Raw genomic sequence first — 113,932 nt, 5'->3', positions numbered from 1 at the left:
TCGGCGAGGCGGGCATCGAGCCCGGCTCGGTTGGTCAGGCCGGTCAGCGGGTCGTGCAGCACCATCCGTTGCAGTTCCAGCTCGCGTTCGCGCAATCGTGTCTCGACCTGCTCGCGGCGTTCGATGTCGTCGCGCAGGGCGGCGGTCGCGGCGTCGACTTTGCTCATCGCCCGGTTCCGCGCGCTGGCCAGCAACCCGACGATCAGGGTGAGCAACGCGTTGATCGTCATGGCCACCCGGAACGTGGTGCCGGCGATACCCTCCCGGCTCTCGTGGAGCAGCGCCTCGGTCGGGTACGCCTTGAGTGTCCAGGTGCGTTCACCGATGGTGATGCGCCTGATCCGGTCCAGCGACCGCGGGTAGCTTCGGGCCCGGTTGGCGGAGGCGGCGGCGACCGTCTGTACGCGGGCGCCGTTCGACTCGAAAAGATCGGCGGCTGTCGCGCCGTGCGTCTGTGCCTGCAGCGTCGTGGTCAGCAGGTCGTGGCCGTGTACGCCCATCGTGAGCCAGCCGCGGAATTGGTTGCCGGTGCGGTACACCGGCACCGCGAGCCGGAACGAGAGTTGCTGCTGTGAGACCGGCAGGGTGCGGTCGGTCAGCAGCACGTACGCGCGGCTGACCGCGAAGCCACCGTAGGACCGGGAGTCCCGCAAGGCTTCGGCCGCCTCGGGAACACCGAACTGATCCGTGCCGGCCTCCCGGTGTCGGCCGTCGAACGAGCGTCTGAGGATGGTGAACGCGTGCTGGCCGTCGGCGGTGGTGGCCGGTTTCAGCGTCAGGTCCTGCGCGCCCCGCCGCCGCCAGTAGGACTGCAGGTCGGCGACACCGGCATCGGTTGTGTCCTCGACCAGGTCGAGTGAGGTCGCGCCGGGCAGCCGGCGGTTGCTGACCGTGTTGGTGATCCAGGCGAAGTCCGCGGCAGTGAGGTCGCGTTGGGCCCCGATGGCGACCGCTACGTCGGTGAGCATGTCGCCGTACCGTTGGATCTCGGTGTTGATCGCCTGGCTGAGGTCGTTGGTGTCGAGGTCCATGACGTGGGCGGCGCTGCGCTGTTCGTAGGTGCGCTGGGCAGCCCACGATGCGGCGGTCCCGATCATGGCGACGATCAGGACGAGAGCGATGCCGGTCCAGCGTCGCCAGTTCGACCGGACAGCCATTCGCACCATGGCCGACAGATCGGTCGCGAGCCGCCCGGCTGAAGCATTCGGGCCTACAACGGGGCACCCGATGCGACCCGGACGAACCGAGCTGATCTTGTTCTTCAATCCGTACGGCGGGGTTTGGTGCCCTTCTTGTGATGGGTAGGCCGTTGATGCGCCTGGCCGGTAATTAGTATGAGTCCCATGTCGTGACGGGTCGCTGTGCCGGTTGCGGGAGCCGGGTGGCCGTCTGGGATCGGGTCGGCTCGGTTTCAGTGCATGCGCTGGCGAGCCGCTGGTCGCACGGAGGTTCCGAAACCCTCGCCGTACCCGAACTGGTGCCATCGGTCGTGCCCGGGCCGGCGTAGGTCCCTGCGCGAGAGGCCGGGCGAGGCGCTGTTGAGTATGCGCGGCCAGTACCAGCCAGGTCCATCGGTCGGCCGCGTCAGGGTCACGTAGCTTCGGGGGCGGTCCAGCCCAGTGTCTGTTTGAGCAGGCGGAAGGTGTGTTCGATATCGAAGCGGCGCAGGAACGCCTGCCAGCAACGGTCGCCATCGGTAGCGGCGGTGGCGTCGATCTTGGATCACCACCACGCCGGCTACGGGCCACCACGAACGGGCATCCGGTCGAGGGTCAACCAGATCACGGTCCCGGCGATGATCGGCAGCGGCTCGTCGTGGCCGTCCCACGCGGCGCGGCGGGTCAGACGCGGGTGCAGCCGGTCCCACGCCTGGGCTGGCGCCTGGCCGGAGAGGCGGGTCTCGGTGACCGTGACCGAGTGCTCGGCACCCCAGATGGCCGGGTCGCCGAGGACGAACTCGCCGCGGTGCTTGGCCGGTCGCCGCGCTGCGGCTAATACACCCGCGGCGGAGTCGAGCGGCGCAGCACCCGGTCCGAGCGCATCCGGCCGAGGATCTCCATCCGCAGGTCACGTAGCAGCCAGGTGATCCGCGGCGCCTCGTGGCCGGCGTCCAACACGATCATGATCTCGCGGTCTCCGGGCTTCCACTGCCCTGTGGCGATGAGGCCATCGACGAGCTGGCGGATCTGCGCGCAGGGTGATCGCGGTGAAATCCGCTGCTGGCGGCAACCGCACCGCGTCCATCAGCGCGGTCCAGACGGGCCGGCCAGTCTCCAACGCGGCGACGAACGAGTACGGCCAGCCCGGGATCATCCGGTGCTCGTCCTTGCGCCCCGACCGTAGGTGTGGCAGAACGAGCGCTGCGGACTACAGGAACCGTCGGGGCGCAGCCACGGCGAGACGTCCACCGCCAGCACCGGGCGGCCGCCCGCGGCAACGGCAACCCGGCCAGCCTGCCGGCACAGCGGCCGCTCGTCCGACGAGTGCACGGATCTAGCCGATGAGAGCGCGTTGTCTGCATCTTTGCAGGGGTTTATGGGCCTGGATACTCCGCGTGAAGATCGCCGTCGAACAGGCGCCAGCAGAAGTCGTTCATCCGGGCGGCGGCCGGGGCGTGTCGGCCGACGATCTCCGCAGCGGGCGCCGGCGCGTCCGGTGGGATGTCGCCTGCCGCGCATCGGCGCACGAACTGGTTGCGGGCGACGGGACCGCCGCTGGCCAGCACGGGCACGCCGCACACCGTAGTGACCAGCCAGTTCACCAGCCGCATCGAAGCGTAGTCGGCATCGTGGCCAGCGTTGCGGTCGGCGAAGCTACGCTCGGCGTCCGGCAGGTCGAAGCGCGGTGAGGTGGGCGCCGGTACCGCGGCACTGTCCTGGTCTATCTGGCGACCTCGATCGGGGCGTGCGGCCGGGTTCATCTGCCGACCGGCGACCCGCACGCTGGCCCGCCGCCAGCGGGTACCTGCGACTTCGTGGCGCCGGACGAGGTTCTGGAGCGCTTACCGGGTCGCATCAGGCCGGCCGTGCTTATGTTTCTCCGGCCGCCGGCCGCCGGCCGCCAGCCGCCAGCCCCCGGTCGGTGAATCGCCAGCGCGCGTGGCGGAGGACATCGCGTGGGGATGGTTGCTTAGCCGGTGTGGCCGGGCGGGCACCGGTCGGTCCCGCCGCGACCGCCTGGCTTCACGGGCGGTCGAGCCGCAACACCCGGTGCCAGCGGTCGTCGATCGGGTTGTCCGGTTCCAACTCGCCCTCGGCGACTGGCACAAACCCCGCCTTCTCCAAGGCCCGCCAAGACGCCCGGTTCGCCGCAACAACCGGCACCACGACACATGACGACTGCGGTAGCTCAGACCAGGTATGGGTGGTGAAGGCCGCGATCATCGAGGGGCCTAGGCCACGCCCCACGTCCCCTGGCTCACCGATGAGGTAATCGACGCTGACGGCCCCCGGCGGTGGCAGGTAGACGGGCGTCATCTCGGCCAGATACTGCGGATAGTCACTCCACCAGCAACGCTGCAACAATCCGACCGGGCGTCCGGCCAGCAACGCCAGCCAGTCCTCGTTCGGCTCCTCACCGCGTGCCGACGGCCCGAAGTCACGCTCCACCGCGTCAGGGGACCACTCATGGTTCCACCACCGAGCGACGTGTCGATAGGACAGCCAGCGAGCGAGCAACGGAAAGTCGCCGGTAGTCACCCGCCGGAACGTCCAAGTCGCCACCATGTCATGTACGCGAGGTTCGCGCACGGCTCGGCCTCCCTGTTCAGACTGGAACTGGCTCTTCGATGGCGATTAGGGAAAGGTGCGCCTGACCTGCAAGGATTTGCAGTGTCTATATCAAGTCCATCGTAGACTCCGCTGGGCGACCTCGTCGGCGTTATGTTGGTGAAGGTACCTTTTCGCGGGGCGGCTTTCGGCCGGGCCAGCCCTGGCCGGACTGGTCGGCATCACCCTGGACGCCACCCCGGACGACTCGTGGCGGCAACTACGCCACGCCGTACGTGACGCGGCGACGGCGGTGCTCGGCCCGGACGCGGGTCGCGCCGATGGCCGGCCCTGGGCGAGGCGCTCGGTGCTGTCGTTCCATTTTCTTGGAAGCGGAACAGGTCTTCCGCGATGTGTTCATGCGGAGCGGCGGTTCCAAGCAGCAGGATCTTGCCCCGCACGACGTTCCAGAAGTCGTTTCACAACCTGGCGTTCCGGAAGTCGGTCCGGGGATGACTTCTGGCACCGGTTCCTTGTATGCCTCCGTTCCGGTCGGCTGCCGCCGAGCTGGATCGGGTGTGCCGGCGTAGGGCAGCCGGTGATGGCCGCCGGGCGCAGGTAGCTGTAGACCGCCTTCCGGCTGATACCGAACTCCCTGGCCAGCGAGGACTCCTTCTCGCCGGCGGCGGCCCGCTCGCGCAACTGCTGGGCCTGCTCGGTGGTGAGGGCGGGTTTGCGGCAGGTGTAGGAGCCGCGCTGTTTGGCCGCGGCGATGCCCTCGCGTTGGCGCTCGAGGATCAGGGCGCGTTCGAACTCGGCGAAGGCGCCCATGGCCGAGAGCCGGAGGTTGGCCATCGGGGGAGTGCTCGTCGGTGAGGGGCAGGTACTCCTTGACGAACTCCACCCGGACACCCTTGCCGGTCAGGTTGCACACGAGCCGGCGCAGGTCGTCGAGGTTGTAAGCGAGCCGGTTCATGGAGTGCATGATGACGGTGTCGCTGTCGCGGACGAACGCGATCAGCTCGTCGAGCTTGGGTCTCGATTTCCGAAGTCCTCTGCACGGATGACCGTGCTCCTGTGCACGTATGGACGGAGAGGCGGGATCCTGGCGGTACAGCGGGGATCCCGCCCCGGTGCTGGTTAGTTGCCGGTGGTCAGGTGGTCGAGTAGCCAGCCGGTCAGAGCGCGGGCGGCGCCCGCCAGGATGGCGGTGATCACGGCGAGGGTGATCCGGGTGCGGCGCGGCTCGGGGTTGTTGGGGTGCTGCGGGGATCTTCGTCGATGTCGGGAACGGCCGACTTCATGGCGTGGAGGCACTGATGCGCTGGCAGCACTCGACCGAAGGACTGCTGGGTGCGGGAGTTCGTCCCGCTGATCGAGAGCACCGGGCTGATCCATGACATGACCCGCCATGTTCTGCGGCTCGCGGCCGACCAGGCGGGTCAGTGGTTTCGTGCGGGAGAGGCGGTGCCGATCTCCATCAACATCTCGACCCGCTGCCTACTCGATGTCACGCTGCCCGACACGGCGCAAGCGGTCCTGGGCTCGGCCGGGTCCCGCCTCCCTGCTGACGCTGGAGATCACCGACAGCGCGATCATGGCCGACCCCCCACGGATCCCCGCCGACCAATGCGAACAAATTTTCGACCTGTTCTACCGCAACGACGCCATACGTCACGGCGGCATCCCCGGCAGCGGCCTGGGCCTCACCCTCGCCCGCGCCATCGCCGAACAGCACAATGGCACTCTCGCCGTCAGCGAATCGGATGAAGCCACCACCACCTTCACCATCCGACTGCCCCGCGGCCTATGACTGAGCTTTCCAGCCTGACGTTGCAGGTCAGGCTGGTAGCCACGGCCCAGGGATCGGTCTATACAAGAGCATGGCAGGACTATGAGTCGCCAGTTTGGACCGCGCCGATCTCCACCGTCCGGGGATCCGATGCCGAGTCAAACCCCCAGAGCGGCCCAGCCCGGAAACGGATGCTGGATGAACGCGGACGACTTAGCGGAAGCGACAACCTTGGCTATCTGTTCCAGCGCGGCCTCGATGGCGTCCGGTCCCTTGTATCGCGCTCCCCGCTGCGGATCTTCATAGGTGCCGCCAGTGATGGCAGCGAGGGTTGCCGCGCCCAGGCATTGCATAGTGACCTCGGCGATGAGCGGTGGATAGCGGGTCGTGAGAGTCACCTCGCGCTTGTCGGCGTACAGCTCGAAACCGGTAACGTTCGGCCCGGTGAGGTCCATGCCGATCAGTGACCTCGGCGCTGAGTCCAGCCGGAACGGAACGAATCCACCCTTCGACGAAGCCAGGTCGAAGCCGGGGTAGATCTCGACCTGAAGACCCTGTGCGGCGAGCGCTTCTTCCCATCGGGTCGCAAGGTCGGCCGGACGCTGCCTGGTCGAGACCACAAGATCGAATCCCATGGCGCGGCACTTTACCGCACATTCGCCATCGCGAATGGTGACCAACGGGTCCTGTCCCAATGCCACCCAGGGCGTGTTTCATAACTGGTCATAGCCACTCGCAGATGATGGTGATGGTGAGGACTGCCTGGTAGCGGACGGCGAGTTTGTCGTATCTGGTCGCGACGGCTCGGTGGCGCTTGAGACGGTTGATACCGCACTCGACGGCGTGGCGCTGTCGATAGACGGCTGGATCGAAGGCCGGCAGGCGGCCGCCCTTGGAGCCTCTCGCTTTGCGGTGGGCATCCTGGTCGCTCTTGCTGGGAATACATGCCCGGATACCGCGAGACCGCAGGTGGGCGCGGTTGCCTTTCGACGTGTAGGCCTTGTCCGCGAGGACAAGATCGGGACGGGTACGCGGTGCTCCGCCACCGAGCCGCGCGACACGGACCTTGCGCAGGACCGGGATGAACTGCGGGCTGTCGCCGCGCTGCCCGGCGGTGACGACCAGCGCCAGGACCTTCTGACCTTGCTCGCACGCCAGATGCGTCTTGGTGGTCAGGCCGCCGCGCTCAGTGATCCGCGAGCAACTGCCGGTTTTCGAAGTCGTCCGTAATCTTCGGCCCGCGTCAGCAGCAGGGGCGGGCTCCCGCCGGTACCGCGCGGATAGCCGCCCAGAGCCGGTCAGTTGGCGTTGGTTAGGTGGTCGAGGAGCCAGCCGGCAAGAGCGCGGGTGGCGCCGGCAAGGGCGCCGGTAATCAGGGCAAGGGCGATGCGGGTGCGGCGCTGCTCGGGGTCGCGGGGGCACTGCGGAGATCGGGTCATCGGATGCTCCCTGAGAGAGTCGAGATGAAGGTGGAGCCGGCGCCGGCTTGCGTACTCAGACTCGGGCGTCTCGAAAGGGCGACCCGAGTGCCGACGGGTGGCGGGAAGGAGACGGCGGGGGGAGCGGTGGGGCATCATCGGTCGGCGATGGATGCCGATAAGTTCCGACCAGTGCACCGCCCACTCGCGGCGGATGCCGGGCGTGCCCGGGTGCGCCGCCCGCGGAATCTGGCCCGCCCTGCGCTCGATGCCGGCCCCCAGCAGCAGGTGCGTGAGCTGCTTTACGACCTGCACGAGAAATCAGGTCGGCTCGCACTGGAAAGCCTGGCGAATCGGATCGCCGACGACGACCGCCTCGACGGCTCGCCAAAGAAGGACCTGATCCGCCGGATCATCTCTGAGGGTGGCCCGGCGGCTTTGGAGGATGTCCTGGCGGTCGCCCGGACGCTGGCGCGGGCCTGCGGTCAGGATGAGCATTCCGTCGCCGCGCAGGTCATCCAGTTGATGCGCTCACCGCGGCAGCCGCCTGTGCCGACGCCGTTGTTGTCGCCGCGGTCGGCGTATCTGGCGCAGATCCGCCAGATCGCTCCGCCCACGTTGATAAGCCGTGAGACGGAGTTGCAGCGGCTGGCCGGGTTCTGCCTCGACGAACAGGTCGGTACGTATGCGTGGTGGCAGGCGCCGCCATGGGCGGGCAAGTCGGCGTTGTTGTCGACGTTCGTGCTGAATCCGCCCGAGATGGTGCGCTCGCGGGTCCAGGTAGTGGCATTCTTCATCACCGCCCGGTTCGCGGCACAGGACACTCGTCAGGCGTTCACCGCAGTGGTTGGTGAACAGTTGGCCGCGTTGACCGGTCAGCGAGTACCGGCGGTGATCGACGAGTCGTTGCGGGAGGCGTGGCTGCTGGACCTCATCGCCCAGGCTGCGGAGGGCTGTCAGCGACGGGGGACGCGGCTGGTGCTGCTGGTCGACGGCCTCGACGAGGACCGGGGAGTCACCACCGGCCCGTACGCGCGCAGCATCGCCGCGCTACTGCCCGGTGCCCCGCCAGCCGGGATGCGGGTTATCGTGGCCGGACGGCCTAACCCGCCGGTGCCCGACGACGTGCCCGACTGGCATCCGCTCCGCGATCCGGACATCATCCGGCCACTCCCCAGCTCCCCGCACGCCCGTGACCTGCAACGGCTAGGGCAGACCGAGCTGAAACGACTCTTGACGGGCAGCCCTATCGAACAAGACCTCCTCGGATTGCTGACCGCGGCCCGAGGGGGTCTGTCCAGCGACGATCTACACGAACTGACCGATGCCGGGTTGACCGAGATCGAGGAGGTGCTGCACAGCGTGGCCGGGCGCACCTTCACCCGCCGCTCCACGCAATTGGCCGCGGCAGGCGGACTGGTGGTGTATCTGCTCGGTCACGAGGAGCTTTACGCCGCCGCCCGCCGCTACCTCGGCGAAGTCCGCCTGACCGGCTACCGCAGTCGGTTGCATGTGTGGGCAGACCGCTACCGCCACCCCGGCCACGACGGTTCGCCGTGGCCGCACGGCACCCCGGAGTACCTACTATTCGGCTACTCCCGGATGCTCAGCACCGACGGCGACATTTCCCGGCTGGTAGACCTGGTCACCGACCCAGATCGCCACGACCGGATGCTCGATTCGACCGGCGGCGACGCCGCAGCTCTCGCCGAGATCTTGACCTGCCAAAATCTTGTACTCGCCGGCCCGGGACCTGACCTCGAAGCGATGCTGCGGCTGTGCCTCCGCCGTAACCACCTCGCCGATCGCAACGATCACATTCCCGCCAACCTGCCCGTCCTCTTGACCACACTTGGACAACGTGCCCGGGCCGAAGCCCTTGCCAGCTCGATCACCGACCCTTTCCTGCGGGCCCTGGCGCTGGCCGAGGTGGCCAGGGTGATCGCCGGCATGGGCGACTTCGATCACGCCCGGCGCCTTGCTGATCAGGCCGAAACCATCGCGCGCTCGGTCATCGAGCCGGAGGCTCACGCACATGCACTGACCACGGTAGCCACGGCCAACGTCGCCGCCGGACGCCTCGCCCGCGCTGCGGCCTTAGCCAGCTCGATCGACGACCCGCCGGAACGAGCGCATGCGCTGGCCAAAGTAACCAGGATGATCACCGGGCCGGGTGACCGTGAGCAGGCCAAACGCTTCGCCGCTCACGCCGAGACGTTGGCTCGCTCGAACACTAACCCGTTCGAGCAGACCCAAATATTGGCGGAAGCTGCCAGAGCAATCGCCCACACGGGAGACCTCGATCATGCCCGGCGCCTTGCTGATCAGGCCGAAACCATCGCGCGCTCAATCACATCTCCGGGGCTGCAGGAAGCGGCGCTTGCTACGGCAGCCCACGCCCTCGTCACCGCTGGAGAATTGGATCGAGCCGGGATCGTAGCCAGCTTGATCGACGAACCGGTCCACCAGGGAGCGTTGCTCGCCGAGGTAGCAGAGGCGAGTGCCCATACGGGAGACGTCGTCCGGGCCCGGCACTTTGCCGATCGGGCCGAGACCGTAGCCCGCCTGATCACCGACCCGTACCACCAAGCCGACACACTGGTCGCGGTGGCCGCGGCGATCGCCGCCACCGGAGACCTCGATCATGCCCGGCGCCTTGCCGATCAGGCCGAAACCGTAGCCCGCCTGATCACCGATGGGGACTACCGAACGCCCGCCATGGCCGCAACAGCCAACGCGATCGCCATCGCCGGCGACTTCCTCCGAGCCGGGGTCCTGGCCCGCTCAATCGCCGACCCGAATCGTCGAGCACAGGCATTAGCCGAAGTAGCCAAGGTGATCTCCGGTACGGGAGACTTCGTCCAGGCCCGGCACCTTGCTGATCAGAGCGAGACCATAGCGCGCTCGATTACCGACTCGAGTCCTCAAGCCAAGGCGCTGACCGAGGCAGCCCAGGCGTTCGCCAGCGCTGGAGAACCTGACCGAGCCGGAGCCATAGCCCGCTCGATCACCGAACCGGTCTTACAAGTCCAGGCACTGACCGCAGTAGCCAAGGTGGTAGCCGGTACAGGAGATGTCGATCGGGCCCGGCACCTTGCCGATCACGCCGAGACCGCAGCCCGGCTGATCACTGATTCGTACCATCAGGCGCAAACACTGGTCGCAGTGGCCGAGGCAATCGCCGCCACCGGAGACCTCGACCAGGCCCGGCACCTTGCTGATCAGGCCGAAACCGTAGCCCGCTCGATAACCGCGCCAGATCGACAGACCCGGGCACTAGCCGACGTAGTCAGTGGGATAGCCACCGTTGACCCCGACCGCGCCGAAGCCATAGCCCGCTCGATCACCGAGCCGGACCGGCAGGCACAGGCGCTAGCCGACGTAGTCAGTGGGATAGCCACCGTTGACCCCGACCGCGCCGTGAAAGTAACGCGCTCGATCACCGAGCCGGACCAGCGCGCCCGGGCGCTAGCCGACCTCGCCAGTGGGATAGCCACCGTCGACCCGGACCGTGCCGTGACCATAGCCCTGTCGATTACCGTGCCGTACCGACAGGCACGGGCGCTGGCCGCAGTAACCGAGAGAATCTCCGCCACCGGCGACCTGGGCCGAGCCGAGGCCATAGCCCGCTCCATCACCGAGCCGGACCAACAGGCACGAGCGTTGACCGCCGTAGCCAAAACCGTCGCCACCACCGGCGACCTAACGCGCGCTGGGCGGCTTCTGGCTTGGGCATTGGCGGCGGCGTCATGGAAAGTGTCGTTGTTGATGTTAGGCAAGCACTGGCCACAGGTGGTGCACCGGCATATAGGCGCGTTGTCGGGGAACCAACGTTCGTGAGGCGGCCATACCTGCCCGACTGCGCGGACTCATCGGCCAAGGCCAAAGAGGCGACCTGTCGGCCGCCGGACAGACTTCATCGATATCCCCAGCGCATAAACGATGCTCGGGACGTCCATCCCAAGATCATCAGTTAGGAGACCGTATAGAGCCGAGGCGATGGTTCGCAAGGTCGAATTTCCATACGCGCCGGGCAACGGCGCGTTCAGGCGGCGCTCAACCGGCTAGTGCCTTGTCTTTGAACGTTGGCCGTGTAATCCGTCGGTTCTGACTGCGCTTCGGGCAGGCTGTCCCTCTCGCTCTTTGTGGGAGGTGGTGCCGGGTGGGCCGACGCCCGGAAGTATTTGTGCGGGCGCTGTCGATGCCCGAGGGCCAGCGGCTGCAGAAGATCACGCGGACCGCGAAGAACCCGGTCAAACTGCGCCGGGCGATCGTGGTGCTGATGTCGGCGCAGGGCCAGCCGGCGCCGGACATCGCGTACCTGCTCAAGGCCACCGAGGACTACGTCCGCGACGTGATCCACGCGTTCAACGAGCGGGGGTTCGACGCCCTGGACCCAAAATGGAGAGGGGGCACACCGAACAGGATCAGTGAGCAGACCCGCGACTGGATCTGCGTGATCGCCCGGTGTGACCCCCGTTTCCTGGGCCGGCCCTTCTCATGCTGGTCGCTGTCGAAGCTGCGTGACTACCTGATCGAGACTGGCCAGGTGGAGACGATCAGCGTTGAGACCGTCCGCCGGATCCTGCACGAGCGCGGCGTCACCTGGCAGGCGTCGAAGACGTGGAAAGCCAGCAACGACCCGGACTTCACCACCAAGATGCGCCGGATCCTCGATCTCTACGACCATCCGCCGTCCGGCGGCCGGGTCATCTGCGTCGACGAGTTCGGACCACTGAACCTGCAGCCACGGCTGGGTAAGGCCTGGAAACCGCAAGGCCGGCCGGTCCGGCTGCGGGCGACCTACCGCCGTGACCAGGGTGTCCGGCACATGATCGCCAGCCTCGACCTGGCCACCGGGAAGATCCATTACCGGATCCGGGACCGGAAGCGCTCGGGCGAGTTCCTCGCCTTCTTCAAGAGCCTGCGCCGCCGCTGGCCGGCACAGACGCTACATCTGATCCTGGACAACTTCTCTGCGTACAAGCACCCCACCGTCCGCGCCTGGTGCCAGGCCAACCAGATCGAGTTGGTCTTCCTGCCGACCTACAGCTCCTGGCTGAACTGGATCGAAGCCGAGTTCGCCGCGCTGCGCTACTTCGCCCTCAACGGCACCGACCACCGCTCACATGCCGAGCAAGACACCGCGATCGGTAACTACATCCGCTGGCACAACCAGCGCGCCCGACCCAAGACCGGATACGCGACCAACTCCAAGATCCGCCACCCGGATTACCCGTTCAAGGCCGCATGACGAGGCACTAGACATTGTCCTGCCGGAACTCTGACACCTACCCGGCGAACCGGTCCGGCCGCGGTGCCGGCACCCGGACTCAGCCTCGGACTTCGGCCGTGATCACGAATGGCGACTGCTGTACTAGCCAAGCGTTCTGCACTGATTCGGTCACACTGACATGGTTCTCGATCCCGGCGATATCCGGCGCCGTTCCGCTTCCAAAGCAGTGGAACAGACGGCTTCACGCCTCTTGGATGGCTGAGTTCACCGACGGAGCGCCCAGCTAGCTCCGCGCGTCCCACACCCAACCGGGCACCTTCTCCACCTGTGCCGCCCGGTCGGCGCTGAGCTGCCCGCGCCGGCGGCCGCTACGCTGGTTGCCGACCCAGTTGCCGAGCTTGAAGCCGTCGGCGGTCACGCAGTCCAGAGGTACTCGGGCGTGCCCGTGCTCGTCGGCGTAGGCGCGCAGCTTCTCCAGGCCCTCGGCGAAACTTCGCCTCCTGCGCGTCCCACACCCAACCGGGCAGCGCCTCCATACCCAGACCGGGATGTGCTCGGACAGCCCGCAGTGGGAGAAGCCCGCCCACCGTACGGGTGGTGGGCGCGAAGCGCGTTTCCGGACCCCGATCTGCCGCCCGGTGAGATCATGAGCGGATGGCATTGCCCCTGCGCGTCACCGTCACGCCGGATCATGCGACGGTGGCACCGGGCGATGCGCTGACGTTCGAGATTTCGGTTCGCAACGCCAGCGACATCGTCGAGCACTACACCGTTGGCGTGCTCGGCCTGCCGGACGGCGCGAGCGCGCACACCGAGCCGGACCTGGTGAAGCTGCGGCCGGGCGAGACCGCCGGGCTGACCGTACGGATCACCGTCCCCGACCGGCCACCGGCGCCGGCCGGCCGGTACGTGCTAGGCGTCCTGGCCAAGTCGAAGTACCGCGACGACGTGTCCCACTGCGTGGAACTGCCGGTCGAGGTGACCGTCGTCAAGGGGATCACCGTGACGACGGCGCCGGAGATCGCCCTGGGCGGCGTCTCGGCGACCTTCATGGTGGACATCGCAAACGTCGGCAACAGCATGCTCCAGCTGCGGTTGACCGCGACCGACCCGGAACGCCGGGTGAGCACCCGGTTCGAACCGGACACGGTGCAGTTGGTTCCCGGGGCCAGAACGCAGTCGCTGCTGACCGTGCGGGCGCCAGTGCCGTGGAACCAGGAGAAGAATCAGCGCCTCACCATCGAGGCGGCGGCGGCCGATCCGGGCGGCGGGTCGCCGGTCGTGATGGGGCAGGGTCACGCGGCCTTCGTGCAGGAGCCCCGGATCGCGGCCAAGCTGACTCGACCCCTCGGCGTCGCCGCCGCCGTGCTGCTGACCGCCGCGGCGATCGCCATCCCGGCACTGATCAATGAGCGCGGCGACGACGAGAAGCCGTCGACGGGCGCGGCGACCGGTACGCCGGCAACGAGCTCCGCCTCGGTGTCCCCGTCGAGCGGCGAGCCCTCGACCGTGCCCGAGGTACTGCCCCCGCCACCCGGGGAGGCCACCGGCAGCGCGACGGGGCTGCGACCCGTCGACCTGACCGCACCGGGCGGCCTCGCGGCAACCGGCGTATTGGACCCGGAAGCGTTCCGCAGCGAGGGACTGCTGGCCGGCGCCGAACCCGGCGCGGGGGCCGTGGCCGCCGGCTGCGGGGAGGCGCGTTCGGTCGCCGTAGTGGACATTGGTGGGCTGCCGGCGCTGGTGCCGTCGAAGCGGGAGAACGTTTCGGCCTGCAACGACGTACCGATGAAGTTGGATTTTGTGCCGGGGCCGGCATCGTGGCTGGCGGTGTCGCCGGTCGTGCCGGGCGCGCTGACTATGCAGGTGGTCTGTAAGGATGGGACGGAAGGCGTCAATCCCAACTTGATCGCCACCGCCGACCAGGTTCCGTGTGACGGCATCGACTACGTCCTGCTCCGGCCGGTGACAGCCGGGAACCCGGTCGCGGTACGCAGGATCGACTACACCCTGCCCAGCTGATCACAGCTGGTGTTCGAAAGTCACGTCGGTCACAGCCAGATCGGTGAAGGTCTTGCCCGGATAGGTCTTCTCGACCGTCAGCGTCACCCAGGAAGTTGTGACCGCCTTCAGCGGCAGCGACTGCGGTTGGGAAGTGTCCTGCAGGTCCCACGTCTCGGCGACGCCGGTGTTAGTGGTGATCAGTACCCGTTGGAGCCGCTCGTTGTTGAGGTACGCCTTGTCGTTCACCGCGGCGCCGTTGGTCACGGTGATCTCAGTCAGCTTGACCGCCGGAGTGAACCGGAACGTCAGCGTCACCCCGACGTTGCCGGTCACCTGCTCGCCGTCGGTCTGCCACATGGTCTCCGTCTTGCCGTCGAGCACGTTCTTCGCCACCATCTTGTGGTCCCGGCTGACGCTGGACGCCTTGACGCTGATATGCGCCGCGGCCACCGGCACCGGGTCTTTCTTCCCGAACACGAAGTAGGAACCTGTCGCGAGCAAAGCCAGTACTACGGCCCCGCACAGCGCCCACAACCAGGTGGGCAGCCGGCGGCGGCCGTGCAGTGTGGCGGTCGGCGGCGGTAGCACCACCGCGACCGGCCAGGTGCCGCGCAGCTCCATCCCGCAGCGCTCGCACCGGACCCGCTCCGGCTCGTTGCCATTCCCGCACTGGGGACAGTCGAGCCGCCCGGCGGCCGGCGCCGCCTCGCCGAGCTCCGGCGCCAGACGAGCCGGCGGTGAGGGGGCTGGCTCCGGGAGAGCTGGCGGCATGACAATGGTGGCGTCGTCGGGGACGCCGGGGGCCCGCGGCGCCGACCGGGCGTCGTCGTCGGGGGGCTCCCGTAGGAACATCAGCGGGTAGCCGCAGTGCGGGCAGAGCTGTTCGACGTCCGGCTGGACCGAGGATCCGCAGTCCGGGCAGGACACTGTGCGGTCAGCCATCCCGGCCCCCGTCCGTGATCTCGAGGCGCAGCCGTGCGCCCAGCGGCAGTTCGCCCTGAAGAAAGCCGATGACCTGACGCTCGTCCAGGTGGCCGGTGTGCTGCAGGTGCACTACGACCTCCGGGTCGGCCAGGGGGACCGGATCGTTGCGGCCGAAGATCCCGCCGCCGTCGGTGACCGTGACCGGCGAGCCCGTGGCGGCGGCCAGCAACGACTCCATCCCGTGCCGGGTGCCGCGCCAGCCGAGCAGCCGGCCCACCTCGCCGACCAGCATGCGCTGGTAGTCCAGCGGATCGGTCGGCTCAAGCTCGACACCCAGCCAGGACGCCAGGAAGTGCAGCATCTCCGATACCGCCAGGCCCGCGTCGACCTGATGCTCGATGCTGTCGACCCGGTCCACGACGGTGTCCGCCACCTGCTCGAACGCGGACACGAAGCCGCGCAGCACCGGGTCGCCCGACATCGCCCGGGGGAGCTGGTCCACCAGCCAGCCAGCGCTCACTGCTGCACCACCACCCGGTGCTCGTACGACATGAACAGCGTCCCTGGTTGCAGCCGCAGTCGCTGGTCGACCTGGTCAAGGGTCCGTCCGCGGCGCAGGTCAGCGGAGAAGAAGTGCACCGCCTCGACTCCCTGCACTCCGAACGAGCTGTGCAGTACGCCGTACACGTCGCCGAGGCGCAGGTCGGCGCCGAACGGCCAGCCCTGACCGGTGGGGCCGCCGACGAGTGGGTTGATGTACTGGTAGAGCGCGCGCTCTGCCTGCTCCCGGACGGTCTCGACGCGTACCCCGGGCCCGGCGCGTACCTCGGCGGCGACCTTGACGCCCTGATACCGGGGCGTCTCGATGCGCAGGCGCATGGACAGCAGCCGGCGGGGCTCCAGGTACGCCTTGATCTGCTCCTCCAACTCGTCGGTGACCGCGAGATCGTCCAGGGTGAGGTCCTCCGGGCGCTTGTCCAGGTAGGGCACGACCAACAGCCGAGCCGGCTCACCGGGACTGTCCGGCGGCAGGCAGCGGGCCCGAGCGACGCTCTGGGCGGCGTCCAGGGTGAGCCGCTCGACGTCCTCGGCGGTCACCGCGCGCCGGCCGCCGCGCAGCAGCATCGGACCGCGGACCTTGGCGTTCTCCACCGTCTCCGGGTCGACGCCGCCGCCGCTCGGGTCCAGGTTGGTAACCGCGGCGACAAACGGGATCGACGTGTGCAACACGGTGAGCCGGTGCGCGGCGACGTTGCCGCGGCGGCCGCCGCCGTACCGGTAACCGGTGACCGAGATCTGCGCCCCGATCGGCGGAACCGCGCCGTGCTGCCGGACCAGACCCTGCCGGTCCAGCACGCGCGGGCCGAACCGGATCTCGCCGGTGGCGCCGGACCAGGTGTAGACGTGGTCGGCCTCGGTCGCCTCGGCGAAGTCGGCGACCTCCGTCCACGGCTGGCCCTCCGGCTCGCCGGCGCCTTCATACCGGGGTGGCACCACGCGCACCGACTCGTGCGGGCGGCGCGGCAGCACCGGCACCCGGCCGACCTGAAACGTCTGCCCCGGCCGGCCGTCACTGGTGCCGAGCCGCTCGGCGGGCGCCGGTTCGGCGTGGTGCGCCCGGGCGACCCCGCCGAGCGCGACCGCGGTCAGCGACTCCAGAACCGGCGAGTTGGTGTATCCGGGCTGATCCTGCTCGGGTGTGGTGAGCCGGCAGCGGATCCAGTGGGCCCGCTGGGCGGCCAGGGCTAGAGCCTCGTGCCGCTGCGGCAGCAGCAAGGTCACCTGACCGGTGCTGTTGAAGCCGGCGCTGGTGTCGGCGAGGATCCGGACCGGCTGCCACTGAGTGCCGTCCCAGGCATCCCAGGCGCGCGGCGGGTGGCGGGGGTCGATGCCCGCGCCCTCCGGTCCGGTGGTGACGTCGAGGCGGATCAGGTTACCGGCCGCCGAGTCGGCCAAACCGAAGTAGACCGCCGTGCCGATGTCCAGCAGCGGGAAGATCGGGATGGACGTGGCGTTGCGCCGCAGGTCGTCCCAGTGGTCGCTGTACCGGGTGCCGTCGTGGACCAGGCACGCCGTCAACCGGGGTGGGACGACCCGGAGGTCCTCGTCAGTCATGAAGACGACCGGCGCCTCGTCGTCGCCGCGTTCCGTGCTGACCTGCGTGCCGGCCGGTACCCGGACCGGGGTGTCGCGGGGCCCCGTCAGCGTGAACAGCAACTCGGCCCGGGCCGGCACCGCGGAGAACAACTCCACCCCGACCAGTTCTAGGAACTTTATGTACAGCCGGTCGGGGACCTGGTTGAGCCGGTACAGCGTCATCTCGGTCATCCAGGCGAACAGCTCGACCAGCGCGATGCCCGGGTCGGACACGTTGTGGTCGGTCCAGTCCGGGCAGATCCGGTGGATGCGGCGCTTTGCGTCGTCGACGATGTCCTGGAACCTCCGGTCGTCGAGATTCGGTGCGGGCAGGCTCATGGCGACGGCTCTTCCGTGGGGATTGTGTAGAAGGGGAATACCAGGTTCCGGACGTCGTTGGTGGTGCGGATCCGGTACGACAGCTCGATCAGCACCGTGCCGGTGTCCGCGTCCCCGGTGGCGAGCACCCGCTCCAGCACGGCCCGCGGCTCCCACCGGTGGACGGCCTCCCGGACGGCCTGCTCGACCATGCCGAGCGTGCTCGCCGTGATCGGCGCGAAGACCAGCTCCCACATCCGGCAGCCGAAGTCCGGGCGCATCACCCGTTCTCCGGGGACCGTGGACAGGATCATCCGGAGCGCCGCGTCGATGTCGTCGCCACCGCCGAACAGTCGCACCGAGCCGGTCCGGGAGATCGCCGCAGGGAAGCCCCAGCCGCGGCCGACGAAATCCACGGCTCAGCCCACCAGCACGTCGGCGCTGCCGGCAGCGATCGTGCCGTTCGGCAGGTCGGCCGGGTCGTTGCAGGTGAGCACCGGGTCGCCGAGCCGGGCCACGCCCTTGCCGTTGACCAGGACGGTCGTGGAACCGGCAAGCACCCGGCCCTGGTTGGTGGGCGGCCGGGAGAACGGGCCGGCGGCCGGGACGTGCGGCGGCAGGTTGTGCGCGACACTGCCGATGGTCGCCACCGGCAGCCCGTCAACGAGCACGTCGGCGCTGAGCCCGGCGAGCAGCCGGCCGGTGAACGGCATCGGCGTCGGCGTCGGCACCGGCCCACCGGGGGAGGGCACGAGCAGGATGTGTACGTCGGTACCCGTCACCGGGTCGTTCTGCCGCGCGGCGGGCGCGCCCATCGGCGTACTCCTCTAGTTCAACTTGATCGGCTTGCCGGCCGCGGTCAGCGGCCCGGATGCGGAGATGTCGACGGTCGCGCCCGCGAGGGTGAGCTTGGACTTCGCCCGGATCTCGATCTGGTTCGCGCTGATCACCAGTTTCTGCTCGCCGGCCAGCGACGACTCGGACTTCTCCAGGTGCAGTTCGCACGACGTCGCGCCGAGCGATAGCGACACGGCCGGCACCGAGCCGTCGCGGAACGTCAGGCGGGAGTCGATCCGGCTGGCCAGCACCCGGGACTCGACCTTGCCGCCGGACGAGGCGCCGACCTCGGGCGGGTCGTCCCGCCGGCTCCACAGGCCGCCCAGCACGACCGGCCGGGTCAGGTCGTTCAATTCGAAGCCGACCAGCACCTCGTCGTCCACCTCGGGCACCCACTGCAGGCCGCGCCGTCGGCCACCGCCGGGTACGGCGAGGCGCGCCCACGTGCTCTCGTCCTCCGCGGACAGGGTGGGGAAGGTGACCCGGACCCGGCCCAGCTTCTCTGGGTCGTCGTTGTTGGTGACCACCCCGACCACCAGCCCGCCCCAGCCGGTGGGAGCCGCGCCGACCAGGTCGGCGAGGCCGGCGGGTTCCTTGCCGCCGCAGACGAACCGGGTCACGTACGGACGGCCGGCGGTGTACAGGTGCTCGACGCTGGTGACCCGGTAGCTGCCGGTCAGCCGCGAGCCGACCTGTTCCAGGCGGACCCGGCCGCCTGCTCCGAGCAGCGGCTCGCCGGCCGCCTCGCCGCGCAGCACCACCTCCTCGCCGGAGGCGCGCAGCAGCAGCGCGGTGGCCAGCGCGTCGGCCTGCGCCTGGTCCGGCACCGGGAACTGGCCGGCCGAGCGCTTCACCCGGCCGAACGCGTACCGGGCAGCATCGGCCATCTGCCGGGCCGCGGGTGCGTCGGTGCCCGGGTCAGTCTCGGTGCAGCGACCGCTCACCGATTGCTTGCCGATCGGGTCCCAGCTGCGGATCTGCACCTCGTCGCAGCGCTCCGCCGCGGAGAACCGGACGGTGAACCGGTGCAGGTTGTGCCCCCAGCGCAGCGGCGGCGGGGTGCTAGCGCCGCGGGGTATCCGCTTGAAGTGGAACGTCCGGCCGGTGATCCAGAAGTCGAAGCCGATCCGGCCGGCCCGCCGGCGCAGGAACGCGTAGTCGGTCTCGCCGGCCTGCAGCACGTAGTCGTGCACCGCCGAAGTGGCGTCGACGTCGGCGTCCAGGCCGTACTCGCCGGCGATCCGGGTGGCCACGTCGGCGTCGGTGACCCGCTGGAAGGTACGCGACCGGGCCTCACGAGCCAGCCGGTGGGTGAGATCGAAACCGGTCAGCACCAGTTCGTGCCGGCCGGTGGCACCGGGCGTCACGGTGACCGCGGTGATCTCACCGGAGGTGACCACCACCGGGTCGCCCTCGGCCCGGAAGGCGATCTCCAGCTTGGTGCCGATGGTGAACGAACCCTGGTCGAAGATCTCAAAGTACGGGTCGTCGAGGTGCACCGCGAAGCTGTCCGGAAGGTGCACCGACTCGTCCACGCGAACCAGGATGACCCGCCGGTACAGCTCCGGTGGCAGCGGCCGCCCGTCGACGGTGAGCACGGTGCCGTCCAAGCGGCGCTTCGCGTCAGCCACGGCGCCGCACCGGGATTTCCGGGATGATCAGCAGGTCGCCCGGGGTCAGCGCGAGCGGGTCGACGATGCGGTTGGCCTCGGCGATCAGCCGCCACCGGGCCGGATCGGCGTAGTGCGCGGCGGCGATCCGGTCGAGGGTCTCGCCGTACGAGAGCCGGTGTACGGCGTGCACGCCCGGCGTGTGCGAGGTCGGGTTCTGCAGCTTCGGCTCGTCGGCGTCGGAGTACTGCCGCAGGGACATGTCGACTTTGGCCCGCAGGGGCGTGCCGTCGCTCGCGAAGTAGGTGAACTTGATCTGTAGCCGCTCGATGACCGCCCGGACCCAGTGCATCTTGCCCCAGTGCAGCTCCACCCAGGGCGGCCGTGCCATGTTGCTCTGCGGGTCGGAACCGGCCGCCTTCACGTCGACCTGCATCAGGGCGAGCAGCGCGTTGGTGTGCGTGGTCACCTCGGTGCCGGTGTCGGTGGTGTCGAGCGTGATGCTGAACGTAAGAGTCCCCGACTGGCCGGCCTGGAACCGCAGCTCCGGTGCGTTGCAGCCCTTGGTCCCAGGAGGCTGCCAGGAGTTCGATTTGCCGATGGTCAGCTCAGCCGGGTTGAACAGGAACCGGATCTCCGCACCGGTCTCCGACTTGAGCATCGCCTTGACGGGTGCGGTCATCAGAACACCCCCGCCCAGCGGCCGCCGCGACGCTCGATCTCCTGCAGCAGCCGATGCTCGACGATCTCCACGATCTGGTCCGGGTCGAGGCTGCCTGCCCGGCCGGGTGAACCCGTGCCGACCTGATCAGTTCCGGCCGGAGTGCTGCCCGGCCCGGTCGTGACCTCGTCGGTGGCGTTCGACGCCGGGTGCGTCCCGCCAGCAGCCGGACCACCGGCGATGGCGCCGAGTCCGCCGAAAGGAGCGCCGGATGTGCCGCCGGCAGCGTCGGCGAACGCGGAACCGGAGGCGCCCGGCTGGCTCGCGGTGGCCTCCAGGACGGCCGCGCGGGCGGCGCGGGTGGCGATGTCGGTGACGGTGCCGAGCCCGCCACCGTTGCCGACCGGCAGCCGGCCGACGATGCCGGCGCCCGTCGCCTGCCCGGTGGAGAGCGCTTGGCGTTCGTCGTCGTCGAGCATGCCGGAGGTGCTGGCGAGCAGGAAGCGCGGGCGGCGTACCGGGTTCCGGGTGTGGCTCAGCTCGTGCGCGACGACGGCGGCGTCGCCGTGCGTGACGGGCGGGCGGGTCAGGTGGATGACCCGGCCGGTGGTCGCGCCGAGCGCGCCGGCGGCGCGCAACGCCCGCCGGGTGGCCGGGCCGGTGGTGAAGCGGGGTGGCTCACCCCGCCCGACGACCGAGCGCGCAAGGCCGTGAAACGCCGCCGGCAACGGCTGCGGCGCCTCCAGCGGGCGGGTCGCCACCGCGGCCTCCCACCGGTCGCGCGGCGTCGGATCAGACCTCATGGGTAAAGCGGAATCGGCCAAGGTCGTGGACGCAGCCCCTGACCGGGTGGTCCGCCCGATGCCGGTGCGGGTGCCGAAGCGGATGCCGCCGCGGGTGGTCGGCTGAACCGTTCCAGGGCTGGGCGTGCCGCCGGGCGGGACCGGGCCGCCGGCCAGGACTCGCAGGTCAGCGGCGGGTCCGGGGGGATGCACGGTGGGGCCGGTCGCGAGCGGACGGACGAGCGGGCCGGCCGGGGTCGAGCGGGTCACTGTCGCCCGGACGAGGGCACCGCCGGCCCAGGTCGTGCTGGTCGCGTTGATCGGACGGGTCGTGTCAGTCGGACAGGCCGGGACGGTGCGGGTCGTCAGTGTCGTCCCGGCGTGCGGCCGGGGGTGCATCGCCGTCGTGACCGGACGGGCCGCGCTGCCCGGGAGCGCAACGGACCGGTGGAGGCGGTGGTGGGCCGGGAGCGTCGGCCGGGCCGAGGCGGCGCGTCGTCGCACCCCAGGGGGTGTGAGCCCGGCGGCGGCCGGGCGCCGCGCGGCGGAGGATGTGGCGGCCGGGCGGCGCGCGGTTGAAGGTGCGGCGGTCGCGCCCGGGCCGACGGCGAGAGCGCGGCCGGCCCGCGGCGCGCCGGTGGCGATGGCGGCCAGGCCGCTGCGACGCCATCGGTGCAGCAGCGACCAGGGCGGGCGTACCGGTAGGGACCCCGACAGGCCAACGGATGCCCGCAGGCCGGCGGCGCAGCGCGGTGGCGTGGCGCGGGGCAGGCGGTGCCGGCGGTCAGTCCCGGTGGGATCTGAAGCCACGGTGCATCACCTCCAATTCCTCGACCGCCAGCTCACGCGACGACGCGGCGAGCTTGGGCCCTGTCCACTTCACCGGGTGCGCTCCGGTGATCGTCCAGACTCGCAATTCCACGCCCTTCGCGTTCAGGACGCTGACCTTCGCGTCGCGTGGGATGAGCTTGTTGCCCGCCCGGGTGAAACCCTCGCCTGAGCACGTCAGCAGCCAGTCGAACAATGCGTCGGTCTCGGTCAGACCTCGCTTGAACACCAGGTTGGGCCACTTCATCCGGCCGAGCAGCCGGTGGGTGTACGCGTTCTGCCCGCCCTCGGCGAACTCCTCGACGTCGAGCTGCACCGACAGTCCGGCCACCTCGGTGAACCGTCCGATGTCGGTGCCCGCCACCTCCAGTTTGAAGCGGCCGACGAAGGGCGGGTCGATGATGCCGCGCCCGCTAACCATGCTGCACTCCCTGCCAGGCTCGTTCGTTCAGGCTGCCGACTTCGGTCAGCAGCCGGATGCGGTCCCCGTGTTCGAGATCCAGGAGCTGGTCGAAGCCCCAGTGCAAGTGGTACGCGAGAAAGGCGAGCTCCTGCCACAGCTCGTCGGGGGCGTACCGGCCTAACCCACCTCCGCCAATTCCCGCGGGAAAGGGACGCCCGGCTCCAGGGTGTCGAGCACGGTGGCGTCCTGGAAGTTGACGATGCGGTACAAGTCCTGCAGGTAGCCGAAGTCGCTGACGAACAGCGACTCGATGGTCTTGGGGGTGACCCGCTGCACGGTGCCGAGCTCGGTCACCACCCGGGACAGCACGATGACGGTGGCGTACGAATCATTCTCCTTGACCCGCGGGTCGCGCAGCGGCTCGATCTCGTCGCGGGCGTTCGCCAGCCGCATAGTCCCGGTCCGGTGCAGTGTCCCGCTGTCGTCCACGAAGCCCTTGGGCAGCGTGAAGGTGTACTCGGTGCGCAGACTCATGCTCGGTGCAGCCCCTCGTGCGTGATCGTGACCTTCTCGGTCGCGATCTCGTTGCCGCCCGCGTCGAGTTCGGAGCCGCTCCACTTGGAGACCCAGCCCCGCTCGAAGTTCCAGCGTGCGACCTCCTTCTTCTGCGAGTCCTTGATGACGATCGAGCCGTCCCGGCGGGCGCCGTCCACGTTGCCGTCCTCGACCTGCTTGCGCCAGTCCCACAGATACTTGGTGGCGTCGATCCGGCGCTCCAGGGTGATGTCGCTCCACTTCATCGCACCCGGCACCTTCCGGATGATCATCCGGCCGTCCTTGGTGGCCTCCTTGTACTCGATCGTCTCGGTCTCGCTCTCGAAGCCCGCACACTTGCGGAAGGTCGCCATCTCCACTCCGCCGATCTCCAGGACGAAGTTGAAGGTGGTCATCAGATCCGGCACAACGTGCTCCTTCTACTCGGTGGCGGCACCGCCGCCCTGCCACTGACTGATCCGAAAGATGACGAACTCGGCTGGCTTGACCGGGGCGATGCCGACCTCGACGATCAGCTTGCCCTCGTCCACCGAGGTGCTCGGGTTGTTGCTCTCGTCGCAGAGCACGTAGAACGCCTGCTCCGGGGTGGCGCCGACACAGGCGCCCTCGGTCCACAGGCCGCGCAGGAACGAGGTGATGTTGCGCTTCACCCGCTGCTGGAGGTCCATGTCGTTGGGCTCGAAGACGGCCCATTGGGTGCCGCGGCGGATCGACTCCTCGACGTAGTTGAACAGGCGCCGCACCGGTATGTACCGCCAGCTCGGATCGGATTTGGCGAGCGTCCGGGCCCCCCAGATCTTGGTGCCGTACGTGCCGAACGACCGGATGCAGTTGACCCCCTCCGGGTTGAGCAGGTCTTGCTCGCCGGTGGTCACGTCGAGTTCGAGCCGGGCGATGCCACGGACCGCCTCGTTCGCGGGGGCCTTCCAGACGCCGCGGGCGGCGTCGGTGCGCGCCCAGACACCGCACACGTGACCGGCGGCCGGCACGGTCAGGTTCAGCTCGCCGCCGGTCGCGCCGGCCCGCGCCAGCGGGTTCCCGACGACGACGTTCGGGTAGTAGAGCGCGGCGAACGCCGAGTCCCGGCCCAGCCGGGACCGCCACTCCAGCGCCCGGGTCGCGTTCAGCCCGGGCGGGGTGTCCAGCACCGCCATCCGGGTCCGGCTCGCCTCGCAGAAGTCGATGAGCTGCCGCTGCGCGCCGAGGAACATCTCCTCGTCCAGCGTGTCGTCCGTGCGGGTGGCGACGCTGACCAGATCCGGGACGGCGACCATGGTGACGTTGTCGGCGATCGCCAGGCCCTGGTAGCCGGTGCGGTCGAGTTCTGAGCCGGCCAGGTCGGCCACGGTCACCGTGGCCGCGCGCACTGGCGGGGCGGTCAGCGGGTACCGGCCGACGGCCGGCGCGCGCTCGGCGAGGTTCGCCCCCTGCAACGGCGGCACCTCGACCCGGACGAACGTGGAGCGCTCGTTGACGGCGCGTTCCAGGGTGCGCGGGCTGCGCCCGCTGAACTGCAGCCCGGGCAGCTCTTCGCGCAGGCTGCCGTCCTCGTACACGCGAAACGTCCAGTCGGTGCCGATCGCGCCACCCTCCTCGGCCGCGGCCGGCGCGACGACCTCCACCTCCAGGTTCTTGCCGGGCGCAAGGGCCGACAGGGTCAGGCCGTCGCCGCCCGCCTCCTCGGCCACCGGCAACGTCACCGTGCTCACCGCGGGCGCCGGCTCGGCGCCGGTCGGGATCCGGCAGATGTACGCGGCACCGCCGCCGTTCTCGAAAAAGCCCCGGACGGCGTGCGGCAGCATCGAGCCCGGCGCGAACGTGCCGTAGACCCGCTCGTACTGGGGCCAGCTGGTGACCAGTTGGGGCCGTACACCGGCCGGGTCGGTCGGGTCACCCTGAGCCGGGTCGTACCGCTCGGTAAACCCGACGAACGCCGCGATGGCGGTGCCCACGCCCTCGATGGGCATGGAGCCGCTCGGTCGTTCCTCGATGTAGACGCCAGGTGCTCCGTACGAAGCAGCCACGGGATGCCACCCTTCGCTGTCCAGCCGTTCCATCAACTCGGTGCCGCGGCCACCCGCAGAACGGGAAGTCGTCAGGGTTGTTCATATCGCCCACAACTTCGTATCTGCGATGAAATGGTGTCTTAGTCGCCCAGATTGCCTATCACTTGCCTATCGCGTCATCCGCGGAAGGAGCCCGGCCGCCGTGAAGCTGTCCACCCGCCAGGCGCCGCCGCAGGCCGCCCGCGAGCCGCACCGGCCCGCTCCGGCGGCGTCGGCTGTACCGGCCTGCCGGCACACCGGACCGACCGTCGGTAACGCGGCGATCCATCGGATGGTGCGCGACGGCGCGGTCCGCGGTGACCTGTCCCCCTTCTCGGCCGGTGGTGGGCGTGCCCTGCAACGGCTCTGCGGCCCGGGACGTCCGGTCGCCACGAGACTTACCGTCAGCCAGCCACACGACCCGGCTGAACGACAGGCCGAGGCGGTCGCCGCCCGGGTCACCTCGGGTGCGCCGGTGCCGGCGTTCACCGGCCGCGCGGCGGCGGTGTCGCGCGCGCCGGCTGCGGATGACCCCGGGGGTGACCTGCCCGCCGCGCTGAGCGGTGCGCTGCGCGATCCCGGACCGGGCGCTCCGCTGCCCGCAGCGGTCCGCGCCCAGGTCGAACCGCACCTCGGCGTCGACCTGTCAGCCGTGCGGGTGCACTCGGAGGAGCCGGCCGCGGCGGCCGCCGCCCAGCTCAGCGCCCGGGCGTTCACCACCGGTACGCACATCTACCTGGGCGCCGGTGAATCGGCGGACGACGTGGCACTGATCGCCCACGAGGCCACCCACGTCGCACAGCAGGCCGGCGGCACCGCGGCGGTCGGACCGCTCTACCGCGAAGGCGACGGCATCCTGCCCGACATCGTCCTCGGCGCGGTAACGGCCGGGGTCCGGGCGCTACCCGGGTACACCGTGCTCACCGTGGTCGCCGGCTACGACCCGATCGCGAACCGGACCGTCGACCGCAACTCGGAGAACGTGGTGCGCGGCGTGCTCGGACTGGTGCCGTTCGGCACCGCGGTCGCCGACAAGGTCATCGAACTGGACGTCGTCCAGCGGGCCGGCGCGCTCGTCGACGACGGGTTGACCGCTCACCGGCTGACCCGGGCCCGGATCCAGGGCGACCTGGACGGGGTCTGGGCCGACCTGTCGATCGTCAAGGGCATCGACGGCAACGTGGCCGTGATCGCCGGCCGGGTCGCGAAGCTGTACCAGGACGCCCTCGGCCTGGCCCGCGCGATCATCGACGCGGTCGTCCAGCTCGTCCGCGACGCCGCCGTCGGGCTGGCCGAGAAATACCTGGTCGGCAAGCCGGCCTGGGACCTCGCGAAGAAGGTGCTGCACCACGATCCGCTGCGCGGCACCGCGGTTGAGGCCACCCCGGTCGAGATCCTCGCCGACTTCCTCACGCTCATCGGCAAGGCCGACGCCGTCGCCCAGATGCGCGAACGCGGCACGCTGCAGAAGACCGCCGACTGGCTGGCCGCCCGGATCGATCGCTTCCGCGGCCTGATCACCCAGCTGGGCGCGCTGTTCGCGGCCGGCTGGGAGGCGATCCAGCCGCGGAACATCGCCGCCCTGCCGGACAACCTGAGCCGGCTCGCGGAGGAAGCGATCGGCCTGCTCCGTCAGGTCACGGCGTTCGGCACCGAGGTCATCGGGACCGTGCTCCAGCTGATCAAGGACGCGCTGCTGGGCTGGCTCAGCCAGCACGCCCACGCGGTACGGGGATTCCGGCTGCTGACCGTGGTGCTCGGCGAGAACCCGTTCACCAAGCAGGACGTCGCCCGCACCGCGGAGAACCTGATCGGCGGCTTCGTGGCGCTGCTGCCGGGCGGCGAACAGACATACCAGAAACTCGCCGAGGCCGGCGTGATCGCCGAGGCCGGGGCACAGGTGGAGACGGCCATGGGCCGCCTCGGGGTCACCCCTGAACTGATCGTCGAGACGTTCCGGGCGGTGTGGGACTCGCTCACCCTCGAGGATCTGCTCAACCCGATCGGCGCGTTCGCCCGGGTGCTGGAGCGCTTCGACGAGTCGCTCAGCAAGATCGTGGCGTTCGCCGGCGAAGTCGTCAAGATCGTCATCGCGCTGATCCTGAAGCTGATGGACTTCCCCAGCGAACTGCTCGGCAGCATCATCGCCAACGCGATGGCCGCGATCGAAGACATCAAACGCGACCCGGTGGCCTTCCTTCTCAACATGATCGCCGCCCTGAAGAGCGGCTTCCTGAACTTCCTGGACAAGGTCCTCGGCTATCTCCTGACCGGCCTGGCCGACTGGCTGTTCCGCGGTCTCGGCGCGCTCGGCATCAAGAAGCCGCCGGACCTGTCGTTCAAATCGATCCTCGAACTGGTGCTGCAGGTCCTCGACATCACCGCCGACAAACTCTGGACCAAGCTCGGCAAACATGTCGGCGAGGACGTGGTGGCGAAGATTCGCGCCGGCGTCGCGATGGCCGGTGAGGCGTTCGACTTCGTCAAGGACGTGCAGGAGAACGGCGTCGGGGCGATCTGGACCCATCTGGAGAGCCAGCTGGGCAACCTGTGGGACACGCTGCTGGACATGGCCGAGAACTGGATCGTCACCACGATCATCGAGAAGGCCACGGTCAAGCTGCTGTCGATGCTCGACCCGACCGGCATCATGGCGGTGATCAACTCGTCGATCGCGTTCTTCAACGCCGTGCAGTCGGTGATCGAGTACGTGCGGGAGATCCTGGCGATCGTCAGCGACTATGTGTCGACGCTGGCGGCGGTGGCGGCGGGCAACATCTCGGCGGGGGCGGCCAAGGTGGAGAAGGGGCTGGCGGCGGCGGTTCCGGTGGCGATCGGGTTCCTGGCAAATCAGGCGGGGTTGGGCAACGTGCCGAAGAAGCTGGTGGAGATGATCGGGGGGTTGCGGGAGCTGGTGGACCGGGCGCTGGATTGGTTGTTCGAGCAGGCGGTGCAACTCGGCAAGTCGGCCCTGGCGATGTTCGGATCAGCGCCGTCGGATGGACCGGAGGCCGCACCGCCGTTGGTCGTGGATCGGGGATTCGACGACGCGACCGAGCATCACAGGCTCACCTCGGACAATGGCGGGCGCAACCTTGTGGCGCACTCGGCGGTAATACCGATCAACACTATCCAGGACCAGGAGATCCAGGAACTTGCGACGCTCTACTACCACCAGGTCGACACCTATGATCGGCTTCGCGCGACGCCCGCCAGCACCGGCATCGAGCAGGCTCGCACGGATGTCAACGCCACTATCGACCTCATCATTCAGCGGCTGACGATTCTCGGTATCACTCTCGGTCCGGGCGCCGACTCGCCTGGCCTAGGCGAGGTGCGGCCCTACCGGGAGCAGACCACCCGAGTCCGCAAGTCTATGACGTGGAGCCTCGAGGCCGAGCACGTCGTGCCCAACGGTTACTTCAACGCGGTCCTCGAAGGGATGGGCATGGACCGCATCAACCGCGAGGGCGAGTATCAGCACATGTACACGGTGCTCATCTACGAGGGTGCGGCCAAGCTGAAGACCCGTGGGCCGAAAGGACCGGATGAGGGGGACACCAGCGTCATCGGCCAGCTCAAGACATGGGCCCGGCAGAAGCTGCATCAAATTCAGGCCGACGACACCAAGCTGAACGGCCCGGATCATGCGCCGGTGGGCGACTGGAAGATCGAGTTCAGCAAGTTCCGCGGCAAAATCATCGACCGCATCGAGGCCGTTGACGACCGCACCCTTGAGAAGATGCGGATCGAACAGCAGGCGAACGGCCACCTGCGGGGTCACCCGAAGGGCGACGCCTCGCTCATCGACACACTCGCACCCAACGTGAAAATGGCGAAGGATCAGCAGTTGGACATGTTCAATACTATCTTCGTCGACCGTCTCGACAAGCTGGCAGACAAGCTCAGTTCTCCGTGACGCGGACACTGACTGCCTCGACCGGTGGGCCGGCGGCTGCGCGCAGCGCGGCGTCGAGCGTCACCGTGATCACCAGATCCAGCCCTGGCTTCAGTTGCCCACCCAGCGCCGACCAGAAGTCCGAGCTCTCGCTGCCGTCCCCGCTCCGCAACCGCAACGACGGCAGCGGCCGCACCGCCGCGAACGCTCCTCGCAGATATTCCTCCGGAACCACTGGATGCAGCAGCAACGCCGCCAGCACGTCCCCGATCAGCGAGTGTTCGTCGCGGACCTCGCTGGTCCACGCCGTGACCAGGTACCGACAGTCGACCCGCGGAAGCGGATCACGCCTGAAGCGCTTGCCGTCCTCGCCCTCGACGAGCATCTCGCCGTAGTCACGTTCGGACAGGTTGGGGCGGATGTCCCAGAGGAACAGGTCCACCGTCGGCCGGGAGGACAGCGCCGCCGACCAATCGCCGTCCGGGGCCTCGAAGGCGATGTCCACGTCGCGGGCCGGCAGCGGCACCACCGCGCGCAGGAACGTCTCCAGCGTCTCATCGAGCAGGTGCAGCATCGGCTCCCCTGTTCACCAGGTCGAAGTAGCGCTCGAACTCCTTCTCGGTGCGCAGCCGCCCGAGTTTCTGGAACTCCCGTTTCACGCTCAGCACCGCGTGCCGCATGGTGATCGGCTGGTCCTCGGCCGCGGCCAGGAACGCCGCTCCGAGCGCGGCGTTGCTGATGATCCCGCCGGTGATCTTGAACTGGCGGGCCAAGAAGTCGAGGTCGAGGTCGGCGACCGGCGCGCTCGGCGGGAACGCCCGCGCCCAGATGGCCCGGCGCTCCGGTTCCTCGGGCGCGACGAACTCGACGGCCACCGAGATCCGCCGCAGGAACGCCGGGTCGATGTTGCGCTGCAGGTTGGTGGCGAGCACCACCAGGCCGTCGTACGTCTCCAGCCGTTGCAGCAGGTAGGCGACCTCGATGTTGGCGTACCGGTCATGGGCGTCGCTGACCTCGGAACGTTTGCCGAACAGTGCGTCCGCCTCGTCGAAGAACAGCACCAGGTCACCCGCGGCGGCCGCGCCGAAGATGCGTTCCAGGTTCTTCTCGGTCTCGCCGATGTACTTGCTGACCACCGCGGACAGGTCCACCTTGTACAGGTCCAGACCCAGGTCACCGGCGACCACCTCGGCGGCCAGCGTCTTGCCGGTGCCGGACGGGCCGGCGAACAGGGCGACCACGCCGACCGACGGCAGCGGGCTGAACCGCCACCGGCCGTACACGGTCTCCCGGCCGCGGTGCCGGGCTGCCAGCTCGCGCAGTTGAGCGACCTCGTCGTCCGGCAGAATCAGGTCGGGCCAGCCGCGGCGCGGCCGGATGCGGACCGCGACGCCGTCCAGGTGGCCGCCGGCCAGCCGTCGTACGGCCGGAGCGACCGGGCCGGAGCCGGCGGGGGCCACGCTCGCGACCAACCGCAGCTGTTCCCGGCTGAGCCGGTACGCGGGGTCCGGCTCCCGCCCGAGGACCCGTCGCCAGTCGTCGGCGTCGGCCTCGCCGTCGGCCACGTGGATCTCGGTCCACGGCCCCGCCGGTACGGTCTCCACCGGCAGCTCCCGTGCCGAGGAGAGAACCCAGCCGAGGTGGCCGGCGCTTTCGATCGCGTCCCGGCCAGCCGGTGGCAGCGGCGTGTCCGACTCCAGCACCACCGCGTACCCGCCGAGGGTGGCGTCCCGGACGACGGCGGCCCAGCCGGCCGGGGTGTCCGGGGGTGGGCAGATCAGCCGCCCGGTGCCCGGCCACCGGCCGTCGACGGCGCGTAGCCGGCTGGCCCGGTCACCGCCGTTGACCAGCAGCACGCCGGCGTCAGAGTGCCGGTCGCCAGCGCACCGAACGGTGCCCGGCGGCAGGCCCGGGTCGGGCGCGTCATCGCCGGTCAGGTGCCAGATCGTCCGGAGGTCAGGAGCGGCGACGCGGGCGCTCCACGGGCCAGTGCCGGTGATGTCGACCAGAGCGGCACGGCGCAGCGGAGCATCCGGCCGGCAGACCGGCGTGTCCACGATCCGTGCCAACGTTCCCAGGGTGAGCTGCGGCAGTTGCACGGAATCCTGCAGGTATCCGACCAGTCGCTGCCGGGCCGGGGACAGGTCCACCGCGACGAGCACGGCCAGCGCCTCGGCGTCGCCGGCGCCGAGCCAGCCGGTACGGGCTAGCGCGGCCAGCCGCGAGTCGCCGGCCAGGTACCGGGCCAGGTCGGCCCGGGCGTCCCGGATCTGCCCCGCGACGCTGTCCCGGACGGCGGCGACCCGGTCCGGGCCGGGCCCGTCCAGGCCGGGGAGCCCGGCGAGCAGCCCGTCCACCTCGTCGTCGCCGACGTACAGGCCGGCGAAGTCGCGGGGCGGGCGGCCCTCGGCCATTCGGCAGACCAGCGCCTCGCGTTGCAGCAAAAGGTCCGCGAGTCGCACCCACGGTTGTGCCGACATGGTGCCCCTACCCCCGATGCGGCCCTCGGTGACGTTCGGACAGGTCCCGACGATAGGTCGCCGGACCCCGTCAGGAGTCCGATTCGGAGATCAATGACCGGTATGACGGACACCGCGCCCGAGCGGCGCCTCGTGCCGTCTGTTGAACGTGTCGGCGTGCGTTGTGCCCGCAACCGCCAGCTGACCCCGCCAGTGGCACTGCGTCACACGCGAAGGGTGTTAATCCCCCGCCCCCTGGTCACGTCCGTTGGCCTGGAGCGTGATGCCGCAACCCATCCGCTCATCGGCTGCTTGTTTCATTGCTCTAGTACGGCAGCCGCCACTCGTGATCACGGCCGAAGTCCGAGGCTGAGTCCGGGTGCCGGCACCGCGGCCGGACCGGTTCGCCGGGTAGGTGTCAGAGTTCCGGCAGGACAATGTCCAGCCGGTTCGGAAGGTATCCGCTCAACCACCACTTCCGGCTCCGGTGGACTTCCGGCTCGGCGTCGCTGACGTGCAGCCGCACCCGCAGTTCGCCGGGCGGAACCGGCAGCCACACCACCGTCTCGTCTTCCGCGTCACCGATCCGCAGGCGCCCGCCGGCGATGTGGAGTGTTCCGTCGAAGACGGCCGGCCCTACCGGGTCGTCGATAGCGGTGGAAGCGATCCGGACACGAGTTTCGCCCAGGCCGCCGTTCTCGACGTTGACGATGATCAGGGCAGGCCAGACCTCCAGCAGGGGATGGAGTTCGCTGTCTCCCGGGTCCTCGCCAACCTCCCCGTCCGCACCGACGTAGAACACGCCCCCGCGGATCGGGGAGCTGAACTTTCCGATCAGCGGCATGTGCCGAGGCTAGTACGCGGCAGACACCATTCGTGATCATGGCTGGAGTTCAAGGCTGAGGCGGCGGGTGTAGTGGGCTCGTCGCGCTCGCGCCTGGTGTCGGCGTCGCCAGCGTGACCAGCGCAAACGGTAGGCGACGCCTGGACGAGGAAGACGTTGATGAGGCGGCGGATCTCGTTGACGGTCAGCTGAATCATGTCCGGCTGACCTTGATCGTGGCGGCGTGCCTCGGCGGCGCAGATCGCGAGGACGGCGAGTGCGGCCAGAGCGAGGGTGGTGAACCGGTGCCATTTCTGCCTGTGGGAGGGCTGGGGAAGCACGATCTGGGGCGAACACATCGACGAGGATCGGCCGGGCGACACTCCTCGACGGCCTCGGATCGCACCAGCATTCCCGTCCTCGGTGCTGGACGGACCGAAGGTCGTAGTGCCGCACCGATCCTACTTCCTGTTCCGCGGCCGATTGGCGGACATCGGGGACTGGGACGCGGCCGAGATGTGGCCGGGCCAGCCCAGACTGGACATGCCCGACCCCGCGTTCGTCTGGCCGGCCGACCATGCGTGGTGCGTCGCCAACGACGTCGACCCGCACTGGGCCGGAATCGGCGCGGACCTGTCTGCGATCGACGAGCTGATAGCGAATCCGGACATCGACGTCGTTCCCGCGGACCCACGCGAGGACCAGCCCTACTACCGGTAGACCGCCCGCAGCCGGAGCGGATTACTGAGCCCTTCCAAGCTAATATTGCAGGTCAGGAAGGTACCGCCGACCCGCCGATCGATGGGTGCAAGGCTCCAAGTAGGAGGCGAGTGTGCACCCGGTCGGTGCTGATCGGGCCGATGTCGCCAAACTCGCCCTGACCTGGTCGGTCAGCTCGCGCAGGCCGGTATCGAGCGCGGCGTGCAGCGCGCAGCTGAACAGGGCCGCGATGGTGGCCTGTGCCTCCCAACCGCGCCGGTCGAGGGTCAGGCGACCGGAATGAACTCGCCGCCGCCAGGGGATGGTCGAAATCGCCCAGGGTCTGGGTAGTCGACCCGGCTCTCGTCGAGCATGGCCGCGGTCTCGAACAACGCCGGGACGGCGGACAGGAACTCCCGGCGGGCCTTCGGCCCGGTCAGGTCGGCGGTCACGGCCTCAACCAGCGATCGGCGAAGATGAATTCACGCCGCCTTGTTGCACCTTCTCGACTTCGCCGCTGGCCCTGGTGCGGCTGTCCTACCGTCGGTCGGCGTGACCGATGTCGGAGAGAGCGATGATGAGGACAAACTCGGCATGCCCCGTGGGGCACGAGACACCGCCGCGGTGCTCGGGCTGGTCGGGCTGGTGGGCTGGCCGATCGGCGCCGGCATGCTGGGTTGGCTGCTGGTGATCTCGAGCGACTCGTGCGGCCCGGACGATCCCGAGCTCATCTGCAGCGCACGCGGACAGCAACTCGCGGGCGACATCCCGCTCTACGGCAGTTTCGCCGCCATCGTCGTGGGTGTAGCCGGTATGGTCGCGGGACCACGCTGGCGTGCCCTCGGCCTCACCCTCGGCTACCTGATCAACCTCGGCTGCTCGCTGACCGGCGTAATCATCGCCGCCCGCTGATCCCGGCATCGCGTCCTTCCGGGCGGCGATCCCGGTTGATCACGGGAATTGGTGTTCGCGCTCGTCTCTACTTGCTGACCACACCAGAGTTCCTGGCACGGGCCTCGAGGCGGACCTGACGTGACCATCTCCGGCCGATCACATCTGGGAAGTGCCACCAGGGGTATCCGGCCCCGGCCGGCGCGGTGTGGGAGATGGCCGGTTCGGCCCGATTCGCGGCCCGCGAAATGCCGATCTACGACGTGCCGGTCAGGTGGCCCGGTGGTACATGTCCTCGGCCAGCTCGCGGGCCAGGCCGCTGAGCTCGCCGGCAGACCGGATCGGGCGTGCCTCGACGCCCGGCCGCAGCCGCTCCGCCAGCTCGTCCAGCAGGTCTGCGATCACGCCGGCGCGCTGAACGGAGATCGCCACGATGTCCCGCGAGCCGGAGGCGCCGGGACCGTCGATCGCCGCGCCGGCCGCCAGCGCCGGACGAGCATCGGCGGCGTACTCGTCGAGCGGTTTGGCCCGGAGCCGGTCCGGGTGCCGTTCGACGGCGAACCGGCTCAGCCAGTGCTGGGCTGGGTCGCGTCCCGGTTGAGGCATGATCACGGCCGAATCCTCCTCAATGCCCGGTGCCGCTGCGCAGATGCCAAGCGGTCCGGGCGGCGAGCTCACTGAGTGAGCCGTCACTCTCGATCGCGCCGGCCTCGAAGCCGGGCGCGAGCCGCCGGGACAACTCGTCGAGCAGGGTGGCGATCACCTTGGCGCGCTGCCGGGAGAACGCCGCAACTTCGTCGCGACCCTCGTCCGGATCGAGCCGGACCTCGGCGGGGCGGCCCACCTCGATCAGCCTGGTGAAGCTCGTCGCCGCCTCGTCCAGCGTGATCGGGGTGCGCTGCTGCGTGCCGTCAGGCAGGCGCCGGTAGTGCGCCTGGGCCAGCAGGTGCCGGGCCGGATCACTGTGCACGAGAGGATCGGTCACCCGCCAACCCTATCCACGGTGATCTCGCCGCGGCCGCATCGACGCTGCTGCCCGGTCCTCGACCGTGCTCGTCGCGAGGTTGCGCGCCTACTGCTGGCTGCGCCACCCCTCGAGCATCGCGTCGAAGACCCTGCTCGGCCGGGCGCAGCAACGGCACCCCATCGACCACATGCAGCCGGGCTGCGCCCGGCGCCGATCCGTTCAAGCCCACTCGCAACTACCCTCCGTCACTCGCATCTCGCATCGGATGCGACCGTCGCCGCGTTTGGGCTGTTCAAGTCATCGAGAGCTGGCTCTCCGGCTGTTGCCCGCCGACGGACACCCGCTCGTAGCCGATCCGGATCTCGTCAGCACGGCCGGCTCGGCTGAACCGAATTCGTGCTACGCCGGGCAAAGGCAGCGATCGAACAATCAAGCGCTTGATCGTCCAGGGTGCCACTGGTTCAGCGTTAGTCACTCTCTGCCCCTCGACGGCCAGTCCGTCCGGACCGTTCGTGGCGGTCAGGTCTTAGTGCCGGTCGCCCTCGCTGACCTGCCAGTACAGCGCCTCCGGCTCGGAGGCCAGCTGGGCCGGTGCTGGAGTCGCCGTTCGGGGCGGGGCAGGCGGCCAGTACCGGTTACGGAGGGCGTCGCCGACGTTGGCCACTGTGACACGCCCCATCCCGGCTCGACACCTGAAAGGAAGAGGGCAGTCCCGCACTCGAGGAACAGCCCCCTTCATATCCCGAATACCGGATGGCTGGAGCGCGCCGCACATAGGCTCTAAGCCGGAAAACAGCAGCTCACAGGGGAGAAGAACCATGTTTATGTCGTACCGGTCCGGTCTCGCCTGCGCGGTCACGATCTGCACACTGATAGGTGGCGCCGCTCCACCTGCCACAGCCGCTAGCGGCATACCCGACCCGGCCGCCGAGGTTGTATCAACGGCCGCCGAACCGCATCCGGAACTGTCCGGCAAACGGCTCCAAGTGCCCGGCAACGCACCGATCTACCTGGTTGATCCCGAAGGCTACCGCCGGCACATCCCGGACCCGACCACCTACGACAACCTTTTCCGCAACTGGGATGGGGTGGCCGCGGACCTACACCTGAGTCTCGTCTCGGAACGCACCGCGCTTAGCAGCGGCGCCTTCCTGGCCAGAGTGCCGGGCCAACCGCGCGTCTACCTGGTCAGCAACGGCCTCAAACGGTGGATCGTCTCACCAGCCACGATGGACAAGTACTACTTCGAGTGGAAGAAGGTCCGTGAGATCCCGGCATTGGCCCTGGACGCCGTCCCGGAGGGCGAGCCCTGGAGCTAGGTTGGTCAAGATAGTCGCCGCGGTATTTCGTCAGGCGGCGGTGATGCGGTGTCCGTGCCCCGCCCGGATCCGCTCCAGCATCGCCGGCGTCAGGCCGCAGCCGGTGAACCGCTCGACCGCGACCAGGCCTTTCTCCGCGCGCAGGCCCGGGGCGGCGAAGTCCAGGCCGGACAGGGCGGCGGCCACCCGGGGCTCGGCGTCCACGTCCTGCCACGGCTCGAACGCGGCCAGCAGCTCGCCGCCCTCGGCGAACGACAGCCGGGTCAGCGCCCGCTCGTTCCAGAACATGCTGGCCGCCCGGCCGTGCGCCGACGCCGCCTTGAGTACCGCTGCGTGCGAGCCCTGATAGCCGTTGAACTCCACGGCGACGACAGCGCCGCCCGCGTCGTGCACCGCGACCCACGGGCCGGGGTGCGGCGAGTCCTCGATCGAGGTGACCGGCTCCGGCCGGTCCGGGTCGGCGCCGAACGCGCGGAGCACCTCGGCGGGGGTCGAGGCGGTCACCACGGTCACGGTCGCGCCGATCGCCAGGGCGGTACGGCGGATCCACCGGTACGCGTGCTCGGGCCGCACCGGGCGTTCCGGTTCCGGCTCGCCGCGCAGCCGGTGCCCCAGCCGGTCGGTGCGCCGGTGCACGATCACCGGCGTGGGCGGCGCGGCCCAGACCACCAGGCTGAACATCTCGGTGTCCGGCGCGTCCGGGTCCTCGGCGTCGTCGCGGCCCCGGGCGTGCACCCGCAGCCGGTAGTCGCCCGGCCAGGGCGGGGTGGCGTGGCGCAACTGCGGGTCGCCGGGACCGTCCGGGCCGAGCACCGAGGCACGGCCGGCGGGGGCGTGCCAGCCGACCTCGACGATCTCGTCCCAGCCGGGCTCCACGTCGGCCGGCGGGTCGGCGAGCACGGACAGGTGCACGCGGATCGGCCCCTCGGCGGCGCCGGTGCGGATCGCGGCGCCGCCGTCGACCACGGTCACCAGGCCGTTCCCGGTGAAGCCCGGGACGGTGGGGAAGTTCCCCTCGGTCAGCGCGAAACGGTGGGCGGAGACCGGCACGGTGCCGTAGCTGTGCCGGGGGAGCAGGTACTCGTCGCGGATTCGGCTGAGCAGGGCGGCGTCGTACCCGGAAGGCATCGGCAGGCCGCGCAGGACCGTCGCCGCGGCGCCGACCGCGAGCCCGGCGGTCGCCGCGGGTCTCTCCACGATGACGGGTGGGTCGGCCTGCGCGGTCACGGCACACGCGGCGGCGACCGCCAGCGCCAGCCAGCGCGCGCCGTGCGCCGCGGCGATCTCCGCCTCGCTGTCGGCCGCTTTCCCGCCGCCCGTTTCCCCGCCGACGGCCTTGCTGCTGGCCGCTGTCCCGCTCGCCGTTTCCCCGCCGACGGCCTTGCTGCTGGCCGCTGTCCCGCTCGCCGTTTCTTCACCGGCGGCCTCGCTGCTGGCCGCTTTCCCGCTGTCCGCTCTTTCACCGGCGGCCTCGCCGCTGGCCGCTTTCCCGGCGACCGGGTCGGCGGTCGGGGGCAGCAGCGAGCCGAGGCGGCGGGTCAAAGCGAGGACCGCGTCGGCACTTCCGGGACGCAACCGCTCCAGGAGTACGGCGGCGGTGACCGCGGCACTGTCCTGACCGGCCGAGACGATGGCCAGCCCGGTGCCCGGCGGGGGAGCGGGCATCGAAGCCGGGGCGGCGGGCGCCGCCGGCAGGGCGGGCAGCTCCAGCCCGGCGATCGTCACCTCGAGCGCGCCGAGCAGCCGCTCGGCCGGCAGCGGCCCGAGATCGCGCAGCGCGGTCAGGGCCACCGGCTCGGCGGCGGAGTTCCCGAGCCGGTGAGCGGCCCGCCGCCGCACGGTCTGCCGGGGTGGCCGGACGCTGTCGGGAGCGCCGAGCCGGCCAAGCTCCGCGGCCGGTCCCGGGCCGATCAGGGCGACGAGGCGGGGCAGCAGCTCGCGGACGGCCGCGACGAACTCGTCCGGAGGATCGATCACCGTCGAGACGGTACCGGAACGTGGTGGTGCTGTCCGCCCGCCGGGCCCGGCCTGCGATCATTGCTCCCGTGTGGATTCCCGAGGACTCCGAGATCCGGTCGCTGCACGAGCGGGTCGCCCCCACCCGGGAGGCGTTCGAGTCGGTCTGGACGCACTGCGAGATCGTCTGCCGGATCGCCGAGCAACTCCTCGACCGGCTGGACCTCGATGTGAATGCCGGCTTGGTGCGGGCTGGTTGCCTGCTGCACGACATCGGCGTGTACCGGCTCTACGGCCGCGACGGTGTGCTGGACCACGCGAACTACATCCGGCACGGGCTGCTCGGCCACGAACTGTTGCGGGCCGAGGGCTTTCCGGAGTACCTGTGCCGGTTCTGCTCCTGCCACACCGGCGTCGGCGTGACCCACGCCGACATCCTGGACCAGGGCCTGCCGCTGCCGCCCGGCGACTACGTCGCCCGGACCGGCGAGGAGAGCCTGGTCATGTACGCCGACAAGTTCCACAGCAAGAAGAGCCCGCCGGTGTTCGTCTCGGCGGCGGCGTACGCGGCCTCGGTCGGTCGTTTCGGTCCGGACAAGGTCGAACGCTTCAGTACGATGGTCGCCACCTACGGGGAGCCCGACCTGCTGGCCCTGTCCGCCGCGACCGGTCACGCCGTGGTCCGCTGAAGTCCCCCGTAGGCGGGATTTTCTGAAATAGTCAAACTAGTTTACCTTCTTTCTGTCAGGCCACTCCCAGAGGCGTGAGAATTTCTTGCGTCGGCCGATGAGAAAAGGCACCCGCCCGAACACCCAGGGGCGGGTGCCTTTCTGTGTTACCGGCTTGTTTCGGCGTGGGGAAATTGTGTCGCTGATCTGACCGGATGACCCCAGCAAGCGGTGCGAATTGGGCATATCCGCCTGTATCCACCCCGCTCACTGGATCAGGGGAAAAGAGTCTGATCGACTTGAATTGCACCTCGCCTGGAGCGATATGGTTCCGCCGCACCCTTATTCCTGGTGGCGATTCTCCTTTGCCGAAAGGGCCCTGATCTTGGCTGCCGCCGTCATGATTTCCATTTCTCTCGTGCTCTCCACATTCGCTGCGGTGACGCTGTGGTGGACGATGCACGCCTGGCGCACCCCGGAGACGCTCGCCGCCACCCGGTTCGCCGAACCGGACGGCGACCACCGGGTCACGTTCTCCCTGCTCGTGCCGGCCCGGCACGAACAGGCCGTGCTGGAGCACACGGTGGAGCGCCTGCTGCGCTCCACCCACCAGGGCTACGAGATCATCCTGATCATCGGGCACGACGATCCGGAGACGGCCGAGGTGGCCAACCGGGTCGCGGCGACGGCACCCGAACGGATCCTGGTGGTCACCGACCACAACGAGGTCAAGAACAAGCCCCGCGCGCTGAACACCGCGCTGCGGTACGTCCGTGGCGACGTCGTCGGGGTCTTCGACGCCGAGGACCAGGTCCACCCGGACCTGCTCGAACACGTCGACCACGCGTTCCGGGACACCGGTGCCGACGTGGTCCAGGGCGGCGTCCAGCTGATCAACTTCCATTCGAGCTGGTTCAGCCTGCACAACTGCCTGGAGTACTTCTTCTGGTTCCGCAGCCGCCTGCACCTGCACGCCGACAAGGGCTTCATCCCGCTCGGCGGCAACACCGTGTTCGTCCGCGCCGACGTGCTGCGCAGGGCCAACGGCTGGGACGGCACCTGCCTCGCCGAGGACTGCGACCTCGGGGTGCGGCTGTCCAGCCGGGGCGCCAAGGTCGTGGTCGCGTACGAGGCGTCGCTGGTCACCCGCGAGGAGACCCCGGACACCATCGGCAGCCTGCTCAAGCAGCGCACCCGGTGGAACCAGGGCTTCCTGCAGGTGCTGCGCAAGGGGGAGTGGCGGCGGCTGCCGTCGTTCCGGCAGCGGCTGCTCGCCCGCTACACCCTGACCGGCCCGTTCCTGCAGGCCTTCTCCGGCCTGGCCATCCCGGTCGGCGTGGGCATGGCGCTCTGGGCGGACCTGCCGGTCGGCATCGCCCTGGCCACCTTCGTGCCGGTGGTGCCGATGCTCGCCAACATCGTCTTCCAGACCGTCGGGCTGCGCGACTTCGGCATGCAGTACGGGCTGAAGATCCGCCTGAAGCACTACGCCTGGCTGACGCTCGGGGCGTTCCCGTACGCGCTGATCCTGAGCGTCGCCGCGCTGCGTGCGGTGTGGCGCGAGTACACCGGGCGGCGCAACTGGGAGCTGACCGCGCACGTCGGCGCTCACCTGCACGCCGCCGGCCCGGCCTCCGCCGAGGCGAGCGCCGCATGAGCGAGCTTGCGAGCGAATCGGTCGGCTCATGTCGACGCCGGAGCGAAGCGGAGGTGGCGGCGTGCCCGTGACGCAACGCCGCAAGGGCAGCGTCGCACTGCTCGAGGCGGTCGACGACAGTCCAAGGATCGTCCCCACGGCAACCGAGGTGCCGGCCGAGCGACGGCGGCGCCGTGGTAACCCGGAGACCTACCTCGCCCTGTCCCTGACCGCACTGGTGGTGACGGTCCTCGCGATCAACATCACCGGCTTCCCCGGAGCCAGCGACGACGAGGGCACCTACCTCGCGCAGGCCTGGGCGGTGGCCAACGGCAAGGGCCTGGCCCACTACACCTACTGGTACGACCACCCGCCCCTGGCCTGGATCCAGCTGGCCGCGCTCTCCTGGATCCCCGGCCTGTTCGGCGTCGACGGCCCCGCGGTCGCCGTCGGCCGGATCGCCATGCTTCCGGTCGTCGGCGCCAGCCTGATGCTGATCTACACGATCTGCCGCCGGATGGGCATGGCCGTCTGGTCGTCCGCCGCCGCGCTGCTGATCTTCGGCCTGTCGCCGCTCGCGGTCACCATGGACCGCGAGATCTACCTGGACAGCTTCGCGGTCGCCTGGATGCTCGGGGCGCTCGCCCTGGTCCTGTCCCCGCGACGGCACCTCTGGCACGTCACCGCGGCCGGCGTGGCCACCGCGGTCGCGGTGCTCAGCAAGGAGACCATGCTGGTCACCGCCCCGGCCGTGGCGGTCGCGCTGTGGCAGAACGCGGCCCGCAGCTCCACCCGCCCGTGGGCGATCGGCGGCTACATCAGCGGAGTCGTCCTGACCGGCGTGTTCTACCCGCTCTACGCCCTGCTGCGCGGCGAGCTCTTCCCCGGCCCCGGACACGTCTCGCTGATCGGAGCCTGGCAGTTCCAGCTGGCCAACCGGTCCGGCTCGGGCAGCATCTTCACCACCGGGTCGGGCGCCAACGACCTGCTGCACTCCTGGCTCTTCTACGACCCGATCATCCTGGTCGCCGGGCTGGTCGCGACCGTCCTGATCCTGCCGGTCCGCCGGCTGCGCCCGCCCGCCGTCGCCGGCGCGATCCTCACCCTGGTCGCCCTGCGCCCCGGTGGCTACCTGCCGGCCATGTACGTCGTGCAGATCCTGCCGTTCTTCGCGATCGCCATCGCCGCCGCCCTGGACCAGGCCGGCGTGCTGAGTTCGATCCGGACCCGCTGGCTGCGCCCGGTCGTCCTCACGCTCCTCGCCCTGCTGGCCGCCACCCTGGTCGTCCCGCGTTGGTGGACCGGCAATCAGCGGGCCCTGACCGCCGACGACAACGCCGGCTACGCGGCCGCCGCCGACTACCTGCGCACCGCCGTCAGCGACCGGCAGAACACCACCGTGGTCGTCGACGACGTGCTCTGGCTCGACTGCGTCAACGCCGGATACCAGCAGGAGAAGGTCATCTGGTTCTACAAGCTCGACCTCGACCCGGCGGTCAAGGCCACCCTGCCGCACGGGTGGCACGACGTCGACTACATCGTGTCCACCCCGGCACTGCGGCAGGACCCGGCTGCCCTGCCGACCGTGAACACCCTGCTGACCAACTCGGCTGTGGTGGCCGCGTTCGGCCCACAGGAGGGCCGCATCGAGGTCCGCCGGATCAACAAACTGGAGAATTCATGACCCTGGCCGCTGACGACCGCTACGCCGCTCGCGCGGTCGTGCACTCACCGATCCGGGCCACCGTCACCCCCGGCGAGAAGACCGTCCCGCTGCAGCAACGCAGGCCCGGCCGCACGCGGGCGGTGCTGCCCGGGCAGATCGGCGTGCTGCCCACGCCGACCACGCTGCGGCAGAGCATCATCGTCCCTACCTACAACGAGCGCGACAACGTGGCCGCGCTGCTGGAACGGCTCGCGGCCGTGCTGCCGCACTCCGAGACCGAGATCGTCTTCGTGGACGACAGCACCGACGACACGCCCGAGGTGATCGAGCGGGTCGCCGGTGACTACCCGATGGCGATCACCGTCCACCACCGCGAGAACGGCGTCGGCGGGCTCGGCGGCGCCGTCGTCGAGGGCATGCGGATCGCCGGCGGCGAATGGGTCGTGGTGATGGACGCCGACCTGCAACACCCGCCGGAGATCGTCCCGGATCTGATCGCGGCCGGCATGCGTGACGGCGCCGACCTGGTGGTCGGCTCCCGCTACACGCCCGGTGGCAGCACCGGCGGCCTCGCCGACAGGTACCGCAAGCTGGTCTCCCGCGGATCGACGCTGCTGGTCAAGACGCTGTTCCGGACCAGCCTGCTGTCGGTCAGCGACCCGATGAGCGGTCTGTTCGCGATCCGGGCGAGCTCGCTCGACGCCGGGCAGCTGCGGCCGCTCGGCTACAAGATCCTGCTCGAGCTGATCGTCCGCACCCGGCCCGGCCGCGTCGTCGAGGTGCCCTACACGTTCCAGCCCCGGCACGCCGGCGAGTCGAAGTCGACGGTCACCGAGGGACTCCGCTTCCTCAAGCATCTCGGGCGGCTGCGCCTGGGCAGCGGGCGTTCCCGGATGATCGGTTTCGGGCTGATCGGCATCTCCGGGTTGCTGCCCAACCAGGCCCTGCTCTGGGCACTGACCAGCATGTCCGGCATGCACTACGCGCCCGCTGCGGTGCTCGCCAATGTGCTCGCCGTGGTCTGGAACTTCGCGCTGACCGACCAGATCCTCTATCGCAACCGCCGGGAGCGCGGCTTCCTGGCGCGCGCCAGCCGGTTCTTCCTGGTCGGCAACGCCGACCTGTTGCTACGGATCCCGCTGCTCGCCCTGCTCGTCGACGGTGCCCACCTCGGTGTGCTCGCCGGCAACCTGCTGACGCTGGTGGCATCGTTCCTGGTCCGTTTCCTCATCGCCGAGAAAATCATCTACCTGGGGCGTTCATGAGTAGACAACCCCGTCCACTGATCAGCCGGCGTGACCGGCTCCGCATCGCGCAGTTCATCGTCCTGACCCTGGTGCTCTTCCTCGGTCTGCCGCAGGTGCCGGCCGGCGCCAGCGCGAACCTGGTCGGCAACCCCGGCCTGGAGGCCCTGGACGGCACCGGCTTCCCGGTCTGCTGGAACCAGTCCGGCTGGGGCTCCAACGGGTACGCGTTCGCGGTCACCAACACTCCGCACAGCGGCACCAAGGCGATGAGCGTGACCATCTCCTCGGCCGGCAGCGGCGACCGCAAGGCGATGATGATCGAGGACACCTCGTGCGCGCCGAACGTCACCCCGGGACACCAGTACGACCTGTCCGTCTGGTACCAGACCAGCACGCCGAACACCGTGATGACGATGTTCCGGCACGACGTCGCCCAGGGCTGGGTCTACTGGACCGACCTGGCCAGCCTGCCGGTCACGACAGCCTGGACGCAGTCCACCGTGCGCACCCCGCAGGTCCCGCCGAACACCGACCAGGTCGTCTGGGGCGTCACCATCTACGGGGTCGGCACCCTGCAGACCGACGACTACGAGATGAACGACGCCACCGAGCCGGCCCCCGAGCAGTCCTGCAGCGCCGGCGCCGCCTGCACCCAGGGTGCCTGGGCGGTGATGCCGTTCAACTCGCCGGTCCGCAGCATCCACGCGGTCGTGCTGCGCAACGGCGACGTGCTGCTGGTGGCCGGCTCCGGCAACAACCCCGACGACTTCGCCGCCAAGACGTTCAAGTCGGCGATCTACCATCCCGGCAACGGCACGTTCACCAATGTGACCACGCCGGAGGACCTGTTCTGCTCCGGGCACGTGCAACTGCGTGACGGACGGGTCCTGGTGATGGGCGGCAACAAGGACTACCCGGCCGCGGACGGCAGCCATGGCTACAAGGGCCTGAAGAACTCGTACGTCTTCGACCCGGCCACCAACACCTATTCGCGGGTCAACGACATGACCGCCGGCTCCTGGTACCCGTCGGCCACCGAGCTCGGCAACGGTGACGTGATCTCCCTGGGTGGACTCGGCGAGGACTCCAACGGCATGGTCGCCACCCAGTACTTCTCCAATGCGGAGCAGCGCTGGCTCGGCCTCAACGAGGCGCATCAGACCTGGAGCTTCTGGGGCCTGTACCCGACGATGATCCTGATGCAGGACGGCCGGCTCTTCTACAGCGGCAGCCACGTCTTCGGCAACGGCCTGCCCGGCACCGGTGCCAGCATCTACGACTACGGCGCCAACACTGTCACCCCGGTCGACGGCCTGCGTAAGAAGGACGAACGCGACCAGTCGATGAGTGTTCTGCTGCCCCCGGCCCAGGACCAGAAGGTGCTGACCATGGGCGGCGGCAACATCGAGAGCAACCCGGACGCGCACCGGCTCACCGACCTGATCGACCTCAAGCCGGCGAACCCGGTCTACACCGCGGGCCCGCCGATGCCCGGTGGGACGCTCACCGGCGGGGTCCCCGAGACGGCCGCGCAGGGCAAGATGTACGTCTCCGCGGTGCTGCTGCCCGACGGCAAGGTCTTCGAGACCGGTGGTGGCCTGCACAACCGTGCCGACCCGGTCTACGAGGCCTCGATGTACGACCCGGCCACCAACACGTTCACTCCCGGCCTGGCCACCGACCCGGTTCCGCGTACCTACCACTCGTCGGCGTTCCTGCTGCCCGACGGGCGGGTGATGGCGGTCGGTGACAACCCCGGCAACGGCACGTTCGACATGCGGATGTCGGTCTACTCGCCGCCGTACCTGTTCAAGGGCGCCCGGCCGCACATCACCGGCATCTCGGACACCCAGTGGGCGTACGGGTCGCAGCACACGATCAACGTCGACGCGCCGATCCTCAAGGCCGAGCTGATCCGCCCGGCCGCGGTGACCCACTCCAGCGACCCCAACCAGCGCTTCGTCGACCTGCCGATGACGGTCAACGGCAACACGATCGGCCTGAACCTGACCAGCAACCCCAACCTGGCCCCGCCCGGCTGGTACATGCTGTTCGTGGTCGGTACCAACGGTGTTCCTTCGGTAGCGAAGTGGGTGCATGTCGGATGAGCCGGATGCGTTACACCTGGATCGGTCTCGGCGCCGCTGTGCTCTGCGCCGCCGCCACCTGGACGGTGGTCGACCAGCGGACGCCGGATCCGCGTCTCCTGAGCACGCCCGCGGCGGCTCAGGCCTCGCTCGGGGCCACCGGGACCAGCCGGGCCGACCAGGCCGCGGACCGGTCAGTCAAAGATCGGGCCGCCACGCCGGAGAAGACCACCGCCGCGGCGGCGAAGCCCCCGAAGGTCCACGGAACGCCGGCGCCGTTCGTGCAGCCGTTCGCGGGGCAGCCGGGCCGGGCCCGGATCCGGCCGGGCAAGTCGCCGAAGGCACCGGTCAGGGTCACGCCGAACGTGGACGGTTGTGACCGGAACTACGGGACCAAGGCCCAGTGCGTTCCGGTGACGTTCCCGAAGGGGGTGACCGACCGTTGCGCCTGGCTGAAGGCGCACGGTTTCACCGGCGTCCCGGTCGCCGCCAAGGACCGCCAGAACCTCGACCCCGACAAGAACAAGATCGCCTGCGGCTGAGGTCGTTGCCGGGCCACCGGGTCTCCGGCAGCCCGGCAACAGACCCATTCGCGGGTACGACCATGGAGTCCCGTGGCCGGCCCTCGCGGGCCAAGCCCCGCGCGACGCCCGGCCACCCCGGGAACCCGGCCGCGGCCCAGACCCGCAGCCGGTTCTCCTGATGGTGTCCGGACTCCCGATACAACGATGACGGCCGGCCGCGGACAGCGGACCGGCCGTCATCGTCGGTTCGCACCGGCAACTTCTTGCAGATCCTGGTAGCACATTCCGACTGTTGAAGCGGGGTGGAGTGGTCTTCCGGCCCAAGATCGGTCGTGTTGCGACCGATACGACCGTTAACATTTATGACAGCGGATGGTAGCTTCTCGGAAACATTGCAAGTACTTGCAGCGCACGCGGTCGGCAGAGCGGGCCCACTCGCCGGCTTCCTCGTACCACCCCGTCCCCACGAGGAGGTCTTCGTAGTGAATCCCCGCTTGCCCGCACTCCGGCACCTGGCCGTGGCGGTCACGATGCTCATCGGCGTGACCGCGATCCTGTCCGCCGGCATCGTCACCGCACCACCGGCCCGGGCCGCGATCGACGCCCAGACCCTGGGGGCGCGCTACGACGCGACGGGCGCCAACATCACGTTCCGGGTCCGCTCAGCGGCGGCCACCCGGATCCAGGTCTACGTCTACAGCGCCGCGACCGGAGCGCAGGAGAAGGCCAGCTACCTCCTGGCCGAGAGCAGCGACATCTTCGCCACCACGGTCAGCGTCGCCGACCTCACCGCCAAGGGCGTCACCGGCACGGTCTACTACGGATACCGCGCCTGGGGCCCCAACTGGCCCTACAACGCGAGCTGGACGAAGGGGTCGACGGCCGGCTTCGTCTCCGACGTCGACTCGGCAGGCAACCGGTTCAACCCCAACAAACTCCTGATCGACCCGTACGCCAGGGAGATCAGCCACGATCCGCTCACCCCCGCCCAGCCCAGCGCGACCGGCTACCGCTCCGGCGCCAACCGGGCGACCGACACCGGCACGTTCGCCCCCAAGAGCATCGCTCTGCGCCCGGCCACCGGCGCCGTGGGCACGAAGCCCACCAGAGCCTTCAAGGACGACGCCGTGTACGAGGTGCACCTGCGCGGCCTGACCAAAAACGATCCCTCGATCGCGTCGGCCTACCGGGGCACCTATCGGGGCGCGGCGCTGAAAGCCGGCTACCTCGCGTCCCTGGGCGTGACCGCGGTGGAGTTCCTGCCGGTCCAGGAGACCCAGAACGACACGAACGACGTCGACGCCACCGGCACCTCCGGCGACAACTACTGGGGGTACATGACCCTCAACTACTTCGCCCCTGACCGCCGGTACGCCTACGACAAGTCCCCCGGCGGGCCGACCGCGGAGTTCCAGGCCATGGTGAAGGCATACCACGACGCCGGGATCAAGGTGCTCATCGACGTCGTCTACAACCACACCGCCGAGGAGGGCCCGCAGGGTGACAAGAACACCTACAACCTGTTCTCCTGGCGTGGCCTGGACAACCCCACCTACTACTCGCTGACCGCCGACCGGCAGAGCCCCTGGGACAACACCGGCGTCGGCGGCAACTACAACACCAACAACCCAGTCGCGCAGAACCTCATCGTCGACTCCGTCGCCTACTGGAAGAACACGCTCGGCGTCGACGGCTTCCGGTTCGACCTGGCCTCCGTCCTCGGCAACACCTGCCAGCACGGATGCTTCAACTACAGCCGTACGGACGCGGGCACCGCCCTCAACCGGCTCGTCTCCGAGATGCCCGCCCGCCCGGCCGCCGGCGGGTCCGGTGTCGACTGGATCGCCGAGCCCTGGGCCATCGGCGGCAACAGCTACCAGGTCGGCAACTTCCCGGCGGGCTGGTCGGAGTGGAACGGCATCTACCGTGACACCGTGCGCCGCGACCAGAACAAGCTCGGCGTGGACGCGGTCACCCCGGCCGAGCTCGCCAACCGCTTCGCCGGATCGTCCGATCTCTACGGCGACGACGGCCGGCGACCGTGGAACTCGGTCAACTTCATGGTCGCCCACGACGGGTTCACCCTCAAGGACCTGTACTCGTGCGCGGCCAAGAGCAACAATCAGGCCTGGCCGTACGGGCCGTCCGACGGCGGCTCCGACGACAACATCTCCTGGGATCAGGGCGGGGTGGCGGCCGACCAGCGCAAGGCCGCCCGCAACGGTCAGGCGTTGCTCCTGCTCTCGGCCGGCACGCCGATGATGACCGGCGGCGACGAATACCTGCGCAGCGTCAAGTGCAACAACAATCCGTACAACCTCGACTCCAGCGCCAACTGGCTCAACTGGGCGCCGGACGCCACGCAGACCAACTTCGCCACGTTCACCAGCCGGCTCCTCGCCTTCCGCAAGGCGCATCCCGCGCTGCGGCCGGTGAACTTCTACACCGCCGCCGACACCAACTCCAACGGGCTCGGCCAGCTCGTCTGGTTCACCCCGGCCGGGACGACGCCGGACGCCGCGTACTGGGCGGACGCGAACAACCACGCGCTGGCCTGGCAGATCGACGGCAGCGAGTTCGGTGACCCCGCGACGGGGATCTACGCCGCCTACAACGGCTGGTCCGGAGACGTCACCTTCACCCTGCCGGCGCCTCCCGCCGGCCGGCAGTGGTACCGGGTCACCGACACCTCGACCTGGGCCGAAGGCGCCGACCAGGTTGCCGCTCCCGGTGCCGAGGTCCTGCTCGGCGGCGCGTCCACGTCGTATCTGCTGCACGGCCGGGCCCTGCTCCTGCTCATCGCCAAATAGGCCGCAACGCCGGATCCATCGGACGGCAGCGTCCGATGGATCCGGCGGGTCCCGCAGCGCACCCCACCCCGGTCCCTGGCTATGGTGCTCCCGTGCGGTTCGAGGTCGGCCAGTTCTTTGCGTTGACGCAGGTGGATTCGCTGTTCGGGGACGGCGCCACCGTTCTGGACGGCGGCGCGGACGTGACCTACGTTTCGGCTCCGGGCGAGCTCGCGATCATCGTCGCGTCCGGGTACCGGCCGGATGGATCCGGTGTGCGGTCGGCCGACGATCTCGTGCTGCGCGAGCCCTTCCCGGCGGGGGTCGAGTTCGCGTCGGCGAGGGCGGCCTTCGCTCGCCTGCCGGACGGATTGCTCTGCCTCGGGCCGGTCCGGCCGGGCTCGCTGGAGCGGCAGGGCGGACGGCTGCGGGAAGTCACGCTGTGGTTCGACAAGCCGTTGTCGTACGACCTGCTGGACCGGGTGCGACCGACGTCGCCCGCACCCGAGCCGCCCAGCCTGGGCTGGCTGGACCTGCTCCCCGGTGATCCGCTGGGTGCGATGGAGCAGTTCGCCGCCGGCTGGTTCCCCGACACGGAACCGCCCCGTGAAATCAGTATCGTGTCGCCGGCGCTGGGCCGGTTCCACCGGACACCGGAGCACTGTGGCTCGGTGTTCCTCTACCCGAGTTCGCGTACCGATCGCGATCGGGCCGACGGACTCGTGGCGTTCGGTCAGGAGAGCGACGGGGTCTTCCGGTTGTTGTTCGAGGCGGCGGGCGTGAACCCGGCGGTCTACTACGAGGGTCTCGGCGACGGCCTGGTCGCCGAGCGGGAGCCGCTGCACGGCTTTCTCCTGCTGTTCGTGCTGGCTCGCGCGGCGCTCGACGGGCCCCACGGCGGTCTCGCGTTCGCCGACGCTGACCAGGTCCGGCGGCTGGTCGAGCCGTTGCGGCGGGTGCCGCTACGGCCGCTGCGCTGGCCGGGTCCGCGGACCCACACGTACGTCGGGCCAGGGCTCGTGGTGCAGGCCGGCCCCACCGAGGACGGCTCCGAGGTGTTCGAGGTCTACGCCGGCGCCAGTCACCCCGCCTTCCTGCGGCCGTTGCGGCACCTGGACCTGGCGTGGGAGGTCTTCAACGGCTGACCGCCGCGGGGCGCCGGAATTTGTTCGGCATCATCCGGCGGCGTGTATTCAATTAATTGATGTGAATTGCGGTAACCGAAAAATCCGTCCTTTATGATCTCGCTGACTTTGCGATAGGGGTCGCCTAGCGTTTGGGCAATGGGAATCAGGAAGATCAGAACGATTAAGCTCGCCACCGCCATTCCGGTCGCGCTGGTGGCCACGCTCGCGGTCAACCTCTCGCCGGCCGTCGCGGCTCCCGCCGCCGAGGCCGATGTCAAACCGGCGCGGCTGAAGAGCGCGCTTCTCACCGTGGACCAGTTGCCGGCGGGCAGCCAGCCGGTGCCGCTCGACAAGGGCAACATGAGCGTCACCAGCCTGATGGCGTCGCAGTACGATCCCGCCGACACCCGGCACGATCCGTGCGCGCCGATGCGCCAGGTGCCCACCACACCGCCGGCCACCACACCGCCGCCCGCCGCACCCGAGTCGAAGTCTCTGACCACGCGGAAGGCGCTGTCCACCGCCGATATCGCGGCCCTGCTGAGCCCGCGCGACGGGAAGGCCACGGCCGAGGGGCGCGGCGCCCCGATCGAGATCGCCGCGTTCGTGACGGGCGAGACCGGCCCGATCGTGGTGGAGTCCCTGGCCGACCTCGGGCGGGTGGGGTCCCGTTCCGAAGTCCACCGCATCGAGCGGATCCTCCTGCGGTGCCCTGCCTTGCACCGTGGTCAACTCAGACTCACCATGACCCCGCTGTGGATGCCGCAACTCGGGGACCAGTCGGTCGCGATGGATTTCACCCTGACGTACATCATCGAGGGCAAGACCCCGAAGTCGTTCAGCCTGTACGGCAAGAGCGTCCTCGTCGCCTACAAGAACGTGTCCATGAATCTCGTTACCGTCGGCTTCCAGCGCGACGACATCGAAACGGCCAAGCTGAGGGCGCTCGCCAAGACCGCCATGCACAATCTCAGAAAGGCCAACTGGTAACGCTTTCCCAGCCGGCCGGGGCGCCGCACTCGGCCATGAGGCCTCGGCCGGCAGATGGGGTCGGCGCTCAGCGGTGCTGCCACCAGACGGTCGCGATCGCCACGAAGGCGTAGACGAGCACGACCGCCGAGGCCCCGCCCAGCCGGCTGGTGACCCGCCCGCCCGGATCGCCGGCGGCCAGCGAGAGCTCCCGCAGTCGCATCATCACCGCGCCCCAGCGATCAGCCACGCCGCCGATCTGGAAGGTGCTGCCGGGTTCCCAGGCGAGCCACAGTCCCTTCTCGTCGTGCCGAACGCCGTACAAGCGTTGCCACGGCACGTGGTGGACACGCCCGCGGCCGTGGGCCACGAGCCCGCTGCGGGTCAGCTCGACCCGTGTGTTCAGCCGGCACCATCCCTGATAGGCGAAGTGGCCACCCGCCCAGAGCGCCAAGACCGTCTGCCACCAGCCGTCGGGCGCACCGGCCAGCACGACGGCGGGTCCGATGGCGAAACCGAGCAGCGACAACGCCCCGAGCACCCGGTCGCGTGGGCGTGACCACAGGACCACGGGCAGCTCGGGCAGGTCGCCCGTGTCCATGGGCGGCAGAGGTTCCCCGGGCGGTGCCTTGGTCACCTCGGGACGGCGACGCGGCATACGCAGAGGCGCCTCGGGCAGCAGGACGACGGAGTCGGAGATCAGCAGGACCCAGCCGCCGTCGCGCAGGTCGCCGGCCACCGTGACGGTCTGCGGCTCGCTCTCCTGGCCGTCGCCACGCCACTGCCGACCGAAATCCTCGATCTCCTCGGCCGTCCGCTCCTCGTCCTCATCGGTCACGAGCGGGCTCGTCGAACGCATCGGCGCGGCCACGACCGGCACCACCGCCATGCCGTCCGGCAGCACGGCGCGACCGTGATCGTCCAGCTCGGTGGTCAGTTCCACGGCGGACAGCGGCCCGCCCAGCAGTCGTCGGCCGGCTGACCGCATGCGCTGCTCGCGGACCAGCAGGAGGGCGGCGAGGCAGAGCGCCCCGAGCCCGGCGCCGAGCCAGCCGGTCACGTCCTCGGGCTCGGCGACCGGGCGCACCCACGCGCCGTCCACCAGCACCGGGATCACCTGCCCGGCTTCGTACGAGCCCACGACGTCCACCTCGACCGGCTGCGGCACCTCCACGGCGATCGTCCCCTCGGTGTTGTCGACGCTGCGGATGACGCCGTCCGCCCGGACCGCCGCCGACTCGTGTGCCGCCACCTGAGCGGCCCGATGGCCGTACCAGGCGAGGCCGCCGATCCCGCCGAGGACCAGCAGGACGGCAGCCGCCGTACGCTCTCCCCATCTCGGGAAGGCGACCCGCAGTCGCTCGGTGAGCGCCGTGTCCAGGTGTATCGGCCCGGCCACCTCCGCGACGATCGCCGCCTGCCGCCGCCGGTCCGCGACCAGCCAGACAGCCACCGCCAGGCAGAGCAGGCCATGAACCCCGAAGGCCAGATTGGCGGCCGGTACGTCGTCGTAGATCAGGTCCAGGACGGCGAAGGTGACCCCGGCCCCGCAGCCGGCCAGGGGTATCCACCACAACAGGAACGGCGTTGCGACGAGCGGGACGAGCGCCACCGCGAACGTCACGTCCGGTCCGCACACGCTCGGATCCGTAGCCGTACACGAAGTCGGATCCCCGGCCGCCGCAGTGACAAGGGCGGCTATCCACGCCCCGGCCAGCGCCAATCGGGGCACCCACCACGGCACGACCGCGGCGGTCCACCGGTCGATGCGTGAGCCGTCCAGCGCGGGTGCGCCGGGCCGCGTCACCGGCACGGATCCACTGCGAAGATCATCTGGCTCACTATGCCGAGCTTAGACCGTACGTAGCGTGTTGGTAGCCGAGCGTCAGTGCAGCAGCCGTTGAGCCCAATAGACCTGCCCGTCGGGTCCGACACAGATCAGAGCGACCATGAGGTCTTCCACCGCCGCGGGCGCCGTGGCCACCATCTGCTGCTCGGGCGGTGTCTCCGGATCTGCCGGGTGGAGCACGGTCTGAAAGGTCACCGGCGAGGCGTCCACCGACCCCACGAAAACAGTGCTGCCGGAGCTCCAATAAGACCCGTCGATCTCCCGTACGCCGACGCCTTGCAGCCACGGATAGCGCTTCTGAGCCTGGTCCAGGGCGCCATCCGTCCCCGTGCTCACGTCCTCGGGCTCGGCCGACGTCACGGCGATGAAGCCGGGCAGGAGGTGACTGCGCTTGTCGAGCAGGACGATGCGGAAGGAACCGTCCTTCTGGGGGTGCGGTGGCCGGTCCCACGCGACCCGCCCGAGGAAGATCTGGTCCCCGTCACCGGCCACGCTGGCGTTGACCGGCTGGAGCGCGGCGTCCGCGGTCGCCTGGTCCACGAGCTGAAGCGTTGCCCGGGCGTTCAGTACCTCAGGCCCGTACGGCGGACGGTCATGCCACCATCGCCGACCAGCCACGGCACCGGCCCCGGCCAGCACCAACGCCAGCCCGAGGGCCAAACCAACCGACTTCCTCACATTCCGCAGTAAAGCACAACAGGACATCCCACCCGCTCGACGGTGATCCTGGGAGGTGCGGGCGTGGCCGGCTCCAGTCATCGTTCGATGTCGATGAATTGCTCGATGCGGTCGTGTCAGCCGGGAGCATGCGCCTGGGCGCCGTCAGGCCGGGGGTGAAGGCCCGCGCTGGGAGGGCCGCCAAGGCCCGAGCAGGGCCTTAACCGGGAGGGTTCTGCTGCTCGATGTACTGCTTGACGGCACTCAGTGGTGGCCCGCCGACGGATCCGGCGAAGTATGAGCCTGACCAGAGCTTGTTGGCCTGGTAGTAGTGGTGGGCCAGGTCGGGGAATTCCTGTCGTAGGCGGCGTGAGGAGACGCCTTTGAGGCTGTTGACCAGTCGGGCCACGGCCATTTTGGGTGGGTAGTTGACCAGCAGGTGCACGTGGTTGTTCTCGCCGTTGAACTCGATCAGTTCGGCCTCGAAGTCGGCGCAGACGTCCCGCATGATCTGTTGCAGCCGGGTCAGGTGCCGGTCGTCGAAGACCTTGTGCCGGAATTTCGTCACGAAAACCAAATGGACATGCATCGCAAAAACGCAGTGTCTACCTGTACGAATGCTGTGAACATCCTCCATAGACCAACATGATACTGTGCTGGTCGTGCGGCTGCGTTACCAGTTCCGGGTCTACCCGACGCCGGGTCAGCGGACCGAGTTGGCCAAGGCGTTCGGGTGCGCGCGGGTGGTGTTCAACGATGGGCTGCGGCTGCGCCGGCAGGCCCGTAGGGCGGGCGAGAAGTACATCACCGATGGTGATCTGTCGAAGCGGGTCATCACCGAGGCCAAGCTGACTGCGGAGCGTGCCTGGCTGGGCGAGGTGTCAGCCGTCGTGTTGCAGCAGGCCCTGACGGATCTGAACACCGCGTACCGCAACTTCTTCGACTCGCTGTCCGGCAAACGCAAGGGCCCCAAGATCGCCCCGCCGCGGTTCCGCTCGCGTAAGGACAACCGGCAGGCCATCCGGTTCACCAGGAACTCCCGGTTCAAGATTCTCGGCAACGGCCGGCTGCGGCTGCCGAAGATCGGCGACCTTCAGGTGCGCTGGTCACGGACCCTGCCGTGCGACCCATCGTCCGTGGCTGTCATCAAGGACGCGGCCGGCCGGTACTTCGCCTCGTTCGTCGTCACCACGACCGACGACGAGACACTGCCCCAGGTCGACACAGAGGTCGGTATCGATCTCGGGCTGACGCACTTCGCTGTCCTGTCGGACGGCACGAAGGTGGCCGCACCGAAGTTTTTGCGGCGCGCCGCCCGCAAACTCAAGCGGCTGCAACGGGCTCTCTCTCGCAAGCAGGAGGGATCGGCCAACCGGAGAAAGGCCGCCGTGAAGGTCGCTCGCGCGCACGCGCGGGTGGCCGACACCCGGCGTGACTGGCAGCACAAGCTGTCCACGGCGATCATCCGTGACAACCAAGCGGTGTACGTAGAGGATCTCTGTGTTGCCGGTCTCGGCCGGACCCGGCTGGCCAAGAGCATCTACGACGCGGGATGGTCCGGTTTCACCGGCATGCTGGAGTACAAGGCGGCCCGGTACGGGCGCACGTTCTCCCGGGTGGACCGGTTCTTTCCGTCCACCCGGATGTGCTCGGCATGCGGCCGGGTCGCCGACAAGATGGCGTTGAACGTCCGGTCGTGGGACTGCTCGTGCGGAGCAGCCCATGACCGGGACGTCAACGCCGCCATCAACATCCTGGCCGCTGGGCAGGCGGACAGGCTAAACGACCGTCGAGTGCGGGTAAGACCAGGACTTGTCCCGGCACCGCGCGGTGAAGCGGTAACCCACCCGGACGCCGCGCGGTCCACGCGCAGCGTGGAGGGAATCTCCGTCCTTCAGGGCGGAGAGGATGTCAACCAGTCGATCTCGCCCGGGTTATCGACGAGCAACCGCTGGGTCGCCACGGAGGCCCACGGTGAGTACTCCGGTCGGGTGCGGCGCGTGTCGAGGAGCCATGAACCGTCGTAGAGCGGGCTCTGCCGCGCGGACTCCAGAGCGGAGGCGAAGTGGTGTGCCCACCGCCCGCCGCGGTTCTCCTCATCGGAGTTCGCGATCGCCGCGGCGTGCGAAGCCCGCAGCGGCGCGATCGGCGCTCGGAAACGGTCGGTGACCAGGTATTCGACTCCCGAGTAGTCGGTGAACACCTTCGCGAGCAGAACCGGCTGGTCGCCCTGCCGCAGTAGGAGACGGCCGCCCGCTGTTATGTGGACCGCGAGCCCGGGCCGGCCGTGACCGGCGACTTCGAGATTTAGCCCCACGCCACCCGACTCCCGCATCAGCCGATCGTAGGCGGCGGCTACCGGCCCGGCGGGGTGGCCAGCACGCCCGCGCCGCCGCGCACGTCGAAGACCAGGTGGGTCTCGGTCTGCCGGACCACCCGGTGACTCGTGACGTGCTGCAGCACGAAGTCGCGCAGCGCCTCCGCGTTCTCCACGGCGACGTGCAGGTAGAATACGGGTTGCTGGACCGGGTGCGACCGACGTCGCCCGCTCCGGATCCGCCCAGCCTGAGCTGGCTGGACCTGCTTCCCAACGACCCGCTGGGCGCGATGGAGCGGTTCGCTGCGGGCTGGTTCCCCGACACGGAACCGTCCCGCGAGCTCAGCATCGTGTCGCCAGCGCTGGGCCGGTTCCATCGGACACCGGAGCACTGCGGCTCGGTGTTCCTCTACCCGAGCTCGCGTACCGGTCGTGATCGGGCGGATGGACTCGTGGCGTTCGGCCAGGAGAGCGACGGGGTGTTCCGGCTGTTGTTCGAGGCGGCGGGCGTGAACCCGGCGGTCTACTACGAGGGTCTCGGCGACGGCTTGGTCGCCGAGCGGGAGCCGCTGCACGGCTTTCTCATGCTGTTCGTGCCGCGCTCGACGCGACATTCGGTGGTCTGGCGTTCGCCGATGCTCCGGTCACCCCGCCTTCCTGCGGCCGTTGCGGCGCCTGGACCTGGAATGGGAGGTCTTCAACGGCTGACCGTGCCCTCGGGGCCGGGTCGCCGGAATTGCTGGACATCGCCCGGCGGCTCGGAATCGATTAATCAATGTGAATTGCGCTTACCGAAAAAATCCGTCCTTTATGATCCCGCTGACTTCGTGAAAGGGGTCGCCTACCGTTTGGGTAATGGGAATCAGGAAAATCAGGACGGTCAAGCTCGCCACCGCCATTCCAGTCGCGTTGGTGGTCACGCTCGCGGCCGGCCTCTCGGTGTCCGTGGCCGACGTGCGGTCGTCCACGAGCGCCGTGGCGGCCCCCGCCGGGGCGGACGATGTCAAACCGGAGCGGCTGAAGGGCGCGCTTCTCACCGAGGGCCAGTTGCCGAAAGCCAACTGGTCGCCGTTACTCGCGATGGGCGACAGGGAACTCGGCAGCCTGTTGTCGTCGCAGTACGACGCCGCCACTGTCGGGGGCGATCCGTGCGCGTTGCTGCGCAAGGCGGCCAACGCACCGCAGCCCGCAGCATCTGGACCGAACGCCCCGGACAAGGGCAGAAGCAGCGATTTGTTGCCGTCCATCGCTGGCCTCGGGCCCCTGCTGAACTTCTGGTCCGAGAAGACCAGGGCCGAGCCGAGCCACGTCCCGGTCGCGATCGCCGCATTCGTGAAGGAGGGCGAGCCGGTCTCGCTCGTGCTGCAGTCCCTGGCCGACCTCGGCCGGGCGCGGTCCCGTGACGAGGTCCGCCGCACCGAGCGGATCCTCCTGCGGTGCCCTGATTTTCACCGCGCCCCCATCACCCTCACCATGACTCCGCTGTGGATGCCGCAACTCGGTGACCATTCGGTCGCGATGGATTACACCATCACGTTCGCTGTCGAGGGCGATACCCCAACCTCGGTGAGCCTGTACGGGAAGAGCCTCGTCGTCGCCTACAAGAATGTGTCGATGAATCTCGTGACCGCCACCTTCGACCGCGAAATCAACGACGCGGTCCAGTTGAGGGCGCTCGCCAAGACCGCCATGCAGAACCTCAGAAAGGCCAACTGGTAACGCCTTCCCCGCCGCTGCTGCCCTTCGCGGCGCGCTGCAGGAGACGTTCGACGCGCCCGGCACACCGCTACGCGCCCGGCACGACCGGTCCCGGCGCCGGAGTGCTGGGACCCGCGTCCGCGCAGGAGAGCGTCCCGCTGGTGCTCGCGGCGATGAGTGTGGGCGGTCAGTCGGTTGAAGCCGCCGGCGCAGGGTAGCGCAGTCAGCGCTCGTTGTCGATGAATTGTTTGACGAGGTCGAACCAGCCGGGAGCATGTGCCTGAGCGATGGCGTCCCAGGCGGCGCCGCCTCCCGGCAGCGTCCAGGGGTTCTCGGCGAGCAACCGCCGTGTCCACGGCTGGGTCGCCACGGGTCCCCACGGTGAGTGCTCGAGCCGGGTGTGGCGCGTGTCGAGGAGCCACGAACCGTCGTAGAGCGGGCCCAGCGCGGACTCCAGGGCGGAGGCGAAGTGGTGCGCCCACCGTTCGCCGCTGTTCTCGTTGCCGGAGTCCGCGATCGCCGCGGCCTGCGAGGCCCGCAGCGGCGCGATCGGCGATCGGAAACGGTCGGTGACCAGGTATTCGACTCCCGAGTAGTCGGTGAACACCTTCGCGAGCAGAACCGGCTGGTCGCCCTGCCGCAGGAGGAGACGGCCGCCCGCCGCCATGTGGACCGCCAGATCGGGCCGGCCGCGACCGGCGACGTCGAGCTTCAGGCCCGACATCCCGGAGCTCGTCCGTCTGACGCTGCCCGGTCCCCGCACCAGCCGATCGTAGACGACGGCCGTCTATCTCCCGGGCGGGGCGGTCAGCACGCCCGCGCCGCCGCGTACGTCGAAGACTAGGTGGGTCTCGGTCTGCCGGACCACCCGGTGACTCGTGACGTGTTGCAGCACGAAGTCGCGCAGCGCCTCCGCGTTCTCCACGGCGACGTGCAGGTAGAAGTCGTCGGCTCCGGCGACGTGGAAGGCTTGGACGACACCCGGGGTCGCCGCCAGGGCGTCGTACAACTGGTTGACGTTGGCCATGGTGTGGCTGCCCAGCCGCACCATGATGATCGCCTGCAGGGGATATCCCAGCAGGGCCAGGTCCAGCTGGATCCGCGTGCCGGTGATGATGCCGGCCTCGCGCAGCGCCCGGACCCGGTAGGCGCAGGTGGACTCGGCCAGCCCGAGGCGGCCGGCGAGCGCCTTGTTGGTCACGCCGGCGTCCTCGGTCAGGGCGATCAGCAGTTGCCGGTCGACGTGATCGAGGGTGTTCGCGGGGTCGCTGTCGCGTCGCGCCGGCGGTTGCGCATTCCTCAAGGTGATCGGCCCTAACACGCTCGTCGTTCACTTGAAAACACAGGATCAGTGGATATTGCTGCAGGTTTCACAGACAGTCTATGAAACTGTTGTGATTTCCGTAACCTGTGGGCCATGACCAGCCCTCTGCACAGCGACTCGGTTGCCGTGCACGCCGGCCGTGAGGATCTCACCGCGCTCGGCGTCCACGCCCTGCCTCTCGACCTCTCGTCGACGAACCCGCTTCCGGACCTCCTTCGCGGCGGTGATTCGTACGAGGCCATGGCCACCGGCGGCTACCCCCTGCCGGACGGCGGCGCGGTGTACGCCCGGCTGTGGAATCCGACCGTGGCCCGCTTCGAGTCGGCGCTGGCACAGCTGGAGCACACCGACACCGCGGTCGCGTTCGGGTCCGGGATGGCGGCGATGACCGCGGCGATCCTGGCGCACACGACGATGGTCGGCCGGCGCCACGTCGTGGCCGTCCGGCCGCTCTACGGCGGCACCGACCACCTGCTGGCCACCGGCCTGCTCGGCGCGGAGGTGACCTTCTGCGAGGAGGCGGGCGTCAGCGCCGCGATCCGGCCCGACACCGGCCTGATCATCCTGGAGACCCCGGCCAACCCCACCCTGGACCTGGTCGACATCGCGTCCGTGGTCGCCCAGGCCGGGCCGGTCCCGGTGCTCGTCGATAACACCTTCGCCACCCCGGTCCTGCAGAACCCGGTCGCCCTCGGCGCCACGATGGCCCTGCACAGCGCGACGAAGTACCTCGGCGGTCACGGCGACGTGGTCGCCGGCGCAATCGCCTGTGACGAGGAGGCCGCGGTACGGCTGCGCCAGGTCCGGGCCGTCACCGGCGGCCTGCTGCACCCGCTGGGCGGCTACCTGCTGCACCGCGGGCTGACGACGCTGCCGCTGCGGGTCCGCGCCCAGCAGGACAACGCGGCCCGGCTCGCCACGTGGCTGACCGGGCACCCGGCCGTCGAGCAGGTCTTCTACCCCGGCCTCGACGGTGACCCCCGCGGGCTGCTGACCCGGCAGATGCGCGGCACCGGGGCGATGGTCTCGGTCGCCCTGCGCGGCGGATTCGAGGCCGCCGGCCGGCTCACCTCCGGAACCAGGCTGTTCACCCACGCCGTCTCGCTCGGGGGCGTCGACTCCCTGATCCAGCACCCGGCGGCCCTGACCCACCGGCCCGTCGCGCCGGAGGCCCGCCCGTCCGCCAACCTGGTGCGGCTCTCGATCGGCCTCGAACACATCGACGACCTGATCGAGGATCTCGATCGGGCGCTCGCCGCCACCGTCCGGGTGCCGAGCGCGTCCGTGCTCGTGACCCGCTAGAACCGAACGACCCCGGAGAAGCCGATGAACGACATGCCGCCCGCGACAACGCCCGTTACGCTTCCCGACGTGGACGTCTTGCGGGAGATCGCCCGCCGGGTGTTGTGGCTGTCGGCATCGATCGTGGACGCGGCCAACGCCGGCCGGCCCAACGACTCCGGGGTCAAGGTCGGTGGCCACCAGGCTTCCAGCGCCTCGATGGTCGACATCATGGTCGCCCTCTGGTTCGCCGAGCTGACCGACCAGGACCGGGTGTCGGTCAAGCCGCACGCCTCACCCGTGCTGCACGCCATCAACTACCTGCTCGGCGACCTCGACGAGTCGTACCTGCCGCTGCTGCGCGCCAAGGGCGGCCTGCAGTCGTACCCCTCCCGGCTCAAGGACCCCGGCACGGTCGACTTCTCCACCGGCTCGGTCGGCATCGGAGCGACGGCCGCGCTGTGGGCGGCGATGGCCCACCGCTACGTCTCGTCCCGGTTCCCCGGCGCGCCCGCCGGTGGACGGTTCGTCAGCCTGCTCGGCGACGCCGAGCTCGACGAGGGGGCGATCTGGGAAGCGGTCATGGACCCGGCGGTCGCCAAGATGGGCGAGCTGCTCTGGGTGGTCGACCTCAACCGGCAGTCCCTGGACCGGGTCGTCCCCGACATCCAGATCGCCAAGCTGCAGGGCATGTTCGCCGCCGCCGGCTGGCAGGTCGTCGTCCTCAAGTGGGGACGGGTCATCTCCCGCCTGTTCGAACGGCCCGGCGGGCCGGCGTTGCGCGCCCGGCTCGAGGCGATGCCGAACGAGGAGTACCAGCGGATGCTGCGGGTCGGTCCCGCGCAGATCGCCGAGCGGATCCTCGCCGGCGGCGCGGGCGGCACCGACGCGCCACAGCTCAAGGCGTTGCTGGACGAGATCGCGCCCGCCGACCTCGCCGTCGCCGTCCGCGACCTCGGCGGTCACGACCTCGGGCTGCTCGTCGACACGTTCCGTAGCGTCGATCCGCACCGCCCGACCGTGGTGTTCGCCTACACCGTCAAGGGCCGTGGCCTGCCGACGGAGGGGCACCCCAGCAACCACTCCGCGCTGCTCTCCGCCGCTCAGATGGACGCCCTCGCGGTGACCTCCGGCATGGAGCGGGCGACACCGTGGCAGCGTTTCGAGCCGGACACCGCCGCCGGCCGGCTCTGCGCGGAACGGGGCGGCGCGCTGCGCCGTGAGCCTGTCACGCCCACCGCCCCGGTCGCGTTGCCGGCGCAGCTCGGGCATGGCTACCGCAAGCCCACCAGCACCCAGGCCGCGCTCGGCCGGCTCCTCGCCGACCTGCCCCGGGACGCCCCCGAGGCCGCCGCCCGGGTGGTCACCTGCTCGCCGGACGTCGCCTCGTCCACCAACCTGGGCGGCTGGATCAACAAGACCGGCGTGTGGTCGGTGGAGGACCGGCACGACTGGTTCGCCGACGACGCCGAGCGCGTGCTGCGCTGGCGCGAGGACAGCAAGGGTCAGCACATCGAGCTCGGGATCGCCGAGGTCAACCTCGTCTCGCTGCTCGGCGAGCTGGGCGTGACGTGGTCGCGCTGGGGTGAGCGGCTCATCCCGATCGCCACCATCTACGACCCGTTCGTCTCCCGGGCCCTCGAGCCCTGGTCCTACGGCATCTACGCCGGCGGCCAGTCGATCCTGGTCGGCACCCCGTCCGGGGTGACCCTGGCGCCCGAGGGCGGAGCGCACCAGTCGATCACCACCCCGTCGATCGGGCTGGAGCAGCCCGGCTGCGTCGCGTGGGAGCCGGCGTTCGCCCAGGATCTGGAGTGGTGCTTCCTGCACGCGATGAGCCAGGTCGGTGTCGAAGGGGGCACGTCGGCCTACTTCCGGCTCTCCACCCGCCCGATGAACCCGGAGCTTGCCCGGGTGCCCGACGACCCGGCGCTGCGGGAGCGCCGTCGCCGGCAGGCCGTCGCCGGCGGCTACCGGCTGCCGGCCGATCACCTCCCACGGGACGAGGATGTCACCCTCGTCGGTGTCGGCGCGATCATGCCGGAGGTCCTCGAGGCGGCGAAGTCCCTGGCCGGTCACGGGGTCAGGGCCGGCGTCGTCTGCCTGACCAGCCCCGATCTCGTCTTCCGCTCGTTGCAGCAGCGCGACAGCCGGGACGCCGGCCTGGGCAGCGGCATTCTGGACGAGTTGTTCCCCGCCGAGTACCCCGCGCCGCTGGTCACGGTCCACGACGGCCATCCGCACACGCTGGCGTTCCTCGCCGCGGCCCGCGGGGATCGGATCCGTAGTCTCGGGGTCACCATGTTCGGCCAGTCGTCCGGGCTCGCCGATGCCTACCGCCTGCACGGTATCGACACCGGCTCCATCATCGACGCGGCGCTGACCATGGCCGGTCGCTGACCGGGTCCCAGCAGGCAAAGATCCTCGCGGCGAACGTCGCCGCGAGGATCGCCGGGTGCCGGCTCGTGCTCAGCAGGGGGTCAGGCTGTAGTTGAAGAGCGTGTCGACGTCGCCGTCACTGGTCCTCATCGACAGGCTGTTCTTCCGGGTCGAGGTGCCGGCGTCCACCCGCAGTTCGGTGTTGATGTTCAGGACGCTCTGGGTGTCGCACGGCTGGTAGTGCAGCACCCCTGCCACCTGTGTGGTTGACCAGGAGTCGCTGCGGGGACCCGTGAAGGTCTGGCTGACGGAGTCGCTCTGGGACGATCCCTGCCAGTAGTAGGTCGTGCGGTGCAGGCCCGAGGAGCCGGAGTACAGGTTGGCTCTGCCGCGGTAGGTCGCCTCGGCGATGGCGATCGTCCAGCCGGACGGGATGGACACCAGCACGCTCACCTGGCAGTTCTTGCGGCGATCGGTCGCGGAGGCGTCACCGCCCGCCTCCGCGAGGAAGTCGCGGTACCGGACCCGGAAGCCCGTGTCGTCGGCGTTGCCGGTGACCGTGGCGGTGCCGGGGGCGCATCCGGAACCATTGGCGGCGATCACCTCGACGGTGACGACTCCCGCGGTCTCGGCGCCCGCTGCGGATGCGCCGTATGCGGGTGCGCCGAGCGGGATGGCGAGGGCCGGACTCAGCACCGCCGCCACCGCGTACTTAATATTTAACAAGTTTTTCATCGTGAACTTCCTCCGACCGCAGACGCGCTTGTCAGGACGTTAGGCGTGTGTCAGCACGGCAACGTGGACTCGAAATCTTCATGATTTGGAATCACTCAAGCGAGCTGTTGCCACTGCCTCGGTGTTGATCAATATTGCCTTCGCGACAACGCTAGTGGCGCGACCGCACGGCCCGCAAGCATTAATATTCATCAATCTCGGCTAAGTTGTCGGTGCGGCGAGCGTGCTCGGGGTGCGAGGTGGCCGGGAGGGCTGAATGCTATAGTGGTAAAAGATGTTAAATCGGACTTAAACTTGCTTGATTTGCGCGATCAAATCCGATTTATGGTGTACGGCCCTCTTTCCCGACTGGTAACAAGAGTCCTCCCTGTGAAGGCCGGACCCGTTGACTTTCATTGACGACCGTCAATAACGTGACGCCCCAAGTCCGCGACATTGAGGGGGTCTCAGTGAAAAAAGTTTTACCGCGCGGTTTCATCGCGCTCGCATTCCTCGCATCGTTACTGGTCGCCGCGTCGCCCGCCTCCGCTCGTAGCATTCTGGACGATCCGCCGACCGATCACATCGTTATCGATCTCGTCGCCATGGCAGGCTCGGGCTGCGCGCCAGGAACCGCCGCGGTAGCCGTCTCGCCCGACAATAAGGCATTCACGGCCATCTATAGCGAATACCTGGCTCAGGCCGGCCCCGGCATCCCGGTGACCGAGAACCGGAAGAACTGCCAGCTCAACGTGCTGGTCCACGTTCCGCAGGGCTTCACCTTCGCGATCGCCAAGGTGGACTACCGCGGCTACGGATTCCTGCAGCGCGGGGCCGTCGCCCAGCAGCGTGCCAACTACTACTTCCAGGGCATGACCCAGGGCACCTACGTGAACCACCCCATCACGGCGCCCCTCGACGACAACTGGATCGCCACCGATGACGTGCCCATCGCGGCGCAGGTCTTCCACCCCTGCGGCGAGATGCGCAACCTCAACATCAATACCGAGTTGCGGGTCGCCAAGGGCACCTCGACCGACGTCAGCTACCTGACGATGGACTCCACCGACGGCAGCATCGAGACGGTCTACCACTTCGCCTGGAAGCGGTGTCCGAACTAGCTCGATCCGATATCACGGCACTGAGCGTGCCGACGGCCTTCCGTTTCCCCTCGGCCGCTGGGTTCCGGCGGTCGAGGGGAAACGGAACCGGCCGGCGGCACGCTCAGCGCCGTTCCGCCGACTCGACGCCCGGGTTCACAACCCTCGTCTCATGCAGACGCGCGGCCAGCGGGTGAGCCCACGTACGGCCTCCTCCTCGCAGATCGAACGCAGGCCCGGGGTGAGCGCCTCGTCGTCGAGGACGGCGAAGCCGCACCGACGGTAGTACGGCGCGTTCCACGGCACGTCGGCGAAGGTCGTGAGGGTCAGCGCCGGCACGCCGGCGGCCCGGGCGTGTTCCGCCAGGTGCTCGATCAGCCGTCGGCCGATCCGCCGGCGTGCCCAGCGGGGATCGACCGACACCTGCTCGATGTGGAGGTTGCCGTCGACCGGCTCGGCGATGAGGTAGCCGACGGGAACGCCGCTCGGGTCGAGCGCCACCCAGGCGCGCCCGGCCCGCTGGTATCCGGCGAGCACCTCGAGCGAGGGCGGCTCGTCCTCGGCGATCTCGGGCATGCCGATCTCCCGGAACGGTTGCCCGGCGGCGCGCTCGATGTCCCGCAGGGCGGGCAGGTCTTCCAGGCGAGCTGATCGTACGTACACGCCGCGATTCTCGTCAGACGGCCCGGCGCCCGCATCCGAATAGTGCGCTGGCCGGCGAGCGCGCCGCGGATTAGCGTCGAGCCAACGATGGACGTCGAAAGGAACGCGGGGGCATGTCCGAGCAACAACTCCAGATCCGTACCGGTGCCGAGCGGGTCACCTTCACCGCCGGCGGCGTCGAGCTGGTCGGCAGCCTGGCGGTGGCCGCGCCCGGGGCGCCCGCCGTCGTGCTGACCGGGCCGTTCACCGGCGTCAAGGAACAGGTGACCGGTACGTACGCGGCGCGGCTGCACGAGCGCGGCCTGACCACGCTCGCCCTCGACCACCGCGGTTTCGGTGAGAGCGGCGGCCGTCGCGCGCACGAGGACAGCCAGGGCAAACTCGCCGATCTGCGGGCCGCGGTGAGCCTGCTCGCCGCGCACCCGGCCGTGGACGCCACCCGGATCGGGATCGCCGGAATCTGTCTCGGGGGCGGCTACGCGGTCCGGGCGGCCGCCACCGACCCGAGGATCCGCGCGGTCGTGGGCATCGCGGGCGCGTACAACAGCCCGGCCCGTTTCGCCGCGAACGACCCCGGCGGCTATCGCCGGGCGCTCGCCTCCTTCATCGAGCGCTACGACGAGGAGCTGCCCGCGGTCGCTCCCGGCGGCGCGACCGCGGCCATGGGCGGCGACGAGCCGTTCGCCTACTACGGCACCGATCGCTCCGCCGCCGCGCACTGGGAGAACCGGGTCACCTACGGATCCCTGCACTCGCTCATGACGTTCGACGCGCTCGGGGCGGCGCCGTTGCTCGGTGACACCCCGCTGCTGGTGGTGCACGGCCGGATCGACGCCTACTGCGCGCCGGAGCTCGCCGAGGCCGTCCACGACGATGCGACCGGGCCGAAGGAGATCCACTGGTTCGACGCCGAGCGGCACATCGACTTCTACGACGTCGAGCCGTATGTCAGCCGCGCCGCCGACGCGGCCGCGGCCTTCCTGCATCGTCACCTGGCGGCCGCCGAGCTCACAGGGACCGCATAGGTCGGGCACAGGGCTGACGCCTCGAATTCTCAGCATGCCGCTTGATCTTTGGGGGCATGACTACGACAGCCCTTCCCGCTCCCGCCGCCGGTGACCGGCTGCCGGCCACCCCGCGCTGGTGGCCGGACGCGGGCGGCGTGACGGCCGGCGTCACCCTGCTGATCGTCACCGCGCTGTGGGTCGGCAACGGCGGGGTCCAGCAGATCACCTCCGGTGGCGCCGCCATGGTCACGGCGGCCGGGCGGCTCACCGGGCTCTGGGCGTCCGACCTGCTGTTGCTGCAGGTGCTGCTGATGTCCCGGATCCCGATGGTGGAGCGGGCGTTCGGTCAGGACCGGCTCGCCCGCTGGCACCGCTGGACCGGCTTCGCGTCGTTCTGGCTGATGGTCGCGCACATCGTGCTGATCACCGCCGGCTACACCGGCGCGGACTCCCCGGGCTTGCTCGGCGAGCTGTGGGAGATGATCTGGACCTACCCGGGCATGCTGCTCGCGACCGCCGGCACCCTGGCCCTGACCATGGTCGTGGTCACCTCGATCCGGGTCGCGCGGCGCAGGCTGCGCTACGAAGCCTGGCACCTGCTGCACCTCTACGCGTACGCCGGCGTCGGCCTGGCGCTGCCGCACCAGCTGTGGACCGGTGCCGACTTCCTCGCCAGCAGGGCCGCCACCGCGTACTGGTGGACGCTGTATGCGGTGTCGGCCGGCGCGGTCCTCGCCTACCGGATCGGGCTGCCGGCGTGGCGCAGCCTGCGGCACCGCCTGGTGGTCGACCGCGTGGTGCCGGAGGGACCCGGCCTGACCTCGGTCTATCTGACCGGCCGTGACCTCGGCCGGCTGCCGGTGCGCGCCGGGCAGTTCTTCCAGTGGCGGTTCCTCGACGGCCCGGGCTGGACGCGCGCCCACCCCTACTCGCTGTCGGCCACCCCGTACGGCCACGAACTGCGGATCACCGTGAAGGATCTCGGCGACGCCGGCGCCCGGATCGCCGCGCTCGAGCCGGGCACCCGGGCGCTGATCGAGGGCCCGTACGGCAAGCTCACCGGCGAGACCTACCGGGGCGGCCCGGTGGTGATGCTGGCCTGCGGGATCGGGGTCACCCCGCTGCTGTCGCTGCTCGGCGAGCTTCCGTACGCGCCGGGCGAGGCCACCCTGATCTACCGGGCCCGCGGCGAGGACGAGATCGCCTTCCGCGCCGAGCTGCAGTGGTTCGCCGCCGAGCGGGGCGTCCGGGTGATCTACCTGCTCGGCCGCCGGGCGGACCGGCCGTCGTGGCTGCCCGCCCGGTCCGCCGAGCAGGGCGACGCCGTGGCCCTGGGGCGGCTGGCGCCCTGGATCGCGTACTCCCAGGTCTATGTCTGCGGGCCGGAGGCCTGGACGAAGGCCGCCCGCACCGCCGCCCGCGAGGCCGGTGTCGCGCCCGAGAACCTGCACACCGAACTGTTCTCCTGGTAACCGAGAAGGGCCCCCGTCATGCGCAAGATCACCCTGTGGCTGTTCTCCACGGTCGTCGCCCTGGTACTGCTCTTCTCCTACCGCACCAGCACCGGTGGCGGGGTCGGCAGCGTGGCCGCGGTCGCCGTGCCGGACAGCGATGGGCCGGCCACCCCGAGCCCTTCGAGTTCGACCGGGTCGACCTCGGGTTCGGGTGCGAAGACCTACACCGGATCGACCGCCGCCACCCGCTGGGGCGACGTCCAGGTCAGCATCACCGTCACCAACGGCAAGATCACCGACGTGCGGGTGCCGGTCTACCCGAACGACAACGGCCGGGACCAGGAGATCAACGCCTACGCGCTGCCGATCCTCACCCGGGAGACGCTGCAGGCGCAGAACGCGGAGATCGACACCGTCTCCGGCGCCACCGTCACCAGCGACGGCTACCTGCGGTCGCTGCAGTCCGCCCTCGACGCCGCCAACCTGTCCTGACCGCCCCGGGACGTCAGTACCCGACGGTGAACCGCTGCCGTACGAAGGTGCGCCGCTCGGCCGCGTCGATGACGGCCGACGCGTAGTCACCGACGGTGACCCGGGATTCGCCGGTGGCGTCCAGAACCGGGCTGTCCTGGGCCTCGGCCCGATACTCGCCGGTCTTGTCGCCGGGCACCAGGTGCACGGGCGGCGGGCTGACGTAGGTCCATTCGACCGCCGCTCCGGCGGCGCGGAGCAGGTCCAGCGCCGCGGCCTGGTCCAGCGCGGTCTCCCGGTACTGCGCGGGGAACGCCGGCAGGTCGACGAACCGCTGCCCCGACGGCGAGGTGAGGCTGCCACCGCCACCGAGGAAGATCAGCCGGGGTACGCCGCTCGACGGCAACGCCTCCAGCAGGGCCCGCGCGGCGCGCGGTACGAGCCGGTCGGGCCCCTTGACGGAGACGATCACCGCGTCGTGCCCGGCGACGGCCCGCTCGATCGCGGCGGGATCGGTCACGTCCACATCGGCACGGCGCAAGGCGGTGACCCGATGGCCCCGAGCCTCCGCCTCGCGGACGGCCGCGCCGCCGAGGTTGCCGGACGCGCCGATGACCGCGAGCTTCAAGCAAGGCCCTTTCCAGGTACGGGTGAGGAAGTCGCCGATCAGCGGCGCGATCTCGGGCAACCGCTCCTCCAGCGCGAAATGGCCGGTGTCGAAGACGTGCACCTCGGCGTCGGGCAGGTCGCGCCGGTACGCGTGCGCACCCGCCTCGGGGAAGAAGGCGTCGTTGCGGCCCCACAGGATCAGCGCGGGCGGGCGGTGCTCGGCCAGCCACCGCTGCCACCGCGGGTACAGCGCGACGTTGGAGTGGTAGTCGAGCGCCAGTGACACCTGGGCCTGCTTGCGGCCGGGCTGGTCGAGGAAGTGCTGGTCGAGGGTCCAGTTGTCCGGGGAGACCAGGGCCGGGTCGGTGGTGCCGTCCTCGTACTGGCCACGGGTCACCGGCAGCACCAGGATCTCCCGGACCCGATCCTCGGCGCCGTCGACCCCGGGCCGGTTGGCGACCATGCCCTGGGCGAGGTCGGAGAGCCCCTCGGCGTACGCGTTGGCGTTCTGCACGATCAGGCCGGCGACGGCTTCCGGCCGGCGCTGGGCCAGGCGCAGTCCGACGGGACCACCGAAGTCGAAGGTGTAGAGGGCGTAGCGGTCCAGCCCGATCGCCCGGACGAAGCCCTCGATGACGTCGGCGAGGCGGTCGAAGGTGTAGTCGAAGTCCGCCGGCGCGCGGGTGTGCCCGAAGCCGGGGTAGTCCGGCGCGATCAGCCGGTACCGGGTGCCGAGGACGTCGAACAGGCGCCGGAACTGGTGGGACGCGGACGGAAATCCGTGCAGCAGCAGGAGCACCGGAGCGTTGCGCGGCCCGGCCTCGCGGTAGAAGACCTGGACGCCGTTCACGTCGACGAACCGGTGCGCGATCTGGGCGACCTCGATCGAGCTCATGAAGGAGTCACTCCTAACGGGAATCGCTTTGCGTTAGCATGGCGAGCCTGACAGGAGGAGATCGCTAATGCAAGACCATTCTCGTTTGCAGGGAGTGCGGCGGCCCGGAGGGCGGACCGCGCGCACCCGGGCGGCGGTCCTCGAGGCCGCCATGGCGGAGCTCGCCGAGAAGGGGTACGCCGGCACCCGGATCGAGCAGATCGCCGCCCGCGCCGGCGTCGCGCTCTCGACGGTCTACCGGCGCTGGGGCAACCTCGACGGCCTGATCCAGGACCTGGTCAACGACATCACCGTGGAGCAGCCCATCCCGGACAGCGGTGCGCTCGAGAGCGATCTCGCCGCGGTCGGCCGGATCATCGTCGGACTGCACCGGCACCCCGTGCACCGGCCGTGGATGGACGCCCTGATCATGACCGCGATCCGTGAGCCCGGCTCCCGCCTGCTGCTGTCCGAGACGATCCAGGCCCGGATCCGGCGGGCCGCCGTCGTCGTCGAGCGGGCGGTCGAGCGCGGCGAGATCCCGGCCGACACCTGCGCCGACGAGGTCATCCGCATGCTGGCCGCGCCGTTCTACTACCGGATGTACGTCAGCGGCGAACCGGTGACCGACGACCTGGCGGGGCTCAGCGCGGCGCGCGTCATGGCCGCTGTCCGGGCCGGTGCGGTGCGGGACCCGGGAGCCGCCCCGCGATAGCGGGCTCGGGGACCGCCGCGAAGCACTCGACCGTCCACGCGCGTTGCTCCGCGAGGAAATCGTCCGTCCGCTCGCCGGCCATCACCCGGCGGACACCGGTCAGATACGCCGTTCGCCAGGCCGCGACCGTGAGGGCCGCTGTCAGCCGGGCGGCCGGCGCTCCGTACGCCTCGGTGAACAGTGTTGCCATCAGGGCTTCCAGCTCCTCGACCGCTTCGCGGGCCCGGGCGCGCAGCGCCGGCGAGTTGAGCACGACGTTCCAGAAGAGCGGCGCCGCCTCGGCGAAGCCCGCCATCGGGTGGCGCGCGTCGAACAGGCCGAGCACCAGCTCGCGGATCGCGGCCAGCGGCGTGGTCTCCGCGTCCCGTGAGCGCACCGCCGAGGTCAGCAGCTCGGCGAACTCGGGGGTGCGGTCGAAGAACAGGTCCTCCTTGCGCGGGAAGTAGTTGAAGACGGTCACCTTGGACACTCCGGCGGCCTCGGCCACCTCGGCCACGCTGACGTTGTCGAAGCCCCGCTCGATGAACATCGCCGTCGCCAGGTCGGCCAGGCGCTGCCGGGTCTCCTGCTTCTTGCGTTCGCGCAACCCTGTCACCGGCCTATCGTATACCGGATTCAAATATTGACCGGGTAAAAAGTTTTCCTCCATGCTGACTCGCATGACTTACGACGTGGTGGTGGCCGGCGCGGGGCCGGTCGGGCTGATGGTCGCCGGCGAGCTCGCGCTGCGCGGGGTGTCCGTGCTCGTGGCCGAGCGACTGACCGAGCCCGACCTGACGATCAAGGCCGGGTCGGTCAACGTGCCGACCGTCGAGGCGTTCGAACGGCGGGGCCTGCTGCCGCGGCTGCGGGCCGCCCACGAGCGGGCGATGCTCCAGGTGCTGGAGTACATGAAGGGCCGGATCCCGGCCGGCGCCAAACCGCCGCGATTCGCGGGACACTTCGCCGGGATCATGCTCCAGGCCGACCGGATCGATCCGGATGCCGCCGGACCCACCGGCCAGGCCGGCACGGTGTCCATGGTGCCGCAGCCCGAGATCGAGCGGATCCTGGCCGACTGGGTCGCCGGCCTGGGCGTCGAGGTCCGGCGCGGTGTCGAGGTGACCGGTGTGGAGCAGGATCCCGATCAGGTACGCGTCCGGCTCGCCGACGGGCGAGTGCTCACCTCGAGCTGGCTGGTCGGCGCCGACGGTGGCCGCAGCGTGGTCCGCAAAGCGGCCGGCTTCGAGTTCCCGGGCACCGATCCCGAGATCACCGGGCACCAGGCGATCGTCGAGATGGACGGCGCCGAGTCCCTGCTCCCGGGGTGGAACGCGACCGGCACCGGCGTCTACGCACACGGCCCGACGCCCGGGCGGATCCTGACCGTGGAGTTCGACGGCGCGCCCGCCGACCGGGGCGGGGAGATCGGCGCCGCCGAGCTGCAGCGGTCGATCCGCAACGTCACGGGTGTCGAGGTCACCGTCCGGAAGGTGCTCACCGCAACGCGCTTCACCGACAACGCGCGGCAGGCGTCCACGTACCGCAAAGGCCGGGTGCTTCTCGCCGGGGACGCCGCGCACGTGCACTCGCCGTTCGGTGGGCAGGGGCTGAACCTGGGGATCGGCGACGCCGTCAACCTGGGCTGGAAGCTGGCCGCCGAGGTGCGCGGCTGGGCGCCGGCGGGGCTGCTCGACTCGTACACGGTCGAGCGTCACCCGGTCGGAGCCCGAGTACTCGACTGGACCCGGGCACAGATCGCGATCATGCGACCCGATCCGTACGCCCGGGCGCTACGCCGCGTGGTCGCGGATCTCGCCGCGACCACCGACGGAACCACCTATCTCGCGCACAGCATCGCCGGGCTGCACGGCCGGCCCGAGCAGATCACCCCGGAGCTGGCCACCCAGCTCGCCGACGGTCGTGGCCTGCTGGTCGGTGCCGAGGTGGAGGGCTACGACGACCAGCTCAAGAAGGTCGAAGGTGCTCGGCGGATGCTGGTCCGGCCGGACGGGGTGATCGCCTGGGCCGAGGGGGACGGGCCGCTCGAGCCGGCGCTGCACACCTGGTTCGGCCCGGCCCGGGTCAGGGCATAGCGGAATCAGGGGTACCGCGCCCAGAAGGCGCAGTTGTGCGCAGCGCTCAGGTCCGCTCCCTTGATACCGCCTGCCCCCGGAGCGAGGGACAGGACCTGAGTGGACCCGGGCGAGAACCTCGGCCACGCCGGTGAGCCCGCGCCGGCGAGCGTCCCCGTCGTCGTGAACCGCACCCAGTAGCGGACCATCTGTTGCGACAGCCGGGTCTGCTGGGGACTCAGCACGTCGGGAAAGACGGGGCCGGCGAACAGGTACTGCAGTTCGGCCGCGTGGTAGGCGGCCTGCGGGAAGCTCACCGACTCGGTGCCCGCGAACACCGGTGCGTTCGCGTCGGCGAACTCGTAGGCGAACGTCGGGACCCATTTCGCGAACGCCTGCTCGGTGCGCAGCGCCGGGCAGGACCAGCCGGCGTCGGTGAGGACCGTCGCCGCGGCCAGGCTCGGCGAGCCGAACCTGGACAGCGGGTACCGCGCCAGGATCGCACCGGAGTCGGTGCCGAACGTGGTCCGCAGCATGGTGGTGTAGTCGTCGGCGGACATCGGCCGGCCGGAGCTCAATTCCTGGAGGGCCACGAAGAGGCGGTGCTCGTCGCGGGTGCCGCCGTGGATCACCGGCACCCGGTTGAAGCGTCCGGAGGAGACGGCCACGCCGGGGTCCTCCGGCAGGACGTCACCACCGATGCCGGGCGGGAACGCGATCTGGGAGGAGGGCGTGGCCGCGGCGAGCAGGGTCGCGACCGGAACCTTGCGCAGGCAGGCGGCCGCGGTCGCCGCGTCGGCGCACCCGAACGTCGCCGCTGCCCGCAACCCGAGGCTCTCGGACTGGGCGAGCGGTCTCCACCAGGGCAGCGCGGTCGCGTTGACGCAGGGTGCGCTCTGGATGATGGCTCGCTGGAACAGGCCGGCGGCCGCGGGGGAGACGAGCTGCGCGCAGGTGCTGCCGCCGCCGGCCGACTCACCGGCGAGCGTGACGTTGCCGGGATCCCCGCCGAACGCGGCGATGTTGCGCCGCACCCAGCGCAGGGCGGCCGTCTGGTCGGCGAAGCCGTAAGCGCCGGACTTGGCCGCTCCGTCGTCCAGGGCCGGATGCGCCAGGAAGCCGAGCGCGCCGAGCCGGTAGTTGACGGTGACCAGCAGGATGGGGCCGGCGGCCAGCAGCCGGGTCGCCGGGTAGTAGCTGCCGGCGCCCGTGGTGAGGGATCCGCCGTGGATCCAGACCAGCACGGGGAGCCGGGTGCCCTTGCTGACGGGCGGCGTGGTGACGTTGAGGTAGAGGCAGTCTTCACTGCTGCTCGGCACGTTCGGCTGCGCGCAGGGGGCACCCGGCTCGCCGGCGTCCCGGATTCCGGCCCAGGCCGGGGCGGGCTGGGGTGGTTTCCAGCGCAGCGCCCCGATCGGTGGGGCGGCGTACGGGATGCCGGAGAAGGTGCGCCGGTCGGCGGCGACCACCCCCTGCACCGTGCCGGTCTCGGTGGTGACGATCGAGGGGTCGGCGGCGGCGCTCGCGGTGGCCGGCGGCCCGATCACGGTGGCGCAGACGGCCAGGGCCACGAGGGCGAGAATCCGCCCCGGATACGCCTTTGTCGGCCGGAGTGTCGTGGTGGAATTTACCAGCTCTCGACTAGACATACTCGGCAGTATGCACTTTGCATACATCGAAGTCTATTGATTGTTTTCGATGTCCATAAGGGACGGAAATGCGGTTCTGTCAGGCGGCGAGGCCGCCGATCAACAGGTCGACAATCTGGCGGGCCAGGTCATTTATCTCATCGGGGCCCTGGCCGTCGATCCTCCGGTACCACATGTCGACCGCGTTGAGATTGCTCAGCAGGGTCCGGGTGGCCAGCGCGGCGTCGACTCCGCGCAGCGAACCGTCGTCGATGCCCTCGACGACGACCCGGCGGAACATCGCCTCGTAGTCGCTGCGCAGGCCGTTCAGGTCCCGCAGGGTGTCGCGCTGGTGAGCCTTGAGCGCGGTCGACGCCTCGCCGCGCACCGTCTGGTGCACGACGTTGTGGTAGGCGAGGCCGTCCATCAGGTTGAGCTCGTGGGCCATCGACATGGCCGTCAGCCGTTCGCGGCCGGTCCCGGGCCCGGTGGAGTGCGGCTCGACCCGCTCGCGGACGCGGCGCATGGCCTCCCCGTAAACCGCGAGGAGGATGTCGAACTTCGATCTGAAATGGTAATAAATCAGGCCTTTGGTGGCCCCGACGTCGTGGGCGATGTCGTCGATCGTGGTGCCGGCGAACCCGTTACGGGTGAAGGCCTCGGCCGCCGCGTCGAGGATCCTGGTCCTCGCGTCGACGGCAACCTCGGGGCTCGCGCTCACGGCGCCTCCTGTTCGTCCGAACCAGGCTAACTGGCCGGCTTCGCAATGTGACGGTTGACACAGGACATCGACGAACCTTACCGTGATACTCCGTAGTATCCCAGGTAGATGGCCTTTCTGCAATGCGCTTGACGTTGCGGATGCGGCGGCCGGACCGGTCGGACCGCATCGCAGAGATCGCCGAATCCGGAGGACCCGTCCGATGACGAACGCGGCAGACATCCTGCATCAGCAGGCGACGAGAAAAGTGATGACCCGGCTGCTGCCGGTGCTCGGTATCGCCTATTTCATGTCCTACATAGACCGGTCGAATATCGCGCTGGCAAAAACGGCACTCGGCGCCGACGTCGGGATCAGTGTGGCCGCGTACGGGCTGGGCGCCGGTTTGTTCTTTCTGACCTATGCCCTGCTCGAAGTGCCGAGCAACATGATTCTCTACCGGATCGGCCCACGGATCTGGATCACCCGTATCGCGGTCACCTGGGGCCTGGTCTCCGCCGCCATGATGTTCGTCCAGGGCGAGACGTCGTTCTACATTCTGCGGCTGGCGCTCGGCGCCACCGAGGCCGGTCTCTTCCCGGCCCTGATGTACATGATCACAATGTGGTTCGCGCAGCAGCACCGCGTGACGATGGTCGGCCTCGTCTACCTCGCGCCCTGCATCGCCATCTTCGTCGGCTCCCCGATGGGCGGCGCGCTGATGGAGCTGGACGGACTCGCCGGCCTGCACGGCTGGCAGATCATGTTCCTGGTCGAGGGGCTCTTCACGGTCCTCGTCGGCGGCCTCGTCTGGTTCACCCTGCCCGACCGGCCGGCCGACGCGAAATGGCTCACGCAGCCGGAGGCCGCGATCCTGACCGAGCGGGCCGTGGGCTCGAGCGCGCCGCACCCGGCCACGCTCGGCACGACGTTGCGCCTGGCGTTCGGCCGCCCGGTGGTGCTCATGCTCGCCGCGATCTACTTCATCAACCAGGCGATCGGCTCCGGTGTCGGATTCAACTTCCCGGCGCTGCTGCAGGAACTCGGCCTGAAGAGCCCGTTCCTGATCGGGATCGTCGCGGGCAGCAGCGGAATCGCCGCCCTCGCGGGGGTGCTGTTCTTCCCGTGGATGAAGCGGCGGTTCGGCCACGAGATCGCGCTGATCGGGGTCTGCACGGCCGGGGTCCTGGTCATCATGACCACGTTCCTGTTCTCCACGAACGCCGTGTTCAGCGTCCTGCTGATCCTGCTGTCCAGCTTCTTCTCCATCGGCACCCTGCCGCTCTTCTGGTCGGTCGCCATGTCGCGGATGTCGGGGCTGGTCGCGGCCGCGGGCCTCGCGTTCATCAACATGCTCGGGATCACCGGCGGCTTCGTCGGCCCCTATGCGTACGGTCTGATCGAGGAGTCGACCGGGAACGTCTTCGCGCCGTATTACACGATCGTCGGCGCGGCGTGTGTCGGCGTCGCGCTGGTGCCGGTGCTGGCGCTGGTCATCCGGCGGGAGAAGAGGATCGTCGTCCCGCCGTCGGAGCAGGCCGTACCCGAACCGGCCTGACGGTTCATGACCAGGCTTTCCGCTCCTGGGCGTCCGGGTCGGGTACGACCTCGACGCGTTCGCCCAGCAGCGCGGTCGGCCGCCCGGCACGGTCGGCGGCGGGCCAGCCCGGATCGCCGTCGCGGACGAACCGGACCCAGGCGCCGTGCATGGTCTCCACCGTGGCGGCGGCGGGGTGCGTACCGAGGCGAGGCCGCATCACGGGCAGGGCCGCGGTGCCGAAGACGTACGGGATCTCCGCCGTGTGGCACGGGCCCAGTCCGTGGTTGTCGGCGGCGTCGACCCCGTCGAAACGGGCGATCCACGTCGGTGCGGCACCGGCCGGCCGGGCCAGAGCCAGCGCGAGGGCCGGCTGCCGGTAGGTGAAGTCGGTCAGGATGGCCGAGAGCAGCTCCCCGGGCGACGCGTCCGGCCGGCTCGCCCGATAGGCCGCGAGGCCCTCCGGGGACAGGCCGATCGCGCCGGCCCGGCCGGCCAGCATCTGCTCGTCGATCGCGTCGATGACCCGGTTCGGGACGACGAAGAGCCGCCACTCGTCGCGAGTGGTGCAGAGCAGCAGCCGGACCTCGGCCGAGGCGCCCGCGGCGATGGCGTCCAGCGGTGCCGCCGGCAGCACGTCACCGTCGACGAACGGCCCGAACGGCAGCTTCCGGACGGCGAGCTCGCCCCACTCCGCGGCGTCGCCGGCGACGACTGCGGCCGAGACCGTGGTGACCGCCTCGACCAGGACCTGTGGTGGCAGCTGCGCCAGCGCCTCGACGGTCGGCGGTACGCCCAGGGTCGCGCCCACGCGCTCGGCCACCCGCCGCGCCGACTCCGCGCTGAGGGTGTGCGCGGCGGCGCCGCTCTGCAGGATGGCGCCGCAGAACAGCCCGGCCGCCGCCGGCATGGCGAGCAGCGCGGAGATCGCCATCGCACCCGCCGACTCGCCGGCGACGGTGACCCGGGCCGGGTCGCCGCCGAACGCCGCGATCTCGTCGCGGACCCAGCGCAGCGCCGCCACCATGTCGAGCAGCCCACGGTTCGGGGTGCCGCCCTCGGCGGCCAGGAACCCTTCCACGCCGAGGCGGTAGTTGATGGTGACGCAGACGACGCCGTCCTCGGCGAAGTGCGTACCGTCGTAGTCGGCGACCGAGCCGGAGCCGTTCGTGTACGAGCCGCCGTGGATCCAGACCAGCACCGGCAGCCCACCGGTCGTCGTGGCCGGGGCCCAGACGTTCAGGTTCAGGCAGTCGTCGCCCGCGATGATCACCTCCGGCAGGATCTCCCGCAGGTAGAGCGGGTAGCTGCCCTGCGGTGCGGTCGCGCCGAACCGGGTGGCGTCCCGCTCGCCCGGCCACGGCTGGACCGGCCGCGGCGGCTGGAGCCGGTTCGGGCCGAACGGCGCGGCCGCGTAGGGGATGCCCAGGAAGCGGGCGACGCCGTCGGCGACGGTTCCGCGCAGCCTGCCGGTCGAGATGGACGCGACGCGACCCTCAGCCATCGATCTCCCTAGTCGTAGTAGAAGTCGGCGGCCTCGCCGTAGTGCTTCGGCTTGGCGATCCCGGTCGGTTTGCCGTGGCTGCCCAGCGTGGTCGTCATCTTGAGGGTCGCCTTCTCGTCCTTCAGTTCGACGGCGACCGACGTGACCCATCCCTTGCCGTCTGTCGTCGCGGTGAAATCGGAGGTGCCGAAGCTGAAGACGATGATGCTGGGCGTGCCGATGGGAACGAACGGGTCACCCGTCTGCATCGCGGTGAACTCGCCGCGGAACGTGTTCGGGCCGGTCCGCTCCACCGATTCGATCGAGGAGGCGAACTTGGCCAGGCCGGTCGGGTCCTTCATGTCGAAGGATTCCAGCGTGTTGGTGGGCTTGATCCGCCGGAGGTCGAGGTGGACCCATTCGTCGTTGGAATCCCCCCGCGTGAAACTGTCCTTGCCGACGACGACGCGCTGGCCGGAGTCGGGGTCCTTGCCGCCGGACTCCTTGGTCGTCACGGAGTACAGGACGCGTTTCGGATCGAACGCGCCGCTCGCTTTTCCGTGCTTGGAGTCGGGCAGGTCCGCCTGCACCTTGAAGGTGTAGGCGGCGGCGTGCGTCTTGCGCAGCGCCGCCAGCAGTTCCTCCTTGGCGCTGGGGCCGGAAGGCGACTGGCCGGCCGCCGGTGCCGAAGGGCCCGAGTTCGCCTTCCCAGGGGGCGGCGGGGTGCATCCCGTGGTGGCGAGCAGGGTGATGGTCGTGGTCAGGAGCAGGCGGCGCAGTTTCAAGAAGTTCCCCCATGAGTGCAAATGCATCGACACCCTAGAGGGCGCGGCGCGGTTCCCGGCGGCCGGGGCCGGTGCGAAAATCTTGCGAACACGTTTGTTCCTGTTGCTTTTCGTTGACATCACACATGTAACTGGCTCAATGTAAGGGTTGTTACCTAGTCAGGCGAAGGGAAACAACCGATGCCACGATCGCCGTGGAGAGCGCTGCTCCTGGCCGTCCTCATGGTTCTCTCGTTCCTCGCGGCGCCACCGGGCGCCGCTTCGGCCCAGGCCCCCGCGGCCGCGGCGGCCGTGCACGGCCTGAAGGGCGAGTACTTCCGGATGTCCGCCCCGGGCGCCCGCGACTTCGCCCAGCTGGGCGGTATCTCGCTGGACCCGAACATCGACCTCGCCGATCTGACCGGCAGCTTCCAGTCGTTCCTCGGGCGCACCGAGCACACCACCGCCCGGTGGACCGGCAAGCTCACCGCCCCGGCGACCGGCGACTACACGTTCTTCCTGATCGGTGACAACGGGTTCCGGTTCTACCTCGACGGGCAGCCGGTGATCGACCACTGGGTCGGTGACTGGGACCGGGAGCAGACCAGCGCACCGGTGCACCTGGTCGCCGGGGAGGCGCACGACCTGCGGGTCGAGCTGTTCCAGGACGTCGGCGGCGCGAACATCTTCCTGCGCTGGTCGGGCGCGGGGCTGGCGAAGCAGATCGTGCCGGAGTCGGCGTTCACGCCGCCGGACGGCTTCCAGGTCTTCCCGGTCGCCCTGCAGATCGGATCGGAGGGCCGCGAGCTCGTCGCCGACTTCGACGCGCCGGTCGGCGACGTCGCGCAGACCGCGGCGCATCTGGTGGTCGAGGCCGACACCACGCCGATGCCGATCTCGACGATCAGAAAAGACCCCCGCGACGGTACGAGACTCGTGGTCACCCTCGCCGAACCGATCCAGGCCGGCCAGCGGGTCCGGGTCAACTACGACGGAACCGGCGGCCTCGTCGTCGGCGGGGAGACGGTCCCGCAGCTGATCCGCTCCGCGACCAACACCTCCACGCACCGCCTGACCACCCCGTGGGGCGACAAGCTGAACGAGCGGCACCCGCTGCCGGAGTACCCGCGCCCGCAGCTGGTCCGCGACGACTGGCTGAACCTGAACGGGCCGTGGGAGTTCACCGGCGCCGCCGCCGGTGAGCAGCCCGTCTTCGGCACGAAGCTGGGCGAGCGGATCATCGTGCCGTTCCCGGTCGAGTCGCAGCTGTCCGGCATCGAGCGCCGCGAGTCGCACATGTTCTACCGCAAGCTCGTCACCGTGCCGCGGAGCTGGCGGATCGGCGCCGGCAAGCGGCTCAAACTCAACTTCGGCGCCGTCGACTACCAGGCCAGGGTCTACGTCAACGGCACGCTGGTGACCGAGCACACCGGCGGCTACACCGCGTTCACCGCGGACATCACCGGCGCGCTGCGCGGCCACGGGCGGCAGGAGATCCTGGTCGAGGTCACCGACGCGACCGGGCCGGACCAGCCGAAGGGCAAGCAGTCGCTGAACCCGGGCGGCATCGTCTACACCCCGTCGTCGGGCATCTGGCAGACGGTCTGGCTGGAGCCGGTCGCCGACGCCGGCATCGACTCGATCGTCACCACCCCGGACCTGGCGACCGGTTCGCTGCGCGTCGTGGTCAGGTCCGGCGGTGCGAAGGCGGGCACCCGGGTGATCGCCACCGCGCGTGACCGGAAGGGCCGCAAGGTCGGCACGGTGACCGGTGTCGTCGGCGCCGAGTTGAGCCTGCGGATCAGGCAGCCACACCTGTGGACTCCCGACGATCCCTACCTGTACGACCTGGACGTGACCCTCGGGCGCGACTCGGTGGGCAGCTACTTCGGCATGCGCTCGATCGCCGTACAGAAGGTCGCCGGTTTTCCGAAGCTGGTCCTGAACGGCAAGGCGATCTTCTCGCTCGCCACGCTGGACCAGGGCTTCTTCCCGGACGGTCTGTACACCGCCCCGAGCGACGCGGCGCTGCGCTTCGACCTGGTGGAGACGAAGAAGCTCGGCTTCAACGCGGTGCGCAAGCACATCAAGGTGGAGCCGGCCCGCTGGTACCGGCACGCCGACGAGCTGGGTCTGCTGGTGTGGCAGGACTTCGTCTCCGCGGACATCACCGGCACGGCCGGTCAGCAGGCGTGGTTCGGCCAGGGCCGGGAGATGATGGACCAGCTGCACAACTCGCCGTCGGTGATCGGCTGGGTGGTGTTCAACGAGGGCTGGGGCGAGTGGGACCGGACCGCGACCGGCGAGCTGGTCGAGCAGGTCAAGGCCGCCGACCCGTCCCGGGTCGTGAACGCGCACAGCGGCGTGAACTGCTGCGCCTCCAAGGGCGACTCCGGCAAGGGCGACGTCATCGACCATCACGACTACAACAACAGCGACCCGGCCTACCCCGACGCGACCCGGATCGCGATGGACGGCGAGCACGGCGGCTTCACGCTGCGGACCCCCGGGCACATGTGGCCGGGCACGCCCGCGGTGATCTACAGCGGCGTCGCGGACAAGGCCGCCCTGACCGCGAAGTACGTGGACAACACCGAGCGGTTCTACCTCGAGGCCGCCGGGGCGGAGCTCTCCGGATCGGTCTACACCCAGATCACCGACCTGGAGACCGAGCTCAACGGCTTGTGGACGTACGACCGGCGGGCGATCAAGGTCGATCCCGCGCCCGTGCGGGAGATCAACCGCCGGGTCATCGCCGCCGGAGCCGCGGCCGCGGAGCGCCCGGCGCCGCCCGGTCACGGTGAGTGGAGCCTGGACGAGGGCACCGGCACCACGGCCCGCGACAGCGGCGGGACCAGCGATCTCACCCTGGCCGGGAACACCACCTGGACCCCGGGCGTGACCGGCTCCGCGCTGAAGTTCGACGGCGACGGCGACTACGCGGACACCGCCGCGCCGGTCCTCGACACCACCCGCGACTACACGATCGCCGCGTGGGTCACCCTCGACCGGCTGCCGGGCAACTACGCCACGGCGGTCAGCCAGGACGGCCGGCGCACCGAGAACCCGTTCTATCTGCAGTACGGGCAGGGCGCGTTCGCTTTCAGCACCCCCGGCGGCAACCGGGCCCGGCTGGTCGTCACGCCCGAGCTGAACCGCTGGTACCAGCTGGTCGGGGTCCGGGACCACGCCACCGGTGAGATCCGGCTCTTCGTGGACGGCAAGCGGGTCGCGACCACGACGGCGGGGCCGGATGTGGTCAGCACCGGGCCGCTCTCGATCGGCCGGGCGAAGTACGCCGGCAACAAGACCGATTACTGGTCCGGGAACGTCGATCAGGTCCAGGTGTACGACCGGGCGCTGACCGACGAGGAGATCACTTCCCGGTACGCGGCGCAGGTCCGCTGAGATCGGTCGGTGCGGGCCGGGTCACCGGTCCGCACCGACCGCTCGGTACGACGGGCCCGGTCAGCGACCGTACTTGTCGAACGGGACGGTCCAGTCGCCGACTCCGTTGGTGATGTTCAGCGTCTGCGGGCTGTTCTTGACGTCGACGACGTCGCCGATCAGGAAGTTCTCGTAGACCCACTTGGCGTCGGAAGTGCTCAGGTTGACGCAGCCGTGCGACCTGTTGGCCTGGCCCAGCACCTTGTTCCACGGGGCGGCGTGCAGGAACTCACCGGAGTAGGAGATCCGGGTGCAGAACTCGATGTCGGGGGAGTCGTAGTAGTTCGGGTCCTTCGGGTCGGTGATGCCGTAGCTCGCCGAGCTCATCGAGTGCTTGCGCTCCTTGGAGAGCACGACGTGCGGACCGCCGGCCGTCCAATAGCTGATCTTCTCGCCCTTCGAGCCGGTGGCGGTGCCGCCCCTGCCGAAGCTGCTCTTCATGGTGCGGACGAGCTTGCCGTCGATGTAGACCTTCGTGAGGTGCGTCCGGGTGTCGGCGATCGCGATCAGCTGGCGCCCGATCCGGAAGTCGGCCGACGCGTTCTTCTCGCCGTAGACCCCCTTGCCGAGGTCCTTGCCGAGCACGTTGACGCTCACCTTGACCGTGCTGCCACCGGTCCAGTACTTCGCCGGCCGCCAGTGCACGGTGCTGTTGTTCACCCAGTAGAACTTGCCCTCGACCGACGGCGACGTCGTGATCTCGATCGCCTTCTCCGCGACCTCCTTGTCGACGGAGCGGCTGAACGCGATGATCACCGGCTGCCCGGCGCCGTAGGTCCCGCCGTCCTTGAGCGCGCTCATCGCATTGGCCTGGAACGTGATCCGGGCGAGGTGCTTCGGCTTGAGCGTGGCGAAGGTCGAGGTCTGCTCGGACGTCGTGCCCGACGCGTCGGCCGCGGTCACGACCACCTTGTACGTCTTGTCGTAGGCGAGGTCGTCGGTGGACTGCCAGGTGCCGTCGGCCTGCAGGGTGCCGTCGATCTTCGTCTTGCCGGCGGTGACGGTGACCGACTGCACCGTGCCCTCCTGAGCGCTGACCACGATCGGATTCGTCAGGCCGACCCCGGTGGCCTTGTCCGCCGGCGTCACGGCCACCTGCACCCGCGCGGCGATCGGCGCGGCCGTCGCCTCCTCGGTGTGCCCCACCGGATCGGTCCAGACGGGGTTGCCACCGTTGGCTGAGGCACGGGTGGAGCAACCGGCGGCCGTGGCCGCAGCGGCTACACCCAGTGTGCCGATGATGACTTTGCGTCGCTGGATCATGGCTCTCGCAATCGAGGGGTCCGCCGGGGTTACATCAGGATGACGTGGTCGGGGCTGGAGATGGTTTACCGCCAGGGTGATCAAATTTCGCGAAATCCAGAATCATTGTCAATCCCGTAGGTCACAGACCGTCCAACTGGGGACATCCCCTCCGTCGGCGGGACGCGCGGCCGCGGCCCGGCGCCGAGCGGACGCCGCGCGAGGGCGGCACGGGACGTGGCCGCGAGGCCTGGCGACGGGACCCCATCGGTCGTACCGGAGCAATGGGGGTGAGCGGCACCGCGGGCCGGCCGTGCGGGATCAGCGGGTCGGCAAAGCGTCCGGGTCGGGGGAGGGAAGGCGCAGGCCGGACATGCCGCCGTCGACGGCGAGGGACATTCCGGTGGTGGCGCCGGCGTAGGGGCTGGCCAGGTACTGGACGGCGGCGGCGACCTCGTCGGCGGTGACCAGGCGGCCGGTCGGCTGGCGGGCGGCGAGGCGTGCCTTCTCCGCGCCGGGGTCGTCGGTGCGGGCGAGCAGGCGGGCGACCCAGGGCGTGTCCACCGTGCCCGGGGCCACGCAGCACACCCGGATCCCCTCGGTGACCAGGTCGGCGGCCATCGCCAGGGTCAGCGCGTGGACCGCGCCCTTCGACGCGCAGTAGAGGGCGCGCTCGACCAGGCCGGCGGTGGCGGCGATCGAGGAGAGGTTGACGATCACCGGGGTGCGGCTGCGGCGCAGGTAGGGCAGGGCGGCGCGGCTGGCGCGGGCGACACCGGTGACGTTGACGTCGAGGACGCGGTTCCACTCGGCGTCGTCGTTGGCCTCGACGGAGCCGACCGCGCTGACGCCGGCGCTGTTGACCAGGATGTCGATGCCTCCGTACGCCTCGGCGAGCGACCGCATGGCGCCCTCCAGCGACGCCGCGTCGCGGACGTCCGTCTCGAGCCGCAGCCCCGGAGCCTTCGCGGGTTCCAGGTCGAGGATGCCCACCTTGGCGCCCGCCGCGGCGAGGCGCCGGGCGCAGGCCGCGCCGATGCCCGAACCACCGCCGGTGATCGCCGCGACCAGACCGTCCAGATCGTTCACGACCATGCCCTGCCTTCCGGGTAGGCGTACCGGGCCAGCGACTCGGGACGCATCTGGGTGGAGAAACCCGGGGCGGCCGGGGCCAGGTAGCGGCCGCCGACCACCGTCGCCGGGTCGACGAAGTGCTCGTGCAGATGGTCGACGTACTCGATGACCCGGTCGTCGAGCGAGCCGGAGACCGCGACGAAGTCGAAGAAGGAGAAGTGCCGGACCACCTCGCAGAGGCCCACCCCGCCGGCGTGCGGGCAGACCGGCTTGCCGTACGCGGCGGCGAGCAACAGGATCGCCACGTTCTCGTTGACGCCGGCGACCCGGCAGGCGTCGAGCTGGACGACGTCGATCGCGCCGGCCTGCAGCAGCTGCTTGAACACCACGCGGTTCGCGACATGCTCGCCGGTGGCGACCCGCACCGGGTGCACCGCCCGCCGGATCGCCGCGTGGCCGAGCACGTCGTCCGGGCTGGTCGGCTCCTCGATCCACCACGGGTCGTACTTCGCCAGCGCGGTCGTCCAGGCGATCGCGTCCGGGACGTCCCAGCGCTGGTTGGCGTCGACGGCGATGCGGATGCCGGGGCCGACCACCGCGCGGGCCAGCGCCAGCCGGCGTACGTCGTCCGCCAGGTCCGCGCCCACCTTCAGCTTGATCATCTGGAAGCCCGCGTCGACGGCCTCCCGCGCCAGCCGTTCGATCTTCTCGTCCGGGTAGCCGAGCCAGCCCGCCGAGGTGGTGTAGGCGGGGTAACCGTGCCGTTTGAGGAAGCTCGCACGGGTCTCGCGCTGATCCGCGGCGGAGAGCAGGAGGTCGCGCGCGGCCGCCGGCGTCAGCGCGTCGGTCAGGTACCGCCAGTCGACCAGGTCGACGAGCTCGTCGGGGGAGAGCGACGACAACAGCGCCCACAACGGCAGCCCGGCCCGCTTGGCCCGCAGGTCCCACGCGGCGTTCACGAGCGCCGCCGCGGCCAGGTGCATGACCCCCTTCTCCGGGCCGAGCCAGCGGATCTGCGAGTCGTGGGTGAGCCGCCGGTAGAGTTCCCCCAGGTCGTCCAGGGGCTGCCCGAGGATCATCGGGGCGAGGGCGTCGAGGGCCGCCCGGCACACCTCGTTGCCGCGCCCGATGGTGAAGGTGAACCCGTGCCCCTCCGAGCCGTCCTCGGCGCGCAGGACCACATAGGCCGCCGAGTAGTCCGGATCCGGGTTCATCGCGTCCGAGCCGTCCAGCTCACGCGAGGTCGGAAAGCGGATGTCGTACGAGGTGACCGCCGCGATCGTCATCCTTTGACCACGCTGCGCTGCCGGCCCAGACCGGTGATCTCCAGCTCCACCACGTCACCCGCGCTCAGATACGGGAACCGCCCGCCCAGCGCCACCCCCTGCGGCGTCCCGGTGTTGATCAGGTCGCCCGGTTCGAGGACGGTGAACTGGGAGAGATGCCAGATCAGGAACCCGACGTCGAAGATCATGTCGGCGGTGCTGGAGTCCTGGCGCGTCGCGTCGTTGACCCAGGAGCGCAGCCGCAGCGGGAAGCTCAGCTCGTCCGGGGTGACCAGCCACGGCCCGAGCGGGTTGAACGTCTCGCAGGACTTGCCCTTGGACCACTGTCCGCCGGAGCGCTCCAGCTGGTACTCGCGCTCGGACACGTCGTTGGAGAGGACATAGCCGGCGACGCACTCGCGGGCCTCGTCGGGGCTCGCGGCGTACCGCGTGGTCCGGCCGATCACCACGCCCAGCTCCACCTCCCAGTCGACGCGCTTCGCGCCGGGCGGGATCAGGATGTCGTCGTCCGGGCCGATCACCGTGTTCGGCGCCTTGTAGAAGACGATCGGCTCGGCGGGTGGCGGCGCCCCGGACTCGGCGGCGTGCGCGGCGTAGTTCTGCCCGACACAGAGCACCACGCCGGGCCGGGCGATCGGCGCCCCGATCCGGTGCCCGTCCAGATCCGCCATCGGCAGCTCGGCCGGGTCGCCGCGGTACCCGCCGCCGGCCAGGAACTCGCCGTCGATGTCCGGGGTGACGCCGGACAGGTCGCGCAGCGCTCCGTCGGCGTACAGGACGGGACGCTCCGCCCCCGGTGCTCCGATGCGCAGGTACCTCACGAGTGCTCCAATCGGTAGACGCGGGTCGCGGTACGGCCGAAGACGTCGGCGGGGCGGCCGCCGAGGATGCCGGTGAGCACGGCGACGACCTCCTCGTACGTCGCCACCACCTCGCACACCGGCCAGTCCGAACCGAACATCAGCCGGTCCGGGCCGAACAGTTCGAGCGCGGCCTGCACGTACGGCCGCAGGCCCGCCCGCGTCCACCCCGGGCCGGCCTCGGTGACCAGACCGGACAGCTTCGCCACCACGTTCGGACGGGCGGCCACCGGGGTGATCAGCCGGAGCCAGCCGGCCAGGTCACCGATCGGCGGCTTGCCCAGGTGATCGAGGACGAACGTGGACTCCGGCAGGGCGGCGGCCGCCCGGGCCACCGCGGGCAGCTGCCCGGCCCGCACCACCAGCTCGTTGACCAGCCCGGCGTCGGCCACGGTGGCCAGGCCGGCCCGTACCCCCGGCTGGTCGAGCAGGTCGTCGGGGCCGGCCTGGACCTGATCGCGGACCCCGACCAGCCGGTCCCCGCCCGGCCCGGACCGGTGGCGTGCCAGCATGGCCCGCAGGTCCGGGTCGGCGAGATCGGCCCAGCCGACCACGCCGGCGATCTCCGGCGTGTGCGCGGCCAGGGCGAGGAAACGGCTGGTCTCGGCGGCCCGGCAGAGCCCGCCCTCGACCAGCACGGTGCGCTGCACGCCGGCCGCGGCCAGGTGCGGCCGCAGGTCGGCCATGGTGTAGTCGCGCCGGATCGGGGCCAGGCCGTCGGCGGCCAGCCACGGATAGTCCGCGGTCCACAGGTGGTGGTGCGCGTCGACGATCACGGGTGCGGGACCTCGGGGTCGAGCAGACCGGCCCTGATCAGGTCGTGCCAGAGCGCGCCGGGGAGTTCGACGGCGGCCATCGCGGCCGCGTCGGCCGCCTCCGCAGCCGAGCGCATCCCGATCAGGACGGTCGCGACAGCGGGATGCGCCAGGGGAAACTGGAGCGCCGCGGCTCTCAGCGGTACGCCGTGCCGAGCGCACACGTCGCCCATCGCCCGTGCCTTGGCGACCAGCTCCGGCGTGGCGGTCCGATAGTCGAAGGTCCGATTGCGATCGGGGTCGGCGAGCAGACCGGAGTTGTAGACGCCGCCGCAGATCACCGAGATGCCCCGCCGCGCGCACTCGGGAAGCAGGTCGGCCAGGCCGGACTGGTCCAGCAGCGTGTACCGGCCGGCGAGCAGGAAACAGTCGAAGTGGCCGGTGCGGGCGAACGCGGTGAGCATCGCGGACTGGTTCATACCCGCCGAGACGGCCCGTACGGCGCCCTCGCGGCGCAGTTCGACGAGGGCGGGCAGGGCGTCGTGCAGGGCCTGCGCGAAGTGGTCGTCCGGGTCGTGCAGGTGCAGGACGTCGACGCTGTCCAGGCCCAGGCGCTCGAGGCTCTCGCGGTGCTGCGTACGCACACCGGCGGCGCTGAAGTCCCAGACCGGTGCCGCGCCGGATGGCTCGGACCACAGGTCCTTCGTGCCGTCCCGGGCCGGGACCGGGCGGCGGCCGACCTTGGTGGCGTTTCGTGCCGGGACCGGGCGGCGGCCGACCTCGGTGGCGTTTCGTGCCGGGACCAGACGGCGGCCGACCTTGGTGGCCAGCACGAAGTCGTCGCGGTCGCGGAGCGCGGCGCCGGTGCGGCGTTCGGAGAGCCCCGCGCCGTACAGCGGGGCGGTGTCGAAGAAGCGCACGCCGTGCCGCCAGGCGGCGTCGACGGCGGCGATCGCGCCGGCGTCGCCGACCGGGGTGAACAGGCCGCCGATCGGGGCCAGGCCCATGCCGAGGCGGGTGACGGTGACGCCGGTGCCGCCCAGCGGCACCCTCTCGAGCGGATCCACTGGCCCGCCCTCGAACCGATCCATTTTGGCGGTCCTTTCGTAGATCCTATAGGATCCGCGTACCTGTTTAATCCGTTTCGATGCGTCAGTCAACGGTCAGTCAAGGTCAGGAAGGGCCGATGTCCGGGCCGATTCGCCGCTCCGTGCTCAGCGACGATGTGTACGAGCAGCTGAGATCGCTCATTCTGGAGCATCGGCTGGCGCCGGAGGACCGGGTCAACATCGACGCGCTCGCACGCGATCTGGATGTGTCGCCGACTCCGGTGCGCGAGGCGCTGGCCCGTCTCGAGTCGGAGGGGCTGCTGCGGAAACGGCCGCTCGCCGGGTACACGGTCAGCCCGCTGCTGACGCGTGCCGAGTTCGCCGACATGTTCGACATGCGGTTGGTGCTGGAGACGGCCGCCGCCCGGTGGGCGGCGGGGCGGGCGACCGGCGCGCAGCGGGCGGAGCTGCGGGCCGAGGCCTCGGTCGGGTACGTGGTGGGCGCCACCCGGTCACACGGGGCGTTCACGGCGGCGGACGCGCGGTTTCACGACCTGATCGCGGTGGCGGCGGGGAATCCGCTGCTCCGGGAGTCGATCACGCGGCTGCACGCACACTTGCACATCCACCGGCTCTACTTCCCGTACACCGAGACCGGGTCGACCCGGCAGGAGCACGAACTCGTCGCGGCGGCGATCGCGGCCGGTGACCCGGAGGCGGCGGAGGGCGCGATGCGGGAGCACCTGACCGCTGCCCGCTCCCGGCACCTGGCCGCCTTCGAATCCGGGTAGCTCGCTGGGTGCTCGAGGATGGTCCGGCTGTTGTGGGTGGTGGCGCGGCTCCAGGATGTGCACCTCCTGGAGGGTCGCTGTGGCGAGCGCGTCGAGTGTGGGGTCCTCGGGGTCGTTTCCAGGGTCTTGGCGACGGGGGAGCGGTCTCAAAGGAGGGGGAGGGGAATCAGGCTTTCGAGGTCGCCTTCCCGATGCTTCTCGCCGGTTCGGTGCGGTGCACGGTGATCCACTCCTCGACGTCCTCGGCGAGCCAGACGCGGCCCTGCGCGAGGGTGGCGGCGGGCTTGGGGAAGTGGGTCTTGATGGTCAGTTGGTTGACCCGCTGCCGGCTGATGGAGCCCAGGCGGATCCCGATCTCGAAGGTGCCCATCAATTTAGGGCGTTTGTCTCTCATGCAAGCGACTATAGGCACAGAGCAAGCTGCTGAGTAACCCGCCGGACCAAGATATTGCGGAAACTTTCCTGCGATGCCGGGCTCGGTACGGCGTGCCGGCCGGTTGCCTGATGACGGGTGTGTGCCGAGGATCAGCTCAGCCGCCCACGAAAGTGCTGCCGGGTCGGCGGCCCCGCCAGGACGGGGCTTCCGCCGAGGTCACCTGCACCTGCGGTGGATGCTTGGTCCGGCCGAACAGCACGTCCCACCACAGTCGCCCCTCGGCGATGAACTGCTCGAGAGGTTCGGCCGTACGGTCCGCGTACGTGATTTCAAGATCCTCGAAGTCCACCGTGCCCTCGATGCAGAGGCGCGTGTCGTCGCCGGGTTTCCAGCACTCGGTGAACCAGAACAGCGAATGCGACGCGGGACCCGGTCGAAGGTCGACGGTGAGGCTCGGCTCCTCCGGCCAGTCGTCGGTGCGCGAGGGCCGGTCGAGGTACTCCCAGCCGTACATCGCGTCCCAGCCGCCGATCGATCTGAAGAAGGATTCCACATCGTCCAGGTCGGCCAACGGGATCGCCGGGCCGTAGTCACCCAGCCGGTCCTCGCGGAGAAGCACCCGGATCCGCGTCGCCCTCAGCAGGCGGAGCACCCGGCGTGGATCCGGATCCCCCGTCGCTCGCTCGGGCTGAGCGCACACATGTAGCAGCAGCTCACACGTCTGATCGGAGGAATTCAGGCGAAGCCCCACGACCTCGGCCTCGTTCAGTGCGGTCTCCAGTCCCGTGCGGGTCTGCTCGTCCCAAACCACGTCCCACCCCGCCATCGTCCTGGTGCCCATGCCCGAGCGACCGCGGCGGCAGCCGCACTCGGTGATCAACAACTGGCTTTCGTGATCATAATGATCGATGCGGCGACTGTGGACGGATGGATCTTGGAAGGGAATGTGGTGCGCTTCCTCACGCACAGAGCCGATACATCGGTTACGAATATGACGCCGCGGACGAGGATGCCCTGGTAGGCGCCCTCGATGAAACCGATGACGAGTCCGGCACCGCCTGGTTCCGGTATCCCCTGCAGGGAACTCCACCCGTTGTGGTCGCTCTCGCTCAAGCCGTCGGGGGCGTCGTCGTCAGCGTGCGTGTCGACGGCGACATCGACACCGTTCTCGAGGCTCGGATCGACACCATGCTGAGCCTGCTGTCCTCGCGCTGATCAGCGCGGGGCTGTTCTCACCCGAGCCTGGTTCGCTCGAGGCGGCTAACTTCATCGCTTGTGATGACGATCGAGCTGGCGCGTTTCACCATCCACGAGGGCGCCGAGACCCAGTTGCTGGCGGAACGTCCCGCGATGGTGGACGCGCTGCGAGCACGGTTTCCCGGGTGCCTCGCCGCGTACCTGACCAGGGAGGATGACGGCGGCTGGCTCGACGTGCTGATGTGGCGCAGCCGGGCCGAGGCGGAGGAGGCCGCACGTGCCGTCGACTCCGTACCGGAATGCGCGGCCTGGTTCCGGCACATCGCCGAGTCCGGCGGTCTGCGCCACGTCGAGGTGGTCGCCGCGTGGCCGTGACCGCTCTTCCGGCATCTCTCCGCCACCGTCGCGGTCAACGCCGACCGGCATCTGGCCGGCTTGGCCGCCACGGAGTACCGAGGCGACGATCTCCGTGGGGCCTACCGGCTCGGCCGTGCCCTGCTGAGCTGAACAGTTCGCGGGGGCAGGGCAGAATGCTGTCCCATGCTGGACAGGCCACCGGGGTTGGACGAGGACGAGCTGTCGGCCGCGCTGCTCGACGGCTGGGCCGTGCGGGCCGAGTCCAGTGAGTATCTGCCGGTCGGCGCGGGCAGCTACCACTGGTCCGTCCGCGACCGGAACGGCGTCGTCCGGTTCGTCAAGGTGGACGATCTCGGCGCCGGCGACGCCGTACCCGCGCGGGTCTTCGACGACCTGCACCGGTCCTTGAGGACCGCGTCGGCCCTGCACCGGGAGGTGGGGCTCGACTTCGTTGTCGCGCCGCTGCCCGCCACGGACGGCACCGTGCTGCGGCGGCTCGCCTCGAAGTACGCCGTGTCGGTGTTTCCCCTGGTCGACGGTGTCCCGGGTGACTTCGGGCCGCACCGGCCGGAGGATCTCGCGGAGCTGGTGTCCCGGCTCGCCGACCTGCACCGGGCCACGCCCGCGGTCGCGCACCTCGCCCCGCGAGCCGAGCTCCGGCTTCCCGGCCGGGCCGGCCTGCACGAGGCGCTGCGAGACCTGGACCGCGGGTGGGACGGCGGCCCGTACGCCGAACCGGCCCGCGAACTGCTGGTCCGTCATCAGGAGCGGGTCCAGCGCTGGCTGGCGGACTTCGACGCCCTGGTCGACGTCGTACGCGAGTCCGCGCCGGGCTGGGTCGTCACCCATGGCGAGCCGCATCCGGGAAATGTCATCCGGACGTCTCGCGGTCTGCGGCTCATCGACTGGACGACCGTCCGGTCGGCACCGCCGGAACGTGACCTGTGGATGCTGACCTCGGCGTTCACCAGCATGATCGGCGCTGATCCGGTCGGTGCCGACGAAGCGGTGCTGGCCGGGTACGCCGAGGCGGCCGGCCGGGACCTCACGCCGGCCGGTATCGCCCTCTATCGACGGTGGTGGGCCCTCGCCGATGTGGCGGCTTTCATCGGCGACCTGCGCGGGCCGCACGGCGACGGGGGAGACGCCGCCGCGGCGCTGACATACCTCACCGGATATCTCGAGACCGCCGCCGGTTGAGCCTGTTCTTTAACCTCGGGGCAGCGCTGGGGACTTGGTCCGAGTCTCTTCGGATCGATGTTCGTTGCAGTGATCGTGACTGATCGAGCCTGGGGAGTCGGTGTCCTGTCGGGATTCCGGGATGAGTTCTACCGGTGCCTGCCCAGGAGGCCGGACGCGTTGTTCGAGCTGACCGACGCGGTGTTGTGCGCGGACGGGCCGGTCAAGTCGCTGGTCGATTTGACGCTGACGGCCGAGTACCGGCGCGGGCACGGTGCGATGTATGACGCGCTCAATCACGGCCGGGTGGATGTGCAGCGGCTGCAGCGGGCGCTGACGGCGCTGCCGCTGCCGCGCTTCGGTGACGGACGGCTGGTCCTCGCGGTGGATGTGTCACCGTGGCTGCGCCCGGACGCGGCATGCAGCCCGGACCGGTTGTTCTGCCACGTGTACGGCCGCGCGAAGAGCGCCGCTCAGTTCATTCCCGGTTTTCGTCGCGGCCCTGGAACCCGGGCGCACCTCGTGGACGGCGATGCTGGACGTGGTGCGTCTGGGCCCGGCCGACGACGCCACGGCGGTCACCGCGACCCAGTTGCGGGAGGTGATCGACCGGTTGATCGCCGGTGGCCGGCAACAGCCCGGCGACCCGGACATCCTGGTCGTCTGCGACGCGGGCTACGACGTGACCCGCCTGGCCTGGGTGCTGCGCGACCTGCCGGTCGAGGTAGCGGGCGGATCCGCGCCGACCGGGTCCTGCGGCTACCCGCCCCGCCGTATGAGTACAACCCGTACGGCGGTCGTCCGCCAAAGCATGGCGGCGAGTTCGACCTGAAGGACCCCGACTCCTGGCCCGAGCCGGCAGTTACCACGATCAACGAGACGACCAACTACGGAAAAGCCGAAATGAGAGCCTGGGATCGGCTGCACCCGAGGCTGACCCACCGCGCTGCCTGGCTCGATCATGAGGGGCCGTTGCCGGTCATCGAGGGCACCCTCATCCGGCTCCAGGTCGAGTACCTGCCCGGTGACCGCGACGCGCAACCCATGTGGCTGTGGTGGTCCGGCACCTTCGCGGATCCTCGGGATGTGGACCGGACCGGGCAGGCATACCTGCGACGCTTCGATCTGGAGCACACGTTCCGGCTGTTCAAGCAGACTCTCGGCTGGACCCGGCCGAAGCTACGCGACCCGCAGGCAGCCGACCGGTGGACCTGGATCATGATTGCCGCCCACACCCAGCTGCGGCTGGCCCGGCCCGGGTCCGGCGAGGGTTTCGGAACCTCCGCCCGACATCGGCGCTACCAGCCGCAGCACCGAAACCCGCTCGCCCTGGCCCCGGACGGCCTCGGGGATCGAAGAACCACCACCACGCCCACCGACACGAGGTGGGCAAGACCGTCAAACGCGAAACCTCGCTGGGCGGCCCACCCCGCCGAAAGCCCAAGGCCAGAGGTTAAAGAACAGGCTCAGTGCCTGTCTCGCTACTCCAACCATCGATTAAGCATCGGTTCTACACTCGCGGGATGAGCGGTGCGAAGCGCGGTGCCCGGGGCTGGCTGTCGTTGGTCCCGCAACCGACCGGTGCCGCTGGGAACTCGGCGCAGAAGCCGCCGCTGCGGTGACCGGCTACCGGCGGCGGCTCGAATGTCGATGGTGTTCTGCTCGCTGGCGTGCTGAGCTCGGCATTGGCGTACGGTCCGGCGGAGCCGGGCCCGCACCGAGACGTGTTCGTCGCGGAGCAGGCGGGCCAGTCCCGCGCCGTAGGCGCCGGTGCCTTCGACACCGACCCGGTTTAGCCGGCCGTGTCCGCGCATCCCGTAGTCGGCCGCGGTGGCGGGGAACTCGCGCGTGCCGATGACCCGGCCGACCTGGTCGATCGCGGCGGCGGTGTGGGTGTCGCAGTGGGTGTCGACGCCACCGAAAACCTCGATCTCGGCTTCATTGGGTGAAATGGGAGGCATGTCGTCCTGTCGTTCGTGACTGGGTGCAGGGCGGCACGCACCAGCCGGGCGACGCGGACAAGACAGAGATGGGGCCTCTGGCCAGGCTCCTATGAAGTCACAACGCCACGCCTGATGAGTGCACGAGCACCTCCCGACCAGGGCCAATAAATCCCGTTGAGGACCCGAAGTCAGTCAGCCGGTGGGTCAGACCCTGGCGGGAGGTGCTCACCAACATCATCTCTGTCAGCCGGCGGCCAGGGCTGCGCCGAATTGGTCGTTCTGCTCGGCGACGCCCTCGAGCGCGGTCTGGTCCCACAGTTGGTTGCCGCCGGCGGCCAGGCCCGCGGCGGAGCCGTACACGACGTTGGCCGCGCCCGCGTTGAGGTGGTCGCCGACGTCCTCGGTGTACGCTCCGACGGCCAGGTCGGTGCGGCCGTCGCGGTTGAAGTCACCGGTCGCCAGGTCCGCGCCGAACGCGTCGCCCTTTTCCGGGGTGCCGGCCAGCGCCGCCTGATCCCAGGACCGGTTCCCGGCCGCGGTGAGCCCGGAGCCGCTGCCGTAGATCACGTTTACCGCGCCGGCGCTGACGGTGCCCACGTCGTCGCCCGGTGCGCCCACGGCCAGGTCGGCACGGCCGTCACCGTCGAAGTCGCCGGCGCTTACCGCCCTGCCGAACCAGTCGCCGAGCGCCGGGGTACCGGCCAGTGGTCCCTGGTCCCACAGCTGGTTGCCCGCCGTGGTTAGCCCGGATCCACCGCCGTAGATGACGTTCACCGCGCCTGCGTCGACCACGCCGCCGACCGCTTCGTTGAATACGCCGACCGCGAGGTCGGCGCGGCCGTCGCCGTTGAAGTCACCGGCGGCCACCGAGTCACCAAACTTGTCGCCGCTCTCGGCCGCGCCGGCCAGCTCCTGCTGCGTCCAGAGCTGGTTGCCGGCGGCGGCGAGCCCGGCCGTGCTGCCGTAGATCACATTGACCGCGCCCGCGTCGGCCGCGTCGCCGACATCCTCCTGCGGCGTGCCGATCACGAGATCGGCGCGGTGATCGCCGTTGAAGTCGCCGGTGGTCAGCGAGGTACCGAACCTGTCCCGGCCCTCCACCGCCCCGGCCAGCGCGCCCTGATCCCACAGCTGGTTGCCGTCCGCGGTCAGGCCGGTCGCGCTGCCGTAGATCACATTGACCGCGCCGGCCGCGGCCGCGGCGCCGACCGTCTCGCCGGCTACCCCGACGGCCAGATCGGCGCGGCCGTCGCCGTTGAAGTCACCGGTGGCCAGCGAACTGCCGAAAAAGTCGCCGTCCGCGACCGCGCCGGCCAGCGTGCCCTGGTCCCACAGCTGGGCGCCCGTCGTGCGCAGTCCGGCCGCACTGCCGTAGACGACCTGGACACCGCCCGCTTGGTCCGCGTCGCCGACGTCCTCGTTGGGCACGGCGATAGCCAGGTCGGTGCGGCCGTCGCCGTTGAAGTCACCGGCGGCCACCTCGCTGCCGAACTGGTCGCCGACCTCCGCCACGCCACCCAGGAGTCCCTGGTGCAGCAGCTGGTTGCCGTTGCCGGTCAACCCCGTGGCGCTGCCGTAGATCACGTTCACCGCGCCGGCCGCGAACGCGTCGCCGATGCTCTCGCCGGACGCCCCCACGGCCAGGTCGGCCCAGCCGTCGCCGTTGAAGTCCGCGCGCACGCCGGCGGCCGACGGCGCCTGGCTCGGCGCCGCCGCCGGTGCCGCCGCCGCCGGTGCCGCCGCCGCCGGTGCCGGCGCCCAGATCGCCGTCACGGCCAGCACGGCAACGGCCACCTGCAGGTGAGACGTCCGTCCCGCGGTGGCGGCGAGATACTTGCCAGTCATCGATTTCCCCCTGTTCGCGGCCGCGCCCGGCGCCACGTGCCGAGCGCCACAACAGCTGCTGCAACGGAGTATGTCGATGTATCGACGGCCTAGCATCTGGCGAATGCCGTACCTGTCACCCCCGCATGGCGCCGTGGCCACGCCGATGCTCCGGAGCGAGCGGCAACCCGACCAGCGTCTTGACCGGCCCGTCGGTGCACAACAGCGCATCGGCCAGCTCGAACAACGCATCAGCCCGCCGGTTCAAGCACCGGTAGAACCGCTCCCGAAATCCCGCCAACACATCGATCGCTTCCGCCCTGTCCCTCACGAATGCCACAACGACCATCGATAGGCGCTGGACGCGCTCGATGTGTCCTGGGTGACGCTGCGTCACCGCCCGCTAGGTCAAAGGTGGATCGTACGAATACGCGGATCCGGCGAGTTGAATGCACTTACCCGCGCATCAGCAGAGACCTTAAGAAAATCCATAAGTTGTTACCGACGATCTTCTCGATGGTGTTCGGATTCGACATCGTGTCGACGAACGCCACCTTGCCGAGAAGTTGCCCGCTGTTGATGAATACGTAGTAGTTGCCGCACCCATCACCGGCCACTGGCAGCCAGCCTAGTTCTCGCCAGCGCGGATGAAACGCGAGGTGGGCGGCGATATCAAGATGGTCCTGATCCGGCCGCGCTCCGAACACGCCACCAGCGCAAATAGCCTCGCCCTTGCAAATTCGCAGCCACTCGGCAAGATCCCTAGGCAGGGGCCCTCCGAGCCGCCGCTCCAGATCAGCCAGCTCATGCTCACTCGCGCCTCCGGGCATCGGCTGCTCTGGTGCCCGCTCGGCCCGAGGAAGTAGGCGCAGAACGTCGCCTCGAGCGTCTTGATCGCAAAAGCTACCTCGTATGACGTGCGCGCTCATAGCCGCATAGTGCGCGGCGTGGCAAGACCTACGCCTCCGTCCCGGTCACGTCGCCCTTGTGAGGCGCGTCGAACGTCAGAGCCAGCAAGCTATGGTAAGCAGCGGAGCTGCCCTGGGCTTGTGGCTGATCGGGCGGCTCGATGCCCTCCGTCCAGACCTTCACTGCCCGGTAGGCGAACCCGTCCTGGCTCGCTGCCTCGGCACGGAATGAAACATGCTGCCCTCGGCGCAGTTCCCGATATCCATCAATAGCAATGGCAGAGAAGTGCACCCAACACCCGCCCGGCACATCGGGACCGTCGATGACGCCCCAACCCTCGTCTGCGTCGAAGGTCCGCACAGAACCAACGCTTTTCATCGCCTCAGTCTGCATGACAGCCGTTGATGTTGTTTCCCCGAGCCGGCGTTTCTTCTGCCGCTGAGCGGGCGCGCCGGGCCGGCGCGAACTGACCACCCGCGCCCTCAGCCCGGACGGCGCTAGCTGACCGCCGGTGCGACCGGGTAGCCGGTCGCGGCCACCTCGGTGCGGACCGCGGCGAGACTCGACTCCGGGTTCAGCGCCCGGACCACGTCGTCGGTGAGCGGCCGCAGCGCCGCGACATGCGCCACCGCGTCCCGGCTGATCTCGGTCTCGTAGTAGTCACTGGCGAAGTCAACGTACTCGTCGACGATGTCGTCGCACAGGATGCTGAGCCGGTCGGTGCCGTCCGGGCTGATGTCGTAGGGGCCGCGGGACGGCGGGAACGTGATGCCGACGCCGGCGTGCCAGCGGTCGTCGGTGGTCCGCCGCCACAGCACCGCTGTCGCATTCAGGTCGTCGCCGTCGCAGAACGCCGGCTCGGTGACGTGTCCGGCGAACTCCGGCGGCAACCCGTCGAGCAGTCCCGGCCAGAGCGCCGTTTCGTCACTGGCGGCATAGGGCGACATCGCGGACTCGTGGTCGAACAGCCGGATGAACACGCCCGCCTCGCCGAAGACGATGGTGTACTCATCGCCGCTGCCGTTGCTCATCAGCGCTGCTTCGTCGTCACCCCAGGCGGTGTAGCTGTAGTACTCGTACCCTGTGCCCTGGATCAACTCCAGAACGGCCAGGGCCCGGCACCGGTCGCGCAGCACCGGAATCGAGGGCAGTCGGCCGACGATGTCGTAGACGTTCACCGGATGACCTTACGAGCCCCGCCGTCACCCGCCCCGAGCCGGCCCGCCGCCGGCCAGAACAGCCAGCGCAGAACTGACAAGTTTGTTTCTTGACAAAGGGGACTTCCTTATCGCAAATATGCGAAACGGTTCGCGGCGCCGAGGTTACTCGATCATGGACAGTCGCCGAAGCCCCGATGTGGACTGTCCATGAAAATCGCTCATCCCGACTGCCGCCCTCGTAGGCTGGTCCGATGATGATCGAGGTGGTGACGGAGATCGGGGCGGTCCGGCAGACCGCCGACCCGATCCACCTGATGCGGCTGTTCGGCATCTGTGACAGCACCGCGCTGAAGTACGTCTTCGCGGCCCACCCAGAGCGGCAGTGGGAAGCTCCCCGCTGACGGCCGGGATCGCGCCAAACCTGCACTCGGCCGGCGTCACCGTGCACGGCTCGGCCACCGCCGGAGCGGCGGCGACCGTCTGGGCACCGCGGTCAGCGCCGCTCCTGCGCATGCGGGTCGGCGGTCGAGCGGGCCACGATCTCGGCCCTGGTGTGCGACTCACTGGTCGCCAGGACCGGACTGCGGGACGGGCCGTCGCTCTGGCAAGATCCGCCGCATGCTCTCCCCCGGGAGGTCGATGTCGCTGAGTGCCCGGCCGGTATCCGCCCTGCTGCGGCGGGTCCGCGCGTTCGCCGGGCAGCTCGCCCTGCTCGCCGTGCTCGGCGGGCTGGCCGCGTTCCTGGTGTCCGGCCCGGCCCGGCTGGCGAACGGCCGGATCGACGACGGCCTGCGCGGCGACCTCCGCAAACTGCCCGCGAGCAGCCGCGACCTGACGTTCGGCGGCGTGGCACAGAGCCTGGCGTCCGGCGTGGTGAACGGCGCCGGCCGGCTGGAGACGACCCGGCGGGACCTGCCCGCCCCGCTGCCCGGTCTGGTCGGCGGGTCCTGGTACATCGCCGAGACCGGGCTGTCCTCGATCGTCCCGGCCGGGAGCCGGCCGGGAGCCTGCCCGGACATGGCCACCGTCCGCTGGCAGACCGGCGCCGCTGAGGCCATCCGGATCGTCGCCGGGCGCGCCCCGCGATCCGGCCGTGTTCCCGAGCTGCTCGCCGGGCAGGACACGGCGCGGACCTTCGGCCTGACCGTCGGCGACCGGATCAGCGTCGGGGGCCGGTGGGGCAGCGTCGACGCGGTCGTCGCCGGGGTGTTCACCCCGCTGGTCCCGGGCGACCCGATCTGGACCGATCAGGAACTCACCCCGGGCGCCTGCCCGGACCCGAGGGAGGGGCAACGGCATCAGGCGGTGCTGCTCACCGACTGGCCCGGTGCGGTTCTGGTCGGTCAGGGGATCGACGACCTGGGTCACCGGTGGCGTTACCGGCTGGACGAGCGGCGGATCACCGCGGACCAGGTGGGCGCGCTGACCGCGGCGGTGGCGCAGCTGCGGCGCGGCCCGCCGGAGCAGACCGTGCTGCGCAGCGGTCTGGACAGCACGCTGGCCGGGTTCGAGGGGCAGGTGCGGTCGGTACGATCCCTGCTCGCCGTGGTGCGGGCCGGGATCCTCGCGACGGTGGCCGGGCTGATCCTGCTCGCCGCGCGGCTGATGGCCGATCGGCGACGGGCCGAGTTCGCACTGGTACGGGCCCGGGGCGGAGCGGTCCGGGCGGTGGCCGGCCGAACCCTGCGTGAGGTTCTCACGGTGGTTCCGGTCGCGGTGGTGGTCGGCTGGCTGGCCGGCATGCTCGTCCCGGGCCGTCCGGACACCGTGGAGCCGGTGCTGGCCGGGGCCGTCGGACTTGTGACGGCGCTCGCCGCTCCGGTGTACGCGGCGCTGGCCGCCCGGCATCCGGCGTTCTCCGGGCGCCGTGGCGACGAGGCAGCGTTGCGCCCTTCGCCGCGCCGGCTGACCGCCGAGGGTTTCCTGGTGCTGCTCGCCGTCGGCGGGATCTACCTGCTGCGGCGCCGCGGGCTGGACGCCGGGGCGGGTGTGGATCCGTATCTGGTCGCCGCGCCGGTGCTGCTGGCACTGGCCGCGTCGGTGGTGGCGCTGCGGGTCGTACCGTATCCGCTGCGGTGGGCCGGCCGGCTGGCCGCCCGGGCCCGTGGCGCGATCGTGTTCCTCGGCCTCAGCGGCGCCGGCCGGGCCCCGCTGCACTCCGGGCCCCTGGCGGTGCTGGTCATGGCGATCGCGACCGGCCTGTTCACCGGCACCGTGACCAGCACCGTCGCGGCCGCCCGGGATCGGGCGGCAGGACTGGCCGTGCCCGCCGACGCGGTGGTCGCCGGTTTCCGGTTCACCCCGGACATCGCCGAGCGGATCATGAAGGTGCCGCACGTTCGCGGCGCGACCGCGATGCTGCTCTACCAGGGCGCGACGATCCGCGGTGACACCGGACCGTCGCTGACGCAAGGACAGGCGATGGTGGTCGACGCGAACGCCGCCGGACTCGACCTGCCGGCCGCGCTGACCGCCGCGCGACCCGGCGGTGACGTGGTGCCCGCGGTCGTCTCGCCGCGCCTCGCCGAACAGGTCGGCCCGGGTGGCTCGGTGGAGGTGCAGGGGCGGACGTACCGGTTCACCGTCGCCGCGGTCCGGGCCAACGTCGCCGGGCTGGACACCAGCGCGCGGGAGTTCCTCGTGTTGCCGCAGCAGGCCATGCCGATTCCGGAGCACCAGCCGCTGTTGCCGAACCGGGTACTGGTCGACGGGGACGGCTTCGACGTGGAACGGGTCCGGGCGGCCGCCGACGCCGGGCAACGCGATCAGCTCGAGGCGCTGACCGGGCGGACCGTGCAGAACGACGAACTGGCCGTGCCCTCGACCGTGACGACCCGCGTCGCCTACCGCGCCGGGCTGGAACAACGTGGCGTCGACGGGGCGTTGAGCGTGACCTTCGCCGCCGGGATGGTCGCGGCTGCCGCGCTGGCGCTGACCGCGGTGGCTCTGGCCGTGCTGACCGGGGCGCCGTCGCGGGGCCGGACGCTGTCCCGGCTGCGGACCCTGGGCCTGTCCCCGGGGCAGGGCCGTGGCCTGCTGGTCGTCGAGTTGGTGCCGTTGATCGTGGTGGCGTTGCTGGCCGGTGGGCTGGCCGGGTTCGTGCTGCCGGCGCTGATCGGGCCGGCCCTGGGCCTGAGCGGGTTCACCGCCGGGGTGCGAGCCGGCACCAGCCTGGACCCGCGGTTCGCCGGTGGGGTACTGGTGATCGCGGTACACGCGGTGATCGGGGCGCTGGCCGTGGAGAACGTCGCCAACCGCCGGCTGCGCCTGGGCCAGGTGCTGCGGCTCGGCGAGTAGCCGTCAGCAGGCCCCGGCGGTGGGTGGTCCGCCGGCGCGGCATCCAGCCGGCGCACCCGTGCGATGCCTCGACGTCCCGCGACAGCCGCCTGTCAGTAAGGTGCGCCCAGTGCCCCGGCCGGCCGCGGACACCACACCGGTGGTGGCCGTGACCGCCAGCGTGCCACGCGCCGGGAACTAGCCGACCTTCTTGATCTCCGCGCGGAGTGCCGGGAATTCGGCCACCGCCGCGCTGACCGTCGAGTTGTACCAGATCAGCATGCCGAGGCTGCCCTCATCGGTCCAGACGCAGATGGCCATGTCGCTCCCGGAGATCTTGGTCGTGCCGCAGGTGGCGTTGCCACCGGCCGAGCCGGTATTCACCACGACGGTCTCCTCCACCGGATGGGACGCGCTGGTCAGGCTCGCACTGAGCGCGATATCGGGGTGGGCGATCGGAGCGGCGATGGCGAGCGCTATCACCACGTTGTCCTTGGCGGGCACCCCGTAGAACGGCCCGACGGATTTTGTGACGCCGGGGAAGTCGGTCGCCGCTTTGTCCAGCATCGTCTTCGCGATCTGGGTGAACTTCGGGCTGTCGAGTTTCGGCCGGGCGCCGAGCGTCGCCGGCTCCACCACGGTGATGTTCGCGGACTTCGATTTCCGGGCGCCGTCGTCGGTCAGGACACCGATCACGGCGAGTCCGCCGACACAGAGCACCAGCGCGATGGCAATCGAGACCAGGGTGATCGGGAGAGCCCGGGGCTTTCTCGGCTGCGGCGGGGGCGAGAATCCCGGCGGGCCATAGATGGGCTGCGCCGGGGGCTGGAATCCCGGCGGGCCGTAGGTGGGCTGAGCGGGCACGGGCACTATTGCCGACTGCACCGGAGGAACACCGGGCCCGGAACGGGCCAGCCCGCGTACGGGTCCTGCGACATCGACAAACTCCTTGATCAAGAGGGTGCGGCGCCGCAGCCTATCCGCCTGGTACGACAGCACGACGCCCCGTCCGGCGATCCGGGCGGGGCGTCGGCGTGGGGCGGGGGACCGATTTCTGGAACGAATGATGATCTTGGCTTGAGCCCGCGACCTGTAGATCCACCCGGGCCTGATCCGGGCGCCCGGCCGTTCCACAACCAAGCAAGTGGAACGGCCGGGCCGTTCCACTGGCCCCCGGGTGGCCCCCTGCCCTCACCGACGGCCTCCACAAACTCATCGAATATCCCTGATCGACACCGAGCCGAAGTCTGCAGCGCCAACCGAAATGCCGGTCCGTCGCGCATCACCTCTACGTACCTGACCACACCTGCCACCGGGTGGAGGTCAGCCGACGCCCGAACGCTCGACGGAACACTCGGTAGAACACTCCGGACACGAGGAAGAGGCCATGGGGGCAGATGCAGTAAAGAGGCCACGCCCTATGAACAAGCAGGGCGGTCCAGTACGGATCGCCGACGCCGTCCTCGTCCTCTTCCCAGACGTCGACGGCCCGGCCGATCAGGTCGGTGATGACGGCCGCGGCCGTCGCCTGGGCAGCCAGGATCGTGCGCCGCAGCCGGGCCGACCCGGGCGGGTAGTCGTCGACGGGGATGACCTCGTCGGCTCCGGCCGGGTAGGCCGGGTGGGTCACCTGCCAGCCGGCGCTGGTGTGGTCGAGGGCGAAGTCGCCGTCCTTCCACCAGGCGCCGGGATCGCGGGTCATCGGCGGCCGCGGGGCGGGCACCGCCGCGGCGGTGTCAGTGCGGGCCTTCGCGCGGATCGCGGCGAGCTGCGGCACGTGCGTTGAGAGGGTGGATCGGGACACCCCGAGCAGGGTGGCGATCGCCTTGACGCTGGCCTTCGGCTGCGTCAGCAGGGCGAGGGCATGGTCGATCTGCTCCGGAGTCATCGCCGGCGGTCGGCCGAGACGCTGGCCGCGGGCCTTGGCCGCGGCAACGCCGTCGCGGGTGTTCTCGATGATCAGCTCACGGATCAACTCGGCCAGCGCCGCGAAGACGTGAAAGACGAGCCAGCCACCCGGGGTGGTGGTGTCGAGGGCTTCGTGCAGGCTCTTGAAGCCGATACCACGCCGGCGCAGCTCGACGGTCAGGGTGATCAGGTCCTGCAGGGAGCGGGCGAGCCGGTCGAGGCTCGGCACGACCAGCGTGTCGCCCTCGCGCAGATACGCCAGGCACGCGGTCAACTCGGGCCGATCGGTGTTCTTACCGGAGAGCTTGTCGGTGAAGATCTTCGCGCAACCGGCCTTGGTGAGCGCGCGGATCTGACGGTCGAGGTTCTGCTGCCGGGTGGAGACCCGGCCGTAGCCGACCAGGAAGCCGCCCCCGGTCGGGGCGGGAAACGGCTGGAGCACCTCGTCGGGATCGACGGCCAGGTCCACGAAGGTTTCGGTCATCCGCCAAACGTGTCGAGTTCCGAGGTCGTCTGCGCGGCTGCCCGCAGTCCTCTGCACGCGCAGGACGATGACAGCTGACTTACAGTGCCCGTCCCAGCCTTGACCACCCGGCCGGGTCATGGCGGCTCTCCAGGATGGCATGATGCTTCGACGATCTTGAATTGCGGGGAGTGTGAATGGACCTTCACAAACGTTTTGCGGTCACTGCCGCCACGATGCTGCTCGCGCTGGGCGCGGCTATCATGCCGGGCGCTCCGGCCTCAGCGGCGGTGAACGCCAAGTACAACATCTGGACGTGGAACATCGCCGGCGCCACCATGCACGGCGGCAGCACCACCGACGGCCTGATCGACGCGGCCGCAAACTCGATCATGAATCGGGCCGCCGACTTCGTGGCGTTCAACGAGATCTGCCAAGGTCAGTTCAACGCGCTGATCGGCCGGCTGCGGGAACTCAATTACCCGGCCGACGAGAGCAACTTCGCGCGGTTCACGGCCAGTCTCGATGCGGCGGAAGGCTGCGCGCCGGGTGCGGGCAACACCCAGCCGTTCGGCAACGCCATCTTCAGCCGGTTCCCGCTGAACGGCGCCCAGCGCTGGACGCTGCCCTCGGACACCCGGCCTGAGCAGCGCAACCTGACCTGCGTGGCGCCGACCGCGCAGCCGAAGATGCACTTCTGCACCACGCACATCACGACGAACAACGACACGGCGCCAAACTCTAAGCAGTACAACGAGAACCAGCTCGACTTCGTGCTCGATAGGATGGAGGCCTTCGACAGTGCGGGCGACACGGCCGTCATCGCTGGCGACTTCAATGGCCAGCCGCACTACGATCGTCTCGACAACTGGTATTCGCCGACGCTGAACGTGGCCAACAACGGCGGCAACACCGGTGCCTACCGGGAACTCGACGACAACGACTCGGGCAACTGCTTGGGCTACGGCGAGTGGACCGCGACCGGGACGCCCGGCGCCACCCCACCCTGCGGCGGGCTTGCCAAGATCGATCTGATCTTCGCCCGGCAAAGCCGGCTGGTCGGCTCCTACAGCAGCGACTCGCTGAGCATCTCGACGGCTTGCTCGGGCATCCCGGCGACCTCCGCCTATCCGGCCGGCTCCTGCTCGGACCACCGCATCGTCATCGGCACCGCCACCGTCTCCATCGGCTGACCCGGCCGGCCCCCGGAGCACCTGTCCGGGGGCCGGCTACCAGGCCGCGCTCATGTGTAGTCGGACGAGGAGACCTGGGGCTGATCCCAGCCATGCCCAACGGCGGGCCGCATAGTCCAGCCGGGCTGGGCAAACGTGACTGTGTCCGCTTGAGGTACACCCCAACACCTGTCAGTTTCCGAAGTCATCTGCACGGGCGGCCCCTGGTAGAAGGCCTCGTGTGCAGACGACTTCGGGCATCGGGTTGCTCCGAAGTCGTGTGCACTACCCGTCGTTTGACCCGTACTCGTGTGCACGGGCCGATGGCCCGGTTACTGGGCGGGCAGCGTGGCCAGGTGCCGGTAGATGGTGGGACAGGTGACGCCGAACTCGGCGGCGATCTGCTCGACGGTGTACATCAGGCGCCCATCGGGCCCTGTCTCCTCATACATCTGCTGCGCGATCTTGGCCTGGCGCGGGGCGAGTTTGGGTTTCTGGCCGCCGGTGCGGCCGCGGGTGCGGGCGGCTGCAAGCCCGTCGTGGGTGCGTTCGGACATGAGAGCGTGTTCGAACTCGGCGATCGAGCCGAGGATCTGGAAGAACATGCGGCCCATCGCGGTGGAGGTGTCAACGACAAGAGCCGTATAACGGGAGACTGTACGTACGGATCTGTGGGAGCCCGAGGGTGAGATTCCCTCGGGCTACCCGACCAGCCACCACGGGCCATTTCGCAGGCCAAGTACCGTTGCAGTACCTGAGCGCATCAAACGGATCAGGGGTGGCTGGCCCGGCCGGGCGCCGCCGTCGCTCAATTGGTGGGGCGAGCCTCGGGGTGAGCGGCTCCGCGCAACAGGCGATGATCGGAGAGGCCGGGTTCGATCGCGTCGCCGCGTACCGTATGGAAATCGGCTGTGGTGACAAAGATGTCGTCAAACTTGCGGCCGTCGGGGCGGGTGCCTTCCCCCGTGTCGCATTCGCGGGTGCCATCTGCCAGGCACTTGGCCGAGAAGTAGTCCTGGTCGTTCTCGTCCACCTCAGCGAACTTTCCTGTGCGGGCCGCGCCGGCGCGGAAAGGTCCGAGGACAGTGGCGTCAAACGAGTCGGCGTTGACGTCTGCACCGATCAGCACCGGCGCGGTCCCGGCCCACTGCCCCACGTACGCCATCGCCTCGCTCGCTCCGTTATCGGGCCTGATGTATTGAGCTAGGTGAGTGCTGCAGGCCAGCGTCGTGCGCCCGTCGACGGCGCCGCGTGCGCAGAGAATCGAGCGCGGCTCCTCGCCAGAGGGAACGGAAAGGTTGCCGACCAGCCGATCCACCGGATTACCCGTCTTCACCAGCACGCCGAGACCGAATCTCTTGTCGTCCTTATTCCACTGATCGCACCCGTCCGCCTCCAGCTTCGTGGCGGACCACACCGCCTTATAGCCGGGAAGGTTGTCCCGCAGTGAGATCCACTGACCGATGCAAAGTTCCTGCAGCATGACGGCGTCCGCGTCCCACGCAGTGATCTCCCGCTTCATCGCCGCGGTCCAGGCCGACAGCCCCAGGGCGCTCTTGCAATGCGCACCACAGACGTTGTACGAGATCGTACGAATCGGCCCGGCAGTTGTCGGCGTGACGATATCTGCGTGTGCGGCGGTGGCAGTCGTCACGACTGCCACCACGCTGACCACGGCTGTGACGACCGCCGCCAGGAAACGGTTTGAAATGGCCATACCTACCCTCGGTTCGTGTGGAAGCTGACAGTGTAGTGATGGCACGACTGCTACCGATGTCCCGTTCCATCACGAGACCGGGAGACAGACGTCTGGCACCATTTCGCGGGCCGGTCTAGAAGCTGAGAAGGACGTACCCGTCCCAGCGCACGTGCTGGCCTTCGTCAACGATGAACCGCACCGGCGCTGTCATAGACGTACGTCGCTTCAGGCGCTGTGAGACTGGACATCCGAATGCCTGCCGCGATCCGTGCGCCGATGTCCTGATAGGTCACTCTCTGTAGATGATCGGCGTAGGCGGACCTGGGTCATGCGCGGCCCGAGCGCGGCGCCCTCTTCTGCCGCAAGTCGCTCGCCAGGCGCCATGGAGCCCGTCCCGCAAGGGAACCAGTGCCGGAACGGCGTCGACGGGCGGATCTGCCGATGAGAGCGAGACCCTAAAGTGGCTCGCGTTCACGGCCGTGGCCCAGTACGTTCCGCGCGTGTCCCTCGTTGATTTGCGCTACGGCTTCCGCGATGAGTACCAGCTGCAATCTGCGCAGGCCGTCGTCATGCAGCGCCTGGTTGACGACCGCGAGCAGGAGGAATGCCGCGTTCTGATGAAGTTCTGGTGGCAACTCGCCATGAGTTACCAGGAGGCGACGGAGGCGGATCTAGACCGGCATGTCAGCCCCGCCAAGCGGGAGGAAGTGCAAGGTCTCATCGACGCCATCAGGCACTCACCGGACGCTATAGACACGTGGATCGCCGACGTGCCGCAGCGATTCCCGCGCATCCGAGACCGCGGTTACGAGGCGTGGCGCACTAATCGCAACAGCTGAGGAGCTCGCTGCGCGCGATGCTCGCTCATGCCGAAGCGGATACCCGATCGCCATTCTCCCGGCGCTGCGCCAGCCCGCTGCCGGGGCCGCCTTTCTTTGTGCTTGATCTGGTTGCGGGCTCACCCAAGATGGCGGGCCGCTTCGGTAGGGTGGACCCGTGCAGGAGCTGCCAGCGTTCGGTGAGCAGCTGATGCGCCTAGCCGAGGTTCGCGGTCTTGATCGCGAAATGATGGTTTGCCAGGCATCTCCGCCTGAAGCCGAGATCACATCGGTGTTTGATGGCGCTGAACCGAGTCCGGCACTCCTGCGGAAGCTGGCATCCGTTCTCGGCCTGCATCGCAGCGACCTGTTCGTGGTATCCGGCCAGCAGGTGCCCGACGAGCTGGCCCCACAGGACGCGACCGCGCGCGGGGAGATCGGCTGGTTGGCCTGGTCGTTGACGTTTCTGCCGCATGCTGTCCCCGAACTACGCGAACTCGTCCGGTCGCTGCCCCGGCTTCCCCGCCCTGACCGGCCGGTGGCACCGCCGCCGCCTCACCATTCATATCCGAACTCACCCGGCGCCCTGGTGCTGCGGCTGCTACACAATCGCAATCTTGATTGGACAGCGACGGCCAAGTACCTCTACGGCCTGGGCGGCGGCCCGATGCTTTCGGCCTCGACGATCGGCCTGATCGGGCGCGGCCGGAAAGCCCTGACGCCTGACCTTCTGGCTGGCCTCGGCGCCGTCCTCGACATCTCCTCAGCCGATCTGAACGCGCTGACCGGCGTCGATCCGTCTACTGACGGTGCAAAGATCCATCCGGATGCGGACGAGGCCGCCGAACTGATCTGGAACGCCCGCCGGTTGACCGTCGAGCAACTGCGCCTGGTCCGTGACCGTGCACACGCCATCCGCCATGAACGGGCTGAGGAACTAAATTCCGGACATCGATGCAGCTGCGGCGGACGTCCATGAGGTCGACCGCGCGTCGGCCGCTCACGTCACGCGGGGCGCGGCCCTGATCGCTTCACTGCACCATCTGGATTTGCCGCAATCCGCTCGTTACACAGCGTCACGGTCAGGTCGGCGCGGCCACCGCACGGATCTGCCGAGAGCGGTGCGTCGTCCGAGGTGGCCGAGCCGTGTTGAAATCGACCGGGCCTGCTGGGCTCTGCACTCGCCTCATGTTGGAAGACTGGACGTGTGGATCCTGGTGAAGAGTGGGTATTTCGCTACGACGAACAGGATGGCGAATGGCGGATAGCGCCGCATCCGGCGATATCACCGAATGTCATCTCGGCGATCGAGTGGTTGATTGTCGAGCTCTGCTGGCTCGATCGGGCAGCGGAGTGGGTCGATGACTGGGTATTCGGTAGCTCAACGGAACCCGCTTACTGCTCGGGAACCGAGGCAGTACAGGTACAGCTTGTCGACTCGGCGACCGTGCGACTGAGCGCCAACTACGGTCACTTTGCGAAGACTGAGCTGAGTCGCAGCCAGTTCCGCGCTGCCCTGAGGAACTACGTGCAAGCCTTGCAGGCCAGAGACGACGAACTCGTCAGGCAAACTCGATGATCTGCCGCAGGCAACGCGCGCTGGGTCCCGTCGCTGCCTGCGCCCAGCGCACTGGCCGGCACGCATCGTAGTCGCCCTTGATGAGGCACGGACCTCGTCCGCAGCGACGTCGGAGTGGAGCGCCAAGTCGAGCCGCAGAGCCACTTTCCTATCTTCCTAGGATGACCTACGCGACGTGACGGGTGCCCACCGCGATGCTGCGGCGGGCACCCGTCATAAGGCTCAGGCCGGTGCGGTCACCAGGATGCCGAGGCACATCTCGTCACTGGTGCCCTCGCCCCAGACGACGTACCGCGGCGGTAGTTTCTGCAGCTGCGGCAGCAGCTTTCGCAGTTTGGCGTCGTGGGTGCAGGTGACCCGGACCGTGTCGCCGGCCTTGACCGGGATCGGCTTGGCGAGCGGGACCAGGGCCTGGTCGTCGAAGTTGTACCGGGGGAGGTCCAGGATGGTCCGCGCACCGGGCTTGCCCGGGTTCAGTTCGATTTTGATGGCGCGGCCCAGCAGGTGCATGTGGCCGGCCGCCATGTAGATCGTGCCGGCCTGCTCGATCGGCTGGTCGCAGTGCTGGGTGTCGCCGGCGGTCACCTTTCCACCGCTGCACCCCTGCACCAGGTGCTCCTCCTGCTGGCCGGCCTCCACGCCGAAGCGGCTGCCGACGTCGGCGATCGCGGCGGCCCGGTCGCAGAGCGGGCCGGACTCGCCGGACGCGCAGGGCAGCTCGATCGGGGCGGGGAACAGGTCGGTCGACAGGGCCTTCAGCGGTGTCTTGGCCCCGGCCACCCGCAGCTGGATGCCGGACTGGTCGGTCTGGCCCGCCGAGCCGGTCTCGAGCAGGTTGTAGTGCACCTGCATGACGAGCTTGCTGCCGGGCGGCATGTCGAAGCCGAAACCGGCGGGCATCAGCGTCTCGCCGGCCCCCGGAGCCCAGTGCGCCACCCAGGCGGTCTGCCCCTGCACGCCGGCGTCGCCGAAGCAGGTCCAGCCCTCGCCGGGGGTCTTCGCGTCGACGGCGGCGGCCTCGGTGGCCTGCCCCGGATCGAGCCGGTAGAAGATCGCGTGGTGCACGAGCGCCGCGTTCTGCGGCAGGAAGCGGCTGCCGGTCAGGTAGGTGTTCTCGGTCAGGCCGGGGTCGACGAGGAAGCAGCGGTAGTCGTCGGTGCCGCCGTTCGGAGCCTGCGGGGTGTACGCCTGGGGGAGCGCGAGGTCGACGAAGCGCTCCCCGGTGCGCAGCGCGGCCGGTGGTGGTGCCGAGCCGACCGAATGCCCGGCATGCGGGGCGGAGCTGGTGGCCGGCGCGGCGGCGGGGGTGGCGGTGCCGCAGGCCGTGACGAGCAGCATGGTGGCGGCGAGCGCGGCGGCGTAGCGCGGGATTCGCATCTCAGGGCCTTCCCGTTGAGCCGGACTTTCGGGAATCATCCCGATGAATCGCCCGTCGACGCATCCGGGATGACCCGGAACGCGGCCCGCAGGGGTCGGCGGTGACAAAGGGGCAAACCGGGCAGCCGCCGGCTGCTCTACCGCTGCTGACGCAGCACCCAGACGGGCAGCGGCTCGTCGGTCGAGGCGACGACCTCCCAGCCGGCCCGCCGGTACATGGCGACGTTGCCCTCGGTGGCGGTCTCCAGGATCGCGGGCAGCCCGGCCTCGGCGGCCCGCCTCAGGCCCTCGGCCATCACCGCGTGGCCCAGGCGGCGGCCGTGGTGGTCCGGGTGGGTGCCGAGCACCCCGAGATACCAGTACGGCTGCTCGGGCAGCAGCCGGTGCAGGGCCTCGTCATACGTGCGGAGCCGGTCCGCGACGTCGGCCGGGAACCGCTGCTCGAAGCCGTCGGCGGGCGCGACGGTGCCGTCGGCGGGCGGCTCCCAGATCGCCACCGCGTTGCCGCCCTCGGCGATCCAGACCGCCCCGCGCCCGACCCGCTTGTCGAAGAGATGGCCGAAGAACAGGCCGGCGTACTCCGGGTAGCTTTCGTCGTCGGGGAAGAGCCAGCGCAGGACCGGGTCCTTGTCGAACGTGGCGACCAGGGCCGAGACGATTTTCGTACGGTCGGCCGGCGTGGCCAGGGCGATCTCCGGTGCTGTCACGGCTCCGGACTCTATCGAAGCGCCGCCGAGGGTCCCGGGCGGCGTTCAGTGCTGTCCGGCGACGACCCGATCGCGAAGTTCGCCGCCGGACCGGTGCTCCAGATCGGCTGTGTACCTGCGGTACGTGCCGTCGGCCGCCTTCGCGGCGTACATGGCGACGTCGGCGCGGCGCAGCACCTCGAACGGGTCGTCGGTGCCGGTGGCGTCGGCGATACCGATGCTTCCCCCGATCGGTAGCCGCTCGCCACCGACCACGGCGGGCCGGCGCAGCGCCCGGGACAGGCGGGTCACGATGGCGTCGCCCTCCGCGACGGTGGCCCCGGGCAGCAGGATGGCGAATTCGTCGCCGCCCATCCGGAACACCGCGTCGGTCTCGCGCAACTCTGCGGCGAGCCGCTCGGCGATGACGACCAGCAGCCGGTCGCCGGCCGCGTGCCCGAGCCGGTCGTTGACCGCCTTGAAGCCGTTGAGGTCCAGCACGCACACCTGAGGACAGCCGCCCTCCGTCGTGTCGGCGAGCCGCCGCTCGAACTGGCGGCGGTTGGCCAGGCCGGTGAGCGGGTCGTGCATGGCGAGGTCCTCCAACTGCGCCGCCTGCTTCTGCAACTGGCCGACGAAGCCGTACATGCGGGTCAGCACCAGCAGGAAGATCACCACCGCGCCGATACCCACCGAGGCCCAGGCGATCGGCTCGTGCCGCAGGCCCTGCAGGAACAACACCGCCGGCACCAACAGGGTGGCGCAGGCCAGCACGATCAACCGGCCTCGGCCGAAGCGGTCGCTCACCGGCTCGTCGCCGGCGGACTCCCAGCGCATCGACGGATGCAGCGCCGCGGCGGCCCAGCACACGTACCCGAGCAGGAAACCGCCGTTGATGACGCTGGCGACCTGACCGCCGGAGCTCATCGAGAGGGTCCACAACACGTCGCAGACCAGCGTGAGCGTGCTGCCCGCGGCCAGCATCAGCACACTCGGCGTGCGCCCACGCGAGCGGGTGAGCATGCGGGCCACGACTGCCAGCATCAGGACGTCGCACACCGGATAGCCGGCGCTGACCAGCCGCTCGAGCAACGGCGTGCCGCTCTCACCCAGGACCGGGATGATCAGGAAAACCCAATCGACCAGGCCGGCCGCGGTGCCGATGATCGCCGAGTCGATCAGACCGGCGGAGTCCCGGGCACCGCCGCGCCGGCGGGCCACGAGCAGCAGGCCCGCCCAGAGGAAGGGATACCCCAGGAAATAGAGCGCATCGTTCCAGTACGGGTACGGGCGCTCGCCGAGGAACCATCCGGTCACCTCGAACAGCACGTCACCGGCGACGAAGCAGCTGATGCCGATCGCGAAGACGTACCAGGACCACGGATCGGCCGGTCGCTGACGGCGTACCCCGGCGACCGTGGCGACGACCGTCGCGACGCCGATCGAGTAGTAGATGACGCTGGTCGGCAAGGAGTCGGTGGGCAGGAACGTGACGATCAGGCACAACAGCGCTCCCGACGTCACCCAGGTCCACCACAGCCGCATACCGGAGCGATCGGTACACACCGGCTACGCCTGAGTCGTTCCGGGTTGCGGCTGGAGTGCAGGCACCGACAGCTTCAGCGGGCCATCCTGGCGTGCGAGATCCGCAGGTGGTGCCCGACGCCCGGATGGGTCTGCGGGGCGGCGTGCACGGACGCCTCGGTCAGCCGCGGCACGTGAAGGGTGAGCTGACGCTCGGCGTCGGCGGCGATCTCGTGCGCGGCGATCAGGCTCAGGTGCGCGTCGACGACGACGGCGGCCTCGGCGTGCAGGCGGTGCCCGACCCAGCGCATCCGCAGGGTGGTGACGTCGCGGACGCCGGGGATCAACCGCAACTCCCGCTCCGCCCGGTCGACGATCTCCGGGTCGACGCGGTCCATCAGCCGGCGGCACACCTCGCGGGCGGCGTCCTTGAGGACGAGACAGATCGCCACGGTGATGCCCAGCCCGACCACCGGGTCGGCCCAGCCCCAGCCCAGTGCAGCCCCACCCGCCGCCGGCACGACCGCGAGGGAGGCGAAGCCGTCGGTGCGGGCGTGCAGGCCGTCCGCGACCAGCGCGGCCGAGCCGATCCGGCGACCGACCGCGATCCGATAGCGGGCAACCAACTCGTTGCCGGCGAAGCCGACCAGCCCGGCGGCGAAGACCCAGGGCAGGTGGGTGATCGGCCGCGGTTCGAGGAGACGTTGCCCCGCCAGGACCGCGGAGGTCGCCGCCGACGCGGCGATCACCAGCACGACGACGACCCCGGCCAGGTCCTCGGCGCGGCCGAAACCATAGGTGTACGCCCGGGTCGCGGCGCGGCGGCCGAGCCGGAACGCGATTGCCAGCGGTACGGCGGTGAGCGTGTCGGCGACGTTGTGCAGCGCGTCGCCGAGCAGGGCCACGGAGCCGGAGAGGTAGACGATGACGGCCTGGACGAGGGCCATGCCGCCGAGCACGAACAGCGAGATCCACAGTGCCCGCATCCCGGCCCGGGACGACTCGAGGACGGCATCGACCTTGTCGGCGCCATGGTGCGAATGCGGCGTCAGCAGGTGCCGGACCCGGCGCCATCGGGCGTGCTCGTGGTGATGCTCCATCCGTGCTTTCCCCCGATGCCTCGTCGCCGCCTGCCAGCACGCCCAAACTATGTGCTCGGACGCGCGTGCGACAACGTTGCATACGCCAGTGACCTGCAGAAACTTCCTTCGGGTGACAGTAGACGTGAAGTCAGGGGCGGAGGGCCTCGATGACCGGCGCGAACGCTTCGAGGTGCGGATCGTGGACGGTGTAGTAGCTGAAGCCGAAGCGTTCGCGGTTGCGGAGCACCTGTTCGGCCATCTCGTCGACGGTCCCGATGAGCAGGAACGGTGTCTCCAGCACCTCGTCGACGGCCATGTCGAACGTGAACTGCGCGGCGAGGCTCTCCGCGGCGGCGCGGCGGTCCGTGGTCTGCACCACCCTCTGCACCAGGATGTTCCATTCGATCTCGTCCGCCCGCGCACCGGCCTGCTTCTGGACGAACCGGACCCGTTCCTCGGCCTCGGCGGCGGTCCCGAGGCGGGACGTGCCGGGTTTCTCGCCCTTGACCTGGTAAATCCCGGTGACGGCGACGATGTCGGCCTGCTCGGCCGCCAGCTTCAGGACCCGGTCACCGTTGCCGCCGACGATCAGCGGTGGCCCGCTGTGGTGGAAGCCGTGCCGTTGCACCGGCTGCGGCGC

General features: G+C 69.8%; 104 protein-coding genes and 6 pseudogenes (2 of these 110 cut by a window edge). 42 read left to right on the top strand and 68 right to left on the bottom strand.

The genetic code is table 11. The features are described from left to right. Nucleotides 1–1,157, bottom strand: the 5' portion of a protein-coding gene (locus CHC09_RS34155; RefSeq protein WP_239138647.1) for a sensor domain-containing diguanylate cyclase. The gene continues 469 nt to the left of window position 1, outside the view; 1,157 of the gene's 1,626 nt are visible here — the first part of the coding sequence; it begins with the start codon at nt 1,155–1,157; its stop codon lies off the left edge, out of view. Nucleotides 1,158–1,644: 487 nt separating this feature from the next. On the opposite strand from CHC09_RS34155, the gene CHC09_RS47245 reads away from it, so the two are divergent. Then, nucleotides 1,645–1,995, top strand: coding sequence for a hypothetical protein (locus CHC09_RS47245; protein ID WP_203833291.1), 351 nt, complete (start codon nt 1,645–1,647; stop codon nt 1,993–1,995). On the opposite strand, the pseudogene CHC09_RS48055 reads toward CHC09_RS47245, so the two are convergent. The 5 genes and pseudogenes from CHC09_RS48055 to CHC09_RS48900 form a co-directional block, all read right to left on the bottom strand. Next, nucleotides 1,992–2,408, bottom strand: a pseudogene (locus tag CHC09_RS48055) (transposase). The gene CHC09_RS47245 and the pseudogene CHC09_RS48055 overlap by 4 nt on opposite strands. 125 nt (nt 2,409–2,533) lie before the next feature. Then, nucleotides 2,534–2,920 (bottom strand): hypothetical protein, encoded by a 387-nt coding sequence (locus CHC09_RS48050; protein WP_239138646.1) that lies wholly within the window; start codon nt 2,918–2,920, stop codon nt 2,534–2,536. A gap of 262 nt (nt 2,921–3,182) precedes the next feature. Continuing rightward, on the bottom strand, nt 3,183–3,725 hold the full coding sequence (locus tag CHC09_RS34140; protein WP_203833277.1) for a GNAT family N-acetyltransferase: 543 nt from the start codon (nt 3,723–3,725) through the stop codon (nt 3,183–3,185). A gap of 399 nt (nt 3,726–4,124) precedes the next feature. Beyond that, the gene (locus CHC09_RS48905; protein ID WP_239138654.1) at nt 4,125–4,538 is read right to left on the bottom strand and encodes a helix-turn-helix domain-containing protein; all 414 of its coding nucleotides are present in this window, start codon (nt 4,536–4,538) and stop codon (nt 4,125–4,127) included. Nucleotides 4,539–4,632: 94 nt separating this feature from the next. Further along, nucleotides 4,633–4,725 (bottom strand): annotated as a pseudogene (locus tag CHC09_RS48900) (recombinase family protein); the annotation flags it as partial. A gap of 335 nt (nt 4,726–5,060) precedes the next feature. Here CHC09_RS48900 and CHC09_RS49035 point away from each other — a divergent pair. Both CHC09_RS49035 and CHC09_RS46735 read left to right on the top strand, forming a co-directional pair. Then, nucleotides 5,061–5,240 (top strand): annotated as a pseudogene (locus CHC09_RS49035) (EAL domain-containing protein); the annotation flags it as partial. Further along, complete coding sequence (locus CHC09_RS46735; RefSeq protein WP_089297382.1) at nt 5,215–5,520, top strand: sensor histidine kinase; 306 nt, start codon at nt 5,215–5,217, stop codon at nt 5,518–5,520. The pseudogene CHC09_RS49035 and the gene CHC09_RS46735, both read left to right, overlap by 26 nt. A 137-nt stretch (nt 5,521–5,657) precedes the next feature. On the opposite strand, the gene CHC09_RS34120 is transcribed toward CHC09_RS46735, so the two are convergent. The 3 genes and pseudogenes from CHC09_RS34120 to CHC09_RS46730 form a co-directional block, all read right to left on the bottom strand. Beyond that, complete coding sequence (locus CHC09_RS34120; RefSeq protein WP_089297381.1) at nt 5,658–6,134, bottom strand: hypothetical protein; 477 nt, start codon at nt 6,132–6,134, stop codon at nt 5,658–5,660. Between the two features lie 88 nt (nt 6,135–6,222). Beyond that, a pseudogene (locus CHC09_RS34115) lies at nt 6,223–6,684 on the bottom strand (IS5 family transposase); the annotation flags it as partial. 113 nt (nt 6,685–6,797) lie between these two features. Then, complete coding sequence (locus CHC09_RS46730; protein ID WP_179277388.1) at nt 6,798–6,938, bottom strand: hypothetical protein; 141 nt, start codon at nt 6,936–6,938, stop codon at nt 6,798–6,800. Between the two features lie 147 nt (nt 6,939–7,085). Here CHC09_RS46730 and CHC09_RS34110 point away from each other — a divergent pair, with 147 nt between their 5' ends. Both CHC09_RS34110 and CHC09_RS34105 read left to right on the top strand, forming a co-directional pair. Continuing rightward, a complete protein-coding gene (locus CHC09_RS34110; protein WP_143232761.1) occupies nt 7,086–10,757 on the top strand; it encodes a hypothetical protein in 3,672 nt (1,223 codons plus the stop codon). A 322-nt stretch (nt 10,758–11,079) separates the two neighbouring features. Next, nucleotides 11,080–12,171 (top strand): IS630 family transposase, encoded by a 1,092-nt coding sequence (locus tag CHC09_RS34105; protein ID WP_239138644.1) that lies wholly within the window; start codon nt 11,080–11,082, stop codon nt 12,169–12,171. A 265-nt stretch (nt 12,172–12,436) separates the two neighbouring features. Here CHC09_RS34105 and CHC09_RS34100 read toward each other — a convergent pair whose 3' ends face one another. Then, entirely contained in the window at nt 12,437–12,814 is a 378-nt protein-coding gene (locus CHC09_RS34100) for a helicase associated domain-containing protein (protein WP_089297379.1), read from the bottom strand. Between CHC09_RS34100 and CHC09_RS34095 the strand changes: the two genes are divergently transcribed. Further along, nucleotides 12,808–14,175 (top strand): COG1470 family protein, encoded by a 1,368-nt coding sequence (locus tag CHC09_RS34095; RefSeq protein ID WP_143232760.1) that lies wholly within the window; start codon nt 12,808–12,810, stop codon nt 14,173–14,175. The genes CHC09_RS34100 and CHC09_RS34095 overlap by 7 nt on opposite strands. Here CHC09_RS34095 and CHC09_RS34090 read toward each other — a convergent pair whose 3' ends face one another. The 13 genes from CHC09_RS34090 to CHC09_RS48575 are packed head-to-tail and all read right to left on the bottom strand — an operon-like array spanning nt 14,176 to nt 25,235. Beyond that, nucleotides 14,176–15,099 carry an NADase-type glycan-binding domain-containing protein gene (locus tag CHC09_RS34090; protein ID WP_143232759.1) on the bottom strand — a complete coding sequence of 308 codons (924 nt, stop codon included), beginning with the start codon at nt 15,097–15,099 and terminating at the stop codon, nt 14,176–14,178. Beyond that, nucleotides 15,092–15,601: a phage tail protein gene (locus tag CHC09_RS34085; RefSeq protein WP_089297376.1), complete on the bottom strand. Its 510-nt coding sequence runs from the start codon at nt 15,599–15,601 to the stop codon at nt 15,092–15,094. The genes CHC09_RS34090 and CHC09_RS34085 overlap by 8 nt, the downstream gene beginning before the upstream one ends. Further along, nucleotides 15,598–17,556, bottom strand: a complete 1,959-nt coding sequence (locus tag CHC09_RS34080) for a putative baseplate assembly protein (RefSeq protein ID WP_089297375.1) — start codon at nt 17,554–17,556, stop codon at nt 15,598–15,600. The genes CHC09_RS34085 and CHC09_RS34080 overlap by 4 nt, the downstream gene beginning before the upstream one ends. Continuing rightward, nucleotides 17,553–17,951 carry a GPW/gp25 family protein gene (locus CHC09_RS34075; RefSeq protein WP_089297374.1) on the bottom strand — a complete coding sequence of 133 codons (399 nt, stop codon included), beginning with the start codon at nt 17,949–17,951 and terminating at the stop codon, nt 17,553–17,555. Before CHC09_RS34075 ends, CHC09_RS34080 begins: the two co-directional genes overlap by 4 nt. Before the next feature lie 3 nt (nt 17,952–17,954). Further along, the gene (locus CHC09_RS34070; protein ID WP_089297373.1) at nt 17,955–18,350 is read right to left on the bottom strand and encodes a PAAR domain-containing protein; all 396 of its coding nucleotides are present in this window, start codon (nt 18,348–18,350) and stop codon (nt 17,955–17,957) included. Between the two features lie 12 nt (nt 18,351–18,362). Beyond that, a complete protein-coding gene (locus tag CHC09_RS34065; RefSeq protein WP_089297372.1) occupies nt 18,363–20,003 on the bottom strand; it encodes a VgrG-related protein in 1,641 nt (546 codons plus the stop codon). Further along, nucleotides 19,996–20,664 carry a CIS tube protein gene (locus CHC09_RS34060; protein WP_089297371.1) on the bottom strand — a complete coding sequence of 223 codons (669 nt, stop codon included), beginning with the start codon at nt 20,662–20,664 and terminating at the stop codon, nt 19,996–19,998. Before CHC09_RS34060 ends, CHC09_RS34065 begins: the two co-directional genes overlap by 8 nt. Further along, on the bottom strand, nt 20,664–22,235 hold the full coding sequence (locus CHC09_RS34055) for an eCIS core domain-containing protein (RefSeq protein ID WP_143232758.1): 1,572 nt from the start codon (nt 22,233–22,235) through the stop codon (nt 20,664–20,666). Before CHC09_RS34055 ends, CHC09_RS34060 begins: the two co-directional genes overlap by 1 nt. After that, entirely contained in the window at nt 22,210–22,674 is a 465-nt protein-coding gene (locus CHC09_RS34050; protein ID WP_089297369.1) for a phage tail protein, read from the bottom strand. The genes CHC09_RS34055 and CHC09_RS34050 overlap by 26 nt, the downstream gene beginning before the upstream one ends. Next, a complete protein-coding gene (locus tag CHC09_RS48895; protein ID WP_089297368.1) occupies nt 22,667–22,852 on the bottom strand; it encodes a DUF6760 family protein in 186 nt (61 codons plus the stop codon). The genes CHC09_RS34050 and CHC09_RS48895 overlap by 8 nt, the downstream gene beginning before the upstream one ends. Then, complete coding sequence (locus CHC09_RS34040) at nt 22,834–23,190, bottom strand: hypothetical protein (RefSeq protein ID WP_089297367.1); 357 nt, start codon at nt 23,188–23,190, stop codon at nt 22,834–22,836. Before CHC09_RS34040 ends, CHC09_RS48895 begins: the two co-directional genes overlap by 19 nt. Beyond that, nucleotides 23,187–23,618 (bottom strand): phage tail protein, encoded by a 432-nt coding sequence (locus CHC09_RS34035; RefSeq protein WP_239138643.1) that lies wholly within the window; start codon nt 23,616–23,618, stop codon nt 23,187–23,189. Before CHC09_RS34035 ends, CHC09_RS34040 begins: the two co-directional genes overlap by 4 nt. A gap of 12 nt (nt 23,619–23,630) precedes the next feature. After that, nucleotides 23,631–25,235: a phage tail sheath family protein gene (locus CHC09_RS48575; protein WP_089297366.1), complete on the bottom strand. Its 1,605-nt coding sequence runs from the start codon at nt 25,233–25,235 to the stop codon at nt 23,631–23,633. A 184-nt stretch (nt 25,236–25,419) separates the two neighbouring features. On the opposite strand from CHC09_RS48575, the gene CHC09_RS48570 reads away from it, so the two are divergent. Continuing rightward, the gene (locus tag CHC09_RS48570; protein WP_179277403.1) at nt 25,420–29,175 is read left to right on the top strand and encodes an eCIS core domain-containing protein; all 3,756 of its coding nucleotides are present in this window, start codon (nt 25,420–25,422) and stop codon (nt 29,173–29,175) included. On the opposite strand, the gene CHC09_RS34020 is transcribed toward CHC09_RS48570, so the two are convergent. From CHC09_RS34020 to CHC09_RS34010, 3 genes are all read right to left on the bottom strand, one after another. Continuing rightward, nucleotides 29,162–29,728 carry a Pvc16 family protein gene (locus CHC09_RS34020; RefSeq protein WP_089297364.1) on the bottom strand — a complete coding sequence of 189 codons (567 nt, stop codon included), beginning with the start codon at nt 29,726–29,728 and terminating at the stop codon, nt 29,162–29,164. The genes CHC09_RS48570 and CHC09_RS34020 overlap by 14 nt on opposite strands. Beyond that, nucleotides 29,709–31,634, bottom strand: a complete 1,926-nt coding sequence (locus CHC09_RS34015) for an ATP-binding protein (protein ID WP_089297363.1) — start codon at nt 31,632–31,634, stop codon at nt 29,709–29,711. Before CHC09_RS34015 ends, CHC09_RS34020 begins: the two co-directional genes overlap by 20 nt. Before the next feature lie 397 nt (nt 31,635–32,031). Further along, complete coding sequence (locus CHC09_RS34010; RefSeq protein ID WP_089297362.1) at nt 32,032–32,457, bottom strand: hypothetical protein; 426 nt, start codon at nt 32,455–32,457, stop codon at nt 32,032–32,034. 426 nt (nt 32,458–32,883) lie between these two features. On the opposite strand from CHC09_RS34010, the gene CHC09_RS34000 reads away from it, so the two are divergent. Continuing rightward, nucleotides 32,884–33,156, top strand: a complete 273-nt coding sequence (locus tag CHC09_RS34000) for a hypothetical protein (RefSeq protein WP_203833276.1) — start codon at nt 32,884–32,886, stop codon at nt 33,154–33,156. 266 nt (nt 33,157–33,422) lie between these two features. Here the strand turns inward: CHC09_RS34000 and CHC09_RS46725 are convergent, their stop codons facing one another. Then, a complete protein-coding gene (locus CHC09_RS46725) occupies nt 33,423–33,587 on the bottom strand; it encodes a hypothetical protein (protein ID WP_179277402.1) in 165 nt (54 codons plus the stop codon). 100 nt (nt 33,588–33,687) lie between these two features. On the opposite strand from CHC09_RS46725, the gene CHC09_RS33995 reads away from it, so the two are divergent. Beyond that, the gene (locus tag CHC09_RS33995; RefSeq protein ID WP_143232757.1) at nt 33,688–34,047 is read left to right on the top strand and encodes a hypothetical protein; all 360 of its coding nucleotides are present in this window, start codon (nt 33,688–33,690) and stop codon (nt 34,045–34,047) included. 249 nt (nt 34,048–34,296) lie between these two features. On the opposite strand, the gene CHC09_RS33990 is transcribed toward CHC09_RS33995, so the two are convergent. The 3 genes from CHC09_RS33990 to CHC09_RS46720 form a co-directional block, all read right to left on the bottom strand. Continuing rightward, nucleotides 34,297–34,638: a hypothetical protein gene (locus tag CHC09_RS33990; RefSeq protein ID WP_089297358.1), complete on the bottom strand. Its 342-nt coding sequence runs from the start codon at nt 34,636–34,638 to the stop codon at nt 34,297–34,299. Between the two features lie 13 nt (nt 34,639–34,651). Further along, nucleotides 34,652–35,011: a hypothetical protein gene (locus CHC09_RS33985; RefSeq protein ID WP_089297357.1), complete on the bottom strand. Its 360-nt coding sequence runs from the start codon at nt 35,009–35,011 to the stop codon at nt 34,652–34,654. 508 nt (nt 35,012–35,519) lie between these two features. Further along, nucleotides 35,520–35,672, bottom strand: a complete 153-nt coding sequence (locus CHC09_RS46720; protein ID WP_179277401.1) for a hypothetical protein — start codon at nt 35,670–35,672, stop codon at nt 35,520–35,522. 307 nt (nt 35,673–35,979) lie between these two features. Here CHC09_RS46720 and CHC09_RS33980 point away from each other — a divergent pair, with 307 nt between their 5' ends. Then, entirely contained in the window at nt 35,980–36,312 is a 333-nt protein-coding gene (locus CHC09_RS33980) for a hypothetical protein (protein ID WP_089297356.1), read from the top strand. Between the two features lie 30 nt (nt 36,313–36,342). Here the strand turns inward: CHC09_RS33980 and CHC09_RS33975 are convergent, their stop codons facing one another. Further along, nucleotides 36,343–38,289: a DUF6461 domain-containing protein gene (locus CHC09_RS33975; RefSeq protein ID WP_089297355.1), complete on the bottom strand. Its 1,947-nt coding sequence runs from the start codon at nt 38,287–38,289 to the stop codon at nt 36,343–36,345. A gap of 68 nt (nt 38,290–38,357) precedes the next feature. Between CHC09_RS33975 and CHC09_RS33970 the strand changes: the two genes are divergently transcribed. The 9 genes from CHC09_RS33970 to CHC09_RS33930 all read left to right on the top strand — a co-directional run bounded on the left by CHC09_RS33970 (nt 38,358) and on the right by CHC09_RS33930 (nt 51,002). After that, nucleotides 38,358–38,957, top strand: a complete 600-nt coding sequence (locus tag CHC09_RS33970; protein WP_089297408.1) for an HDIG domain-containing metalloprotein — start codon at nt 38,358–38,360, stop codon at nt 38,955–38,957. Nucleotides 38,958–39,354: 397 nt separating this feature from the next. Then, nucleotides 39,355–40,593: a glycosyltransferase gene (locus CHC09_RS33965; RefSeq protein ID WP_239138642.1), complete on the top strand. Its 1,239-nt coding sequence runs from the start codon at nt 39,355–39,357 to the stop codon at nt 40,591–40,593. A 61-nt stretch (nt 40,594–40,654) separates the two neighbouring features. Then, nucleotides 40,655–42,256, top strand: coding sequence for an ArnT family glycosyltransferase (locus CHC09_RS33960; RefSeq protein WP_239138641.1), 1,602 nt, complete (start codon nt 40,655–40,657; stop codon nt 42,254–42,256). Next, entirely contained in the window at nt 42,253–43,503 is a 1,251-nt protein-coding gene (locus CHC09_RS33955) for a glycosyltransferase (protein WP_089297354.1), read from the top strand. Before CHC09_RS33960 ends, CHC09_RS33955 begins: the two co-directional genes overlap by 4 nt. Further along, nucleotides 43,500–45,593 (top strand): galactose oxidase early set domain-containing protein, encoded by a 2,094-nt coding sequence (locus CHC09_RS33950; protein WP_089297353.1) that lies wholly within the window; start codon nt 43,500–43,502, stop codon nt 45,591–45,593. Before CHC09_RS33955 ends, CHC09_RS33950 begins: the two co-directional genes overlap by 4 nt. Next, nucleotides 45,590–46,114 (top strand): hypothetical protein, encoded by a 525-nt coding sequence (locus CHC09_RS33945; RefSeq protein ID WP_143232755.1) that lies wholly within the window; start codon nt 45,590–45,592, stop codon nt 46,112–46,114. Before CHC09_RS33950 ends, CHC09_RS33945 begins: the two co-directional genes overlap by 4 nt. A 464-nt stretch (nt 46,115–46,578) precedes the next feature. Continuing rightward, a complete protein-coding gene (locus tag CHC09_RS33940) occupies nt 46,579–48,906 on the top strand; it encodes a glycogen debranching protein (RefSeq protein ID WP_203833275.1) in 2,328 nt (775 codons plus the stop codon). A 92-nt stretch (nt 48,907–48,998) separates the two neighbouring features. Then, nucleotides 48,999–50,030 carry a hypothetical protein gene (locus CHC09_RS33935; RefSeq protein ID WP_089297351.1) on the top strand — a complete coding sequence of 344 codons (1,032 nt, stop codon included), beginning with the start codon at nt 48,999–49,001 and terminating at the stop codon, nt 50,028–50,030. A gap of 138 nt (nt 50,031–50,168) precedes the next feature. Then, nucleotides 50,169–51,002, top strand: a complete 834-nt coding sequence (locus tag CHC09_RS33930) for a hypothetical protein (protein ID WP_089297350.1) — start codon at nt 50,169–50,171, stop codon at nt 51,000–51,002. A gap of 67 nt (nt 51,003–51,069) precedes the next feature. On the opposite strand, the gene CHC09_RS33925 is transcribed toward CHC09_RS33930, so the two are convergent. The 3 genes from CHC09_RS33925 to tnpA form a co-directional block, all read right to left on the bottom strand. After that, on the bottom strand, nt 51,070–52,788 hold the full coding sequence (locus CHC09_RS33925) for a hypothetical protein (RefSeq protein WP_143232754.1): 1,719 nt from the start codon (nt 52,786–52,788) through the stop codon (nt 51,070–51,072). A gap of 78 nt (nt 52,789–52,866) precedes the next feature. Beyond that, the gene (locus CHC09_RS33920) at nt 52,867–53,370 is read right to left on the bottom strand and encodes a hypothetical protein (RefSeq protein ID WP_143232753.1); all 504 of its coding nucleotides are present in this window, start codon (nt 53,368–53,370) and stop codon (nt 52,867–52,869) included. Nucleotides 53,371–53,707: 337 nt separating this feature from the next. Further along, nucleotides 53,708–54,124: an IS200/IS605 family transposase gene (gene tnpA / locus CHC09_RS33915; RefSeq protein WP_089297347.1), complete on the bottom strand. Its 417-nt coding sequence runs from the start codon at nt 54,122–54,124 to the stop codon at nt 53,708–53,710. A gap of 16 nt (nt 54,125–54,140) precedes the next feature. On the opposite strand from tnpA, the gene CHC09_RS33910 reads away from it, so the two are divergent. Beyond that, on the top strand, nt 54,141–55,514 hold the full coding sequence (locus tag CHC09_RS33910) for an RNA-guided endonuclease InsQ/TnpB family protein (protein WP_203833274.1): 1,374 nt from the start codon (nt 54,141–54,143) through the stop codon (nt 55,512–55,514). Between the two features lie 328 nt (nt 55,515–55,842). On the opposite strand, the gene CHC09_RS33905 is transcribed toward CHC09_RS33910, so the two are convergent. After that, nucleotides 55,843–55,980 carry a hypothetical protein gene (locus CHC09_RS33905; protein WP_179277399.1) on the bottom strand — a complete coding sequence of 46 codons (138 nt, stop codon included), beginning with the start codon at nt 55,978–55,980 and terminating at the stop codon, nt 55,843–55,845. Nucleotides 55,981–56,659: 679 nt separating this feature from the next. On the opposite strand from CHC09_RS33905, the gene CHC09_RS33900 reads away from it, so the two are divergent. Beyond that, on the top strand, nt 56,660–57,523 hold the full coding sequence (locus CHC09_RS33900; protein ID WP_089297346.1) for a hypothetical protein: 864 nt from the start codon (nt 56,660–56,662) through the stop codon (nt 57,521–57,523). Between the two features lie 202 nt (nt 57,524–57,725). Here CHC09_RS33900 and CHC09_RS33895 read toward each other — a convergent pair whose 3' ends face one another. Together CHC09_RS33895 and CHC09_RS33890 are read right to left on the bottom strand one after the other, a co-directional pair. Beyond that, a complete protein-coding gene (locus tag CHC09_RS33895) occupies nt 57,726–58,226 on the bottom strand; it encodes a hypothetical protein (protein WP_089297345.1) in 501 nt (166 codons plus the stop codon). Between the two features lie 63 nt (nt 58,227–58,289). Next, nucleotides 58,290–58,805, bottom strand: a complete 516-nt coding sequence (locus CHC09_RS33890; RefSeq protein ID WP_089297344.1) for an Lrp/AsnC family transcriptional regulator — start codon at nt 58,803–58,805, stop codon at nt 58,290–58,292. Between the two features lie 114 nt (nt 58,806–58,919). On the opposite strand from CHC09_RS33890, the gene CHC09_RS33885 reads away from it, so the two are divergent. Beyond that, complete coding sequence (locus CHC09_RS33885) at nt 58,920–60,128, top strand: trans-sulfuration enzyme family protein (protein WP_089297343.1); 1,209 nt, start codon at nt 58,920–58,922, stop codon at nt 60,126–60,128. A 33-nt stretch (nt 60,129–60,161) separates the two neighbouring features. After that, nucleotides 60,162–62,507: a transketolase-like TK C-terminal-containing protein gene (locus CHC09_RS33880; protein WP_203833287.1), complete on the top strand. Its 2,346-nt coding sequence runs from the start codon at nt 60,162–60,164 to the stop codon at nt 62,505–62,507. A 69-nt stretch (nt 62,508–62,576) separates the two neighbouring features. Here the strand turns inward: CHC09_RS33880 and CHC09_RS33875 are convergent, their stop codons facing one another. Beyond that, nucleotides 62,577–63,221 (bottom strand): DUF4360 domain-containing protein, encoded by a 645-nt coding sequence (locus CHC09_RS33875; RefSeq protein ID WP_089297341.1) that lies wholly within the window; start codon nt 63,219–63,221, stop codon nt 62,577–62,579. A gap of 449 nt (nt 63,222–63,670) precedes the next feature. Here CHC09_RS33875 and CHC09_RS33870 point away from each other — a divergent pair, with 449 nt between their 5' ends. After that, complete coding sequence (locus CHC09_RS33870) at nt 63,671–64,321, top strand: DUF4360 domain-containing protein (RefSeq protein ID WP_089297340.1); 651 nt, start codon at nt 63,671–63,673, stop codon at nt 64,319–64,321. 135 nt (nt 64,322–64,456) lie between these two features. Here the strand turns inward: CHC09_RS33870 and CHC09_RS33865 are convergent, their stop codons facing one another. Continuing rightward, nucleotides 64,457–64,963 (bottom strand): GNAT family N-acetyltransferase, encoded by a 507-nt coding sequence (locus CHC09_RS33865; RefSeq protein WP_143232752.1) that lies wholly within the window; start codon nt 64,961–64,963, stop codon nt 64,457–64,459. A 113-nt stretch (nt 64,964–65,076) separates the two neighbouring features. Between CHC09_RS33865 and CHC09_RS33860 the strand changes: the two genes are divergently transcribed. From CHC09_RS33860 to CHC09_RS33850, 3 genes are read left to right on the top strand one after another with little or no spacing between them, the layout of a single operon-like run. Next, entirely contained in the window at nt 65,077–65,988 is a 912-nt protein-coding gene (locus tag CHC09_RS33860; protein WP_089297339.1) for an alpha/beta hydrolase, read from the top strand. A 56-nt stretch (nt 65,989–66,044) separates the two neighbouring features. Next, nucleotides 66,045–67,442, top strand: coding sequence for a ferredoxin reductase family protein (locus CHC09_RS33855; RefSeq protein ID WP_089297338.1), 1,398 nt, complete (start codon nt 66,045–66,047; stop codon nt 67,440–67,442). 18 nt (nt 67,443–67,460) lie between these two features. After that, nucleotides 67,461–67,916, top strand: coding sequence for an FMN-binding protein (locus tag CHC09_RS33850; protein ID WP_089297337.1), 456 nt, complete (start codon nt 67,461–67,463; stop codon nt 67,914–67,916). A gap of 13 nt (nt 67,917–67,929) precedes the next feature. Here CHC09_RS33850 and CHC09_RS48030 read toward each other — a convergent pair whose 3' ends face one another. After that, entirely contained in the window at nt 67,930–69,399 is a 1,470-nt protein-coding gene (locus CHC09_RS48030) for an alpha/beta fold hydrolase (RefSeq protein WP_179277398.1), read from the bottom strand. Nucleotides 69,400–69,466: 67 nt separating this feature from the next. Between CHC09_RS48030 and CHC09_RS33840 the strand changes: the two genes are divergently transcribed. After that, nucleotides 69,467–70,093 (top strand): TetR/AcrR family transcriptional regulator, encoded by a 627-nt coding sequence (locus tag CHC09_RS33840; RefSeq protein WP_089297336.1) that lies wholly within the window; start codon nt 69,467–69,469, stop codon nt 70,091–70,093. Here the strand turns inward: CHC09_RS33840 and CHC09_RS33835 are convergent. Continuing rightward, on the bottom strand, nt 70,038–70,688 hold the full coding sequence (locus tag CHC09_RS33835; RefSeq protein WP_239138639.1) for a TetR/AcrR family transcriptional regulator: 651 nt from the start codon (nt 70,686–70,688) through the stop codon (nt 70,038–70,040). The genes CHC09_RS33840 and CHC09_RS33835 overlap by 56 nt on opposite strands. 64 nt (nt 70,689–70,752) lie before the next feature. On the opposite strand from CHC09_RS33835, the gene CHC09_RS33830 reads away from it, so the two are divergent. Continuing rightward, on the top strand, nt 70,753–72,168 hold the full coding sequence (locus CHC09_RS33830) for an FAD-dependent monooxygenase (RefSeq protein ID WP_089297403.1): 1,416 nt from the start codon (nt 70,753–70,755) through the stop codon (nt 72,166–72,168). Nucleotides 72,169–72,173: 5 nt separating this feature from the next. Here the strand turns inward: CHC09_RS33830 and CHC09_RS33825 are convergent, their stop codons facing one another. After that, entirely contained in the window at nt 72,174–73,796 is a 1,623-nt protein-coding gene (locus CHC09_RS33825; protein ID WP_089297334.1) for a carboxylesterase/lipase family protein, read from the bottom strand. A 79-nt stretch (nt 73,797–73,875) separates the two neighbouring features. After that, a complete protein-coding gene (locus CHC09_RS33820) occupies nt 73,876–74,496 on the bottom strand; it encodes a TetR/AcrR family transcriptional regulator (protein WP_203833273.1) in 621 nt (206 codons plus the stop codon). A 202-nt stretch (nt 74,497–74,698) separates the two neighbouring features. Between CHC09_RS33820 and CHC09_RS33815 the strand changes: the two genes are divergently transcribed. After that, nucleotides 74,699–76,033 carry an MFS transporter gene (locus CHC09_RS33815; protein WP_089297332.1) on the top strand — a complete coding sequence of 445 codons (1,335 nt, stop codon included), beginning with the start codon at nt 74,699–74,701 and terminating at the stop codon, nt 76,031–76,033. A gap of 4 nt (nt 76,034–76,037) precedes the next feature. On the opposite strand, the gene CHC09_RS33810 is transcribed toward CHC09_RS33815, so the two are convergent. Further along, on the bottom strand, nt 76,038–77,516 hold the full coding sequence (locus CHC09_RS33810) for a carboxylesterase/lipase family protein (protein WP_089297331.1): 1,479 nt from the start codon (nt 77,514–77,516) through the stop codon (nt 76,038–76,040). Nucleotides 77,517–77,524: 8 nt separating this feature from the next. Continuing rightward, nucleotides 77,525–78,307, bottom strand: coding sequence for a hypothetical protein (locus tag CHC09_RS33805; protein ID WP_179277396.1), 783 nt, complete (start codon nt 78,305–78,307; stop codon nt 77,525–77,527). Nucleotides 78,308–78,460: 153 nt separating this feature from the next. Here CHC09_RS33805 and CHC09_RS33800 point away from each other — a divergent pair, with 153 nt between their 5' ends. Continuing rightward, entirely contained in the window at nt 78,461–81,667 is a 3,207-nt protein-coding gene (locus tag CHC09_RS33800; protein WP_089297329.1) for a LamG-like jellyroll fold domain-containing protein, read from the top strand. A gap of 60 nt (nt 81,668–81,727) precedes the next feature. On the opposite strand, the gene CHC09_RS33795 is transcribed toward CHC09_RS33800, so the two are convergent. From CHC09_RS33795 to CHC09_RS33770, 6 genes are all read right to left on the bottom strand, one after another. Then, the gene (locus CHC09_RS33795; RefSeq protein ID WP_089297328.1) at nt 81,728–82,969 is read right to left on the bottom strand and encodes a L,D-transpeptidase; all 1,242 of its coding nucleotides are present in this window, start codon (nt 82,967–82,969) and stop codon (nt 81,728–81,730) included. A gap of 300 nt (nt 82,970–83,269) precedes the next feature. Next, the gene (locus CHC09_RS33790; RefSeq protein ID WP_203833272.1) at nt 83,270–84,043 is read right to left on the bottom strand and encodes an SDR family NAD(P)-dependent oxidoreductase; all 774 of its coding nucleotides are present in this window, start codon (nt 84,041–84,043) and stop codon (nt 83,270–83,272) included. After that, nucleotides 84,034–85,308, bottom strand: a complete 1,275-nt coding sequence (locus tag CHC09_RS33785) for an enolase C-terminal domain-like protein (protein ID WP_089297327.1) — start codon at nt 85,306–85,308, stop codon at nt 84,034–84,036. Before CHC09_RS33785 ends, CHC09_RS33790 begins: the two co-directional genes overlap by 10 nt. After that, complete coding sequence (locus CHC09_RS33780; protein WP_089297326.1) at nt 85,305–86,129, bottom strand: fumarylacetoacetate hydrolase family protein; 825 nt, start codon at nt 86,127–86,129, stop codon at nt 85,305–85,307. The genes CHC09_RS33785 and CHC09_RS33780 overlap by 4 nt, the downstream gene beginning before the upstream one ends. Continuing rightward, on the bottom strand, nt 86,126–86,944 hold the full coding sequence (locus CHC09_RS33775) for an amidohydrolase family protein (RefSeq protein WP_089297325.1): 819 nt from the start codon (nt 86,942–86,944) through the stop codon (nt 86,126–86,128). Before CHC09_RS33775 ends, CHC09_RS33780 begins: the two co-directional genes overlap by 4 nt. Next, nucleotides 86,941–88,014 (bottom strand): aldo/keto reductase, encoded by a 1,074-nt coding sequence (locus CHC09_RS33770; protein WP_089297324.1) that lies wholly within the window; start codon nt 88,012–88,014, stop codon nt 86,941–86,943. Before CHC09_RS33770 ends, CHC09_RS33775 begins: the two co-directional genes overlap by 4 nt. Before the next feature lie 95 nt (nt 88,015–88,109). On the opposite strand from CHC09_RS33770, the gene CHC09_RS33765 reads away from it, so the two are divergent. Continuing rightward, entirely contained in the window at nt 88,110–88,763 is a 654-nt protein-coding gene (locus CHC09_RS33765; protein WP_089297323.1) for a GntR family transcriptional regulator, read from the top strand. Between the two features lie 166 nt (nt 88,764–88,929). On the opposite strand, the gene CHC09_RS33760 is transcribed toward CHC09_RS33765, so the two are convergent. Then, nucleotides 88,930–89,157, bottom strand: a complete 228-nt coding sequence (locus CHC09_RS33760; RefSeq protein ID WP_239138638.1) for a DNA-binding protein — start codon at nt 89,155–89,157, stop codon at nt 88,930–88,932. 136 nt (nt 89,158–89,293) lie between these two features. Beyond that, entirely contained in the window at nt 89,294–89,980 is a 687-nt protein-coding gene (locus CHC09_RS33755; RefSeq protein ID WP_089297321.1) for a hypothetical protein, read from the bottom strand. 86 nt (nt 89,981–90,066) lie between these two features. Here CHC09_RS33755 and CHC09_RS33750 point away from each other — a divergent pair, with 86 nt between their 5' ends. From CHC09_RS33750 to CHC09_RS48745, 4 genes and pseudogenes are all read left to right on the top strand, one after another. Then, nucleotides 90,067–90,354, top strand: a complete 288-nt coding sequence (locus CHC09_RS33750) for a hypothetical protein (protein ID WP_089297320.1) — start codon at nt 90,067–90,069, stop codon at nt 90,352–90,354. 63 nt (nt 90,355–90,417) lie between these two features. Then, on the top strand, nt 90,418–90,711 hold the full coding sequence (locus CHC09_RS33745; protein ID WP_089297319.1) for an antibiotic biosynthesis monooxygenase: 294 nt from the start codon (nt 90,418–90,420) through the stop codon (nt 90,709–90,711). A 165-nt stretch (nt 90,712–90,876) separates the two neighbouring features. Then, entirely contained in the window at nt 90,877–91,893 is a 1,017-nt protein-coding gene (locus CHC09_RS33740) for a phosphotransferase enzyme family protein (RefSeq protein WP_089297318.1), read from the top strand. Nucleotides 91,894–91,950: 57 nt separating this feature from the next. Further along, nucleotides 91,951–93,329, top strand: a pseudogene (locus CHC09_RS48745) (NF041680 family putative transposase). 24 nt (nt 93,330–93,353) lie between these two features. Here the strand turns inward: CHC09_RS48745 and CHC09_RS46710 are convergent. The 6 genes and pseudogenes from CHC09_RS46710 to CHC09_RS33705 all read right to left on the bottom strand — a co-directional run bounded on the left by CHC09_RS46710 (nt 93,354) and on the right by CHC09_RS33705 (nt 97,726). Continuing rightward, nucleotides 93,354–93,833 carry a hypothetical protein gene (locus CHC09_RS46710; protein ID WP_179277395.1) on the bottom strand — a complete coding sequence of 160 codons (480 nt, stop codon included), beginning with the start codon at nt 93,831–93,833 and terminating at the stop codon, nt 93,354–93,356. A gap of 225 nt (nt 93,834–94,058) precedes the next feature. Continuing rightward, entirely contained in the window at nt 94,059–95,660 is a 1,602-nt protein-coding gene (locus tag CHC09_RS33725; protein ID WP_179277394.1) for an FG-GAP-like repeat-containing protein, read from the bottom strand. A 124-nt stretch (nt 95,661–95,784) separates the two neighbouring features. Continuing rightward, nucleotides 95,785–95,988, bottom strand: a pseudogene (locus CHC09_RS33720) (transposase); the annotation flags it as partial. 106 nt (nt 95,989–96,094) lie between these two features. Further along, entirely contained in the window at nt 96,095–96,568 is a 474-nt protein-coding gene (locus CHC09_RS33715; RefSeq protein ID WP_089297316.1) for an SMI1/KNR4 family protein, read from the bottom strand. Nucleotides 96,569–96,596: 28 nt separating this feature from the next. Next, entirely contained in the window at nt 96,597–96,941 is a 345-nt protein-coding gene (locus CHC09_RS48555; RefSeq protein ID WP_275407918.1) for a cold-shock protein, read from the bottom strand. A 104-nt stretch (nt 96,942–97,045) separates the two neighbouring features. Then, nucleotides 97,046–97,726: a hypothetical protein gene (locus CHC09_RS33705; RefSeq protein WP_089297315.1), complete on the bottom strand. Its 681-nt coding sequence runs from the start codon at nt 97,724–97,726 to the stop codon at nt 97,046–97,048. A gap of 233 nt (nt 97,727–97,959) precedes the next feature. Between CHC09_RS33705 and CHC09_RS46705 the strand changes: the two genes are divergently transcribed. Next, nucleotides 97,960–98,109 carry a hypothetical protein gene (locus CHC09_RS46705; RefSeq protein WP_179277393.1) on the top strand — a complete coding sequence of 50 codons (150 nt, stop codon included), beginning with the start codon at nt 97,960–97,962 and terminating at the stop codon, nt 98,107–98,109. Nucleotides 98,110–98,326: 217 nt separating this feature from the next. Continuing rightward, the gene (locus CHC09_RS33700; protein ID WP_239138636.1) at nt 98,327–101,005 is read left to right on the top strand and encodes an ABC transporter permease; all 2,679 of its coding nucleotides are present in this window, start codon (nt 98,327–98,329) and stop codon (nt 101,003–101,005) included. Nucleotides 101,006–101,182: 177 nt separating this feature from the next. On the opposite strand, the gene CHC09_RS33695 is transcribed toward CHC09_RS33700, so the two are convergent. Next, nucleotides 101,183–101,848: a hypothetical protein gene (locus CHC09_RS33695; RefSeq protein WP_143232751.1), complete on the bottom strand. Its 666-nt coding sequence runs from the start codon at nt 101,846–101,848 to the stop codon at nt 101,183–101,185. A 424-nt stretch (nt 101,849–102,272) separates the two neighbouring features. Then, nucleotides 102,273–103,376 (bottom strand): recombinase family protein, encoded by a 1,104-nt coding sequence (locus CHC09_RS33690; RefSeq protein ID WP_089297312.1) that lies wholly within the window; start codon nt 103,374–103,376, stop codon nt 102,273–102,275. Between the two features lie 176 nt (nt 103,377–103,552). Between CHC09_RS33690 and CHC09_RS33685 the strand changes: the two genes are divergently transcribed. Continuing rightward, the gene (locus tag CHC09_RS33685) at nt 103,553–104,548 is read left to right on the top strand and encodes an endonuclease/exonuclease/phosphatase family protein (RefSeq protein ID WP_089297311.1); all 996 of its coding nucleotides are present in this window, start codon (nt 103,553–103,555) and stop codon (nt 104,546–104,548) included. 311 nt (nt 104,549–104,859) lie between these two features. Here the strand turns inward: CHC09_RS33685 and CHC09_RS33680 are convergent, their stop codons facing one another. Both CHC09_RS33680 and CHC09_RS33675 read right to left on the bottom strand, forming a co-directional pair. After that, nucleotides 104,860–105,219 carry a recombinase family protein gene (locus tag CHC09_RS33680; protein WP_275407920.1) on the bottom strand — a complete coding sequence of 120 codons (360 nt, stop codon included), beginning with the start codon at nt 105,217–105,219 and terminating at the stop codon, nt 104,860–104,862. A gap of 116 nt (nt 105,220–105,335) precedes the next feature. After that, nucleotides 105,336–106,244, bottom strand: a complete 909-nt coding sequence (locus tag CHC09_RS33675) for an endonuclease/exonuclease/phosphatase family protein (protein WP_089297309.1) — start codon at nt 106,242–106,244, stop codon at nt 105,336–105,338. A gap of 482 nt (nt 106,245–106,726) precedes the next feature. Here CHC09_RS33675 and CHC09_RS33670 point away from each other — a divergent pair, with 482 nt between their 5' ends. From CHC09_RS33670 to CHC09_RS45630, 3 genes are all read left to right on the top strand, one after another. Beyond that, nucleotides 106,727–107,065 carry a hypothetical protein gene (locus tag CHC09_RS33670; RefSeq protein ID WP_143232750.1) on the top strand — a complete coding sequence of 113 codons (339 nt, stop codon included), beginning with the start codon at nt 106,727–106,729 and terminating at the stop codon, nt 107,063–107,065. A gap of 157 nt (nt 107,066–107,222) precedes the next feature. Beyond that, nucleotides 107,223–108,023, top strand: coding sequence for a hypothetical protein (locus CHC09_RS33665; RefSeq protein WP_179277392.1), 801 nt, complete (start codon nt 107,223–107,225; stop codon nt 108,021–108,023). Between the two features lie 228 nt (nt 108,024–108,251). After that, on the top strand, nt 108,252–108,623 hold the full coding sequence (locus CHC09_RS45630; protein WP_143232749.1) for a hypothetical protein: 372 nt from the start codon (nt 108,252–108,254) through the stop codon (nt 108,621–108,623). Nucleotides 108,624–108,845: 222 nt separating this feature from the next. Here the strand turns inward: CHC09_RS45630 and CHC09_RS33660 are convergent, their stop codons facing one another. The 5 genes from CHC09_RS33660 to CHC09_RS33640 all read right to left on the bottom strand — a co-directional run. Next, on the bottom strand, nt 108,846–110,000 hold the full coding sequence (locus CHC09_RS33660) for a monooxygenase (RefSeq protein ID WP_089297307.1): 1,155 nt from the start codon (nt 109,998–110,000) through the stop codon (nt 108,846–108,848). A gap of 137 nt (nt 110,001–110,137) precedes the next feature. Next, nucleotides 110,138–110,707 (bottom strand): GNAT family N-acetyltransferase, encoded by a 570-nt coding sequence (locus tag CHC09_RS33655; RefSeq protein ID WP_089297306.1) that lies wholly within the window; start codon nt 110,705–110,707, stop codon nt 110,138–110,140. 45 nt (nt 110,708–110,752) lie between these two features. Beyond that, a complete protein-coding gene (locus CHC09_RS33650; protein ID WP_089297399.1) occupies nt 110,753–112,210 on the bottom strand; it encodes a GGDEF domain-containing protein in 1,458 nt (485 codons plus the stop codon). A gap of 95 nt (nt 112,211–112,305) precedes the next feature. Beyond that, nucleotides 112,306–113,310 (bottom strand): cation diffusion facilitator family transporter, encoded by a 1,005-nt coding sequence (locus CHC09_RS33645; protein WP_089297305.1) that lies wholly within the window; start codon nt 113,308–113,310, stop codon nt 112,306–112,308. 130 nt (nt 113,311–113,440) lie between these two features. Continuing rightward, nucleotides 113,441–113,932, bottom strand: the 3' portion of a protein-coding gene (locus tag CHC09_RS33640) for an LLM class F420-dependent oxidoreductase (RefSeq protein ID WP_089297304.1). 432 nt of this gene lie beyond the right edge of the window; the window shows 492 of its 924 coding nt (coding positions 433–924); the start codon falls outside the window, past its right edge — the gene reads right to left on this strand; the stop codon is at nt 113,441–113,443.

The sequence above is a fragment of the Actinoplanes regularis genome, from assembly GCF_900188005.1.
GTDB classification, from domain to species: domain Bacteria; phylum Actinomycetota; class Actinomycetes; order Mycobacteriales; family Micromonosporaceae; genus Actinoplanes; species Actinoplanes regularis.
Note: the sequence above shows the minus strand (reverse complement) of the source record. Positions and strands in the feature narration are given on the sequence as shown.

Excerpts from the sequence above, each read along its gene's own strand:
- CHC09_RS48050 (WP_239138646.1), bottom strand. The coding sequence starts at position 2,920 with ATGAACCCGGCCGCACGCCCCGATCGAGGTCGCCAGATAGACCAGGAC.
- CHC09_RS34140 (WP_203833277.1), bottom strand. The coding sequence starts at position 3,725 with ATGGTGGCGACTTGGACGTTCCGGCGGGTGACTACCGGCGACTTTCCG.
- CHC09_RS48905 (WP_239138654.1), bottom strand. The coding sequence starts at position 4,538 with ATGGGCGCCTTCGCCGAGTTCGAACGCGCCCTGATCCTCGAGCGCCAA.
- CHC09_RS46735 (WP_089297382.1), top strand. The coding sequence starts at position 5,215 with ATGTCACGCTGCCCGACACGGCGCAAGCGGTCCTGGGCTCGGCCGGGT.
- CHC09_RS34120 (WP_089297381.1), bottom strand. The coding sequence starts at position 6,134 with ATGGGATTCGATCTTGTGGTCTCGACCAGGCAGCGTCCGGCCGACCTT.
- CHC09_RS46730 (WP_179277388.1), bottom strand. The coding sequence starts at position 6,938 with ATGACCCGATCTCCGCAGTGCCCCCGCGACCCCGAGCAGCGCCGCACC.
- CHC09_RS34110 (WP_143232761.1), top strand. The coding sequence starts at position 7,086 with ATGGATGCCGATAAGTTCCGACCAGTGCACCGCCCACTCGCGGCGGAT.
- CHC09_RS34095 (WP_143232760.1), top strand. The coding sequence starts at position 12,808 with ATGGCATTGCCCCTGCGCGTCACCGTCACGCCGGATCATGCGACGGTG.
- CHC09_RS34100 (WP_089297379.1), bottom strand. The coding sequence starts at position 12,814 with ATGCCATCCGCTCATGATCTCACCGGGCGGCAGATCGGGGTCCGGAAA.
- CHC09_RS34090 (WP_143232759.1), bottom strand. The coding sequence starts at position 15,099 with ATGGCTGACCGCACAGTGTCCTGCCCGGACTGCGGATCCTCGGTCCAG.
- CHC09_RS34080 (WP_089297375.1), bottom strand. The coding sequence starts at position 17,556 with ATGAGCCTGCCCGCACCGAATCTCGACGACCGGAGGTTCCAGGACATC.
- CHC09_RS34070 (WP_089297373.1), bottom strand. The coding sequence starts at position 18,350 with ATGGGCGCGCCCGCCGCGCGGCAGAACGACCCGGTGACGGGTACCGAC.
- CHC09_RS34060 (WP_089297371.1), bottom strand. The coding sequence starts at position 20,664 with ATGACCGCACCCGTCAAGGCGATGCTCAAGTCGGAGACCGGTGCGGAG.
- CHC09_RS34050 (WP_089297369.1), bottom strand. The coding sequence starts at position 22,674 with ATGGTTAGCGGGCGCGGCATCATCGACCCGCCCTTCGTCGGCCGCTTC.
- CHC09_RS34040 (WP_089297367.1), bottom strand. The coding sequence starts at position 23,190 with ATGAGTCTGCGCACCGAGTACACCTTCACGCTGCCCAAGGGCTTCGTG.
- CHC09_RS34020 (WP_089297364.1), bottom strand. The coding sequence starts at position 29,728 with ATGCTGCACCTGCTCGATGAGACGCTGGAGACGTTCCTGCGCGCGGTG.
- CHC09_RS34015 (WP_089297363.1), bottom strand. The coding sequence starts at position 31,634 with ATGTCGGCACAACCGTGGGTGCGACTCGCGGACCTTTTGCTGCAACGC.
- CHC09_RS34010 (WP_089297362.1), bottom strand. The coding sequence starts at position 32,457 with ATGCCGCTGATCGGAAAGTTCAGCTCCCCGATCCGCGGGGGCGTGTTC.
- CHC09_RS46720 (WP_179277401.1), bottom strand. The coding sequence starts at position 35,672 with ATGGGGCGTGTCACAGTGGCCAACGTCGGCGACGCCCTCCGTAACCGG.
- CHC09_RS33955 (WP_089297354.1), top strand. The coding sequence starts at position 42,253 with ATGACCCTGGCCGCTGACGACCGCTACGCCGCTCGCGCGGTCGTGCAC.
- CHC09_RS33950 (WP_089297353.1), top strand. The coding sequence starts at position 43,500 with ATGAGTAGACAACCCCGTCCACTGATCAGCCGGCGTGACCGGCTCCGC.
- CHC09_RS33945 (WP_143232755.1), top strand. The coding sequence starts at position 45,590 with ATGAGCCGGATGCGTTACACCTGGATCGGTCTCGGCGCCGCTGTGCTC.
- CHC09_RS33930 (WP_089297350.1), top strand. The coding sequence starts at position 50,169 with ATGGGAATCAGGAAGATCAGAACGATTAAGCTCGCCACCGCCATTCCG.
- tnpA (WP_089297347.1), bottom strand. The coding sequence starts at position 54,124 with ATGGAGGATGTTCACAGCATTCGTACAGGTAGACACTGCGTTTTTGCG.
- CHC09_RS33900 (WP_089297346.1), top strand. The coding sequence starts at position 56,660 with ATGGGAATCAGGAAAATCAGGACGGTCAAGCTCGCCACCGCCATTCCA.
- CHC09_RS33895 (WP_089297345.1), bottom strand. The coding sequence starts at position 58,226 with ATGTCGGGCCTGAAGCTCGACGTCGCCGGTCGCGGCCGGCCCGATCTG.
- CHC09_RS33885 (WP_089297343.1), top strand. The coding sequence starts at position 58,920 with ATGACCAGCCCTCTGCACAGCGACTCGGTTGCCGTGCACGCCGGCCGT.
- CHC09_RS33880 (WP_203833287.1), top strand. The coding sequence starts at position 60,162 with ATGCCGCCCGCGACAACGCCCGTTACGCTTCCCGACGTGGACGTCTTG.
- CHC09_RS33875 (WP_089297341.1), bottom strand. The coding sequence starts at position 63,221 with ATGAAAAACTTGTTAAATATTAAGTACGCGGTGGCGGCGGTGCTGAGT.
- CHC09_RS33860 (WP_089297339.1), top strand. The coding sequence starts at position 65,077 with ATGTCCGAGCAACAACTCCAGATCCGTACCGGTGCCGAGCGGGTCACC.
- CHC09_RS33855 (WP_089297338.1), top strand. The coding sequence starts at position 66,045 with ATGACTACGACAGCCCTTCCCGCTCCCGCCGCCGGTGACCGGCTGCCG.
- CHC09_RS33850 (WP_089297337.1), top strand. The coding sequence starts at position 67,461 with ATGCGCAAGATCACCCTGTGGCTGTTCTCCACGGTCGTCGCCCTGGTA.
- CHC09_RS48030 (WP_179277398.1), bottom strand. The coding sequence starts at position 69,399 with ATGAGCTCGATCGAGGTCGCCCAGATCGCGCACCGGTTCGTCGACGTG.
- CHC09_RS33840 (WP_089297336.1), top strand. The coding sequence starts at position 69,467 with ATGCAAGACCATTCTCGTTTGCAGGGAGTGCGGCGGCCCGGAGGGCGG.
- CHC09_RS33830 (WP_089297403.1), top strand. The coding sequence starts at position 70,753 with ATGACTTACGACGTGGTGGTGGCCGGCGCGGGGCCGGTCGGGCTGATG.
- CHC09_RS33825 (WP_089297334.1), bottom strand. The coding sequence starts at position 73,796 with ATGTCTAGTCGAGAGCTGGTAAATTCCACCACGACACTCCGGCCGACA.
- CHC09_RS33815 (WP_089297332.1), top strand. The coding sequence starts at position 74,699 with ATGACGAACGCGGCAGACATCCTGCATCAGCAGGCGACGAGAAAAGTG.
- CHC09_RS33810 (WP_089297331.1), bottom strand. The coding sequence starts at position 77,516 with ATGGCTGAGGGTCGCGTCGCGTCCATCTCGACCGGCAGGCTGCGCGGA.
- CHC09_RS33805 (WP_179277396.1), bottom strand. The coding sequence starts at position 78,307 with ATGCATTTGCACTCATGGGGGAACTTCTTGAAACTGCGCCGCCTGCTC.
- CHC09_RS33800 (WP_089297329.1), top strand. The coding sequence starts at position 78,461 with ATGCCACGATCGCCGTGGAGAGCGCTGCTCCTGGCCGTCCTCATGGTT.
- CHC09_RS33795 (WP_089297328.1), bottom strand. The coding sequence starts at position 82,969 with ATGATCCAGCGACGCAAAGTCATCATCGGCACACTGGGTGTAGCCGCT.
- CHC09_RS33790 (WP_203833272.1), bottom strand. The coding sequence starts at position 84,043 with ATGGTCGTGAACGATCTGGACGGTCTGGTCGCGGCGATCACCGGCGGT.
- CHC09_RS33785 (WP_089297327.1), bottom strand. The coding sequence starts at position 85,308 with ATGACGATCGCGGCGGTCACCTCGTACGACATCCGCTTTCCGACCTCG.
- CHC09_RS33770 (WP_089297324.1), bottom strand. The coding sequence starts at position 88,014 with ATGGATCGGTTCGAGGGCGGGCCAGTGGATCCGCTCGAGAGGGTGCCG.
- CHC09_RS33765 (WP_089297323.1), top strand. The coding sequence starts at position 88,110 with ATGTCCGGGCCGATTCGCCGCTCCGTGCTCAGCGACGATGTGTACGAG.
- CHC09_RS33760 (WP_239138638.1), bottom strand. The coding sequence starts at position 89,157 with ATGAGAGACAAACGCCCTAAATTGATGGGCACCTTCGAGATCGGGATC.
- CHC09_RS33755 (WP_089297321.1), bottom strand. The coding sequence starts at position 89,980 with ATGGGCACCAGGACGATGGCGGGGTGGGACGTGGTTTGGGACGAGCAG.
- CHC09_RS33750 (WP_089297320.1), top strand. The coding sequence starts at position 90,067 with ATGGATCTTGGAAGGGAATGTGGTGCGCTTCCTCACGCACAGAGCCGA.
- CHC09_RS33745 (WP_089297319.1), top strand. The coding sequence starts at position 90,418 with ATGACGATCGAGCTGGCGCGTTTCACCATCCACGAGGGCGCCGAGACC.
- CHC09_RS33740 (WP_089297318.1), top strand. The coding sequence starts at position 90,877 with ATGCTGGACAGGCCACCGGGGTTGGACGAGGACGAGCTGTCGGCCGCG.
- CHC09_RS46710 (WP_179277395.1), bottom strand. The coding sequence starts at position 93,833 with ATGCCTCCCATTTCACCCAATGAAGCCGAGATCGAGGTTTTCGGTGGC.
- CHC09_RS33725 (WP_179277394.1), bottom strand. The coding sequence starts at position 95,660 with ATGACTGGCAAGTATCTCGCCGCCACCGCGGGACGGACGTCTCACCTG.
- CHC09_RS33715 (WP_089297316.1), bottom strand. The coding sequence starts at position 96,568 with ATGAGCGCGCACGTCATACGAGGTAGCTTTTGCGATCAAGACGCTCGA.
- CHC09_RS48555 (WP_275407918.1), bottom strand. The coding sequence starts at position 96,941 with ATGCAGACTGAGGCGATGAAAAGCGTTGGTTCTGTGCGGACCTTCGAC.
- CHC09_RS46705 (WP_179277393.1), top strand. The coding sequence starts at position 97,960 with ATGATGATCGAGGTGGTGACGGAGATCGGGGCGGTCCGGCAGACCGCC.
- CHC09_RS33700 (WP_239138636.1), top strand. The coding sequence starts at position 98,327 with ATGCTCTCCCCCGGGAGGTCGATGTCGCTGAGTGCCCGGCCGGTATCC.
- CHC09_RS33690 (WP_089297312.1), bottom strand. The coding sequence starts at position 103,376 with ATGACCGAAACCTTCGTGGACCTGGCCGTCGATCCCGACGAGGTGCTC.
- CHC09_RS33685 (WP_089297311.1), top strand. The coding sequence starts at position 103,553 with ATGGACCTTCACAAACGTTTTGCGGTCACTGCCGCCACGATGCTGCTC.
- CHC09_RS33675 (WP_089297309.1), bottom strand. The coding sequence starts at position 106,244 with ATGGCCATTTCAAACCGTTTCCTGGCGGCGGTCGTCACAGCCGTGGTC.
- CHC09_RS33660 (WP_089297307.1), bottom strand. The coding sequence starts at position 110,000 with ATGCGAATCCCGCGCTACGCCGCCGCGCTCGCCGCCACCATGCTGCTC.
- CHC09_RS33645 (WP_089297305.1), bottom strand. The coding sequence starts at position 113,310 with ATGGAGCATCACCACGAGCACGCCCGATGGCGCCGGGTCCGGCACCTG.